Here is a 115,343-nt window from a genome sequence, read left to right on the forward strand (position 1 = left end):
GGCAAGCACCCGCGCCTGAGCCGACAGGGGTGTCTCCTCACCCTTCGCCAGTTCCGCCTCGATCCGCCCGAGCGCCTCCCAGTCCATGCGCGGGCGATGCACCCAGCGGTTGTCACCGGCATGCGCGGGATCGTCGGCCCACTCCGGATCATTCATCAGAGCGATCTCATCGCCCATATACAGCAACGGCACACCGCCGAAACCCATCATCACGGCATGAAGCATGAGGATGCGCCGCACCGCGAGCGCTTCAGCAGCCGAGTCACCATCCTCGAGAGCCCTCTCCAGGCCGGCGAGTGAGGCCAGGGAACCGGAGATACGGGCATCACCGGTAGCGGGATTGTGCTGGAACACGAGCCCGCGAGCGAAGGAACCCGGGAAGGAACCAGAGTAGAAGTCCGAAAGAAACGCCCGGTGAGCGAAGCCGTTCAGGCCCACTGCCGCGGCGTCGTCATCGGTGACGGCCCAGCCGATGTCGTCATGGCAGCGCACGTACGTGCACCAGGTGGTGCGTGAGGGCTTCGCCGGGAATGCAGCGAGCGCCGTGGCCAGCAGGCTCGTGTCGCGGGCGGCAAGGGCGCTCCACAGCTGCACCATGAGCGAGTTGTGATAGGCCGTCTCGCTGACCAGCCCCCAGTTCTCGCCGGTGCCCAGATACTCGATGAGGTCCTGCGGGCCGACGATCGCTTCAGCTTTGAAGGCCAGCGCAGGCGCGGCGATCCGGGCGGCTGCGCGCAGGGCACGGGTGAGGTAATGCACCTCCGGCTGGTTCTGGCAATCGGTGCCCAGGCGCTTCCATGTGAAGGCGATCGCGTCCAGCCGCAGCACGTCCACGCCCTGGTTCGCCAGGAACAGGATGATGTCCAGGTACTCGCAGAACACATCCGGGTTGGACCAGTCCACGTCCCACTGGAACGCATTGAACGTGGTCCACACCCACCCGTCGAGCTCGTCGTCCCAGGTGAAGTTGCCCGGTGCGAAATCGGGGAACACCTCTGGCAGCGACTCCTCCCACCGATCCGGCTCCGTGCGATCGGGGTACACGCGGAAATAGTCGCGGTAGCGCTGCTCGCCGGCGCGAGCACGTACAGCCCACTCATGCTCGCGGGCCACATGGTTCAGCACCAGATCGAGTTCCAGGCTGATACCGCGCGCATGCAGGTCCCGCGCCAGCGCCGCGACATCATCCATGGTGCCCAGGTCAGCACGCACCGTCCGGTAGTCACGCACCGCGTAGCCGCCGTCGCTGTCTCCGGGCCGCGGGTCGAGCAGCGGCATCAGGTGCAGGTGCGTCACGCCCAAGCTGTCGAGGTGATCCAGGTGGCTGCGCACTCCTGCCAGGTCACCGGCGAAGCGATCGGCGTAGGCCACGTAGGCGAGCATGCCGGGGTCCTGCAGCCAATCAGGGCGCAGCAGGCGAGCCTCGTCGCGTTCGCGCAGATCCTCCGGGCGCTGCTCCATTGCGGCGGCGACGCTCTGCAGCACCCGCTCGAACAGGTCATCGGCGCGCTCGCCGTAGACCACCTGCAGTCCGCGCCGAAGATCATCACCGTAGCGTGCGAGGCGCAGATCGAAAGACCGGCGCAGCGCCGGATCCACGTCACGCAGAGGGTCGGCACCCGCAGGAGTGGTGGCCGACGTGGCCGAATGGTCAGATGTGCGCATCAGCGGGGCTCCTCGACGGTGCGGAAAAACGGGCCGGACCGGCGCCCGTGTCCTCCTCATCCTAGGTATCAGCTGTCTCGACGGTCGGGGACCTACACTGCAGGCCATGGACAGTGCCTCGCATCGACAGGCTCGTCGTTCCCGGTCCGGTTCTCGCCCTCGTCTGCGCGGGCACCTGCGCAGCAGTGTGCTCGCGGGAATCACAGTGGGCGGTGCATTCGTCCTCACCGGGGGACTACTGACGCTCGGTGCCCGGATCATCGCTCGCATCGCCCTGGTGCCGCAGGGGGACCTGCGCCAGCGGCCCGACACCGAGGTGCGTGCCGCCTACCCGGATCGCCTGCATCTGGACGCGACAGCAGAAACCGCACGCAACGGGGTGATCGCGCTGCGCCAGTCCGGTGGGGCGGTGCATGTGCGGCTCGGCGCCGTCACGGGGCGCCCGACGGCGCGGACTGTCTCCCGCCCGATCCTCGCTCAGGACACCGCGGAGGGGCCGCGTGTGGGCCGAGCTCGCACGAATGGATTCTTCTGGGCCGGCACTCCGTGGACAGCGCACAGCCTGGACACCCGCGAGGTGCAGGTGCAGTCCCCGGTGGGGCAGATGCCCGCCTGGCTGGTGGCCGCCGATCCCGAGCGTGCCCGGAGGACCGGCGCCGACGGCACCTGGGCGGTGCTGATCCATGGCCATGGCGCTACGCGAGGTGAGGCGCTGCGGCTGATCCCGCTTCTGCACGAGCTCGGGATCACCACGCTCACCATCACGTATCGCAATGACGTCGGCGCGCCAGCGTCTGCCGATGCGCTGTACCACTTGGGGTCAGCAGAGTGGGAGGACGCCGATGCTGCCGTCCAGCATGCGCTCGACGCCGGCGCGCAACGGGTTGTCCTGGTCGGTTGGTCCATGGGTGGCGGCATCGCATTGCGTACGGCCGTGAAGTCCCCTCGTCGGGACGCGATCGCCAGTGTCGTTCTGGATTCACCCGCGGTGGATTGGACGGAAATCCTGGTCCACCACGCCAACGCGCTGCGGGCGCCGCGCGTGATGCAACGCATGGCGCTGTGGATGATGGCCTCTGGCGTGGGCCATCGCACCATCGCACTGCGCGAGCCGCTCGCTCTGCTCGAGATGCGCCCGGAGTTCTACGCCGACCACCTGCAGGTGCCGACGTTGCTGCTGCATGCTCTCGATGACACGACCGTGCCGGTGGGGCCGAGCCGTCGCCTGGCTGCGCTGGCTCATGACCGTGTGCGCTTCGAAGGCTTCGAGGGCGCCTCCCATACCCGCGAGTGGAACCGTGACCCGGAACGCTACGAGCGGGTGGTGGCCGACCATATGGCGCGCACGCTCGGTCTGCGCATCGACGTCAGCGCCCTTGACCTGCCGGTGCGGAATCCGGGCACCGCCCCCGGGCCGCACGCCACGGGGGAGCGGCGGTGACCAGGCGCGGCGGTAGTACTGCGCGGCCTCGGCTCTCAGAGGTCGAGCAACAACCCGAGCACCTCGCGCACCTCGGCGAGAGCTACGGGCCCGACGGCGCCTCGAGTCGTCGCCAGTCGTGCGACAGATACTGAGCGCACATGCTGGCACTGCGCCGCCGATGGGGCGCTGAGCCGGTTGTCGTGATCCGGCTCGATGTACACCTCTGCCCCGCTGGGGCGAATCGTCCGAGTCAGGGGAACGACCTGCACAACGTTCGGTTCGCCCCGCAGTACGCCGTTGGCGGTCACGACGATGGCTGGCCGCCGACGTCCGGCTTCGCTGCCGACGGGGGTGCCCAGATCAACCTCGACGATGTCACCCGAGTTCAGCATTGAGCCAGGTTTCTTCGTCGCTGGTGAGTTCAGTGTTCAACTCGTGCCCCATCGACAGTTGCCGCAAGGCGCGCAGTGCGCGATCAACTGTCTGGTCGACCGTCTCGTGGCGCTGCGCGGCTAATCGCGTGATCCGGCCGTGAGTCTGCCGACTGACTCGTATGGTGGTTGTTTCGCTCATGCTCTCAACCTAGGGGTTGTAGACAATTGTGTCTACAACTGGCGGGGGTGGGGTGACGGTCGGACATACCGGCTGAGCGTTGCCGTGGAGCCGACGATCAGGGAAGCCACCTGCCACTCGCTGTGATGCTCGGCTCCGTTCATGACACGTGGGGCTGCTCCGCCGACGGTGCAGTGAGAGACGGAGAAGCACAGCTCGTCGAGCAGACCCGCATCGGCCAGCTGCGCGAGCGCCTGCGGCCCACCCTCCGCTTGGATGGCGCGGAAGCCGAGGCCCGCCAGCACATCACGGGCGGCAACTGCATCAGGGACCTCATGCACATGCTCGATCGGGAAGCCTGTGCGGGTGCGCACAGACGCTGAGGTGCCGGGCGGCACCAGCAGATGCGTGGGCCAGTCCGCCTCGACCGACGGGGGCAGATCACCGCTGCGCGTCCAGATCGCAAGGGCAGGCCGGGCCGCCCCGCCCGGGCGGCGCGACGGGGACAGCAGATCCCGTCGGCCGAGCGGCCTGCGGTAATCCTCGACCCGCACCGTGGACGCACCCACCAGGACGACATCGCACAGGGCGCGCAGCACGCCGAAGAGGAAAGAATCATCAGCATTGCGCAGCGAGCCGCTGGTGCCGTCGGCCCCTGCCACAGCACCGTCGACGGTGGTGTTCATCATGGCGCGCACATGGACTCGATCCGCGGGCGGTGCATAGAGCTCGGCGAGCATCTGAGCCCCCGGAGCATCCGGTGCGATCCGCTGAGGGGTGACCGGCGCACCGTTGTTCCAGATGAGGTGCAGGTCATGTGCGTGCGTCATGCAGTCAGGGTAGGGGAGAGCAGGCCCCGTCGGCGCCCTAGACTGAGTCGGTGACCTCAGCGCTATCGGAGATCCGGCCCGAACCCACGCTCGAGCGACTGCTCGCGGACCTGGTGCCCCCGCCGCGCTTCGAGCAGGCGCGGCTATCCACCTACGTGCCTGACCCGGCGTACCCGTCGCAGGCCGCGGCGAAGGAGCGGATCGCTGACTTCGCCGCCTCCCTGGGCGGCCCCGAGAAGAAGGGCAAGGGCCTGCTGGGGCGTATCGGCCTGGGTGGGAAGAAGAAGGAACCCGCCCGCGGCATCTACCTCGACGGCGGCTTCGGCGTCGGCAAGACTCACCTGCTCGCCTCGCTGTTCCACGAGACAACCGGGCATCGCTCCTACGGCACCTTCGTGGAGTACACCAACCTCGTGGGCCTGCTGGGTTTTGCGAAGGCACTCGATGTGCTCTCGCAGTCAGGACTGGTGTGCATCGACGAGTTCGAGCTTGATGATCCCGGCGACACGCTGCTGATGACCCGCCTGATCCGCGAACTGTCCGATCAGGGCGTCGCGATCGTGGCAACATCCAACACGCTCCCGGAGGCACTGGGGGAGGGCCGGTTCGCCGCCCAGGACTTCCTGCGGGAGATCCAGGCGATGGCTGAACGCTTCGAGGTGCTGCGCATCGACGGCGTCGACTATCGCGGCCGCTCCGCTGTCGACGAGATCCCGGCCCTACCCGGTGCGCAGGTACGCGCTCTCGCCGACGCCGACGCCGACGGCGCCACCCTTGATGCTCTGCCGGACCTGCTCGCACACCTCGGCACCGTCCACCCCAGCCGCTACGGCGCGATGATCGACGACGTCCGACGCGTACACGTGACCGATGCGCGCACCATTGACGACCACAACGACGCTCTGCGTCTCGTGGTGCTCATCGACCGCCTGTACGACCGGCAGATTCCCGTTCTCGCAGCCAGCGCTGATGGAGCTGACCAGTTGCCTGCCGTGTACAGCGAGAAACTGCTCACCAGCGGCTACCGCAAGAAGTACTACCGTTCCCTGTCGCGCCTGTCCTCGCTCGTGCGCGACGGTCTGGCGCTCGCCGCGTGAGCGTGCGGCGCCGGCGCAGCCACACCTCTCAGCGGGGCAGCACCTCCAGGATCCCGCCGACGAACCAGCTGGCGACGCCGAGGCTTGAGGCGAATCCCACCAGGCCCAGCAGCATCCAGATCACCTGACGCCCGACGGCATGACGCTGAGCTACCCCCGGCGCGATGAACACGCGCGGGTTGTGAGGATCAGCGAGCACATCGACCTCCTGGCCGGTCCGGTCCTCCGAGTCCGCCCCTGGGACGACCGGCCTGCCATCGGTGACGCCAGCCGGATGTGCTACCCGGATGAGCTCGTCACGCCAGGTGAGATCCGTCTGCGTGAGGTCCTCATGCGTGTTTGTGATGCGGCGCGCACGTGACTGTAGGACGACGCCGCGCAGTCTTAGCCCTGAGCGGCGAAGGCGAATCACGCGCCAGAGGCGTCGGCCATGACGGATCGCCGCCAGCAGCCCGATCATGCCCGGCGCAAGCACGATCAGTGTCATCACGGCCAGAACGACCGCCGGCATCAGCTGCATGAGTCTCACCCCACGCGCAGGACTGCTGCACCGGGGCCGCTGAATACGATCGGCGCACCCGCCTCAGGGCGCGGGACGCCGAAGACCGCCAGGACGTCGGCTGGAACCAGATCGGTGGCTCGTCCGGAACCACGGTGAGCGAGGACAGCCAGGTCACCGCGTCGAAGCAGCACGGTCTCCTCATCGATGACCTCGACCGATGCGCGCCTGAGGTCCGGATCACGCAGATCAGCATGCTCCCGGCGCAAGCCGATGAGAGTGCGGTACCAGGCGAGGATGCGGGCGTGGTCGCCCTGGTCACGCTCGGACCAGTTCAGCTGGGAGGCGGTGAACGTGCTCGGCGCCTGGGGGTCGGGCACCTCATCACTCCAGCCCATCTTCGCGAACTCCTCGCGGCGCCCTGCACTCACCAGCGGTCCGAGCTCAGCATCATGATCGGTGAAGAACGCGAACGGGGCAGACGCCGCCCACTCCTCGCCCTGGAACAGCATCGGGGTCGCGGGCCCCAGCAGAATCAGCGAGATCGCGGCGGCGTGCTCACCGGGGGTGAGGCTGTGATGGATCCGGTCGCCGGTGGCGCGATTGCCCACCTGGTCGTGGTCCTGCAGGAACGCCACGAAAGAATGCGCGTCGTAATCCGTTGAGGCCGGATCGACCGGGGCGCCCCAGTCCTGGTCACGGAACGTCGAGAACGTGCCGGCATGCTCGAACATGCCCGTGAGAGTCCGGGACAGCACCTCGGTGGAGCCGAAATCGACGTAGTAGCCGGCTCGCTCCCCAGTGACCCAGGCATGCACGGCGTGGTGCACGTCATCGGCCCACTGCATGTCCATGCCTAGGCCGCCGCGTGCGGTCGGGGTGACGGTCACCGGGTCATTGCGATCCGACTCCGCGATGAGCGTCAGCGTGCGGCCCGTCTCAGCCTCCCAGTCGCTGACAGCGTCGGCGAGTTCGGCCAGGAGATGCGTTGCGGAGTCATCACGCAGCTCGTGGACGGCGTCCAGGCGCAGACCGTCGATGCCGAAGTCCACCAGCCACTGGCGCGCCGAGCCCACCAGGAACGCACGTACCTGATCACTCCCGGGCTGGTCGAGATTCACGGCGCTGCCCCACGGAGTGTGGTGCGCATCGGTGAAATAGGGGCCGAACATGCCCAGATAGTTCCCCGCGGGCCCCAGATGATTGTGGACGACGTCCAGTACGACGGCGAGCCCGCGCGCATGCGCAGCTTCCACGAAACGCATCAGCCCAGCGGGGCCGCCATACGCCTCGTGCACGGCGTACAGGCCGACGCCGTCGTAGCCCCAGCCGCGCTCGCCGGGGAATGTTGCCACCGGCATCAGTTCGACGGCGTCCACGCCGAGCGCCACGAGATCATCAAGTCGTTCGATCGCCGTCTCGAAGGTGCCTGCGGAGCCGTCGGCCGCAGGGGCGAAGGTGCCCACATGCAGTTCATAGATCACCCCACCGCGGAACCCGGGCAGGGCCGGCGGTTCGGTGGTGCGCAGACGGCCCGGCTCCACGACCTCGCTCTCACCGTGGACTCCGTCTGGCTGGGACAGCGACCGTGGGTCCGGCAGCCACAGCTCACCTGCGTCCAGGCGAAACGCGTAGCGGGCGCCCGGCACGGCCGGAACACCCGGCAGCTCGAACCAGCCGTTCTCGCCGCGGCGCATCGCGTGCTCGGTGCCATCCACACGCACAGTGACGGACTGTGCGGCAGGGGCCCACAGGGCGTACTCGTCGTAGCTGCGGATCACGGGCTGATCAGCTCCTTGGGGCATCACGGCGGGTGCGTCGGACAGTGACGGCATGGACGGAAGATGAGTGTGGCCGGCGCGACAATGCGCGTCAGCTGATGCGTTGAAGCAGTGCGACTGGCAGGTCAGGCAGAAGCTGTGCGAGCGGTCGCATCCCACCCTCGTGTTCGACGCCGGTGAGAAGGTCCATCCACGGTCCCTCGGGCAGCACAACAGCGGTCTCGCCCCAGCCTCCGCGCTGCGCGAGCGTATGCGCCAGGCGGGTCGCGACGGTGACCAGCTGCGGCTGCTCGCCCTCGAGCCCGCGGGCGAAGGCGACGGCATGCGAGGTCGTGGTCGGGATCGGCCTGTAGTCGGCCGTGCGGCCCTGGAACCAGGCAGGATGCTCGCGACGAACCGTCAGAGCTCTATGGGTGACCCACAGTTTCTCGTCGGCGATCCCATCCGGGCGGGCACCCTGCTGCATGCGCTCAAGCCGCTCAGCCCGTAGCGCATGGTCCACCGCGCGCCGGTTATCGGGATCCACGAGCGAGAGATCCACCATCTCGTTGCCCTGGTACACATCGGGTACACCCGGCATCGTGAGCTGGATCAGCTTCTGCCCGAGGATCGCGGCGCGCTGCGCGGGCAGAGTGCGCTGCGTCCACGCGGTGAGCAGAGCATCGACCTCGGGGCTCTCGAGTGCCGCGTGGCCCAGGGCGCGCACCTGCTCTTCGTACTGCGCATCCTGCTGCGTCCACGTGGTGTGTGTCTTGGCCTCACGCATCGCCTTGGTGAGGTAGGCGTCCAGGCGTTCGGCGTCGATTCGCGCTGCGGGGGAGCCGGGCAGATCCCAGCAGCCCGCCAGCGTCTGCCACAGCAGCAATGCCATCGGTGCATCCACGCGGTCACCACGATGCTCGGCGGTCGTCTCCTGCAGCTCGTGCACGAGGCGAGCCCACTCCTCAGGCGCTTCTGTGAGCACGGCCAGGCGTGCACGCACGTCCTCGCTGCGCTTGGTGTCGTGCGTGGACAGAGTGGTCATCGCGTCGGGGCGAGTCAGCGCCATCGTGCGGGCGTGCTCGTGCAGGGCGTCGGGCTCCACACCGATCCGGTCCGGATCCGACCCCACTTCGTTGACCGGCAGGAAGCGGGTGAAGCGGTAGAAGGACGTGTCTTCGAGCGACTTCGCATGCACGGGGCCGCAGGTCTGGGCGAAACGCACCACCACCTCGGCACGGTCCTCTGCTGCCGTGCGGCCAGCACTGCCGATCTCATCACCGCACACCAGTGCGACAACGACCTCGAGGGTCCACACCACGTCTTCGTCATCGCCCAGAAGCACGCGGGCACGCTCGGCAGCGTCCTCGATCACGGCGCGTTCGGCGCCGGGAGCCCGCTCGCCGGGCACGATGTAGGCGCGATAGCGGTCCATCGAACGCAGCAGCGCCACCACGACAGACTGGATGTGGCGCCGCGTGATGTCCCGCAAACGGATGTCCGCTTGGCAGATCCGCTGGATCAACGTGGTCAGCCGCTCAATCTCTGCCCACAGGCTGGTGGTCACGACCAGCTGGGTCGATTCGGCCGCGACATCCGCGAACGGGCGCAGATCGCCCGTCTCGCGCTGCCAGAGGTGGGTGAGGCCGAGTGCGCCGCGCGGATCGTGGAACAGACCGCTTACGCGCCACAGCGCGTCGTACCCGGTGGTGCCGGCGCAGGGGAAGTCTCCGGGAAGCTGTTCATCTCCCTCCAGGATCTTCTCCACGACGGTCCAGGCGCCGCCGGTGGCCTCCGAGAGATTGCGCAGGTAGCCGCGCGGATCGGCGAGGCCATCCGGATGGTCGATCCGGTAGCCGTCGATCACCCCGTCGGCCTGCAGCCGCAGCAGAGTCGAGTGGGTGGCTTCGAAGACCTCCGGCAACTCCACCCGGACCGCAGCAAGTGTGTCCACATCGAAGAAGCGCCGATAGTTCAGTTCGTCGGCGGCGACCTTCCAGTACGCCAGGCGGTACCACTGCCGCTCGAGCAGGTCGGTGATGCCCAGGTGCTCCGTGCCCTCGGCTACGGGCAGGACGTGGTCGAAGTAGCGCACCACGCTCTCGCGGCGTGTCGTCCCGTCGGCCTGTGGCACGTCGATCTGATCGATGCTCAGCTCACCATCGGCCAGGACCTTCCCGATCGGACGCCCCAGCAGCGGCATCAGGATCGAACGTTCGGTGCTCGCGTCGATATCGAACCAGTCCGCGTACGGTGACGAGGGGCCATCGCGCAGCACAGACCACAAGGCATGGTTGTGCCAGATCGGGCTCGGGATCGCCATGTGGTTAGGCACCACATCGACGATGAGGCCCATGCCGTGCTCGTGCGCGGCAGCAGCCAGTCGACGCAGAGCCTCCTCGCCACCGATCTCCGCACTGATCCGCGTATGGTCCACCACGTCGTAGCCGTGCGTGGAACCGGGAGCGGCCTGCAGCACAGGCGAGCAGAACACGTGGCTGACGCCGAGCCGCGCAAGGTACGGCACGAGTGCTGCCGCATCATCGCAGGTGAAGCCCGCGTGCAGCTGCAGCCGGTACGTGGCGGTGGGGACGATCGGGGCCGCTGAATCCACGGTCTGCGCGCTCATGACTGCTCGCCGTGCTCAGCGTGGTCATCGGAACCGAGGCGGCTGGGCGGACGTGCCTCGGTGGAGCCGACGCCCTCCGTGGGCTCCGGTGCCGCGCCCAGCGAGGTGCGGGTCATCGATTCGGCGATCGACGCCGGCCGCTCCTGTCCGTGTTCGTCGCCCTCCTCGTGTGTGCGACCCAGGAACAGGAAGGAGAACGCTGGCCTGGTCAGCACTGTGCCGGCTTCCAGCTCATCGCCCAGATTGTGACGATCAGCGGTGCCGGAGACCACCGTCCAGGTCGGCCCGTATTCGGCTGGAGGCAGCGTGAAGTCGACGTCGTTGCCCGAGTTGTTGAACAGCAGCAGTGCCGAGTCATCGACGATGCGCTCACCGCGTTCATTCGGTTCGGGGATCGCGGAGCCGTTGAGGAACACCGTCAAGCATTTGCCCACCGGATCATCCCACTCGGCATCCTCCATCGGTTCACCGTCGGTGGCCAGCCATACGACGTCCGGCAGGGCCGACTCGGCGCCGTCGCGCACATCACCGACGAGGAACCGCCGACGCCGGAAGATGGGGTGCTTGCGGCGCAGCGCGATCAGCTGTCGGGTGACCGCGAGCATCTCCTGCTGCCACGCATCCAGGTCCCAGTGCACCCACGCCAGCTCATTGTCCTGACAGTAGGCGTTGTTGTTGCCCTGCTGCGTGCGGCCCATTTCATCGCCGTGAGAGATCATCGGCACGCCCTGGCTGAGCAGGAGGGTCGCCATCATGTTCTTTGCGCGGCGCAGGCGTAGCTCGAGTACGTGCTCGTCATCCGTGGGGCCTTCCGCACCGGAGTTCCAGGAACGGTTGTGGCTCTCGCCATCGTTGCCGTCTTCGCCGTTGGCTTCGTTGTGGCGTTCGTTGTACGAGACGAGATCGCGCAGCGTGAAGCCGTCGTGCGCGGTGATGAAGTTGATTGACGCGATCGGTGTGCGGCCGGTGTGCTCATACAGGTCCGAGGATCCGGCCAGGCTCGAGGCGAACATCGGCAGCATGCCCTCCTCTGAGCGGTGCACGTCCCGCATGGTGTCGCGGTACCGGCCGTTCCACTCGGACCACAGCGGCGGGAAACCGCCCACCTGATATCCGCCCTCGCCCAGATCCCACGGCTCGGCGATCAGCTTGGCCTGGGAGATGATCGGGTCCTGCTGGATGATGTCGAAGAAGCTCGAGAGGCGATCCACCTCGTGCAGCTCGCGGGCGAGCGTGGAGGCGAGGTCGAAGCGGAAGCCGTCCACGTGCATCTCGGTGATCCAGTACCGCAGCGAGTCCATGATCAGCTGCAGCACATGCGGCGTGCGCATGAGCAGCGAGTTCCCGGTGCCGGTGGTGTCGTAGTAGTGCGCCCTGTCCTCATCCACGAGGCGGTAGTACGCGGCGTTATCGATCCCGCGGAAGCAGAGGGTGGGGCCCATGTGGTTGCCTTCGGCGGTGTGGTTGTAGACCACATCGAGGATCACCTCGATGTCCGCCTCATGCAGGTTCTTCACCATCTGCTTGAACTCCTGAACCTGCTGGCCCAGGTCGCCGGCATAGGCGTACTCGTTGTGCGGAGCGAAGAAGCCGATGGTGTTGTAACCCCAGTAGTTGCGCAGGCCCTTCTCGATCAGGTGACCGTCCTGCACGAACTGATGCACCGGCATGAGCTCGACCGCGGTGACGCCCAGCGACTTCAGATGCTCGATGATCACCGGATGGCCCATCGCCACATAGGTGCCGCGGATCGACTCATCGATGTCGGGGTGCAGCATGGTCAGGCCCTTGACGTGGGCTTCGTAGATGACGGTGTCGTGGTAGTCGTGCGCGGGTGGATGGTCGTTGCCCCAGTCGAAGTAGGGGGAGACGACGACGGAATGCATGGTGTGCTGCGCCGAGTCTTCGGTGGACCGTTCCGCGTGATCATCGAAGTCGTAGCTGTACAGCGACTGGTGGTTGCTGGCCATGCCCGAGATCGCCTTGGCGTACGGGTCCAGCAGCAGCTTGGAAGGATCGCAGCGGTGTCCGTTCGCGGGGTCGTACGGGCCGTGAACACGGAAGCCGTAGCGCTGGCCCGGCTGGACGGAGGGCAGATACACGTGCCAGACGTGAGCGTCGACTTCGGTGATCTCCACGCGCCGCTCAGAGCCGTCCTCCTCCAGTAGGCACAGCTCCACGCCGTCCGCGACCTCGGAGAAGAGTGCGAAGTTCGTCCCGCTGCCGTCGAACGTAGCCCCGAGCGGGTAGGGGCGGCCAGGCCAGATCTGCATGCGGCCACAGTAACGGCATGGCCCGCGATCTCCGCGTGAGGCGCAGGTGTGAAGGGTGTTGCTCACGCGTCGGCCAAGTGTGTGTGCGTCGGTGTTCACGCTGTTGACATGCGCGGGGCCGCGGGCCGACGAGAACGGGCCCGACCATCCGGCCGGGCCCGTTGGGGGTGGGCGATACTGGGATCGAACCAGTGACCTCTTTCGTGTCAGGAAAGCGCGCTACCACTGCGCCAATCGCCCTTATGTCGATCCGAAGATCGTTATGACAGTCCATGGACTGCGGTGCCTCGCGACCATAGCGCGAGATGCGAGGTGGGTACGGGATTCGAACCCGTGTACACGGCTTTGCAGGCCGTTGCCTCGCCTCTCGGCCAACCCACCGTGTGAGCGGTGATCGCTGCGAGCGGACGACGGGACTCGAACCCGCGACCCTCACCTTGGCAAGGTGATGCTCTACCAACTGAGCCACGTCCGCGTAGGCAGGTGATCCGGATTCGGGTCTCGCTGCCGACGAAGGAATAGGTTAGGCCCACCAGTGCCCGGTGCGCAAACCGTGGCGGCCCGAGGTGGCCAGCGTCACCGTTGCTGCCGTGGGGGCGGCAGCTCTGGGGGTCTGTGGGGACGGCGCGTGTGCGCTTATTGGCAGAGCGTGGTCGTTGTACGGCCGGAAGGAGCGGCACCCTCGCACCCGATGCTTGTCGGAGGTCACATCCCAGAATGTGCGCCCGCGACGAGACCCCGTGTAATATCGATCAGGTTCCTCCGCTGAGAGGAACAGCCCCCGGGCGATTGGCGTAGTGGTAGCGCGCTTCCTTCACACGGAAGAGGTCACTGGTTCGATCCCAGTATCGCCCACGAAGGCTCCTCGGAGTCCTTCACGCGGACGTGGCTCAGTTGGTAGAGCATCACCTTGCCAAGGTGAGGGTCGCGGGTTCGAGTCCCGTCGTCCGCTCCCGCAGGCAGAGCCCCGGCAGATGGATGCCGGGGCTCTTGTCGTCTCTGAGCACCATGCGCCGTCATGTGCCGTGCCGCGTGCAGCACCCCTCATCGCCGCACCTCGCGCTCGTAAGGGCGGGTGTGCTCATGCGTGCCCGTTGCCCTGGCACTCTCTGCGCTCTCGAAACGTTCCTGTCGCAGGACTGCGACATGGCATCCTTGCCCTGCGACACCGATGCGACCAGCTCGCGATGAGCGGTCCGTAGCGTGGTGATCACGGACGGCAGGGGGTCGTCCGATGAGCTGAGGAGTAAAGCCATGACCCGAACCAGGATCCTTCCCCGCGTGACGACATCCGCTGTCAGCATCGCGGCCATTGCTGTGATCGCCAGCGGTTGCTCGCTGGGCATTGGCAGTGGCGATGGCGGGGACGCCCCTGCCGGTGGCGGAGCGGACCAGGAACAGCCCGAGAAGCCCCAGGGCGGCGACTCCGAGGATGCTGAGGCGAGCGACAGCGGTCAGAGCGATGAGGCCGACGATGCTGACGAGGCCGCAGAGTCCGGCGACGCCGCGGCATCGGACGGCGGTGGTGACACCGTCGTTGATGAGGACGCTGCGGCCGCGGGAGTGGACCCGAGCACGGTGGGTGATCCGATCGCTTCTGCTGAAGCGCCCGCGATCGTCGAGGGCGACCCCGAGGCCACCATGACTGTGAACCTGCACAGCCTTACTCGCAGTGGTGAGACTGTGGTCGCGGTTTACTCCTTCCAGGTGCACTCCACGCACACCGATCACCAGGATGACCTTTACGATTATTTTGGCGGCGACGGGTGGCATCCCTTCCTGATCGACACGAAGAACCTCAACCGTCACGACGTGATGACCGGTGACGGGAGTGCCCAAACCGACTACATGGGCGGTGAGTTCCGGCCCGGTCAGACCTTCTACGCCTACGCCGTCTTCGCGGCGCCGCCGGCGGACGTCACCACGATGGACGCCTCCCTTTCCGACGGCGCCCCGATGGCCACGGGGGTTCCGCTGCGATGAGCCGCATGACCCGACGCGCCGCTATCGGCGCCGCACTTGTGCTCGCGCTCCCGGCTGCCGCGCTGGCAGACGGGGACGAGAAGAAGAACGTCACCCCGCTGAACCGGAACATCTCGGAGCTGAATCGGAACATCACACCCATGCAGTCTGTCGAGAGCTCCGAGGACTCGACCACCATCACGCTGCAGACCGACATCCTCTTCGAGTTCGGCAAGGCCGAGCTGTCCGGAGCGGCATCCACCAAGATCGGGGAGATCATCACGGACATCCCCCAGGGAGCCACGGTCTCCGTCGACGGCCACACGGATGACATCCCGTTCTCCGGGGATGGTGGAAACCAGAAGCTCTCCGAGGATCGAGCCCAGGCCGTGGCCGACGCCATCACGAAGAGCCGTAAGGACCTCAACCTCAAGGTCGCCGGACACGCTGAAAGCCAGCCGGTGGAGAACCCGTCGGGGGAGGATGCGAGCGCTGCTCGCGCGAAGAATCGCCGCGTGGAGATCCGCTATGACGGCTGATCGCTGGGCGCTCGACCCCACCGCACAGCCCGGGGGCGGGGTCTCGCCCCGCCCCCGGATCCTGCTGGTGGATGACGACGAGACCATCCGTGAGCATCTCACCGGTGTCCTGCAGCGCTCCGGCCTCGAGGTTGAGGTCGCCGAACACGGTGCCGCCGCGCTGGACGCCATCTCCCGGCAGTTGCCGGACCTCGTCGTGCTGGACGTGATGATGCCGATCATGGATGGACGTGAGGCGCTGCGCCGCATCCGTGCCGAGCATGCTGCGCTGCCGGTCATCCTCCTCACGCAGGTGGGGGAGAGCTTCGAGCGGGCCGCCGCACTCGATGAGGGCGCTGACGACTACCTCAACAAACCCTTCGACCCGCAGGAGCTGATGGCCCGCATCCGCGCAGTCCTGCGGCGCAGCGGCAACGGCACCGGCACCCTGCGCGCCTCCCAACGGCTGATCGCCGGTGACCTTGTGCTGGACCGTACGGCCCGTCGGGTGCTGCTCGGCGGACGGGAGAAGCAGCTGACACCGCGGGCTCTGGCACTGCTGGAGTTCCTCATGATCCACCCCGACGAAGTCTTCGACCGCGACCGCCTTTTGCAGACCGTCTGGGGTTTCGACGCGGTGGTCACCACCCGCGCCGTCGACCACCGGGTCGCGGAGATCCGCAAGACTCTCGGGGACGACGCCGGCACACCCGTCTGGATCGAGACCGTGCCCTCCCTCGGATACCGCTTCGTGCACAAGGTCGATCGCGGATGAGCCGACGCTCGCTGCTCCTGGTCGTGGGCCTGCTAGTCGTCCCGCTCGCGCTCGGGACTCTGCTCACTCTCATCGGCTGGCTCGTCGAGCCGGACCTGATGCTCCTCGCCGAGGTGCCGCTGCATCGCCTACCGATCCTCGCGGCACTGATCTGGGTGGTGGTCGCCGCCCCCGCGCTCGCGGTCCATGGACTGTGGACTCGCCGCGCCCGCCGCGAGCACGAGCAGCTCACACGTGAACTCACCGCGAGCCGTCACCGCCTCGTTGCCCGCCTCGACCACGAGATCAAGAACCCGCTGCAGGGCATCCGGGCTGCACTGGCCGACGAACCCTCGGACCGGCAGCGCGCCAGCATCGACATCCAGTCCAAACGGCTGATGACGCTGCTGCGCGATCTGCGCAAGATCGGCGAGGTCGAGCACATGCCCCTCGAAACACAGCTGGTCGACCTGCCGTCGCTCACCCGTGAAGCTGTCGGCGCGACCATGGATCTGCCCGGCGCCCAGTCGCGACGCTGGGAGGTGGCATTCCCTACTGCCCCGCGACCGCTTCCGCCTGTTCACGGAGATGAGGACCTGCTGTTCCTCGCCCTGCTGAACGTGCTCGGCAACGCCGTGAAGTACTCCGCCGATGGTGACGCGATCGAGGTGCGCGGACAGACCGCGGACGGCATGGTGACCGTGGAGATCGCCGACACCGGACGTGGCATCCCGCCCGCTGAGCAGGAGCTGGTGTGGGAAGAACTGGGCCGCGCGCAGGAGGCCCGCGGTATCGAAGGCTCCGGGCTGGGTCTGCCGATGGTCCGCGCGATCCTCGAAAGGCACGGCGGGAGTGCGACCCTCGAATCCTGGCACGGCGAGGGGACGCTGATCAGGCTGCGCCTGCCGGCAGCTGCTCCCGCGGCGTGAGGTGATTGCCCGCGATCATGCAGCGCACTGAGCCGCCGGCCGTCTCGATCGTAGGGACCGGCACGACCAGCAGTCGAGTGCGCTGCTCGATCTTGCGGCGCTGCTGAGCCGTGAGCGCGAAAGCCGCGGTCTCGCTCATCACGAGCACCGTGCCGTCGCGCCCCCGCAGCTCGATGCAGTTCCCCGCAAAGGAGCGCACCTGCTCCTCGGAGATCTCTACAACGTGATGCCCGGTCGCCTGCAGGGTGTCGATCACCTCGGCGCGACGGGCAGGATCGCGGATCAGCTCCGCGCCGACCAGAGCGAGCTGCTCGCCCACACTCATCAGCACGTTCGTGTGGTACACCGGCACGCCGTCCGCATCGGTCGCGTCGAAGACGATCGGCGAGTAGCCGCGGTCGATGCAGAACTCCCGCAGCAGGCCCTCGTCCATCCGCCGGGAACGGCAGGCGTAGGCGACGCGATGCACGTGATCCAACACCATCGCGCCGGTTCCTTCGAGGAACAGGCCGTCATCCTCACGTGGTGAGTAGTCGACCACACGCCGCACCACGAACTGCTCGCGCAGGCGACGCAGCACATCCTGCCGACGCTCATGCCTGCGATTCGGCGCATACAGCGGGAACAGACACACCGTGCCGTCCGCGTGCGTGGTGATCCAGTTGTTCGGGAAGACGCTGTCCGGACGGGTCATCGAGGCGTCATCGAAGACGCGAACTTGGACACCGCACCGACGCAGGGCTGTGGCCAGACCGGTGACCTCACGCCGGGCGCGCGCCGCGATCTCGACGGCGCTTCCGCTCGCATCCGACTGGAAGGCGTTGTCAGCGAGCGTGGCCGGGTTCGGTGTGAAGTGGCGGGGCCGAATGAGGAAGACCGCAGCAGGGGACTGGGGAGCCCGCAGCGCCTCTGCCGACGGCAAAACTCCGCACGCCGAGCGGGCAGCGGCGATGGGGTGCGCCGCCAGCTGATCCGTCACCGTCAGCCCACCGGGGAGAAGACGCTGATGAGCGAGAACAGATCCTTGGGATCGTTCGGGTTCGCCACAAGGTCGACATCGCCCATCAGCTCCGTGCCGCGGTTCGCGTCGCGCGCGTAACGCAGGCCCGAGAAGTCCGAAATGGCGAAGCCCACCGAATCAAAGATGGTGACCTGCTCAGCGCTGGTGCGGCCCTTGGCACGTCCTGCAATGACCTCCCACAGCTCAGTCACCGGGAAGTCAGCTGGCTTCTGCTGAATCTCACCCTCGATGCGGGTCTGCGGGGTGAACTCGACGAAGACAGGGCCGAGGTCAAGGACCCCGGGGGCGAGCTCGGTCTTGCCCGGACAATCACCGCCGATCGCGTTGAGGTGCATGCCTGGCGTGACCATGTCCTCGGTGAGGATGGTCGCGAGTTGTTTGTCGGCCGTGCAGGTGGTGACGATGTCCGCCCCCTCGACGGCTTCGCCTGCGCTGGCCGCGTGGTGAATGCGGAAACCGAGCGGCTCCAGGTTGCGGCGCATCTTCTCCATCGCTGCCGGATCCACGTCGAAAATCCGCAGATCCTCGATGCCCAGGACAGCTCGGAAGGCGAGAGCCTGAAACTCGGACTGCGAGCCGGAGCCGATCATCGCGCTGACCCGCGCATCGGGACGGGCCAGGTGCTTCGCGGCCATCGCTGAGGTCGCGGCCGTGCGCAGGGCGGTCAGCAGCGTCATCTCCGCCAGGAAGATCGGGTACCCGTTGTCGACATCGGCCAGTGCACCGAAGGCGGTGACGGTCTGAAAGCCGCGTGCCGGATTCATCGGGTGACCGTTGACGAACTTGAAGGAGTACAGCTCACCGTCAGAGGTCGGCATGAGCTCGATCACGCCGAAGGGCGTGTGGGATGCGACCCGGGGAGTCTTGTCAAAGCGCTCCCAGCGCCGATAGTCGTCCTCCACGTACCCGGCCATACCGCGCAGGATGTTCTCGGCACCATCGCGTTGGATCCAGCGCGCCATCGCCTGTACATCGAGCAGATCCGTCATCGTCATCTCCTTCGGGTGTCATCGCCCAGAGCGCGTTGGCAGCGCGCGTGTCGTGCACGACCCTAGGAGGCGCATAGTGCGCGCTCCATTGCTGGATTGCGCGAATTGCGGCGCGGCGATGTGCAGACTGCGCCCCCTGCTCTAGCATTCTGCGCATGCCGGCTCTCAGCGATCTCGACCAGCGGTTACTGTCCGCGCTGCGCCGCGACGGCAGAGCGCCCGTCACTCAGCTGGCCGTCCAGCTCGGCGTCTCCCGCGCCACCGTCAGTACGCGGATGGAAGCGCTTGCCGCGCAGGGGGTCATCACCGGGTACACAGTCCGGGTGCGCGAGGCCACCGCCGTCGGCCAGGTACGTGCGATGGCACTGATCGAAGTCGAAGGGCGCACCACCGACCGGGTGATCGCCAAGCTGCGGGGCTTCGAGGAGATCCAAGCTCTCCACACCACCAACGGCGGCTGGGACCTCGTCGCGGAGATCATCTGCCAGGACCTCGCCGCCTTCGATGGCGTGCTGCGACGGATCCGCGGGATCGCCGGGGTTGTGAACTCGGAGACCTCCCTGCTGCTGAGCTCCGTGCTGCGCTGAACCCTCGACGGCCCCGGACTACCATGGCGGACGGAACCGGCATCGTGGGCCGGTTCGAACCGCACCCAAGGAGAACGCCATGGCGCAGCACGCCATCACCCTCGACGGATCCGCCCATTCCATCGAGCCGGGCACGACCGGAGCCGACCTGTTCCAGGGACGCACCGAAATCATTGCCCTGCGCATCGACGGAGAGCTGAAGGATCTGCACACCACTCTGACCGAAGGGCAGAGCGTCGAGGGCGTCGAGATCACCAGCGAGGATGGCCTGGCCATCCTGCGCCACTCGACCGCGCATGTGCTCGCCCAGGCCGTCCAGAAGATCAACCCCGATGCGAAGCTCGGCATCGGCCCGCCGATCACCGACGGCTTCTACTACGACTTCGACGTCGCTGAACCCTTCACCCCCGAGCAGCTCAAAGCGCTCGAGAAGGAAATGGCACGCATCGTGAAGTCCGGGCAGCGATTCATGCGTCGCGAGATCAGTGACGACGACGCACGTGCCGAGGAAGCCTCCGAGCCGTACAAGCTGGAGCTGATCGGCCTGAAGTCCACCGCTGACGAGGCTGCCGAGGGCGCCAGCGTTGAGGTCGGTGACGGCGGCCTGACCATGTACGACAACGTGGACCGACGCGGTGAGACCGTGTGGACGGACCTCTGCCGCGGCCCCCACCTGCCCAACACCAAGCTGATCGGCAACGGCTTCGCTCTGACCCGCTCGGCGGCCGCCTACTGGCGCGGCAGCGAGAAGAATCCGATGCTGCAGCGCATCTATGGCACCGCCTGGGCCTCGAAGGAGGACCTGAAGGCCTACCAGGAGAGGATCGCCGAGGCCGAGCGCCGCGACCATCGCCGTCTGGGCAGCGAGCTGGACCTGTTCTCCTTCCCTGACGAGATCGGCTCCGGCCTGGCAGTTTTCCACCCCAAGGGCGCGATGATCCGCATGGAGATGGAGAACTATTCGCGGCAGCGCCACGTCGAATCGGGCTACTCCTTCGTGAACACGCCCCACATCACGAAGGGGCAGCTGTTCGAGACCTCCGGCCACCTGGACTGGTACCGCGAGGGCATGTACCCACCCATGCACATGGACGAAGAACGCGACGCCGAGGGCACCGTCACCAAGCAGGGCCAGGACTACTACCTCAAGCCCATGAACTGCCCGATGCACAACCTGATCTTCCGCTCGCGCGGCCGCTCCTACCGTGAGCTGCCGCTGCGGCTGTTCGAGTTCGGCACCGTGTACCGCAATGAGAAGTCCGGTGTGGTCCACGGGCTGACCCGCGCGCGCGGTTTCACCCAGGACGACGCGCACATCTATTGCACCCGCGAGCAGATGCGCGACGAGCTCACCACGCTGCTCACCTTCGTGCTGGACCTGCTGAAGGACTACGGCCTGGATGACTTCTACCTGGAGCTGTCCACCAAGAACCCCGAGAAGTTCGTGGGCGATGACGGCACCTGGGAGGAAGCGACTCGCACCCTGGAGGAGGTCGCCACCGCCTCCGGTCTCGAACTCGTCCCGGACCCGGGCGGCGCCGCCTTCTACGGCCCGAAGATCTCGGTCCAGGCCAAGGACGCCATCGGCCGCACCTGGCAGATGTCCACCATCCAGCTGGACTTCAACCTGCCTGAGCGCTTCGACCTGGAGTACACCGCGTCCGACGGCTCCCGCCAGCGCCCAGTGATGATCCATCGCGCGCTGTTCGGGTCCATCGAGCGTTTCTTCGGCGTGCTCGTGGAGCATTACGCCGGTGCCTTCCCGGTGTGGCTCGCCCCGGTGCAGGTCGTCGGCATCCCGGTGGCAGCCGACTTCGTGCCCTACCTCGAGGAGGTTGCCGCGAAGCTGCGTGCCCGCGGCGTGCGTGTGGAGGTGGACGCCTCCGACGACCGGATGCAGAAGAAGATCCGTACCCACACGAAGGAGAAGGTGCCGTTCCTGCTGATCGCCGGTGGTGAAGACCGGGACAAGGGCGCTGTGTCCTTCCGTATGCGCGATGGCTCTCAGGACAATGGCATTCCTGTGGACGAGGCCGTTGAGCGGATCGTTGCCGCCATCCGCGACAAGGCACAGGTATGAGCACCGACGGGCAGCAGGAGCCGGCGACCGAGGACGCGGGGCGGTTCGTCGGCGTCCCCGACGACACACAGCGTCTGTGGACACCGCATCGTGTGGCGTATATCGGCGGGCAGGACAAGCCAGCTGACCCGTCGGACCCGCGGCAGTGCCCGTTCTGCGCCGCACCGGATCGTAGCGACGAGGACGCTCTGATCGTGCATCGCGGTGAGGTCGCCTACGTGATCCTCAACCTGTATCCGTACAACGCCGGACACCTGCTGGTGTGCCCGTACCGTCACGTGGCGGATTACACCGACCTCACCGAGGACGAGGTGCACGAGGTCGCCGAGCTCACCCGCACCGCAATGACGGTGATCCGCGAGGTCTCCCACCCCGCTGGTTTCAACCTGGGCATGAACCAGGGTGACGTGGCCGGGGCCGGGATCGGCGCACATCTGCACCAGCATGTGGTCCCGCGCTGGCTCGGTGACGCAAACTTCTTGCCTATCATCGCGCGCACCAAGGCGGTACCTTTCCTGCTCGCCGACACCCGGCAGACGTACGCCGACGCGTGGCCGTGAACAGGCCGGCGGTGCACGTGACCGGGCGCGGGCGCGCGACAGCGTCAGCGGCGTCGGCTCCGTCCACGATGGGCCGGGGCAGTACCCGGTGCGCACCGCTGAGGGACACTGCCTGGGCTACGATGATCGCGGCCGCCCACACAGTGCGCGAGCGTAGGGGAGAAGGGGGAAGCACGGCCGCATGAGCACCACCAGCGCCCCATCGCGCCCGCAGCGCCCGGCGCCTCACGCCGCAGACGCCGGGTACGGCTACGACGTTGAACGCGTGGATCCGCAGCGCCCGAATCAGCTCGGGCCGAGCCGTTCCACGGGTACGGGTAAACGGTCGCTTGTGCGCCTGATCCTGCGGTGGGGCGGTCTGCTCGCCTCCGCTCTCCTTGCCCTCGTGGGCATCGCCATGCTGATCTGGTTCGTATTTCGGCCGATGGGCCTGGGTACATCGTTGGTGGCGTTCACCGCGGCGCTCGTGCCGGTAGCGATCGTGTTCATCGCGGTGTGGTGGGTCGATCGCTACACCCCGCAACCAGTGGGCTCCCTGGTGTATGCCTTCGTGTGGGGAGCGGTCGGTTCGGTGCTGCTGACCCTGGTGGTGGGGCCGTGGTTCACCGCATGGATCTCGCCGGAGAAGCCAGCGGAAGCCACCGCGCAGTTCCTCGGTGCCGCGATCCAAGCGCCTGTGGTGGAGGAGTCCTTCAAATCCCTCGGCCTGCTTCTTCTCGTGCTCGTGGCACTGATCCCCGGGCGCAGCCGACTCATCGCCGGTCCGATTGACGGTGTGGTGTACGCGGCGCTCATGGCAGGTGGCTTCGCCTTCACAGAGAACATCCTGTATTTCGGCAACTCCTTCCAGGCAGCGCAGACCGCCGGAGAAGTCGGCGTGTTCTGGCAGACCTTCCTTCTGCGTGGTCTGCTCTCGCCCTTCGCCCATGTCTCCTTCACCGCACTGTGCGGTCTCGGGCTGGGCATAGCGGCGGAGCGGCGCTCCTTCATGCTCCACTGGGGCCTTGGTCTGGGTGGCCTTGCCGCGGGCATGCTCCTGCATGCCCTGTGGAACGGCTCCACATTCTTCATCGAGGTCGATCCCGCGAACCCGCTCCAGGGGTTCCTCACCTACTACGTGACCGTGCAGGTGCCGATCTTCCTGCTGCTCGCGGCGATCGTGGCGTTCCTCCGACTGCGCGAACGCTCCATTCTGCGCCGTCAGCTATCCGACTATGGGCGCGCCGGATGGTTCTCTCCTCACGAGGTGACCGTGCTGCTGTCACTGCGTACACGCCACCGTGCCGAGCGCTGGGCTGGCCGTCACGGCGCGATCGCCCGCATGGCGATGCGCGATTTCATCTCCCAGTCGATCAAGCTGGCGATGGAGCGCCACAGCGCCATCCATGCGCGACGCACCGAGGCGAGCCGACGCCGCGAGCGGGAGCTGCTTGAGAAGATCACCGCTGATCGCCGTCTGATTGGTGCGCTCACTCGTCCGGTGGTGCGCACGGGCACCTGAGCGGGCACCCGTACAATGGACCGGCGCTGCCGATCACCTCGGCGCTGCCATCTGCATTGCCATCTGAGTCGACATCGCCAGCTGACATGGCGCTGTCGACTGCGAGCGGGAGGAAGAACCATGGCCGGGCATTCCAAGTGGGCGACCACGAAGCACAAGAAGGCTGCCATCGATGCCAAGCGCGGCAAGCTGTTCGCCAAGCTGATCAAGAACATCGAGGTCGCTGCACGCACCGGTGGCCCCGACCCGGCGGGGAACCCGACGCTCTTCGACGCGATCCAGAAGGCCAAGAAGTCCTCGGTCCCCAATGACAACATCGACCGCGCCGTCAAGCGCGGCGGTGGCCTCGACGGCGGCGGGGTCAACTACGAGACCCTCATGTACGAGGGGTATGCCCCCGGCGGTGTGGCCGTGCTTGTCGAGTGCCTCACGGACAACAAGAACCGTGCCGTCTCCGATGTACGCCTGGCCTTCAACCGCAATGGCGGCAACATGGCGGATTCCGGTTCCGTCTCCTACATGTTCGAGCGCAAGGGCGTGGTGACCCTCCCCAAGGGCGAGCACACAGAGGACGAACTCCTCGAGGTCGTGCTCGATGCCGGTGCCGACGAGATCCTCGACGAGGGAGAGACCTTCGACATCCTCTGCGCTGCCACAGATGTGGTGGCGGTGCGCACCGCTCTGCAGGAGGCGGGCATCGACTACGACAGCGCCGAGGCACAGTTCGTGCCGAACATCCGCACCCAGGTCGACCTCGACGGCGCCCAGAAGGTGCTGCGCCTGATCGATGCGCTCGAGGACAGTGACGACGTCCAGAATGTGTTCTCGAACCTCGACATCCCGGACGACGTCGCCGCCCAGCTGAACGACGCTGAGTGATTGCGGTGGCTCCTGACTCGTCGATGAGTCCAGGTGGCTGCCGCATCCACGCGCGCCTGGACACCAGGTGATGCACCGATGAGTCTGCGGGTGATGGGTGTTGACCCCGGCCTGACGCGCTGCGGCTACGGCGTGATCGACGCCGCCGGAGCGCGCAGTGCACGACTCGTCGACGTTGGCGTGATCCGCTCCGATTCTGAGGAGACGATCGACCGTCGGCTGCTGGCGATCGCGGACGGTCTGCGCGAGAAGATCGACGCGCATGCGCCGGATATCGTCGCCGTGGAGCGCGTGTTCAGCCAATCCAACACCCCGACGGTGATCGCCACCGCCCAGGTGTCCGGTATCGCGATCCTGCTCGCTGCAGAGCGCGGCATCGACGTCCAGATGCACACGCCCTCGGAAGTGAAGTCCGCCGTGACGGGCAGCGGACGCGCGGACAAGAAGCAGATCCAGCGGGTGCTCGTGCGCCTGCTGGATCTGCCCGCGCCGCCGCAGCCCGCCGATGCCGCCGACGCCGTCGCGATCGCACTCACCCAGCTGTGGCGCGGCCGCGGACCGGTACGCCTGGACTCGACCGGTGGAGCTCGCACGAGCGCCCAGGCTGTCTGGGCGGAAGCGGAACGACGTACACGACGCGCCCGGGAGCGCTCCACCTCCCGCTTCTGATCGAACATCCGTTCTACAGTGTTGCCGTGATCTCCACTCTGACCGGCCGCGTGACCCATATCGGCCTCGACCAGCTTGTGCTCGACGTGCATGGTGTCGGTTTCTGTGTGCGCACGACGCCCGAGGCGCTGGCCTCCACCCGGCACGGCGGTGAGCTCACGCTGCACACCGAGCTCGTGGTGCGCGAGGACGCCATGACCTTGTACGGCTTCCCGGAACGGGAGGAAGCTGACATTTTCCGCCTTGTGCAGTCGGTCTCCGGCATCGGGCCACGCATCGCTCTTGCTGTTCTGACCGTGTTGGAGCCGGAGGAGCTGCGCCGTGCGGTCGCCGAGCAGGATGCGAAAGCCATCGCCCGCACTCCCGGGATCGGCCCGAAGGTCGCCTCCCGCATGATCCTCGAGCTCGGCGGGAAACTGGCCCCGCCCACCGCCTCGGCAGCACCTGCTGCCCCCGCCCCGGCGGCGACGTCTGGGGTGAACGACGACGTTGTCGAGGCGCTCATCTCGCTGGGCTGGCCGGACAAGGCTGCCCGCAACGCTGTGGATGCTGTGCATGAGGAGATCCCGGAGGCAGAGGATGCCGGTGTGCTGCTGAGGGCGAGTCTGCGCCGGCTGGGGAGCAGCCGATGAGCGCTGTGACCGGCTCCGACGGGGAGCGCCAGGAGACCGACCACGATCGGGAACCGATGGGGGATACAGGACTGGTGCGCCCGGACTCCGGTGCTGCCGAACGGGCCGCGGAGGCAGCGCTGCGTCCACGCCATCTCGAGGAGTTCGTCGGCCAGCACGTTGTGCGTGACCAGCTCTCCCTGGTGCTCCAGGCGGCCCTCGCGCGGGGTCGTGCCCCGGAGCATGTGCTGCTGTCGGGCCCGCCGGGGCTCGGAAAGACCACACTGGCCATGATCATTGCGGCCGAACTCGGAGCGCCGCTGCGCATCACCTCGGGCCCGGCGATCCAGCACGCCGGTGACCTCGCCGCGATCTTGTCCTCGCTCGATGAGGGCGAGGTGCTGTTCCTCGACGAGATCCATCGTCTGGCCCGACCGGCTGAGGAAATGCTCTACATCGCGATGGAGGACTTCCGCGTCGATGTCGTGGTGGGCAAGGGCGTGGGCGCCACCTCGATCCCGCTCGAGCTTCCGCCGTTCACCGTGGTCGGCGCGACGACGCGGGCTGGTCTTCTGCCGGCGCCGCTGCGTGACCGCTTCGGGTTCGTCGCCCACCTGGACTACTACCGTCCTGAGGAACTCGAGCAGGTGGTCACCCGCTCCGCGGAACGCCTTGGGATCGACATCGACACCGACGCAGCCGCTGAGATCGCCTCGCGTTCCCGGGGGACCCCGCGCATCGCCAATCGGTTGCTGCGCCGCGTGCGCGACTGGGCGCAGGTGCGCGGCAGCGGCACACTCGACCTCGAGGCGGCGCAGGCCGCACTGACCGTGTATGAAGTCGACCAGAGCGGCCTGGACAGGCTTGACCGCTCGGTGCTCTCTGCGCTGTGCACCCGCTTCAACGGGGGACCGGTGGGGCTGTCCACCCTCGCGGTCGCCGTCGGTGAGGAGACCGAGACCGTGGAGACCATGGTCGAGCCGTATCTTGTGCGCGAAGGTTTCCTCGTCCGCACGCCGCGGGGTCGTCTCGCCGCCCGCGCCGCATGGGAGCATCTTGGCCTGCCTGTTCCTGATGCGCCCGACGGACCGTCCCTGCCACTGGGACGGTTCTGATCCGCCGCTCGCGGGATGCTCTCGAACCCCGGACCGTTTCATGGCGAATGAAAGGCTCGGACCGTCACTGTCGGCAGGCTCCCGGGCACGCACGATAGGGCGGGTACAGTAGGACGGTCACAGGCGCGCTTCCGGGCGCGCCCTCCTCACGTCGAAAGGGCTTTCGTGGATCCCCTCCTCATGCTCCTCGTGATCTTTGCGGTGATGATGCTGCCGATGCTGCTGATGGGCAATCGCCAGCGCAAGATGATGCGTGAGCAGCAGGAGCGGCTCAGCCAGCTCGAGATCGGGGACGAAGTGCGCACCCACTCGGGGTTCTACGGGCTGATCGTCGATCAGTACGACGATGTGGTGATCCTCGAGACAGAGGACGGCTCGCAGATGAAGTGGGCTCGCAACGCTATTTCTCAGAAGGTCGAGGAGCCTGCCGCAGCCGATGCGTCCGATGATCTCGACGCCGACGACACGGGCGGTGACGCTGGCGCGTCCCACGAGCCCAGTGGAACCGACAGAGACGTGCCCGGCGTGACCGGCTCCGCCGATCGCGATCGCTGATCACCGCTTCGTCCTCACCCGTCAAGGAAGCTCGCCTTATGCCCGTACGTCGTGTCTTGCTCGGTGCACTGGCGGCCATGATCATCCTGCTCGGCAGTGTGATCGGGCTCGGTGTTGCGCGCGGGGGTTGGCAGCCGGCCCCGAAGCTCGCCCTCGATCTCGAGGGCGGAACCCAGGTGATCCTCACAGCCTCTTCACGCGACGGCAGGCCCGTCGATACGCAGACGATGGAGCAGGCGCGCCAGATCATGGCGCAGCGCATCAACGCCATGGGTGTTGCGGAGACCGAGATCACCGTGCAGGGTGGCACGAACATCGTGGTCGAGGTGCCGGGTGCGATGGACCAGGCCACCTCCAATGCCCTGCGGCAGACGGCCGCCATGTCCTTCCGTCCCGTGATCGGGGTCATGCCGCCGGAGGCGACGGCCTCGGATGCCGGCGGTGCCTCCGATGCAGGGGGCGCGTCTGACGCAGGCGGCGCCAACGGGAAGGATGAGACCTCCGCACCTCCGGCAGACCCGTCGAAAGAGCAGTTCCGCGGGCCACTGACGTCGAAAGGCGATGAGGGCGAGCAGTCTCAGGCCGACGACTCTGAGCCGTGGTCCCAGTCCTGGGCCACACCTGATGTGCTCAGCGAGCTGTTCTCTGCTGACTGCACGAATCCCGCTGCCCAGCGTGAGGCCGCTCAGAGCGCCCCCGCGGACAAACCGCTTGTGGTGTGCGACCCCTCCGGCACCATGAAGTACCTTCTCGGGCCCGAGGTTGTGCCGGGATCGGCGATCAAGGAATCCACCGTCGGCTCCGACACCACCCCGACCGGTCAGCCCACCGGCTTCTACGTGGTCAACATGGGTTTCAAGCCGGAGGCCGCGCAGGACTTCTCCGGCATGACCAAGGCGTTGTTCGACCAGCAGGGGGCCACCGACCAGTTCGCGATCGTGCTCGATGGCGTCGTGATCTCCGCCCCGCGCGTGGAAGCGCCCTCCCCGGACGGCGAAGCCTCCATCTCCGGAAACTTCACGCATGAGCAGGCGAAACTGCTCTCCGACCAGTTGCGCTTCGGCGCTCTGCCACTGGAGTTCACTGTCTCCAGTGAGCAGCAGATCTCCGCCACACTCGGCTCGGATCAGCTGGAGAAGGGCCTCATCGCCGGCCTCATCGGGCTGGTGCTCGTGGTCGCATACGCGTTCTTCCAGTACCGAGTGCTGTCCATCGTGACGACCTCAAGCCTGGTGGTGATGGGCCTGCTCGCGTACGGCACCATGACGGTGCTCTCGAACATCCCGGAGATCGGGTACCGCCTCTCGCTCGCTGGCGTCGTGGGCCTCATCGTGTCGATCGCCTTCACCGCAGACTCGTTCATTGTGTACTTCGAACGCGTGCGTGATGAGATCCGCGATGGCCGCGGCATCGTCGCCGCAGTGGACCACGGATGGCGCCGTGCCAAACAGACCATCCTTGCCTCCGATGCGGTGAACATCATCGCGGCCGTGGTGCTGTACCTGCTGTCCACCGGCGGCGTGCGCGGCTTCGCGTTCACGCTGGGCCTGGCCACGGTGCTGGACCTTTTGGTCGTGTTCCTGTTCACCCATCCGATGCTGCAGTCCCTGGTGCGTACACGGTTCTTCGGCAAGGGGCACCCGTGGAGCGGCCTTGACCCAGCGGCACTCGGACGGAACGTCCCCGCCTATGCGGGGCGTGGCCGCGTGCGGTCGGTCGCTGAGCGCGGTCGACGCCGCGGCAGGGATGAGGAGCCGACGCGGGAGACGCTCGCTGAGCGTAAAGCGCGCCTGGCGCGTGAGGAAGCGCACGAGGCAGAGTCGAGCACGCCGAGTGGCGAGGGGGAGGAAACCCGATGAGTGCGACCTTCGCCCAGTTCGGCAATGACCTGCATGCTGGTCGGCGCACCCTGCCGATCGTGCGGCGTCGAAAGCTCTGGTACATCATCAGCGTGGTGCTGCTTGTGCTGCTCGGCTCCGTGGCAGCGCTCCGCGGTGTGAACCTCGGAATCGAGTTCACCGGCGGCTCCGAGTTCCAGGTCTCGGGAGTGGCCAGCACGGACCAAGCACCTGCGCGTGACGCCGTGCGCGAGGTCGTCCCGGACAACGAGCCGAAGATCACCGTGTTGGGCTCTGACACTGTGCGTGTGCAGACCGCGCAGTTGGACTCCGAGCGCACCTCCCAGCTCGCCCAGGACCTGGCGCGCACCTACGACGTGCCCGCCGACAACGTGTCTAGTTCGTACATCGGCCCGATCTGGGGCCAGGACGTCACCGGGAAGATGATTCGCGGTGTCGTGGTGTTCCTCGTGCTCGTCGGTGTCGTGATGGCGCTGTACTTCCGGAACATCAAGGCCTCCACCGCCGCGATGATCGCGCTGGTGCACGACATGCTGGTGACCGCCGTGGTGTACGGCGTCGTTGGTTTCGAGGTCACTCCGGCCACGATCATCGGCTTCCTGACGATCCTGGGATACTCGCTATACGACACGATCGTCGTGTTCGACAAAGTGCGTGAGAACACAGCAGACTTCGGCTCTCGCACCGATCGGACATTCGCTGAGCTCGTGGAACTCGCGGCGAACCAGACGGTCATGCGGTCGATCAACACCTCGGTGGTCGCGCTTCTGCCCGTCGGCTCGATCCTTGCGATTGGTGCGTTCCTGCTGGGTGCCGGCACGCTGAAGGACATTTCCCTTGCCCTCTTCATCGGTATCGTCGCCGGCACCTACTCGTCGATCTTCCTCGCTCCGGGCCTGCTGGTGGATCTGCGCCTGCGCGAGCGTTCGATTCGTGAGCACACTGCTCGCGTGGAGGCAGCGCGGCGGGACGTGACACCGGGTCATGCGGCTGCAGCGGATGGCGCGAACCCTGCCGACGTCCTTGGTGACGCCGTCGACGATGGAGCTGACAATACGGCCGACGATACGACTGACCACCCAGCTGATTCTCGCGATGACGCTGCTGATGCCAGTATCGAAGCCGGGCAGACGCCCGAATCGGACACCGACAACCCCGTCCGCGTCGGCACCACGCGGATCCAGCCTCGGCGCACGCCCCGTCGCCGACGCACAGGCCCCACCCAGAAGAGGAACCCATGAGCGTGACCGGCCCCATCGACACCCCGGAGCAGATGGATGAGCTGCGTCGCAGCCACATCGCCGAGTTCCCTGACTTCCCGGAACCCGGCATCCTGTTCCGCGACATCACCCCGCTGCTCGGCGACGGTGACGCCCTGCGCCGCGTGATCCGCTACTGGTGCTCACTCCTCCCGGAGAACATCGAGTACGTGGTGGGCACCGAAGCTCGTGGCTTCACCCTGGGAGCGCCGCTCGCCTATGAACTGGGTGCCGGTTTTGTCCCCGCCCGCAAAGCAGGCAAGCTGCCTGGTTCCCCGCGCACCGTGCGTTATGACCTCGAGTACGGGTCTGCAGCTGTTGAGATCCCGGCGAAGGCTTTGCCGCGCGGTGCCCGCACGCTCGTGGTCGACGACCTGCTGGCTACGGGTGGCACGGCAGCTGCGACCATCGATCTCACCCGCGAGTTCGAGGTCGAGCTGCTCGGTGCCTCCTTCCTCATCGAGCTGCAGGGTCTGAACGGCCGCGATCGTCTGCCCGGCGTCGACATCACCACCGTGTGGTCGATCCCGAACTGATTCGCTGACCGCTGACGTGGTCTGCCTCGCACTGCAGCACTGAGCGGTGCGGCGTAGACTGGCACGTCATCGAGGAGGTGAGCTGTGGATCGACCAGTATCGGAGCAATCGACACGCGATTCGACGCCGTCCGCGCCCTCCGCCTCCGCACCGCCGTCTCCTGCCCCACGACCTGACGTGCCCCGTTGGCGCGGCTCCCTGCTGCCGTTCTTCGGCGCGCGCCAGACGACTCCGGCTGATCGTCTGCTCGCACCGCTCCTGCAGACCATGACAAAGGTCAGCCCGAAGGAGGACACCACCCTCGTCCAACGGGCCTACGCCGTTGCTGAGCGCGCGCACCGTGGCCAGTTCCGCAAGAGCGGTGACCCGTACATCACTCATCCTGTCGCGGTCGCGACGATCCTGGCCGAACTCGGTTCTCCCGCCGAGGTCGTCGCGGGCGCCTTGCTGCACGACACGGTGGAGGACACCGACTACTCGCTCGAGGCCCTCGCCGCTGAGTTCGGCGAGGTGATCGCTGTGATGGTCGACGGCGTCACGAAGCTTGACAAGGTCACCTACGGCGAGGCCGCACAGGCGGAGACCGTGCGCAAGATGATCGTGGCGATGAGCCGCGATGTGCGTGTTCTGCTGATCAAATTGGCCGACCGTCTGCACAACGCCCGCACCTGGAAGTACGTGGCCTCCTCCAGCGCAGAACGCAAGGCGAAGGAGACCCTGGAGATTTATGCGCCGCTCGCGCACCGGCTTGGCCTGAACACGATCAAATGGGAGCTGGAGGACCTGTCCTTCCAGGTGCTGTACCCCAAGGTGTACCGGCAGATCGCCACACTGGTTGCCCAGCATGCGCCGGCACGCGAGCAGTACCTCACCACCGTGTCCGAGCAGATCCAGGAGGATCTGCGTAAGGCGCGCATTAAGGCAGAGGTCACGGGGCGCCCCAAACACTTCTACTCGATCTACCAGAAGATGATCGTGCGAGGCCGCGACTTCTCGGACATCTACGACCTGGTGGGCATCCGTGTGCTGGTCGAATCCGTGCGCGACTGTTACGCAGTGCTCGGCACGATGCACGCGCGCTGGTCGCCGGTGCCGGGACGCTTCAAGGACTACATCGCACTGCCGAAATTCAACCTGTACCAGTCGCTGCACACGACGGTGATTGGCCCCACCGGCAGGCCGGTGGAGATACAGATCCGCACCTACGAAATGCACCGACGCGCCGAATACGGCGTGGCCGCCCACTGGAAGTACAAGGCGATGGCGAACGGCGGCCGGGCCGCGGGTGGCGGTGAGGACGCCGCGTGGCTGCGCCAGCTGATGGACTGGCAGAAAGACACTGCCGACTCCGGTGAGTTCCTGGACTCGCTGCGCTTCGAGATCACCACGCAGGACGTGTACGTGTTCACGCCGAAGGGCGACGTGCTCGCCCTCCCGCAGGGTGCCACACCGGTGGACTTCGCCTATACGGTGCACACCGAGGTGGGGCACCGCACGATCGGCGCCCGAGTGAACGGCCGACTGGTCTCGCTGGAATCGGCGCTGAAGACCGGCGACGTCGTTGAGGTGTTCACCTCGAAGGTGGAGGATGCCGGGCCGAGCCGCGACTGGATAAGCTTCGTCAAAACACAGCGGGCTCGTACCAAGATCCGCCAGTGGTTCTCGAAGGAACGCCGTGAAGAGGCGCTCGAGAAGGGGAAGGACGAGCTCTCGCGGGCTCTGCGGCGCCAGGATCTGCCGATGCGACGCCTGCTCACGCATGAGGCACTGCAGTCCGTCGCGGGTGACTTGAACCTCGCAGACGTCGACGCCCTGTACACGGCGATTGGCGAGAACCACGTCTCCGCCCAGCGCGTGGTGGAGAAACTGGGCGCATGCTTTGGCGGCAGTGAGGGCGCTGAGGAGGACGTCACCGAGGTGACGATGCCCTCCAAGGTCCGCGGAGCAACCACCCGGAAGGAGCACCACACCGCTGAGACCGATCAGGGGGTTGTGGTCGATGGCCAGAGCGACCTGTGGGTGAAGCTCGCGAAGTGTTGCGCCCCCGTGCCAGGTGATCCGATCATCGGTTTTGTCACCCGCGGTGCAGGAATCTCGGTGCATCATGCGCAGTGCACGAACGCCGCGCAGCTCACGGAGCAACAGCCGGACCGCATCGTGGATGTGCATTGGTCGGGCAGACACGGCGCCACGTATCTCGTGCATATCAAAGTGGAAGCGTTGGATCGTGCCCGTCTGCTGACGGACCTGGCACTGGTGATCTCCGAACAGCAGGTGAATCTAAAGTCTGCCTCCGCGCAATCGGATGCGGACAGGCTTGCCACGGGATTCTTTTCCTTCGAGCTGGCTGATCCGGCGCATCTGGCGTCTGTCCTCGCGCAGGTTCGCCGTGTGGAAGGCGTTTATGACGTCTACCGGGTGACCGCCGATGGTCGAGCGGTGGACTCGCGTGCGCCGATTCCGCACAGTGAGGGCGCTCCTGCCCAGGCCTGACTCGCAGCCAGGATGCGTTGCCGCTCTCGGGCCAGCCGCATCCCCGGTTTCCCCCGGGATGCTTCCAGCTGCATCGTCAGCTCATCGGCGTCCAGGTGTCCACTGCGCAGCAGAGGTGGCAACCAGGTGTGCGCCGCGGCGGGGTCGTCGTCCCGCAGCAGGTCGATTGCTGTGCGCACAGGAACGGTGAGAGGCGCCCCGGCACGCAGCTCGATCTGGGAGGGTTCCGGCATCGTGGTGCGCACTCGCACGGCGCTGATCACGGTGCGATGCGCGGAACTGAGCAGCACCGGGATCCGGGGCGGTGTGCCACCGACCATGACCCATGCTGCGGACGCACCAGCCACTACATGGTCTGGCCGTAGCGCACTGCCTAGCGCACAGCCGAGCATGAGGATCCGTGAGACAGGGTCGGCCATCAGATCCGGTGGTGCATAGCACCCTGCCATGACCCGGTGCAGCAGCCCGTCACGGACCATCCCGTCGGTCGAGGGGGAGTCCGGCCAGCGCAGAATCCATGCGGCGCGCGGCTCGGCCAACTCTGCCGCGTGTCGCGACCAGGCCAGGCAGGGAACGTGTTCAACCATCCATCCAGCGTGTCCGCATCTGCGGGCTGCAGCAATCAGGAAGCCTGCACTGTGGATGGCTGCCGCTGTGGAGAACGGTCACAGCGACGTGGGGTGTCAGCCGAGCTCGTGCGCAGAACGCTCGATGACGGCGAGCCACTCCTTGCGAGCCGCCAGCGCCGCCTCTGCCTCTGCGATCCGCTTTGCATCCCCGCTGGCCTTCGCCTTTTCGAGGGCTTCCTCGTATCCGGCGATTGCCGCGTGCAGCTGGCTCGAGGCACCCTCGACGCGGGCTCGGGTGCGCGGATCCGTGCGGCGCCACTCATCGGCCTCCGCCTTCTTCACCGAGCGCTCGACCGAGCGCAGGCGATCCTCGACGCGACGCATGTCCGACCGCGGCACCTTGCCAGCGTCCTCCCAGCGATCCTGGATGGAACGCAGCTTGTCCTTGGCAGCCTCGAGGTCCTTGCCGGCATCGATGGACTCGGCCTCGCGCAGAAGCGACTCCTTCACCTCGAGGTTGCGGCGCTGCTCCTCGTCGGAGGCCCTCAGATCAGCGTTGCGTGCGGCGAAGAAGGTGTCCTGTGCCTTCTTGAAGCGCGCCCACTGGGCGTCGTCCTTCTTCCGGCTGCCTCGCGGCGCCTCACGCCAGCGCGACATGAGGTCCCTGTAGGCCCGCACCGTCGGGCCCCAGTCCGTGGAGTCCTGCATCGACTCGGCTTGGGCGATCAGCTTCTCTTTGATGCGCTCTGCCTGCGCGTGCTGCTCGTCGAGTTCGGAGAAGAACTTCTTGCGCTTGCGGTCGAACAAAGCGCGGGCGGCGGAGAGCCGCTTCCACAAGGCATCTTCTACACTGCGCTCGATCGATGCGCCCTCAGCCTGCATGGACTTCCATGTGGGCACCATGTTGCGCATGGTCTCGCCCGCGTTCTTCCACGACAGCTGTGCCGGATCGGTGGCAGCTAGAGCCTCGATCGACTCGACGAACTCCGTGCGACGCGCCGTGGCCTCCTCGCGGGCTGCGGCGCGCTGCTCCTCCAGGGCGTGGATGCGCTTCTTGGCCTGTTCACGCACGTCAGAGGCACGGCTGCGCAGGGCGGGGATATCGCCCACGACCGCGGGTTCCTTCATCTGCTTGCGCAGATTCTCGAGCAGCCGGTTGAGGTCGTTCTGACTCAGCTCGGGCGCCTGCAACGTCTTCTCACAGTGGTCGAGGAAGGCGACCAGATCGAGGTAGGCCTTCGCAAAGGGGGTCAGCGCCTCCTCGGGCTCAGCGCCATCGGCCGTGCCGATCGTGCGGACCTGGGTGCCGTCCTGCACCGTGATCGATCCGTCCTCCGTGACGGCTCCGAATGTCTTCGCCTCGCGAAGGGCATCCGCGTCATACTCCTGCTGCGGCGGTGCCGCGGGGATGAGCGTCGTGGTCGGCTTACGGCCGGCAAGCGCAGCCGGCGACGGCGTCCGACCGGGCATGGGGCGCGGACGCGGCGGTGTCGCCGAGGGCGCCGGTTTCGATGCCGAAGCCTCCGTCTGCTGGGTGGCCGAATCGTTCGCCGCTGCATCCTCGCCGACCGGCGTGGGGGTCTCGGACTCGCTCACGAGATCTCCTTCGCTCATCCCGCTCAGGGGCGGGTCACTGCCGCGCACAGGCGGCCTCCTCCGCTGCTCCCTGCGGTTGCAGGGCACGACAGGGAACAATACCGCGCAAGCCTCACACTCGTCGCACCCGATAATGGATGGGACCTGACCGATCGCCCGCGCACGCCAGCGCGGCCACTAACTCGAAGGACCTGCCTCCATGGCGAAGATCTCCGCACTGTCCGGCTTCCCCGAGTGGCTGCCCGCTCAGCAGCTCGTCGAGCAGCACGTCATCGACGTGTTCCGTGAGGTTGCCGAGCTGCACGGATTCAGCGGGATCCAGACGCGGTCGGTCGAGCCCATGAGCCAGCTGCTGCGCAAGGGCGAGATTGATAAGGAGGTGTACGTCCTGCGGAGGCTGCATGCCGACGAGGACGACGCCGAGCAGACGGATCCCGACCGGACCCTGGGTCTGCACTTCGACCTCACAGTGCCGCTGGCTCGCTACGTGCTCGAGCACCAAAACGACCTGCAATTCCCCTTCCGCCGCTACCAGATCCAGAAGGTGTGGCGCGGGGAACGCCCGCAGGATGGCCGCTTCCGCGAGTTCTATCAGGCAGATCTCGACGTGATCGGCCAGGACGACCTGCCCGGGCACATTGAGGCAGAGGTCGCGGTGGTGATGGCCCAGATCCTCGCGCGACTGCCGCTGGGATCCTTCCGGATCCACGCCAATACTCGTCGGCTCTCCGAAGGCTTCTTCACCGGGCTCGGGCTCTCAGATCATGCAGCAGTGCTGCGGTGCCTGGACAAGTTGCCGAAGATCGGGCCCGACGCGGTGCGCACGCTGCTGCTGGACCAGACCGGTGCAAGCACAGAACAGGCCGATGCCTGCCTGGCATTCGCAGCGATTCGCACGGCCGATGCCTCGTTCGCCGACCAGGTACGTGCGCTCGGCGCACAGGGAGAGCTGCTCGAAGAAGGCATCGCACAGCTCAGCGCTGTGCTCGAGCGGGTCGAGGCCGCAGTGCCGGGCGTGATCTGCGCCGATCTGTCCATCGCACGAGGTCTGGACTACTACACCGGCACCGTCTTCGAAACCTTCGTCGAGGGGCATGAGTCACTCGGTTCCATCTGCTCAGGCGGCAGGTACGACGCGCTTGCCTCCGACAACCGTCACACCTACCCGGGAGTGGGGCTATCGATCGGCCTGTCCCGCCTGGTCTCACGGATCCTGTCCGCGCAGCTGGCCGAGCCCACACGGCCTGTGCCCACCTGCGTGCTGGTGGCTGTGACCGACGAAGACCAGCGGCCAGCCTCCGATCAGATCGCCCGCCGTCTGCGGGAGCGTGGCATCGCCTGTGAAGTGGCCCCCACGGCAGCCCGCTTCGGCAAGCAGATCCGCTACGCGGACCGACGAGGCATCCCCTTCGTCTGGTTCCCGGGCACGGACGGCACTGGCGGTGAGGTCAAGGACATCCGCAGCGGCGACCAGCAGACCGCGGATGCGAACAGCTGGCAGCCGCCCGCGGGTGACGCACAGGTGCGCATTGTGGCGGGGCCCGGGGCAGTCACTGACTGACGGAGGACCGACGGAGCGCTGACGCGGCACGGGACGTCCGCGGTGCCGCGACACGCGCGCGGCGCTTCCCGCCCGCTGCTCATGTGAGCTCCGTCATGCCATGATCGGACACGGAACACCCCGAGACAGAAGGACGTTGGCTCCCACATGGCCACTACCACGCTGACCGCAGAGAACCACGACGAGACCGTCGAGAACGGCATCGTCCTGATCGACTTCTGGGCGGGCTGGTGCGTCCCGTGCCAGCGCTTCGCCCCGATCTTCGAGCAGGCCTCTGAGGACCACCAGGACATCACCTTCGCGAAGGTGGATACCGAGGACCAGCAGCAGCTGGCGATGCGCTACGGCGTCACCTCGATCCCGACCCTGGTCGCCTACCGGGACGGCATCCCGGTCTTCTCCCAGCCTGGCGCGCTGCCCCAATCCGCCCTCGAGGACCTGATCGGTCAAATCAAGGGCTTGGACATGGACGAGGTCCGCAAGGCCTACGCCGACGCTCAGGCTCAGGAGCAGGGCTGAGCGGACGGTCCGTCGTCGATGACGCTCCGCTGAAGCGGGCGCCTCATGGGCGACGGCCCGGTCTGCCATCCCGGCGGGCGGCATCACGCCGTTTCGCCTCGAAACGCTCCCCACGTGCGCCCGAGCTGAAGCGTTCACCTTTCCGTTCATACCCGCCACGCGGGGGACGACCCTCACCGCGGCGGCGTCCATCCCCGTCGCCGTAGCGACGATCCTGGCCACCCTGCCGGTGAGCCCCGCGCCGCAGCGGCTTCGCACCGTCGTCCTGTGACCCGCGTCGCGGTCCCGTGTCCTCCCGGATCCGCAGCTCGCGTCCGCTCACCACAGCCGTGGCGAGCGTGCTCAGCTGCTCCGCGCAGAGTCCGCCACGGATCTGGACCAGGGAGAACGACGGGAAGATCGAGATCTTGCCGATGGCCTTGCCGTCTACGCCGGCTTCGCCGGTGATCGCCCCGACGATGGCCGGCGGCCGCACACCGTGCTTATGGCCCACCCCAATGCGGTACTGCGTATGACCGGACTCGACGTGGGCACCGCGCTTTTCGCGCGGCGAACGGGGCTCATCGCCGCGGGTGGACGCGGGCGTCTGGGGAGCCTCGAATTCTTCATCACCTGCGGTGCCGGGGCCGCCATCACCCACGAGCAGTGCACCGAGCACAGCCGCGAGATCCACAGCCTCCAGATCATGTGCCTCGAGATAGGCGGTGATCTGGTCGCGGTACAGGTCCAGACGCCCGCGGGCATGACGCTGCTCAGCCTGCTCAAGAGCCTGTGCCATACGGTGCGCCGACACGTCCCGCGGCGTTGGGATGCGAGCCTCCTCGAGTTTTTGGCCCGTGGCCCGCTCAATACTGCGCAACGCACGGCGTTCATGACCGCCAATGAACGTGATCGCCTCGCCGCTGCGACCGGCACGGCCGGTGCGACCCACCCGGTGCACGTACGCCTCCGCTTCACGCGGCACATCGAAGTTCACCACCAGACCGATGCGCTCCACATCCAGGCCACGGGCGGCCACATCGGTGGCGACCAGCACGTGCAGACTGCCATCGCGCAGTCGCGCCACGATCCGTTCGCGCTCCTTCTGCGGCACATCCCCGCTGATCGTGGCTGCGACCACGCCGCGAGCAACGAGCGCGGCACCGACCTCCTCCGCCGCGACGCGGGTGCGGACGAACACGATGGCAGCCTCAGCATCGGTGGTGGCGAGCACCCGGGCGAGCGCACCGGTGCGATGCCGGAAAGGCACCACGGCATAGGTCTGGTGAACGCTGTCGACCGTGGTCGACTGCGGCGTCACGGATACCTGCACAGGGTCGTTCATATGCGCCTCAGCTACCGCGCGAATGGCGTCCGGCATCGTGGCAGAGAACAGCGCCACCTGACGGGTGGCGGGGGAGTGGGACAGAATCTCCTCGACGTCCTCGGCAAAGCCCATGCGCAGCATTTCGTCGGCCTCATCGAGCACTGCGTATCGCACTCTGCCCAGATGCAGGCTTCCGCGGCGCATATGGTCCATCACCCGGCCAGGCGTCCCGACGACCACCTGAGCACCGCCCTGCAGCGCTCGTTCCTGAGGGTGGTAAGGCGCACCGCCGTAGACGGCGACCACATCGATGCCTGGCAGATGCGCCGTGAAGGAACGGATCGCGTCAGCCACCTGCATGGCGAGCTCGCGCGTGGGGGCGAGCACGATCGCCTGCACGGTTCGGTCACCGGCGTCGAGTGCGGCGAGAAGCGGCAGTCCGAAGGCGGCCGTCTTGCCGGTGCCGGTCTGCGCCACGCCAATCACGTCCCGCCCGCTCAGGAGCGCCGGGATCGTCTGCTGCTGCACAGCAGTGGGAGAGGTGAACCCGAGGTCAGCGACCGCCTGCAGCAGCGCAGGCGGCAGACCGAGATCGGAGAAACCAGTCGGTGATGCTGCGGATGCGGACTCTGCAGTGTGAGGTTTGTCGTCCAGCTGCGTGCTCGGACGGGACTCATGGGAGCGGTGCGTGGGCATAGGGGTCCTCTCGCGAAGGGGGCGGTTCCCCCCGCGGGCCGCGGGGCGTGCAGGGCACGCAATGGCGGGCCGAACAGGATCCGCACCGAAGCGGACCGGGACAGTGCTCGAGTCTAGGACGCCTGCGTTCGAGCGCACAGAGCGCAGGCAGGCGAGATGCCTCACCTCAGTTGTAGGCTGGGATCTTGCCCGACCCCTGTAGACGTGAGGACACACCTGTGCTGCGTACCCATCGCGCCGGTGAGCTCCGTGAAGAGCACATCGGCACCACTGTCACCCTGACCGGCTGGATCGGTCGTCGCCGCGACCACGGCGGCGTGACCTTCCTGGACCTGCGCGACGCGAGCGGCGTCGCCCAGGTCGTCGTCCGCGAGGACGAGGCGATGCACCTGCGCAACGAGTACGTGCTGCGCGTCACCGGCACCGTGGACCGCCGCCCCGAGGGCAATGAGAACCCGCAGCTCGCCACCGGCACCATCGAGGTGACCGCGAGCGAGGTCGAGGTGCTCAACACGGCGGCGGCGCTACCGTTCCAGCTGGACGAGCACACCGAGGTAGGCGAAGAGGCGCGGCTGCGCTACCGCTACCTTGACCTGCGTCGCAGCGGCCCGGCCGCCGCGATCCGCCTGCGCTCCGACCTCAACCGCGCCGCGCGCGAACAGCTCCTCGACGAGGGCTTCACCGAGGTGGAGACGCCCACGCTCACCCGCTCAACGCCTGAGGGAGCCCGCGACTTCCTGGTGCCAGCGCGGCTGGCCCCGGGCTGCTGGTACGCGCTGCCACAGTCCCCGCAGCTGTTCAAGCAGCTGCTCATGGTGGGCGGTATCGAGAAGTACTTCCAGCTTGCCCGCTGCTACCGCGACGAGGACTTCCGTGCGGACCGTCAGCCCGAATTCACGCAGCTCGACATCGAGATGGCCTTCGTGGACCAGGAGGACGTGATCGCGCTCGCCGAGCGTGTTCTGCAGCGCGTGTGGGCGGTGGCCGGCCACGAGATCACCACGCCGATTCCGCGAATCACCTACGCCGAGTCGATGCGCCGCTACGGCTCCGATAAGCCGGACCTGCGCTTCGACCTCGAACTCACCGAGATGACCGAGTACTTCGCCAACACGCCGTTCCGCGTGTTCCAGGCGCCCTACGTCGGTGCTGTGGTGATGGAGGGCGGCGCCTCCCAGCCGCGTCGAACCCTCGACGCCTGGCAGGAATGGGCGAAACAGCGCGGCGCCAAGGGCCTCGCGTACGTGCTCATCCAGGAGGACGGCACGCTCGGCGGCCCCGTGGCGAAGAACCTCTCCGATGAGGAGAAGGCGGGCCTTGCCCAGAAGGTCGGCGCCAAGCCCGGTGACTGCGTGTTCTTCGCCGCTGGTGAGCAGAAAGCATCTCGGGCACTGCTCGGTGCTGCCCGCAGCGAGATCGCCGAGCGCCTGGGCCTGATCGACCACGACGCCTTCGCGTTCGTGTGGGTGGTCGATGCCCCGCTGTTCGAGCCCGCCGGTGACGCGGTCGCAGCCGGTGATGTGGCGGTCGGCTCGGGCGCCTGGACGGCGGTACATCACGCCTTCACCTCCCCGCGTCCGGAGCACCTGGACACCTTCGACCAGAACCCGGGTGAAGCACTCGCCTATGCCTATGACATCGTCTGTAACGGTAATGAGATCGGTGGCGGTTCCATCCGTATCCATCGCCGGGACGTTCAGGAGCGGGTCTTCTCGGTGATGGGCATCACCGAGGAGCAGGCGCGCGAGAAGTTCGGCTTCCTGCTCGATGCTTTCGCTTTCGGTGCCCCGCCGCATGGCGGTATCGCCTTCGGGTGGGATCGCATCGCAGCGCTGCTCGCCGGCCTGGAATCGATCCGCGACGTCATCGCCTTCCCGAAGAGCGGTGGCGGATTCGATCCGCTGACCCAGGCGCCAGCGCCGATCACGGCGCAGCAGCGCAAGGAAGCAGGCGTCGACGCAAAGCCCGAGCGCAAGGAGGGCCCGTCGGCGCAGAAGAAAGAGACTGGCGAAGCAGCCGCATCGGCGCACACGGACCCACCCGTCGGGCAGGAGTCTGGGGCTGCGGTATCTGAGCGCTGAGTACCGAGGCTCAGGCACTCAGGGGCACTCAGGCCAGGGCCGTCGGAACAGGGAACGGAGCCCCGCGTCGGTCAGCGGCGCGGGGCTTCGCCGTGCTTAATGCCAGGGCGGGGGAGCCGCCAGCGGCGGATCTGGATCTGCCGCATGATGCCGTAGCCCACCAGGCCCCGTTCCACCTCGCCGAATCGTTCCGTGAGTGCAGTGCGCAGACGGCGACGCAGCAGGAATCCGTCGATGACACACAGCGCGATTCCGCCCCACAGCACCACCAGCATCGCCGAGCTCATCGCCAGGTACAGCTGCGGCCGGATCAGCGGCAGCAGCAGTGCGATGACCATGAACACCAGCGCGATCGGGAAGAAGAGCTCGGCCACATTCCGTCGGGAGTCCACGACGTCGCGCACGAATCGACGCTGCGGGCCGCGATGCTGCAGCGGCATGTGCTGCTCATCGCCCGTCATCATCGCTTTCTGAGCGAGCATCCGCTGCTGCTGGGCTTTTGCACGGTCGCGGCGACGCGCCTCCTTGCGATCCGTGACCACCAGGGGACGCCGACGGGCCGCTTCCGCTTCCTTGCGGGTGCGGGTCGGGCGCCCCTTACCGGACTGGGCCGGGCGGGTGGTCGTCGGATCAGAATCAGGAGAGGGGGTTCGCGCAGACATCACCGGGGCATTCTAGTGGAGTTCGGCCCGCTCAGGAGCGTATGCCGCTGCAGCAGCAACGGGATAGCGTAGAGGCCATGAGTGACACCACCTCGACGACCCGATCACTGGATGATCTCCGCACCCGCCTAGAGGAGATCTTGCCTGCTGCCCAAGCGGACCTCGAGTCCCTGGTCCGTATCCCGTCGATTGCTTTCGAGGGGTATGACCCGGAGCCGGTGCGCCGCAGCGCTGAGGCCGTTGCGGCTCTGCTCGAGGACGCCGGCATGCCCGAGGTGCGCATCACCTCCGTCGACGGCGGTTCTCCCGCTGTGATCGCCCGCATGCCTGCCGCGCACGGCCAGCCCACCGTGCTGCTGTACGCCCACCATGATGTGCAGCCCACCGGTGATGAGAACGCGTGGACCAGCCCGCCCTTCGAGCCTGAGGTCCGTGAGAGCCGGCTGTACGGCCGCGGATCCGCCGACGACAAAGCGGGCGTGATGGCGCACGTGACGGCGTTGCGTCTGGTGCGCGAGCAGCTTCAGGCCGACGGCATCGGGGTGACGGTCTTCGTCGAAGGTGAGGAGGAATGCGGGTCCCCGACGTTCCGACCCTTCATCGAGGCTCACCGCGACGAGCTCGCAGCCGACCTCATCATCGTGGCCGACTCCGCGAACTGGCAGGTGGGCGTGCCCGCGCTGACATCGAGCCTGCGCGGCGTCGTATCCGTCACGGTTGACGTGCGCGTGCTCGAGCAGGGTGTCCACTCCGGCATCTTCGGTGGCCCTGTCCTGGATGCGCCCACCCAGCTCGCGCGACTCATCGCCACCCTGCACGACGACAACGGTGAGGTCGCTATCGACGGCCTGCATCGCGCCGAGGACCCGGAGGTCGACCTACCGGAAGCGGAGTACCGTGCTGACGCGACCGTTCTCGAAGGTCTTGAGCTCTCCGGCACCGGGCCGATCACCGCGCGGCAGTGGACTCGCCCAGCATTGTCGGTCATCGGCATCGACGCGCCGTCGATCCGCGATGCCTCCAACACCATCGTTCCGACTGCGTCGGCGAAGATCTCCCTGCGCATCGCCCCGGGTGAGGATCCGGCGCGTGCCATGGACCTGCTTGTGGCACATCTTCAGGCGCATGCGCCGCGCACGGCACAGGTCGACATCCGGCGCGGCGAAGAGGGCAAGCCGTACCAGGCGCGCACCGGCACGCCGGGCATCGAGCTCGCCCTCGCATCGCTCGAGGCCGCGTGGGGCGTGCCCGCTGTGCAGACCGGCTTGGGGGGATCCATTCCCTTTATCGCTGATCTGCTCGAGGTCTTCCCCGAAGCCGAGGTACTGGTCACCGGCGTTGAAGACCCGGCCTCACGCGCCCACGGCGTGGATGAGTCCCTCCACCTGGGCGACTTCGCACGCGTGTGCCTGGCCGAAGCGCTCGTGCTCACCGGCGCAGGCGCCCTGCATTCCGACCGCTCTGCCGCTCGGGCACAGCCCATGGGTGGGGCCGCAGAGACCGATGCGACGAGCAGCGACGACAGGACAGTCGCCTGATGAGCGGTACAGACCGTGATCAGCACGAGACTGTTCAGGTCAGCGCCCTCACCGTTCCGCTGCTGCTGGGAGGCGTGGTGCTCGGCTTCCTGGCCGGATATTTCTTCGTCTGGTGGGGAACAGTGGTCGTGCTGTTCGTGCTGATGGGCGCGTTCTCGGCAGCGATCGCAGGTCGTTCGCGCGACGCAGCCGCTGCTGCAGCGCTCGGGACGGTTGTCGGTTACGTGCTCGTGCTACTGCTGGGCGTCTTCAAAGGTGTGATCTGATGCCCGGCTTACTGGGGTGGTGCTTGCCGCACGGAGCGCTACCCTGGGGGGACTCGACTTCCAGGAGGACACCATGACGATCAGCACCGAGCGTCCCGACGCCCCCGCCGCACACGGCGTGACTCTCACGTCCGTGGCCGCCGCCAAGGTGCGGTCTCTCCTCGAGCAGGAGGGCCGAGATGATCTGCGCCTGCGCATTGCGGTGCAGCCGGGCGGCTGCTCCGGCCTGATCTACCAGCTCTACTTCGACGAGCGTCTGATGGACGGCGATCTCACCGTCGAGTTCGACGGTGTTGAGGTCGTCGTGGACAAGATGAGCAACCCGTACCTCACGGGCGCGGAGATCGACTTCGCCGACACCATCGAGAAGCAGGGCTTCACGATCGACAACCCCAACGCCCAGAGCTCCTGCGCCTGCGGCGACTCCTTCGCCTGATCTGTCGCCCGAACCGGGCAACCTCCATGGGCCTCGCTGTGCACGACGTACAGCGAGGCCCGTGTCATGTCCCTGCTCTCGAGTGGGCCACGCGCTCGTGAGTCGGCGATCCGGCAGATCACAGACCGGTGACGGCATGCACTGTGGGGTGTCGCGTGGGTCGCGGTCGCTCCACGAGCACGTATGATGACGGAGTGCCGTCAACGGACGGTCCCGTGCGCATGCGCGGGAACTGGACGCCGCGCCCCTCGGGGCTGACGGCCTCGGGCCCGACCCAGGCCCGAACCCTGTATCAGCTCCCCGGCGGAGTGCGGATGGTTTCGTACTGTGCCGCGGAGACCACGAGCGGAAGGTCATCCCCAGTGATCCCCCAGGCCCCGAAGCGCCACGGACGCCCCGGCGTCCTCGCGACCGGCATCGCTCTGGCCGTCCTCGTCCTCGCAGGCTGCACCGAAGAGCAGAAGCGTGGATTCCTCCCCGGCTACACGGACGGCCAGGTCACCAACCACACCGAGCGGATCACGCAGCTGTGGACCGGATCCTGGGCCACGCTGTTGATCGTCGGCCTCATCGTGTGGGGCCTGACGATCTGGTGTGCCATTGCCTACCGGCGCCGCAAGGGCGACACGGGCTTCCCGGTGCAGCTGCGCTACCACGTGCCGCTGGAGATGATGTTCACTCTCCTGCCCGTGGTCATGATCATGACGCTCTTCTACTTCACCCAGCGCGACATCCAGGAGATCGAAGCGCACGTGGAGAATCCCGACGTGACTGTCCACGTCGTGGCCAAGCAGTGGAGCTGGGACTTCAACTATGTGGACGAGGACGTCCATGAGCCCGCCGGTGTGCAGTCCTTCGAGACCGGCAACCCCGGCGCCGCGGAATCACTGCCCACCGTCTACGTGCCCGTCGGGAAGACCGTCGAGTTCACGCTCGACTCCCGCGACGTGATCCACTCCTTCTGGGTGGTCGACTTCCTGTACAAGAAGGACATGTTCCCCGGCCACAGCACGAGCTTCCAGGTGACCCCCACTCGCGAGGGAACCTACGCCGGCAAGTGTGCTGAGCTGTGCGGCGAGTTCCACTCCGACATGCTCTTCAACCTCAAGGTCGTCTCCCAGGAGGAGTACGACGAACACATTGAACAGCTGCGCAGCGAGGGCAACACAGGCCAGCTCGGCGTGGATCTCAACCGCAACCAGGAGGACTGGAGCATGCGGGACAAGCACGACGAGGCGTTCGACGCCACGCGGAAGGAGGGAGGCGAGTGAGCCCCCGCACCGTTCAGGCTCCGGCACCCGCTCCCGCACGGTTCATCGAGGAACGGCCGACGAGCGCTGGAAAGAAGATCGTCAGTCTGCTGACCACGACCGATCACAAGCTGATCGGCATGATGTACATGGGGATGGCCTTCGCCTTCTTCTGCTTCGGCGGCATCCTCGCTTTGATGATCCGCGCCGAGCTGTGGGAGCCCGGCCTGCAGGTGGTCGTCTCCAAAGAGCAGTACAACCAGCTGTTCACGATGCACGGCACGATCATGCTTCTGATGTTCGGCACACCGCTGTTCAACGGTTTCGCGAACTACCTCGTGCCGCTGCAGATCGGCGCCGTGGACATGGCATTCCCGCGACTGAACATGTTCGCGTTCTGGCTGACACTGTTCGGTTCGCTCATCGCCGTGGGCGGTTTCCTTACCCCGCAAGGTGCGGCGTCGTTCGGATGGTTCGCCTACGCGCCTCTCGCGGATACGACATTCAGCCCCGGCATTGGCGGTGATCTGTGGGTCTTCGGATTGGGCTTGCAGGGATTCGGCACGATCCTGGGTTCGGTCAACTTCATCACCACGATCATCTGCATGCGCATGCCCGGCATGACCATGTTCCGGATGCCGATCTTCACCTGGAACATCCTCATCACCGGTGTGCTCGTGCTGATGGCGTTCCCTCCGCTGGCTTCTGCTCTGCTCGCGCTCGGCGCTGATCGCCGATTCGGCGCGGAGATCTTCAACCCGGAGAACGGCGGCCCGGTGCTGTGGCAGCACCTGTTCTGGTTCTTCGGCCACCCCGAGGTGTACGTGCTCGCACTGCCGTTCTTCGGCATCGCCTCCGAGATCATCCCGGCTTTCAGCCGCAAGCCGATCTTCGGGTACAAGACTCTCGTGGGCGCAACGATCGCGATTGCCGCTCTGTCTGTGACCGTGTGGGCGCACCACATGTACACCACTGGCGCGGTCATGCTGGACTTCTTCGCCTTCATGACGATGCTGATCGCCGTGCCCACAGGCGTGAAGTTCTTCAACTGGGTCGGCACGATGTGGCGGGGATCGATCACCTTCGAGACCCCCATGCTGTTCACACTCGGGTTCATGACCTCCTTCCTTTTCGGCGGTCTGACCGGCGTGATCCTTTCCACCCCGGTGCTCGACTTCCACCTGTCCGACACCTACTTCGTGGTCGCGCACTTCCACTACGTCATCTTCGGCACGGTCGCCTTCGAGATGTTCGCGGGCTTCTACTTCTGGTGGCCGAAGATGTTCGGCTACAAGCTGGATGAGCGCCTGGGCAAGATCCACTTCTGGTCGCTCATGATCGGTTTCCACCTGACCTTCCTGATCCAGCACTGGCTGGGCGTTGACGGTGCTCCGCGCCGTTACGTGAATTACCTGGCGGAGGACGGCTTCACCTGGATGAACCAGATCTCGACCGTGGGTGCGTTCATCCTGGGTGCCTCGACGCTGCCGTTCATGCTCAACGTGGTGCTCACGCACGTTCGGAAGCAGAAGATCGACGTCGACGACCCGTGGGGCTATGGTGCGTCGCTCGAGTGGGCGACTTCGTGCCCGCCCCCGCGCCACAACTTCCATAGCCTGCCTCGCGTGCGCTCCGAGCGTCCCGCCTTCGACCTGCATCACCCCGAGGTCGCGGCTCAGGACCACATGCTCGAGCCGGTTTCGACCCAGGACAGGAGCAACTGACGTGAATACCGCTGCACGGATCTTCTGGATCCTCTCGCTCTTCTTCCTGATTGTTGCTATCGCGTACGGCATCATCACCGGGATGCACTCACCGATGGGCGTTGAGCCGGTCGGCTTCCCTGCGATCCTCATGCTCGCGGGTTTGGGCGCCATGATCGGCGGCGTGCTGACGCTGAACAGTCGCCGGTACAAGGATCGGCCCGAAGATCGCCTCGATGCCGAGGTTCATGACGAGGCGGGCGTCCAGGGCAGTTTCTCGCCGTACAGCTGGGCTCCGCTGTGGGCCTCGCTCGGGGCCGCGATGATCTTCCTCGGGGTCGCCGCGGGATGGTGGATCCTAGCGCTCGGCGTCATCCCCACCGTTGTCGGCGTCGTCGGCTGGGTGATGGAGTTCTCCGTCGGTAAGTACCGTCACTGAGAAACTCCGTTGCTGCACCACATGCCGTAGCGGACACACAGGACACAGTTCAGGCCCGTCCCCGATGGGGGCGGGCCCGAACTGTGTCCGGCGAGCATTGACGATGTGGGCGGACTGAGCGTTGCGCAGCCGACGACCCAGCTGCGGTTGGGCCCTGAGCGTTAGCCGACGGCTCAGACAGCGACTGGAAGGAATACGCGCCCAGCGACTCTCGTTATCCTGCAGGTAAGCGCCGCCGGGCTGCGATCCCGCCGGTGAACCCAGAGGGGGAGACATGCTCAGCCGACAGAACGACACTCGACAGCGTGCCGAGGCTCAGATCCGGCGTCTTTTCGCCGACGACACGACAGTCGACAACGCCGCCGCATGGGCTCACGCCGAGCTCGCAGACGCGGGCATCAGCGCTTCCCGCAGTCCGCTGCGGGCAGCTAAGCGCCTGCGCCGCAACCGCAGCGGTTTAACCCGCCTTGGCGCCCGTTATCTGGTCGATAGGGTGGCGGACCGCCGGTGGCGAGACCCGCGCGATGAGACCTGGCGTGACCGCATCCTGATGTGAGGGCACGCCCCGCCTGTCGTGCGTGGGACGGTGCGCCGCATGGAAGGCGGCGGTGAGCCGCCGCGTGGAGGACCGACTGGTGACAGCGCAGGTCCAGGCCGACGACTGGGCGTTTACCGGCCGAACGGGGGACTAGCATTCCCGGGCGACGAGCGGACCGTGTGCAGGGCTAGCCGGTGGCGTTATGCAATCGGCTCCCAGCGGTCTCACGTGTCGTGCCGACGAGTGACTTCGCTCTCCGCTGACGGCGGGGGAGACGGCCCTCCGGAATGAGAGGACACCCCGCTGCACCGTGACGGGTTGCGCAGGGCCTGGAAGCACAGACGAGCGGCGGGCGAAGCCGTGTAGCCTCGCCCGCCGCTTTGTCACATGAGCAGGGTGCTCTCAGTTCATCTGCACGATCAGTGGTGCTGCTTTTCCGCGGGGGTGCGGTAGTCGCCGCCGGTCAGACGATCGATCTTGTGCTTCTCGTGGCCCGCGTGCTCCAGTGCGGCCCGCAGCTCCGCCGGCGTGACCGGCTCGATGCGGTCCTTGAAGAAGAACGAGGTGGCCTTTGCACGCAGCGAGGACACGCCGTTCCCGGCCTGCAACGGGCGGTAATCGTCGTGCTGCACCAGCACCCAGCGATCGAACTCGTTCAGCGGCTCATGGATTTCAAGCATCTCACCGGTCTCCGTACGGACCACCCGGGAAGTCTCCACGCCGTGCAGGGCCAGATCACGTTTGTGGCGCTGAATTGACAGGCACAGGCGCTTGGTGACCCAGAACGACAGCGGGGGAACGACGAAGAACGCGATGCGATACAGCCAGGTCAGATCGTTGATCGAGAGGTGCACTGCGATCGCCAGCAGGTCGTTCGCTGCAGCGAGCACCAGGATGATGTACGTCATGATCCAGGCAACGCCCAGTCCTGTACGCACCGGGGTGTTGTACGGCAGGTCGAGCACGTGGTGCTCGCGGTCATCGCCGGTGACCCAGGCCTCGAGGAAGGGGTAGAGGGCAAGGAAGCTCAGCATCGCCCCGTAGAACATCATCGGGATGAGCATGTTCCACGAGAACACGTACCCGAAGATCGTCGACTCCCAGCCAGGGATAAGACGCAGACCGCCGTCGGTGAAGAGCATGTACCAGTCAGGCTGAGAACCGGCGGACACGGGGGAGGGGTCATACGGGCCGTATACCCACACCGCGTTGATACTCGTCGTCGCGGCGATCAGGGTAATGACGCCGAAGACCAGGAAGAAGAAACCACCAGCCTTCGCGGTGTAGACGGGGAAAAGCGGGTAGCCCACGACATTGCGGTCCGTGCGGCCGGGGCCGGGGTACTGGGTGTGCTTGTGCAGCACCAAGAGCACCAGATGGATCGCGATCAGGCCCAGGATCGCTGCCGGCACCAGCAGGATGTGGATGGTGAACAGGCGCGGGATGATCTGGGTGCCCGGGAACTCGCCGCCGAACAGGAAGAACGAGATGTACGTGCCCACCAGCGGCATCGACTTGGATAGGCCATCGGCGATCCTCAGCCCGTTTCCGGAGAGCACATCGTCAGGCAATGAGTAGCCGGAGAAGCCGGCCACCATGCCGAGCACCATGAGCGTGAAGCCCACGAGCCAGTTCAGTTCACGAGGCTTGCGGAATGCACCGGTGAAGAACACGCGGAACATGTGCACAAAGATCGCGACCATGAAGACGAGCGCTGCCCAGTGGTGCATCTGGCGGAACAGAAGGCCGCCCTTGACCTCGAAAGAGATCTCCAGCGTCGACTCGAAGGCACGCGACATGTGCATGCCCTGCATCGGTTCGTATGGGCCGTTGTAGATGACTTCTTCCATGGTGGGGTCGAAGAACATCGTCAGGAACGTTCCCGAGATCAGCAGGATGACGAAGCTGTACAGCGCAACCTCGCCGAACATGAACGACCAGTGGTCGGGAAAGATCTTGCGGGCGAAGAACTTCACGAAGCCAGCGCCAGCGACGCGCTGGTCGAGCCAATCACCGCCCACTGAGCCGAGCTTCATGACACGGCTGGGGGAGTCGGACTGCGAGTCGGACGCCGCCGTGGAGGAGGGGGAGGGAGTCGTGGTCGTCACGGGATCACTTGTCCTTGTGGATGTCCCAGAAGCTGGGACCGATCGGCTCGGGGAAGTCGCCCTTGGCCACCAGGTAGCCCTCGGCGTCGACCTCGATCGGGAGCTGGGGGAGCGGACGATGTGCGGGCCCGAAGATCACCTTCGCGCCATCGGTCACATCGAAGGTTGACTGGTGGCAGGGGCACAGCATGTGGTGTGTCTGCTGCTCATACAGCGCGACCGGGCACCCCACGTGCGTGCAGATCTTCGAGAACGCCAGGATGCCGTTGTAACCGTTGGCCAGGCTCTCGTCGTTCTGCCCCACACGCGGATCGATGCGGACGATCACTGCTGCCGCCTTGGCCCGCTCCTCGAGGTAGTGCTCGGTATCCGGGGTGAGATCCTCCGGCATGACGTGGAAAATCGAGTTCATCGCCACGTCGCTCGCCTTGATGGGCGTGCCATCGTGGTCGCGGGCAAGACGCATGCCCTTGCGCCAGAAGGTGTGGTGCAGGACGTTGCCCGGCAGCGGGCCAAGTGTCGACAGCGGTGCGAGCACTGCAAGAGGAAGCGCCGCGAGAGCCGCCACCATCGACGTGACGATCAGCGGGCGGCGGGCGATACCGGACTCGTTCAGACCGTCGGTGATGATGGACGCTGCGGCCGCTCGGGTCTCATCGGAACCGCGCAGCGCATGTCGTTCCTCAACGACCTCGTGATCGGGCATGAGGGTCTTGGCCCAGTGGATCGCGCCGGCTCCGATGAAGAACACAGCCACCGCGAAACCCAGACCCGTGACGAGGTTCGACCACCACAGAGCCTGCGGAGAACCGCTCTCAGCGAAAATGTTCGTTCCGCGCGGCGTGACCACAAAGTAGGCCGCGATGAACACTGCCGTGCCCACCACGGACAGCAGAAACATCAGTGCCACAATGCGCTCCGCACGCTTCTCCGCGCGCGGATCCATGTCCGCTTGACGATACTCATGCGGTGGAAGGCCCGGGTTGGGGAAGCCGCCGCCTTCCTTCGGGGCGATAGCGCTGACGCCCTTTTCGGGGCGGGTTCCGTCAAGATTCTCGTGCATGCGGGTGCTCACTTGGCCTTCGCCCCCAGCCACAGGGCGCAGCCCATCAGAAGGGACAGGATGATGGTCCAGGCGTACAGGCCCTCTGTGACCGGACCGAGTGAGCCCAGGGAGATGCCGCCGGGGGACCCGTTCTGCTCGAGCTTGTCGAGGTAGGCGATCACGTCGCGCTTGTCCTCCGCGCTGAGGTTCGAGTCGTTGAACACGGGCATGTTCTGCGGGCCGGTTTCCATGGCCTCGTACACGTGCTTGGCTTCGACGCCCACGACCGGCGGGGCGTGCTTGCCGCGAGTCAGCGCACCGCCTGCGCCTGCGGCGTTGTGGCACATAGCGCAGTTGATGCGGAAGATCTCGCCGCCCTTGACCGGGTCGCCCTGGGCTGCGTCAAGGTACTCATCGGCCGGCACAGCCGGGCCAGGGCCGAGGGAGGCCACGTACGCGGCAAGCTGGCGCGTCTGCTCCTCGGTGATCTGCGGAGCCTTACGCGCGGCTTGCGGGCCTGACATCTGCATCGGCATGCGGCCCGTGCCCACCTGGAAGTCGACAGCGGCAGCGCCGACGCCGATCAGAGACGGCCCGATGGTGTTGCCGTCGGAATCAACCAGGCCCTCGGCGTTCCGGCCGTGACAGGTGGCGCAGTTCGCCCGGAAGACCTCTTTCCCGGCGTCGATGTCATCCTGCGAGTAGGCCTCGGCTTGCGCTTCGCTCGGCTGGAACGCTGCGTACAACCCGCCGGTCGCGACGAGCGCGAGCAGCAGGATGACGAGCAATGCCATCGGGTGATGGCGACGTGCGGCGAGTGCCTTCACGGTTCGGACCTCGATTCGTGGAGGAGGCGGGCGGGACGGGGAGGAGAACCAGGACGGCTCAGAAGAGCTTCCAAACGAAATCGACCGGGATCACGTGGCCGGAATCAGCGGCCGACATGATCGGGTCCAGCAGGTACACGATGCTGAACAGACCGATCCAGACGACGTCGACGAAGTGCCAGTAGTAGGAGACGCAGATTGCGGAGACCTGCTCATGCTGGGTGAACGTCTCTGCAGCGAAGGCGCGTGCCAGCACGAACAGGAAGGCGATTAGACCGCCGGCCACGTGGAGACCATGGAAACCGGTGGAGAGATAGAAGATCGAGCCGAAGGGCGAGGACGACAGCGTCACGCCCTTGTGCACCAGCTCGGTGTATTCGTATGCCTGGCCGGACAGGAAGATCGCGCCCAGGAAGAAGGTGAGCGTGTACCACTCGATCATGCCCCAGCCCGCGATGTTGAGAATCGACCCCGTGCGATGGCGACGGGGAGCAAAGGGCTTCCCCCAGGGGAGCTGCCCCTCGGCGAGCCACACTCCCATCTGGCAGGTCAGCGAGGAGAGGACCAGGATCGTCGTGTTCACGATCGCGAAGAGGTGCGTGAAGTTCGCCTGCCCCTTGCTGAAGTCGTCAGGCACCATCGAGCGCAAGGTGAAGTACATGGCGAAGAGCCCGGCGAAGAACATGAGCTCACTCGCGAGCCAGACGATCGTGCCGACCTGCGTGGCATTAGGCCGCCCGACGGCGGGCACGGTCGACGAGGAGCGCTGGGGCAGGGTCGCTGTTGTCACGTCACCACTCGTTCATATCGGTCTGCGTCGACGCCCCGGCGCACCGGGCGCAGGCGTCACAGGGCAACGCCCTGCTACGGAACTACGCCAGCATAGCCTCTCTGACGACACGTCATGAACCCGAACACGCAGGGGAGGAGGCGTGCGCCAGGGCCGTGACCGAAGCGTGATCCCGTTCGTGACGAATTCGCGAGCAGTGGGATGATCGGCTCATGAGCGACGTGACGATCACTTGGCCCCGACTGACCTCCCAGCTGCTGCGCGGGCAGGAGCTGTCTGTCAATGAGGCGCGCTGGGCTATGGGTGAGGTGATGTCCGGCGAGGCAGCAGCGATCCCCTTGGCCGGTTTCCTGGTCGCGCTGCAAGCGAAGGGCGTCACCCCCGCCGAGCTGGGTGCACTGGCCGACGAAATGATCGCTCATGCCCGGACGGTCGATGTCACGCGGGAGGCGATCGACATCGTCGGCACCGGCGGTGATCTCGCACAGACAGTGAACATATCCACCATGGCCTCCATGGTCATTGCCTCGACCGGCCGCACGGTGGTCAAGCACGGCAATCGTGCCTCAAGCTCCAAGTCCGGTTCAGCTGATGTGCTCGAGGCGCTCGGGGTGCGGCTCGATCTTCCGGTCTCCCAGGTCGAGCAGCTGGTGGGGGAGATCGGCATGACATTCCTGTTCGCGCAGGTGTTCCACCCGTCCATGCGCTATGCCGTGGAAGCCCGCAAGGGGCTCGGTGTGCCCACTGTGATGAACATCTTGGGCCCGATCACGAATCCGGCTCGCCCGCGAGCGAGTGCCGTGGGCGTTGCGCATCCCGAGATTGCACCGATCGTGGCGCGCGTCTTCGCTGATCGTGGCACCAGCGCTCTGGTCTTCCGTGGCCACGACGGACTGGACGAGCTGACCGTGACCGCCCCGTCGGACATCTGGGAGGTGCGCGGCGGCGAGGTGCGTCAGCATGTGTTGGATCCGACGCAGCTGCTCGGTATCGAACTCAGTGATCACGATGCCCTGCGCGGCGGTACGGCGCAGGAGAATGCTCAGGTTGCCCGCGACCTGTTCGCGGGGCGGCGCGACGGGCGACTTGGGCCGGTGCGCGACGCGGTGCTCCTTAACGCTGCCAGTGGCATTCTCGCTTTTGACGGCATTGCCCAGAGCGCCGCCGACGGGTTCGAGGAGCGGTTCACGGCGGCATATCAGACAGCACAGGATGCACTGGATTCCGGTCGCCCTGCCGCTCTTGTGGAGCAGTGGGCCGATGCATCGCAGCGCGCTCAGCGGGCCTGATAGCCGCGGGGTCAGCTGACCGCGCCGAGATCGAATCCTGCATCAAGGTCGCTGCTGGAGTAGGTCTTGAAGGCGATCGTGGTGGACGTCGCGACGACACCCTCGACCTTGCTGATGCGGTCGGCGACGACGTCGGCCAGATCGTCGTTCTCGCGCACGCGCACGATAGCGATGAGGTCGACGTCGCCAGTGACCGAGTAGACGTGGTCAACGCCGTCGAGGTCGACGATCTGCTGCGCCACCTCGGGGATCCGGGCGCTCTGCACAGTGATGGAGACGAGGGCTGTGATCATGGCTGCTCCTGGCGTTGGATGTGCGGGCTTCTACTCTAGGCCGGTTCCGCCCCGGGCCCAGTGACGTCGAAGCTGGTTGTGGCATGCGCTGTAGCGGTAAACGCTTCATGCAGGGTTGACTCATCGAAGCGTGAGAACAGGGGCTGTGACCAGGTCCCCTCGACCTGCACCACGCGCACATCCTCACTGTCGAGCCAGCGCAGGAGGATCTCGGTTTCCTGGTGATGCCCTTGGCACAGTGGTCGTGGTTCGTCGTCACCCTCCGTACGTTGCGCGGCCAGGGTGCGCGCGGCAGCAAGGTGATCCGCATGCCAGGGCAGCAGCGTGGTGGCGGTGAAGCGACCGTGGCGAACCGCCAGCAATTCCCATCCACGCCCGTCGGCAACCGGGTCCTTACTCGGCCGCGCGGCGATCAGCAGCGGGACAGATCCAAGGGCCCGCAGGCGAGCAGCGCGCCGCGCCGCCGTCAGGTAGACAACAGCAAGCTGACGGATGCGCTCGGCATCCTCGTAACGACCCGCGCCCGCGTGCGCTCGCATGCGCCGGGCGGCGTGCTGCAGCACAGGTGTGGGATCCGACGTCATCACAGCGTGCAGCGCATCACGATGCGACGACGGGAACGAACGTCCGTGAACGGCGGCCTGCTCCCATGCGGCACCGCGCCCCAGCAGCGCGTCTGTGAGCAGCCCGCGCAGCGGCTCAACGTCATGACGCGAGGCGAGCGGCCCGATATGGGCCGATCCGTCGGTTTCGTCTCGGGCGAGACGGGCTGCACGCAGCCCCTCCGAACCTGTGCCCAGACGCAGCCACAGCGCTTTCTCGGGTGACAGACCCGCACGGTTCGACGGCGGCTTCTCGCGCGCGATAATTCGCAACTCACGCACGGCCGCCTCCGTGGGCGTTGCGCATTCGATGCACTGCACGCTCTGTGCGCGCGGCAGCATGTCCAGCACGCGGCGGCGCGTCTCTGCAGCAGTGAAGTAGGTGCGCACACGACTGCGCAGATTCCGGGAGGTTCCCACATACAACACCTCGCCGTCGTCAGCGAGGAACTGATAGACACCTGGAGCCGACGGCACGCCGTCAGCGAGGTATCGCTTGCGCATCTGCACCGCGGTGGCGCGCCGATGCGCCGAGGCGAGATCCTCCAGAGTCGCGGCGGCGGGACCGAGCCGTTCGATGATCGCGTGCAGCACATCCACGGTGGCGCGCGCATCAGACAGCGCTCGGTGGTCAGGGGTGACGTGCGCGCCCACGTACGAGGCGAGTGTGGAGAGGCGATGATCGCGTACTTCGTCGCGGCGGAATACGCGTCTCGCCAGAGCGAGGGTGTCCAGCACCGTCGGCCGAGGCCACTCGACGTCGCACTTCGCCGCGGCCGCGGTGAGGAAGCCGATGTCGAACCGTGCGTTGTGCGCCACGAGCGCGGCGGACCCGACGAACTCCAGAAACCCCGGCAGCACCACAGAGATCGCCGGTGCGCCCTGCACGGTGGCGTCGCTGATACCCGTCAGTGACGCGATGTACGCCGGGATAGGGCGCTGCGGATCCACGAACGTGCGGAACTCACCGAGCATCTCGCCGCCGCGCACCTTGACCGCGCCGATCTCGGTGATCGCATCGTGCTGCGGGTCGGTGCCTGTGGTCTCGAGGTCGACCACCACAAGCTCCGCCTCCTGCAGCGGAGGGGAGATGTCCTCCAGGGACAGCTGACGGCGAGCGCGCATGCCCGCAGACTACGGTGAGCCTGTGACGAACGATCGCTCCGGACGCACGCAGCGACGGAGGATGCGGTTCAGCTCTTCGGCTTCGGATGTGAGTAGATCTTGTCGATCACGTCGGCGAAGTTCTTGGTCACCACGTTGCGCTTCAGCTTCATCGACGGGGTCAGGTACCCGTTCTCCTCAGTGAAGTCCGTGTCGATGATCTCAAACACGCGGATGGACTCCGCCCTGGAGACAGAGGTGTTCGCCGCTTCCACGAGGGTCTGCAGCTCGGCTCGCACCGCCGGATCCTCGGCAGCTTCTGCCACCGTCATGTCTTCGCGCATGCCGTTGTTCTTCAGCCAGGTGGGCAGCATCTCTTCATCCAGGGTGAGGATCGCGGCCACAAATGGTTTCTGGTCGCCCACCACCATGCACTGCGAGACGAGCGGATGGGTGCGCAGCCTGTCCTCAAGCTGGGCTGGCGCGACGTTCTTTCCGCCTGCGGTGACAATGACCTCCTTCGAGCGGCCCGTGATCGACAGGCGGCCCTTCTCATCCAGCGAGCCGATGTCACCGGTGGCGAACCAGCCGTCGCGCAGCGCCTCCGCAGTGGCTTCGGGGTTGTTGTGGTACCCCTTGAACACCATCACGCCCTTGACCAGGATCTGGCCGTCGTCATCGATGGCCACCCATGAACCCGGCAGTGGAGGGCCGACTGTGCCCGGGGCACGATCCCAGGGCAGATTCACGCACACCGGTGCGGTTGTCTCCGTCAGGCCGTAGCCCTCGAGCACCGTCACACCGATGCCGTGGAAGAAATGCGCCAGCCGCTCACCGAGCGGTGCGCCACCCGAGATCGAATAGGTGATGCGTCCGCCCATGGCCTCGCGCAGCTTGCTGTACACCAACTTGTCGAAGAGCGCCCGCTTCGCCTTGAGCGCGATCGGTACCTTCCCCGCGGTCTCCGCGATGGAGAAGTCGATTGCAGTTTTCGCGGCGGCGGAGAAGATCTTCCCCTTGCCGCCGGCGATCGCCTTCGCCTCCGAAGCGTTGTACACCTTCTCGAACACGCGGGGCACGGCGAGCAGGAAGGTTGGGCGGAACGCGGCGAGATCCGCCATGAGGTTTTTCGTATCCGGCGTGAATGCAACGGTGGTGCCCGCCGGTCCGGCAGCTGTCATCACCAGCAGACGTGCGAAAACGTGGGCCATGGGCAGGAACATGAGCATGCGCGAGCCCGGGGGCAACACGGCCTCACCCAGCAGCGTCACGGCGCTGAGGGCTGTCTCCACGAAGTTCGAGTGCGTCAGTTCAGCGCCTTTGGGGCGGCCCGTCGTGCCAGAGGTGTAGATGATCGTCGCGACATCGGCCCCGCAGGCACGGGAGCGGCGGGCTTCGAGCTCCTCGTCAGAGACATCAGCTCCGCGTTTCTTGAGCTCCTCGAGGATGCCGTCCTCGATCACTCCGATATGCCTCAGGTTCGGCAGCTCACCACGGACCGATTCCAGGTCCTCGCGGTGACGCGTCGTTTCCACGAGCGCGTAGCGGGCCTCAGAGTCGGAAGCGATCCACTGCATCTGCGACGGAGAGGACGTCTCATAAATCGGCACCGAGATGCCGCCGGCCCACCAGATCGCATAGTCCGCCAGCGCCCACTCGAACCGGGTGCGCGACATGATCGCCACGACCTGACCGGGCTCGACGCCGCTGGCGATCAGCCCCTTGGCCACCGCCGTGACCTCGCTGAGGAACGCGTCGATCGACATCGGCACGAAACGCCCCGAGCTATCGGCAACCTCGAAGATCGGGATGTGCGGGCGGCGTCGCTGCCGCTCAAGCAGAGTGTCGGTGATGTTCTCGTCCGGGCGGGAGACGTGCTGGGCCTCGGTGCCGTACTGCTTCACAGAGTCTCCTTCGATCCGGGCCGATCGTCCGCGTATGGCGCCGACAGGCCCGGGAGCAGGTGTGGGGGTCCCGCGCAGTCTACGCGACAGTGGACCTACCATGGGCGCTGTGCACGAGAAGGCGCGCCGAGCGCCGCGATAAGCGCGGAAGGGGACCCATGCTGGCCATCGGAGTGGACATCGGCGGCACCAAGATCGCCGCAGGCGTGGTCGATGACGATGGCCGCATCATCGCCTCGACCACCCGCACCACCCCTGCGACCGATCCTGAGCTGATCGAAGCTGCAGTAGCGGCGGCTGTATCGGAGCTGCGGCAAAACCACGACGTGGTTGGCGTAGGAGTCGGCGCGGCTGGTTTCATCGACGCGGACCGTCGCACCGTCGTGTTTGCCGCGAATCTCGCGTGGCGGGACCGCCCGTTGGCTGACGAGCTCGAACGTATGGTCTCGCTGCCCGTGGTGGTCGAGAATGACGCCAACGCGGCAGGCTGGGGCGAATTCCGTTTCGGCGCAGCCAAGGACGCCGACCACATGCTGATGCTCACTGTCGGTACCGGGCTCGGAGGAGCGATGGTGCACGACGGGCGTCTGCTGCGCGGTGCCAGCGGCATGGCCGGAGAGGTCGCGCACGTCACCGCTGTGCCCGACGGGCAGTGGTGCGGTTGCGGCCGACGCGGCTGCCTCGAGCAGTACACGGCCGGCACCGCGCTCGTGCGCACGGCCCGCAAACGCGCCAGCTCCTCAGATCCTGCCCTTGGGCCGCTCGTGCAAGCCGCGGGCGGAACAGCGAAAGGGATTGACGGGCCGCTCATCACCCGGCTCGCCCAGCACGGCGATCCTGCGAGCATCGAACTCATCGCCGAGATCGGTCGGCACCTCGGAACGGGAGTCGCTTCACTCGCCGCAGTGTTGGACCCGGGCGTGATCGTAGTGGGAGGCGGTGTGAGTGCAGCGGGCGACCTGCTGCTGGATCCCGCACGCGAGGCATATGCCGCGAACCTCACGGCACGGGCTTTCCGCCCGATCGCGCCGTGGACACTTGCCAGCATGGGCAACGAGGCCGGGATCGTGGGCGCCGCTGATCTCGCTCGATGACCGCCTGACGCCTGATCGTTGCTGGGCACAGCCGAGCAGGACGCGGCGTGTCACCCCACCAACCGATCCATGACCTGCGCCCCGCCCCGGGCGGGGCGCCGTCCGCGGGATGGTTAGACCTGGGCTCCGTCGTCCCCGTCCTCACGCTCATGCCGCGGCACCCGCAGCAGCAAAGCGATCAGGCCACAGATGCTGACCGCCGCAGCCACAAGACCCAGCCACACAGGCAGCGTCGGCGAGACGATGACGACCATCATCAGCACGAAGCCGCCGATCAGCGCGGTCCACGACCACAGCGCACCGGCGGATGCAGCCTCCCACGTCGGGTCCGGGGCTTCGAAATCCCCGTAGATCACCTCGTCATCATCGAGGTCAGGATCGCGGTCCGAGGCACGCCAGACGTGTGGTGTGCCAGGTAACCCCGAGGACGGATGCGCGGCGCGGGCACGCGCTCGTTCCTCATCGCTTTGTTCGACCGGAGAGTCCGCGCTTCCGAGGTCGGAGCCGGGCAGGTCAAGGGAGCTCCCGCGCAACTCATCGGGCAGCTCCTGGGGTGCTTTCCCCGGGGTGAGGTTCAGGCCGGAGCTCTTCAGCAGTCGTGCGAACTCGGCATCAACATCGCGCTCGTTGTGGGGATCGCCGTGGGAGTCGCCGGGCAGGGTCGTCATCGCTGCGCCCCCACCGAAGAGCCGGGTCCACGATCGGAGTCATCTGTCGTTCGCGCATACTCACGGAAGAATGCGGCTGAACGTTCGAGAACGGCAGGCGCATCGTGATCGAGCGTGGCCACATGCCGGCTGCGCGGTAGTCGCATCCGTTCGACGTGTCCGGCCACGGCGGCGGCGATCGACGCGCTGTCACGGGGATCGACCACGCCGTCCTGGGGAGAGGTCGCGATGAGCAGGGGAGTGCGGATCTGCCCCAGCTCACGCCGCACACGCCGTTGCAGTGCCGCGAGCTGACCCACCGAGGCAAGCGGCGTACGTTCGTAGGCCTCCTCGATGACGCCCGGCGCGGCGATATCGGAAGCGACCCCCGGCACGCTGCCCACGATCGGTGCGAGCAGCGCTGCAGCCGGGGCGTACCAGGGGAGCTTCAGTGCAGGGTTCACCAGCGCTGCGGCGCTGATCCGCCCGTCGAGCGTGGGATCGGCCAGGAGGTGCAGAGCCAGCGTCCCGCCCATCGACAGGGCGCCGACGCTGATCGTGGTGTGACGCTCGAGGAGTTCTTCGGCGGCCTGTCGTGCCGCGCCGTACCACTGGTTCCACGGTGTGCGGGCCATCTCCTGCCAGGTTGTGCCATGCCCTGGCAGCAACGGGAGCGATACCTCGAAGCCATGCGAGTGCAGGTCCTCGCCCCAGGCGCGCAGTGACTGCGGTGACCCGGTGAACCCGTGGATGAGAAGCACGGCTCCGCTGGCGCTAGGGTGGGCACCCGAGTGCCAGGCGCGGGCACGGTCGCTGAACTCCATGGCTCCATGGTCGCACCTCAGAGCGCTCGGGACCACGCGGTCTGGCCTCCCCATTCATGCCCTTTCCCTGCCCTGTTGGAGACGAAACGTGCTGTACCAGGTGCTGAAGCCGCCGATCGCGTTCGTGGTGCGCGCTATCTGGCGACCCGCTGTCAGCGGTACCTCGCATATCCCACGACGCGGGGCGGCCATCATCGCGAGCAATCACCAATCCTTGTTCGAGACCGTGATCCTGCCCTGCTCGCTTCCGCGAATGGTCCACTTCTTGGCGAAGTCTGACATCTTTCGCGGCGGATCACTGGCAAATACAGTGCTTGCCCTGTTCCTGCGCTCGGTGGGCGTGATGCCGATCGACCGCTCAGGCGGGCGCGCCGCGAACTCCGCGATCGAGGGTGGTGTGGCGGTGCTTCGTCGGGGCGGTGTACTCGGGATCTACCCCGAGGGGACACGGTCCCCGGACGGCCGGATGTACAGGGGCAAGACCGGTGTGATCCGCATGGCACTCGCCACCGGGGCGCCGGTGATCCCGGTGGGCATGCGCGGCACGTTCGAGGCCCAGCAGGGACGGCGGATCTTCCCGCGTCGGCACCCGCGTATGGAAGTCGTCGTCGGCGAACCCTTCGATGCCGTCGCGCGGGCGCGCGCACTGCACAGGCAGGGTCTGGGGGACGGAGCCGTGCTGCGCCGCCTCACCGATGAACTGATGGCGAAGATCAGGGCGCTGTCCGGTCAGGAGTACGTGGACAGGTACGCGGCCGACGTCAAACGCGCGCTGCGCGAGCACGGCACGGACCGTTCTGATTCGTGAGCACCGGCGTGTCCATGCGCCGGGACGAAGAGCATGCCGCGACGTGATCGCCTACCCTTGCTCCGTGACCCAGTTCAGCTCAGATAATCCTGCTCGCGCTCACCGCTTCTCGCTCGCTAATGACGGCTCGGGGCTCGAAGAGCTCTCGGGCTGGCGCGCGTATCCGCGGGTGCAGCAGCCGACGTGGCCGGACGAGCAGGAGCTGGCCACAGTCTTCGACGCACTGCGTGCCGCCCCTCCACTGGTGTTCGCTGGCGAGGTGGATGTATTGCGATCCCGGATCGCCGCGGCAGCCTCGGGTGAGGCATTCCTCCTCGCCGGAGGTGACTGCGCCGAAACCTTCGCCGATGCCACCGCCGATCGGATCAGCGCGAAGATCCGCACCATCCTGCAGATGGCCGCGGTGCTCACCTACGGTGCCTCAGTGCCTGTGGTGAAGATGGGGCGCATGGCGGGCCAGTACGCCAAGCCACGCTCGAGCGATGAGGAAACGCGCGACGGCATCACGCTGCCCACGTACCGCGGTGATGCCGTGAACTCCTTCGAGTTCACGCAGGAGTCCCGCCGCCCTGATCCGCAACGGCTGTGGCGCATGTACACCACAAGCGCTCACACGCTGAATCTGTTGCGCGCGTTCACAGGCGGCGGGTTCGCAGACCTGCGCGAGGTGCATTCGTGGAACCGGGGATTCGCTGCCACTCCCGCGTACAAGCGTTTCGAACGCCTGGCGGAGGAGATCGACAAGGCGATCCGATTCATGGACGCGATCGGTGCCGACTTCGACGCGCTCAAGGTGGTGGAGTTCTATTCCTCACATGAGGCGCTGCTGCTGGACTACGAAGAGGCGCTCGCGCGCATCGACTCTCGTACCGGTGAGGTGTACGGCTGCTCCGGGCACTTCCTGTGGATCGGCGAGCGCACGCGGCAGCTCGATGGTGCCCATGTGGACTTCATGTCTCGCCTGCGCAACCCCATCGGTGTGAAACTCGGCCCGACAGCCACCGTCGATGACGCACTCGCACTGATCGATCGCCTCGATCCTGACCGGGAGCCGGGCCGTCTCACCTTCGTCACCCGTATGGGGGCCGACCGGATCCGTGATCGCCTGCCCGCCCTTGTGGAAGGTGTGCGCGATGCCGGCGCCCGCGTGGCATGGATGACCGATCCGATGCACGGCAACACGATCACGTCCTCGAACGGGTACAAGACGCGCCGCTTCGATGCGATTCTCGACGAGGTGGTGGGTTTCTTCGAGGTCCACCGTGAGCTCGGCACCGTGCCGGCCGGCCTGCATATGGAGCTGACCGGGGATGATGTTACGGAGGTACTCGGCGGGACGGATCATATTGATGAGGCCGCGCTCGAAAAGCGGTACGAGACCCTCGTTGACCCCCGTCTGAACCATCAGCAGTCTCTCGAGCTCGCCTTCCTCGTGGCAGAGATGATCGCGGCCACGTCACCATCGCGGCCGAGCTGACGCTCACGCGATCGCATGCGTGGACTGCAGATCCGCCCGACGGGCCCGTCGTCCGACTGGCCGACGCCGACGTAGCAGGCGGCGTCGGTGCAGCACCGGTTCCCCGCAGCTTGTGGCGCCCACGAAGCACGCGCGAGTTCTCCCGGAGGAGGCTCGTGCTAGAAGACGTCGATTGTGATCGTGGAGCCCTTCGCGGCTTTCGTTCCGGCTGCGGTGGACTGCTGGTACACGAGGCCGAACACCGGCTCGCCACGGTCATAGCGGACCTGCACGGTGAAACCTGCCCCTTCGAGGGCACTGCGCGCCTCCGCCTCCGGTTTGCGGAACACATCCGGCACCGCGATCATCTCGGGACCGGCCGAGATCACCAGCTCGACGGTGTCGCCACGATGACCGGTGCCACCGGACGGCGTCTGTGAGATGACAGAGCCCTTGGGAACCGAACCGGAGTGCGCAGTGGCCGTACGCACCGCGAAGCCGGCATTCTCGAGCGCGCTGCGGGCCGCGTCGGACCCCTTCCCGGTCTGATCCGGAATCTGGATCGGCACACGCCCCTGTGAGACGACGACATGCACCTCGCCGCCTGCCGGCAGCGCGTCAGCCTGCTGGGACTGCGAGATGATCTCGCCCTTCGGGACGGTCTCGGAGTACTCCGGATCGTCCTCGACCAGCACGAGCCCTACCGCTTCGACGCGACTGCGGGCCTCTTCACGGCTGAGCCCGGCAACATCGGGAACAGCGAAGGTCTCGCGCCCCTTGGAGACGACGACGCGAACATCTCCGCCACGCTTGACCACGCTGCCGCTCTCGGGGCTCGCACTGATGATGTGCCCGACAGGCACCGTCTCGCTGAACTCCTCAACGGTGCGGGTCTCGAGGTCGGCGGCTGTCAGAGCCGTTTCCGCATCCGCCAGGGTGGTGCCCACGAGCACCGGAACGGTTCGGTCCGCGCCGGGGCCGTTCATGAGATACCAGTCGGTGCCAGCCCAGGCGCTTGTGCCCAGCGACGCTACGAGCGCGAGCCCGGCCAGCGCCGCAATGGGGCGGGAACGACGACGAGTGCCGTGCGGAAGGTGACGCCCTCGGCGTGCACGGGGAGCATGCATGGTGACCGTGCGCGGTGAGCGCAGGGGATCGCTAGCCGAGGAGTCGTCGGCCGATACGTCGGGGTTGTCCGGTGATGTGGATTCACGCGCACGGTTGCTATCCCATGCCGAGCCGTCGGACTCCTCTACGGCGTCAAGGCGTGCGAGCGGGAAGGAACGCACGGCGGCTGCGGCGCTGAGCTCCTGGGCGTCCAGGGACGCGGTCAGCGCAGGCAGCTCGCCTGTAGCAGCGTCGATCGCTTCACAGGGAGCGGGGCGACGCGCGAGCACAGACGGGGCAAGGCTGGTGCGCAGCTCTCGCACGGCATGCAGCAGCTGACGGGCGCTGCGCGGCCGCGACTCGGGGCGCCGTGCGGCGATCCACAGCACGAGTGAGTCAAGCGAGCGCGGGATTCCGTCAGCACGACTGGAAGGCGCGGGAATGTCGTCGTGCACATGCTGGAATGCGATGTGCACGGGCTGTTCCCCGGTGAAGGGCTGGGCGCCGGTGAGCATCTCGAACACCATCACGCCCAGCGAGTACAGGTCACTGCGCTCGTCGCACTGCCCGCGGGTGACGACCTCGGGGCTGATGTAGGCAACAGTGCCCAGCAGCGTGGCGCTCGTGGAGGAGTGTGCCGCTCCGATCGCGCGGGCAAGACCGAAATCCGCCACCTTGACCGTGCCCTCGGAGTCGATCAGCACGTTCTCCGGCTTGATGTCACGGTGGACGATGCCGGCTTCGTGCGCTGCCGCGAGTGCTTCGAGAATCTGCGCGGTGATCTCGAGGGCTTCGTCGATCGTGAGTGCGCCGCAGCGTGCCATGCGTTCACGCAGCGTCTCACCCTCGATCAGTTCCATCGCGAGATAGATGCGGTCGGCGTCCTCGCCCTGGTCGAACACCCCCACGACATTGCGGTGAGCGAGCCGGGCTGCGGCACGGGCTTCGCGGGCGAAACGCCGACGGAACTGCTCGTCCTGCGCCAGGTGCGGGTGCATGATCTTGAGCGCGACGACTCTGTCCAGCCGCTCATCGCGTCCGCGATGAACAGTGGCCATGCCGCCGCGCGCGATCCGCTCCTCGATGCGGTAGCGGCCGTTGAGGAGCTGGTCGGTGTCGGGGGAAGTCGACGTCGCCGAGGTCACGGCCTCAGGCTAGGATGCGCCGGTCCCGGTTCTGGGCAGCGACACACGGGCGCTCTGCGCCATCAGCTGGTGCGACGTGGCACCCTGGGCTGTGTGGACGAACTGGACGACATCATCACGCAATGGTTGACCCTGCCCGACGCAGCTGAGCAGCTCGATTGTGAGGTTTCGGTCGTGCGGCGCCTACTCGATGACGGGCAGCTGCTGGCGGTGCGCCGGGGCGCCCCCGTGGTACGGAGCATTCCAGCAGAGCTTCTCCTGGACGGGCGTGTCGTGCAGCACCTGCCCGGCACCATCACCGTGCTGCGCGACGGCGGCTTTGACGACGCTGAGGCGCTGCAATGGCTCTTCACCGAGGATGACTCGCTGCCGGGCAGGCCGATCGATCATCTGCGGCGCGGACAGCGCGGTGAAGTGCGCCGACGCGCTCAGGCCCTCGCGCTGTAGAGGCCAGGCTGCGTTGACGGCCAGTCGCGTGTCCTCACAGACGCAGAGGTGTGAGGTCGGTCGCGACCGCGGCGAGCTGCCCGAGCCCGGCAACACCGAGCGGACTGAGCAGCTGAGATTCCTCCAGAAGCGCCTGGGCGCGTTCGGCTCGAGTGCGCACATCGGCCGCCACGGAGTCAACGGAGCCGGTGGCGCGCATCAGGTCGCAGACGGACAGCACCTGCTCCTGCGATGCATCGGCGCGTCCCACCGTCTCGCGTAGCACAGCCATGTCGGACGCGTCGGCTGCTGCCTCGGTGCGGGCGAGCAGCACTGTGCGTTTCCCCTCGCGGATATCGCCACCGACGGGCTTGCCCGTCAATGCTTCATCGCCGACGATGCTCAGCAGGTCATCGCGCAACTGGAAGGCGGTGCCGACATCGATAGCCCATCGCGTGAGCTCATCGAGCAGGTCTGTGCTGGCGCCCATGAGTGCTGCGCCGATGCGGACCGGGCGATCCACGGTGTACGGCACGGTCTTCCAACGGATCACACGCAGCGCAGCCTCTTCCGGATCTGCGGCAGAAGTGAGTCCACCAGCCTGGTGGAGGATGTCAAGGTACTGGCCGCTCATCACCTCGGTGCGCAGCAGATCGAACTCGGCGCGGGCACGAGAAGCGCTGCCGATGTCCAGGCTCGCAGTCCGCTCAAGCTGTGCGGCCATCTGCTCTGACCAGGACAGTGCCAGGTCACCCAACACGATCGCGGTGGCCACACCGTACTCGGCGGAGTCTCCGATCAGGTTCGCATGGCGGTGCGCTTTCTCAGCCGCCACATGCACAGCGGGTCTGCCGCGTCGCATGGGGGAGTGGTCGATCACGTCGTCGTGGATGAGGGCAGCCGCCTGCACCATTTCGATAGCGGCGCCGATGTGCGCCAGCATCGCAAGCTGCTCAGCAGATGGCGCAGTGGGAAGCGCGGCGAGGCCGCCCAGGAGGCAGAACCGCGGCCGCAGCAGTTTCCCGCCACGCAGAAAGGTCTGCAGGTGGCTCACCAGGGCATGGACCTCGGTGCCCAGGGCCTGCAGCTCGATGTGGCGTGCGGCAAGCTCCTGCTCAAGGATCCTCTGCAGTGCAGAGACCAGATCGGTATCGAGCTGAGTGAGCAGGGCGGCATGAGGATCAGTCGGCATGAAGGAACTCCCGGACAGGCGCTGCAGCTGGTGGGTGTCCTGATCCTGTCACGTGAGTCTGAAGGGGTGCACTGCTCCGTCGCGTCGCACCGTGAATCCTCCCCACGCCAACCCGTGCACAGTCCGCCGCCGTGGATCCGGCGGCCAGGGCAGGCTCGAGCCATGGATGCACATCGTCACGATCCCCCACGCAGCAGTGAAGCTGACGTTCCCGACATTGCGAGGCTCGTCGCGAGCCCCACCGGGCCCGCCGAGATGATCGCCAGAGCACAGCTGGCCATGGCCAGCGTTCCCCGAGATGTACTGCTGCTCGATGGCTGCGGACCGGATCACACCGCCGTGATCACCGCGACGCCGCTGCAGCACGTGCTCACGCCCGGCGGCCTCGAAGGAGTGGAGCGACACCTTCATGACATGCAGGAGCGCGGCGTGCATTGCGCCGATGCTCTGATCCTGCTGGATGACGGTCGTGAGGAGGTGCCAGATCACCTGCTCGACGGTCTCGCGATCACCCTCGCCAGTCGGGTCCTCGTGGCGGCCGACCGCCTCTTGCCTGAACGCTTCGGCCTGCCCGATATCTGGATCGTCGGTGGCGGGACCGCCCGGCTCGTCGTGCTCGGGGAGCAGGATGCGCAGGGAGTGGACCTCTTGGTCTCTCCCACGGTTCCACTGCCCGCGATCGAGGAGACGATCACGGCCGCGGGCGCCGTGCTCGACGGCACGCCGTTGCCCGCCGATACGGACAGAAACCGTGAACGCTTGGCGGAGCTCGGTCGGCATCATGCGGCCTGCGGACTGCTCAAGGGTCCTTCTCGCTGCCACGAGGCGGTGGGTGGTGATCGGCCGGATGCGAGACGGGTCATGGACGGTCTGAACGCGGTGCGCGAGGTCCTTCGACGCTGGTCGCAGCAGGAGTCAGCTGACGCGAGCATGACGGAGTGTGAACGGGTGCAGACGTGGATCACCCTGCTCGCTCATCTGCCTCATCCGGGCGCACTCATCGACGTGCTTCCCAGCCGTGCGGAGGGCGGCGGCGACGTCAGCGAGCATCTTCTCTCCCGCATCGTGAACGACGCATCATTCGTCCCGCATCCCGACGTCATGCCTGGTGGGAGCTGCTTTGAGGTGCTCGAGCACACAGAGGGTCTGCTGGACGGGATGCTCCAAGCCGGAGAGGACGACACGGCTCTGAGCGCCTGGTGCACGACGGTCGAGACCCTCGCCATCCTCGCCTGGTGGAGCCATCGGTACGCGCAAGCGGGGCGGTTTGCGGATCATCGCCTGGCTCACGATCGGGAGGATCCTCTGGCACTCTTGCTCGCAGCCGTGGTCTGCGGGCCGGACGTCCCCGCCTGGTGGCCCGGTGGATCATCTCCGAAGCCCTGATGCTCGTTCTCAGGTTCGCATCGTGGGTCGCGGGGTGATCAGAGCAGCAACCGGTGCGGGAAGGAGCTGACTGCTATGGCGGTGGTGGCGGGCACGTCAACTGCGCCCTCGAGCGCGACCCCGACGGCGTGGACCGCGGGAGCGAAGCCTTCGAACGAACCCACCCGGGGACGGGCCGAGCGCGCCGATGTTCATGCCGAGTGGGCCATCGATGCGGACGGCTCTCGCGAACCGGGCAGCAATAGCGCGAGCAGCTCCTCATCTGTCACGGGCGCATGGCGTCCTGGGGGCCTGCCGGGCAACAGACAATTCGCGCAGCTGGGTGCGCTGCACCTCGAATCGGGCGCAGTGCTTCCCCAGGTGCGCCTTGCCTACGAGACATGGGGGCAGCTGAACGCTGACCGCTCCAACGCCGTGCTCGTCCTGCACGCCCTCACCGGCGACTCGCACGTCTGCGGCCCAGCGGGGCCCGGCCATCCGAGCGAGGGCTGGTGGCCCTCTGTGGTCGGTCCCGGACGCCCAATCGACACCGAGCGCTGGTTCGTGATCGCTGCGAACGTGCTCGGCGGCTGTCAAGGCAGCACAGGACCGAGCTCACCCGGCCTCGACGGCCGCCCCTGGGGCAGCCGCTTCCCGTCCCTGACCATCCGCGATCAGGTAGCGGCGGAGATCGCCCTGGCGGACCACCTGGGCATTGACAGTTTCGCGCTCGTCATCGGCGGATCCATGGGCGGGATGCGCGCGGTGGAGTGGGCGGTCACCGTGCCACATCGTGTGCAGCGACTTGTTCTCACCGCGACCGGTGCACGTGCCAGCGCCGACCAGATTGCCTGGAACAGTGCCCAGGTCGCCGCGATCCACGCCGACCCCGGTTTCGCAGGTGGTGACTACTACGACCACGCTCTCGGTGGCGGACCTCATACCGGACTGGGCATCGCTCGCCGAATCGCCCACACCACCTACCGTGCAGCTGATCAGCTCGAGGAACGCTTCGGAAACCAAGCACAGCACGGAGAGGACCCGCTGCACGGCACGGGGCGACACCAGGTCACCAGCTATCTCGACCATCACGCCGACAAGCTGATCCGCCGTTTCGACGCGAACTCCTACCTCGTGCTCGTCCGAGCCATGAACACCCACGATGTAGGACGCGACAGGGGAGGTCTGGAGGAAGCACTGGGGAGAATCCGTGCCCGCACTCTGGTGATCTCCTTCGACTCGGATCGACTGTTCCCGCCCGCCATGGCGACCCGCATGGCTCAGGCGATCCCCGGTGCGCACGAGCACCTGGCCTCCTCCCCGGTCGGACATGATGCTTTCCTGCTGCCGCATCCAGATGTCGAGCAGTGGGTGAGGGACTTTCTTGGGTCATGACTCAGGTAACCTGATCCGGTCGGGTCTCACCGCAGTGCCGCGGGGATACCGGCACACACCGCAGGGCGGGCCTGCGGTGACCACCGGCGGGAGAGGACGGTCAGGTCGGCCATGAGCATCGTTGTCGCGTTCGCGCCGTCCGCCCAGGGGCGTGCAGCGCTGAACGCTGGACTCGCGCAGGCCCGACGCACGAGCGACCACCTGATCATCGCCGCTCACCAGTACCACGACCCCGATAACGGCCGCATGGCCGCGGATGAGGCAGAGATCCGTCGCGCCCTCGATGAGCTTGAAGGGCATGATGTCGACGTCACCGTGATCCAGGACAGCGAGCAGGAGGCGGGTGACTTCCTGCTCACGACAGCTGAGGAGCAGCAGGCGTCCTGCATCGTGATCGGACTGCGCCGCAAGTCTCCGATCGGCAAACTCTCCCTCGGCGCCGCCGCTCGTCGCGTCGTCCTGGGATCCCCGTGCCCCGTCCTGACGGTCAAGGACGGTCTGCCGAACGCGTCATGACGCACCGGCGCTGATAAGCAGGACGGCTCGTGGCGGCACACCACGCCGTCGGTATGGGCGCCTCGGGATGGACTTGCCGCGCGCTGCACATCGTGCCATCGACGGTGTGTCGTCGGCGTTGTCCGCCGCGGGAATAACCTGCCAGTGCGAGCGTTATACTCGTGGGGCTTGACGGCGACGCACCTTCGTGCGCCGTGAAACGGCTGAATAGTGCTGGATCCTCGGGATCCAACACACGCGGACGTCGGTCCGCAGGCCCCGTTGAGATGACCATGCCCGAGCTGGGCGGAGCTGCTGCGGCACCGCCGGAAGAAGGAATCCGTGACCTCCTCCACGTCTGCTGAGACCACCACCGACGACACCGAGAAGACCTCCGCTTCTCGCTCGACGTCGACGACCTCGCGCACGTCCGCCCGCTCGACCGCGAAGCGAAGCAGCGGATCAAAGAGCAGCTCGACGTCGAAGAGCGGATCGACGACCGCGAAGAGCGGATCGACGACCGCGAAGAGCGGATCGACGAGCACGAAGAGTGGGTCGACCGCGAAGAGCGGATCGACGAGCGCGAAGAAGAGCTCGACGTCGAAGACCTCGACCTCGTCTGCGAGCACCACCGCCACCAAGGCCGCGGGCTCGAAGGCGGCAGGTTCCTCGTCCAGCACGCGCAAGCGCTCGAGCAAGGCGTCGGCTGCGACGACGAAGGAGCAGGAGCTCTCCACTGCCACCGCAGATGGTGCTGACGAGACTGCCACTGGCGCCGACGATGCCGAGACCAGCGCAGACGAGACGACCACGAAGAAAAGCGCGAAGAAGACGTCGACCCGTCGCAGCTCCTCGGCCCGGTCCGGTGCAAAGACGACGACCCGCCGGTCCGCTGCGAAGGAGACCGACGACGATCCCGTCGACGATGAGGACGTCGAGGAGACCGAAGAGCAGAGCGAGGACGAGCACGAGGCAGAAGCCTCGGGCGGCTTCGTCGTCAACGCCAGCACCGAGGATGATTCCCCGGCGCAGCAGGTGGTCACCGCTGGCGCCACCGCAGACCCGGTCAAGGACTACCTCAAGCAGATCGGCAAGGTGGCGCTGCTCAACGCCGCCCAGGAGGTTGAACTGGCTGAGCGCATCGAGGCCGGCCTGTTCGCTGAGAAGAAGCTCGAACGCGACGAATCGCTGCGCAAGACTAAAGCTGGCCGCGAACTCGCCATCATCGCTGAGGACGGCCGGGCCGCGAAGGATCACCTGCTGGAGGCGAACCTGCGCCTGGTGGTCTCCCTGGCCAAGCGCTACACGGGCCGCGGCATGCTGTTCCTGGACCTGATCCAGGAGGGCAACCTGGGTCTGATCCGCGCCGTCGAGAAGTTCGATTACGCCAAGGGGTACAAGTTCTCCACCTACGCCACGTGGTGGATCCGCCAGGCGATCACCCGCGCCATGGCGGACCAGGCCCGCACCATTCGCATCCCCGTGCATATGGTCGAGGTCATCAATAAGCTCGCCCGCGTGCAGCGTCAGATGCTGCAGGACCTGGGTCGTGAGCCCACCCCGGAGGAGCTCGCCAAGGAGCTGGACATGACTCCCGAGAAGGTGGTCGAGGTCCAGAAGTACGGTCGCGAGCCGATCTCGCTGCACACCCCGCTGGGCGAGGACGGCGACAGCGAATTCGGCGATCTCATCGAGGACTCCGAGGCTGTGGTGCCGGCCGATGCAGTGAGTTTCACGCTGCTGCAGGAGCAGCTCCACTCCGTGCTGGATACCCTCTCGGAGCGGGAAGCCGGTGTGGTGTCCATGCGCTTCGGCCTCGAGGATGGCCAGCCCAAGACACTGGACGAGATCGGCAAGGTCTACGGTGTCACCCGCGAGCGGATCCGCCAGATAGAGTCCAAGACCATGTCGAAGCTGCGCCACCCCTCCCGCTCGCAAGTCCTGCGGGACTACCTGGACTGATCCATTGCCGCCGCCTCGCCCGCGAAAGGCGCGGCGGCACGGTGCCCAGGAGCAACAGGACAACATGCCCGACCCTGCTGGTTATGTCGTGCGCGAGATGGGCCCCGAGGACTGGAGCTCGCATCGCGATCTGCGTCTGGAGATGCTGCAGGACTCACCGACGGCATTCTGGGCAACGCTCGACGAGGCCCAACAGCTCACCGAAGCCGAATGGCGCGAGGAGCTGCGGGGCCCGCGCATCCATGTCCAGGCCCGTGCCGTCGACGCGGAGGGTCAGGAGATCGCCGGTATCCCACCGGCCGGCGGGATCGCGCTGCTGCCTGAGGGGTATACCGACGAGCACGTGATCGATCCTGATCAGTCGATCGTCGTGTCCCTGTGGGTGCGTCCCTCACTGCGTGGCCGTGGAGTCTCCTCGATGCTGTGGCGGGCGATCGCCGAGCGCGCGGTGGCCCTGGGGCGGCCGCGTCTTCTGCTCGAGGTCGATGACTCGAACGTCGCAGCTGCTGGCTCCTATGAGCGGCTCGGCTTCACTGCGACCGGAGTGCGCTACCCGAGGCCAGAGACTGGCACCCAGTGGGTGGAGTATGCGGGTGACGCCCGTGTGCTCCTGCGCGGCGGCCCGGAAGAGCTGGCACGGCAGTCGCGGTGATCCTGCGTGGCCGCGGCGAGAACGCCTGGGGCACACTGCGTCGTTCGGCACGAGAACGGCCCTGTCCATGCGGGACAGGGCCGTGACATAGAAGAGCTCGGAAGGCTCAGCGAATCAGTCCTCAACCAGCTCGGGCTTCGCGTGCAGACGATCGGTCTCGTCGATGACCTGATCGGCGATCGGCTCCAGAGCCGAGGCATGCGCGCGAGCATGATGCGCGCAGAACATGAGCTCACCGCCCGCCGTGAGGACCACCTTCACGTACGCCTGGGCGCCGCAGCGGTCGCAGCGGTCGTGCGCGGTGAGTCGGGGAGCTTCAAGAGTCGTGTTCATGCCCCTTTTCTAGCACCCGCGCGTCCTGGATGCGGTGGTGTGGGCCACGGGTTCGCTGGTGGCGGAACATATCCCGCAGCGCTACGTGATCCGGTGCTCTACTCGTGAGGCTGCGACGGCACGCCCATGTGAGCGCCGCCGCAATACCGCAGATCACCGCCGCCTCCCCGTACCATCGATGGGGTGTCGACATCCACCAGCAGCTCCCGCGGCGCCGCAGCGTCCGCGTCGTCCTCGCGCAGCTCCACCGCCTACGATGCCCGCAACCTGCAGGTGCTTGAAGGCCTCGAAGCTGTACGCAAGCGCCCCGGCATGTACATCGGCTCCACCGATTCACGCGGCCTCATGCACTGCCTGTGGGAGATCCTCGACAACGCCGTCGATGAGGCACTCGCAGGCAACGGCGACCAGATCGCCGTGATCCTCCATGACGACGGCTCCGTCGAGGTACGTGACACCGGCCGTGGCGTCCCCGTGGACACGGAACCCCGTACTGGCCTCACCGGTGTCGAGGTGGTCTACACGAAGCTGCATGCCGGCGGGAAGTTCGGCGGCGGCTCCTACGCGGCGGCCGGCGGGTTGCATGGTGTGGGCGCGAGTGTGGTCAACGCTCTGTCTGCCCGGGTCGACGTGGAGGTCGACCGTGCCGGGAAGACCTATGCCATGAGCTTCAGTCGAGGAAAGGCAGGGGTGTTCGCCGACGAGGGCGAACCGCGCCCCGACAGTCCTTTCACCCCGGCGGACGGGCCCGCTGAACTGCGGGTGGTCGGCAAGGTCAAGCGCGGTGTCACCGGCACGCGGGTGCGCTACTGGGCTGATCCACAGATCTTTGTGAAGGGATCGCACTTCTCCCTTGAGGAGCTCGTGCGGCGTTGCCGGCAGACGGCATTTCTCGTGCCGGGCCTGGAGCTCGCGGTCACCGATCACCGACCCGAGGCGAACCCGGATATGCCGACAACGCGCACCTTCCGGTACGACGGCGGTATCTCCGAGTTCGTCGAGTACCTTGCGCAGGACCAGAAGATCACCGACGTGATCCGTCTGCAGGGCAGCGGCGACTACACCGAAACCGTGCCGGTGCTCGACAAGAACGGCCACATGGTCTCCACCGACGTGGAACGCACCTGCGAGGTCGACATCGCCCTGCGCTGGGGCAGTGACTATGACTCGATCACCCGCTCCTTCGTGAACATTGTTGCTACCCCGAAGGGCGGCACCCATGTCGCAGGCTTCGAGCAGGCCCTGGTGAAGGTGCTGCGCAAGCAGGTCGAGAATCAGGCGCGCCGGGTCAAGTTCAACGCCAAGAATGAGAAGATCGAGAAGGACGACACCCTGGCCGGTCTCACCGCCGTGGTCAGTGTGCGGATCGACGAGCCGCAGTTCGAGGGCCAGACCAAGGAGGTGCTGGGCACCCCCGCGGCCCGGCAGATCGTCGCGAAGGTGGTCGAGGAGCGCCTGACCGAGTTCCTGACCTCCACCAAGAAGGGCGAGAAGGAACAGGCGGCGCTCGTCATCGACAAGGTGGTCTCCGAGATGCGCGCCCGCATCGCCGCGCGGATGCACAAGGAGGTCTCGCGCCGCAAGAACGCGCTGGAGTCCTCCACTATGCCGACGAAGCTCGCGGACTGCCGTGCCACCGACGTGGAGCGCTCCGAGCTGTTCATCGTCGAGGGCGATAGCGCGCTCGGCACCGCGAAGAACGCCCGGTCTTCCGAGTTCCAGGCACTGTTGCCGATCCGCGGGAAGATCCTGAACGTCCAGAAGGCGTCGATCACTGACATGCTGAAGAACGCCGAGTGCGCCGCGATCATCCAGGTGATCGGTGCTGGCTCGGGACGCACCTTCGACCTGGACGCCGCCCGCTACGGCAAGATCATCATGATGACCGATGCCGACGTTGACGGCGCCCACATTCGTACCCTGCTGCTGACTCTGTTCCACCGGTACATGCGGCCGCTGGTCGAGGCAGGTCGTGTCTATGCCGCGGTCCCACCGCTGCACCGGGTGGAGATCATCCATGGCGGCAAGAAGAAGAACGAATACGTCTACACCTACTCGGAGGCTGAGCTGCAACGCCTGCTGAAGAGCCTCGAGCGGCGTGGCAAGCGGTACAAGGAGCCGATCCAGCGCTACAAGGGCCTGGGTGAGATGGATGCCGACCAGCTGGCCGACACCACCATGGACCCGCGCCACCGCACCTTGCGGCGCGTCCGCATCGAAGATGCGGAGGCCGCCACTGCCATGTTTGAGCTGCTGATGGGATCCGAGGTCGCGCCACGCAAGCAGTTCATCATCGAGGGCGCCGAGGAGCTGGACCTCGACCGCATCGACGCCTGACGCACCGTCGTCCATCACCCACCCGTTCGCAGGGATCGCAGCCCCGCCGAGCGAGCGCTGCGGACCGCCTGAGCACTGACCCGACCGAGTGTGCGAGGAGAGCACCATGACCCTGGCTGTTCGTGTGATCCCCTGTCTGGACGTCGATGACGGGCGGGTCGTCAAGGGCGTCAATTTCCGCAACCTGCGTGACGCTGGTGATCCCGTTGAGCTCGCTGCCCGCTACGGCGCCGAAGGGGCCGACGAACTCACCTTCCTCGACGTCACCGCCTCGTCCTCCGGGCGCTCGACCATGGTCGATGTGGTGCGCCGCACCGCCGGGCAGGTCTTCATCCCGCTGACCGTCGGTGGGGGAGTGCGCAGCGTCGCGGACGTCGACGAGCTGCTGCGCGCTGGCGCCGACAAGTGCGGTGTGAACACCGCGGCGATCGCCGATCCCGAGCTGATCGATCGGATCGCCGACCGCTTCGGAAACCAGGTGCTCGTGCTCTCGATCGACGCCCGACGCGTCTGCGAGGAGACACCCGAGGGACCAGCCCGCTCCGGAAGCGGCTTCGAAGTGACCACGCACGGCGGACGTCGCGGCACCGGTATCGACGCGATCGAGTGGATCTTAGAGGTCACCCGCCGCGGCGCCGGCGAGATCCTGCTGAACTCGATGGACGCCGACGGCACGGAACGAGGATTCGACCTCGAGCTGATCCGTGCCGCCCGCGCGGCCACCACCGTGCCGCTGATCGCCTCCGGCGGTGCCGGGGCAGCGGCACACTTCCCGCCGGCCGTCGAAGCCGGTGCGGACGCGGTGCTCGCCGCCAGCATCTTCCACTTCGGGACCGTCAGGATCGACGAGGTCAAGACAGAGCTCGCCCAGGCCGGCCACTCGGTGCGATGAGCATGGGGACGTCCATGCTGCCACCTGCCACGACCTCAGCATGATCCTGCCCGAGCCCTCACGCGGGATGAGACGGTACAGCGGGCTGTCCGTGGGCGAGCCGGAGCATGACCCCCTGCGCGCCCGAGGACACGTCAGGATCATCCTCACTGGCGTGCTGATCCTCGCCCTGCTGGTGAGCTCCACGCTCTGGCTGCTGTGGGACAACCACCGTCTGCAGGTCAGCCGTGTGGAGGTGTCCGTTCCGGGGCTGGCGCAGGACCTGGACGGCACACGGATCGTGCAGATCTCCGACCTGCACGCCGCTGATCATCGCGGCTTCCATGAACGGATCCTCGCCGAGACCGCCGCGGCGAGCCCGGACGTCATCGCGCTGACCGGCGATCTCATCGACGTGCGGACCCAGGACACCACGGCGACGCGAGATCTCCTCACCTCCCTGGGCGAACTGGCCCCGACGTACGCTGTTCTCGGCAACCATGAAGCGGACTCGTCCCTTCGCGACCAGTTCCTGGATGACCTCGACACGGCGGGTGTGGAGGTCCTGCGTGGCCGGACCACGACGGCGACGCTCGACGGGGGAGCACTGCATCTGGGCGGGCTCGACGATCCGCGTGTCTACAGGGCCGACGGCCGCGATCTGCCCGACACCGCCCAGGAGACCGCACGGCTGGTCGCCGGGCAGCAGGGCCCGCTCATCCTGCTCGCGCACCGACCCGAGCTACTGGAGGACTACGCCGCCGGGGGAGCGTCCGTGGTGCTCAGCGGTCACGCCCACGGCGGGCAGGTGCGGATCCCGTTCGTGGGCGGTCTCTTCGCCCCGCACCAGGGTGTGCTCCCGGAGCTCACCGAGGGCGTGCACACCGAAGCCGGCACGCAGATGGTGATCTCGCGGGGACTGGGGAACTCCATCCTCGGCGTGCGGGTCAACAACCCTCGGGAACTGGTCGTCGTCACACTGCGGGCCGTCTGATCGCTCAGGGACGAGACCCGCCTGCTGCCACGTGGCAGCATGGACGCATGCAGCCACGCGCCGAGGACCGGGACTTCTCCGCCTACAACGCCGCGCAGCACGGCCGGACGGTGCGGCCTCTTGCCGTCCGTGCCGTCACCGCGCACCGCGCCTCAGGAGCCACCTCAGGCACGGCCGTGGACCTGGGTGCCGGTGCCGGGATCGAGGCCCTATACCTGGCGGAGGTTGGCTACCACGTGCACGCCTACGACGTCGATGCGAGCCAGCGGGACGCCCTCGACGCACTGAGGGACCACGGCGCCGGTGTGACAGCCCGTCTGGGACGGCTGGAGGAGGCAGGAGCCCTCCCCGATGCCGACATCGTGCTGTCCTGCGCGACGCTCTCCTTCCTCACTCCGCCGGCTTTCACTGCCGTCTGGTCACAGCTCCGCGCATGCCTGCAGCCCGGCGGCGTGGTGGCGGTGGACCTGTTCGGGGAGCGCGACGACTGGGCGGCCGGCACCGACGGAAGCTTCTTCAGCCAGGACGAGATTGACGGGCTGGTGGACGGTCTCGAGGTTCTCGAGCGCGAGGAGCGGGAGCACGACGGCCGCTCCTTCGGCGGCCCGAAGCACTGGCATGTCACCGAGGTGATCGCACGCCGGCCGGTTCAGGACGCCCGCTCTGCGGCCGACGGATCGGCCGGCTGATACGTGTCAGGGCATCCCCTCAGGACATGACCGGGGCGCCTCATAGGAGGCGGCCGGGAGGTGCTTCAGGAGACCCGGCCGGGAAGCAGGGCCGTCGCCCTGGATCAGTTCTCGACGCTGTAGGTGACAGCGATCCTGTGGGCCTCGCCCGGGGCGAGGTCGATTGCACCGTCTTTGCAGACCGCCGGCTCGACGCACAGGAACTGCGTCCATGCCTCCGTGGGCATGTCCTCGAGCTTCGCGGCCCCGTCAGCGCCCGGGTTCCACACCACGGTGCGGTTGGTGCCCTCTGCGGCTGACCGGATCCGGCGACCCCGAGCGGTTCGGATGGCGAGATCATGGCCTGGGGTCTCGTAGACCCGGTCCAGCGGCTGGACAGGGAGGAGATCGCCCTCCTCCTGCTCGTCGGGCGCGAGGCCCCTGGTGTTGTCGAGGAAGCCGATGCCGCCGAGCCCCTCGACGGAGCTCTCCCGGACATCGTCGACAGCGAAGTACGTGTGCAGCGCGGACTCGACCAGTACGGCCTGGGAGCCGGCGATCAGGGTCAGGTCGATCTGCAGCGTGGTGCTGATGCCAAGATGCACTGTGGCCAGCAGACCCGACTGCTCTGGATCCGCCAGCTCCAGCTGCAGCTCAGCCGTCGACGGGGTGGACCGCGCGCCGGTGAGTGTCCACCGGTGGGAGCGCAGCCAGCCGTGCTTGTACGGCTTAATGCCGTCGCGACCCGGACCGAACCAGGGGCCCACCAGCGGGATGCCGCCGCGGACGCTCATGCCCGGGCCATAGGACGCCTCAGGGGAGACCCACAGCACATCAGGCCCTCCCGCGGGGATCCAGCTGATCAGCTGTGCCCCGTCCAGGAGCAGTGTCGCCTCACTGGCGGAGGTGCTCACATGGAGAGCATCCGCGCCGCTGACAGTCGTGGCGGCGATGCCGACGGGCAGATCGTCGGGAGAGGTGAGCGGGATGGGGGTCGTCATGGCATAACCGTCCCACACCCGGCGTGCTTCACGTGGGATCACCTGAGCTCGCCGGCAGAGACCTGACGCCGTCAGCGGCGGCGTTCACAGTACGGACGAACAGCAGCAGCCAGGCGTAGGTGGTGATGCTTGCCCCCATCTCGAAGGCTGTCATGTTCAGGTAGTCCAGGCCCTCGTAGAGCACGACCAGCGTGATCAACAGCCCGAGGGCGACCGTTGTAAACGCCCGTAGACCACCGGGGAGACAGTGCAGCAGCACAGGGAACGTGAGCAGGATCAGTCCGAAGACGACCACGAGTGACTTCGCGGCAATGTCGTGCGCAGTGCGGTTGACGTTCATCGGGATCAGCGCGACCGCGGCCACGAGCAGCCCGATAGAGGCCAATGCGGCGTGGACAACCTGCACTCGCCAGCGGGATTCTCCCATGTGCTCCACCCACACGCGCAGATCGTGGGCGACGCCCTCGGAGACCGTGACCAGAGCGATCCCTGTCAACAGCAGGGTGATGTTGAACCGAAGACCAGATTGGTCCGATTGGGCGCCGAGCACCGAGAAATAGCGTTCCCACCAGAACGGGTCCGGCGAGACCAGGGCTGCAGACAGCACACCGACGACCACGAACACAGCGAGTAGCGTCGCCAGAGAACGCGTGGTCACAGCCTGGGCGCTGGAGGCGACCACGTAGGCGGTGGTGGCACTGGCGATCGCCACCCAGAAGGTGCCCGCCACGCGATCCAGGGCAACCCCGACAAATGCGGATTGGAACACCAAGAAGGCGCCACTCACCAAGAAGAATGCGAGCAGGCCGTGGACGAGCGCGAGGACTGCGACGTCCGCGATCAAGCGCCAACCCGGTGCGTTCTGCAGCCAGGGCTCACGACGTCGGGTCAGGAGCAGGAGGACCGCGGCAGCGATCGGCACAGCCACGACGAAGGAGGCGATCGCGGCTGCCTGTCCGATCGACGGGTCGCCGGAAAGCGGCCTTGTGCCGGTTAGCAACGAAGCGCCGATGCCGATACCAGCGAGCGCGCCGGCAACACCAAGCAACAGCGCCAGGACCTCGGAACGGATCGCCGGCGAGGCCCGGAGCCGGGCACGTGACGCCGCCTCTCGCCCGCGCGGGCGGTCAGGCTCTGTGGGTCTCGATCTCATCAGCGCACGCGGGGTCAGCCGACCGCGGCGATCGGCACCGCCACCGGTGAGCCGGAACCATCGCGCCTGCCCACGGGAGCGGGAAGGTCGATCGGTTGGCCGGCCTCGGAGCATGCACGCGCTGGATGAGGCACCACCCAGGCGCTGATCAGGGCGTCCTCACCACGCAGGAAACGGTGGCAGCGCACACCGCCGGTCGCCCGGCCCTTCGCCGGATACTCCGCGAGAGCTGTGACCTTCAGCGAGCCTGTCTGCAGCGAGGGCAGTGTTCCCGAGGTCCCCGCGACCGTGACCACATCGGCGGCTGCTGTCACATCAATCGCGCCAAAGCTGACCACCTGTGCATCGGCGCTGAGCTTCACCCCTGCCACACCGCCTGCACCGCGACCCTGCGGCCGGACACCGGAGGCGGGGAAGTGCAGCAGTTGCGCGTCGGAGGTGATGAACACGAGGTCCAGGTCAGCGTCCTGCTCAAGGTCGACCACGCTCACGACGTGGTCACCGTCCTTCAACGCGATGATCTCGAAGCCGTCGGTGCGCGGATAGTCGAGTTGCACCCGCTTGACCACGCCCTGCGCAGTGCCGAGCGCGAGCGAGCCACCCCGGGCGATGTCGTCCTCGCCCAGGCGGATCAGGCCCACCACACGCTCGTCGCGCTCGAGCGCCACGAGGTCCGCGATGCGGGTGCCGCCAGCGAGCGAGGGCGCGCTGGCTGTTGCGACCAGTTCCGGCAGGTCCACCACGCTCAGACGCAGCACACGCCCGGCACTGGTCACCGCCCCCACGTCGGAGCGTGCCGAGGTGCGGACATCACAGACCACCACGTCGTGCGCGCCACGCTGGCCTTCGCGCACCAGTGGCTCCTCACCCGCGATCCGGGCGATCAGCCCGGTACCGGTCAGCAGCACCCGGCAGGGGTTATCGGCGACCTCGAGGTCGGCTCCCGCCTGTGCAGGGGCCGGCTGGTCTGCGGCTTCGAGCAGGACAGTACGGCGTGGCGTGCCATGGCTAGCAGCGACCTGAGCGAGCTCATCGGACACGAGGCGACGCAGCACCTCCTCGGAGCTCAGGATCTCCTCGAGCCGCTCGATCTCGCGGCGCAGGTCATCCCGCTCGCCCTCGAGCTCGATCTGCGAGAACTTCGTCAGGCGGCGCAGACGCAGCTCAAGGATGTATTCGGCCTGTACCTGCGTGAGGTCGAAGACGGTCATCAGGCGGGTGCGGGCGCTCTCAGCGTCATCGCTCGTGCGGACGATCTGGATGACCTCGTCGATATCCACGATGGCCAGCAGCAGGCCTTCCACCAGATGCAGGCGGTCACGGTGCTTGCCCAGCCGGTGTTCGGTGCGGCGCCGTACCACGGCGATGCGGTGGTCGACGAAGACCTCGAGCAGGTGCTTGAGGCCCATGGTGCGGGGCTGCCCGTCCACCAGCGCCACATTGTTGATCCCGAAGGATTCCTCCATCGGGGTGTGCTTGTACAGCTGCTGTAGCACCGCTTCCGGGTTGAACCCGGATTTGATGGTCAGGACCAGGCGCATGCCGTGGTGGCGGTCGGTGAGGTCCTGGTAGTCGCTGACGCCCTGCACCTTCTTGGACTGCACGGCATCGCGCAGCCTCTCCGCGAGCTTCTCCGGCCCCACCTGGTACGGCAGCTCCGTGACGACGATGCCCTTGCGGCGGCTCGTCACGTTCTCGATGCGGGTTGTGGCACGCATCTTGAAGGAACCACGCCCCGTGCGATACGCGTCCCGGATCCCGTCCAACCCCACGATCCGGCCGCCCGTGGGCAGATCCGGCCCGGGCACGAAGCGCATCAGTGCCTCGAGATCGGCTTCCGGATCGTCGATCAGGTGACGCGCCGCCGCGATCACTTCGACGAGGTTGTGGGGCGCCATGTTTGTGGCCATCCCCACCGCGATGCCTGATGCGCCATTGACCAGCAGGTTCGGGTACTGTGCGGGAAGAACTTCGGGCTGGGTGAGCTGATTGTCGTAGTTCGGCACCAGGTCCACGACGTCCTCGTCCAGCGAGTCCGTCATGAGCAGAGCAGCTGCTGCCAGCCGAGCCTCCGTGTAACGCGCCGCAGCTGGCCCGTTGTCCAAAGAACCGAAGTTGCCGTGACCATCCACGAGCGGCAGACGCATCGAGAAGTCCTGCGCCATGCGCACCAGGGCGTCGTAGATCGCGCTGTCGCCGTGCGGATGGAGCTTGCCCATCACCTCACCCACAACGCGCTGACTCTTGACATGCCCGCGATCGGGGCGCAGACCCATTTCCGCCATCATGTAGAGGATCCGACGCTGCACGGGCTTGAGGCCGTCGCGCGCATCAGGCAGAGCGCGCGAGTAGATCACCGAGTAGGCGTACTCGAGGAAGGACGCCTCCATCTCGCTGGTGACGTCAATGTCGAGGATCGACTCCTCGAAGGGCTCGTCCTCCGCCGTGGTCTGCGATGCTCTGCTTCGGGCCATGTTCGCCATCATCGCCCATATGCGGCGGGTGACAGCGCAGGCCGCACCGAGAAATCCTGTGATCCGCATCGGATGGCCGGTACCCTGCAGACATGGCGACACGGCGCGATGGGGCAGCTCTTTTCTCCCGCCGACGGGGGGAGAGCCCCTCGGCGCGCCCTGCGTACCCGGCGCACTGGGAGGCCGATATCGCGTTGCGCGACGGCTCCGCCGCGCATCTGCGCCCCATTCGTCCACAGGACGCTCACGCGCTCCAGGCCTTTCATGAGGCTCAGTCTGAGCAGTCCCGATACTTGCGGTTCTTCGCGGCCATGCCCACGCTCTCACAGAAGGACCTCGAGCGTTTCACCGTCGTCGATCACCGGGATCGGGTCGCGTTCGTCGTGCTGGTGGGGGAGCGGATCATCGCCGTCGGCCGGTACGACCGCACCGAGGACGACACGGCAGAAGTTGCCTTCAACGTGTCTGATTCACGTCAGGGCACCGGGTTGGGCTCTGTTCTACTCGAGCACCTGGCTGCCGCAGCACGTGAACGAGGTATCCGCACCTTCACAGCGGAAGTGCTGCCCCAGAACACGAAGATGCTGAACGTCTTCACCGATGCTGGTTTCGATGTTGAACGCACCTACGACGACGGCGTCGTGCTGGTGTCTTTCTCCATTGATCCCACGGAGCGTTCGCTTGCGGTGATGGCCGAACGTGAGCATGCCGCCGAAGCAACTGCCATGGAGCGTCTACTTCACCCCGAATCGATCCTCCTGGTGGGTGTCTCCACTCGCGGTGACTCACCGGGCGGACGGATCCTCGCGGCGCTCGAGCGATCCGAGTTCCCCGGCGCCGTGCATCTGGTCGCACGCGACGCATTCGAGATCCGCGGCCACCGCACCCACCACCGCATCGCGGACGTCCCCGGACCCGTGGACCTCGCCGTGCTCGCCGTGCGGCCCGAGGCCTGCCTCGAGGCGGTGGAGGACTGCGCCGCGATCGGCGTACGCAGCGTCATGATTCCCACAGAAACCTTCGCGTCCGCACCGGATGGCGCGCAGCTGCAGCGCACGCTGCTCAGCGCGGTCCGCGGCCACGGCATGCGTTTGCTGGGCCCCGGTTCCTTCGGGTTCCTGCGCACCGGTGATAACGGCCTGAATGTCTCTTTGGCCCCCGGCACACCGAGGACGGGTCGCACCGCGCTGGCCGGCCAGTCCAGTGCTCTGTCTGCCATGCTGCTGGCCGGTGTCGACGCCCGCGGCACAGGTGTGAGCGAGTTTGTCTCCGTGGGCAACCGGGCGGACGTCTCCCTGAATGACTGCCTGCAGCATTGGGAGGGCGACCCTGACGTCGACGTGATCGGCCTTGCGCTGGAGTCAATGGGGAACCCCCGCAAGTTCACCCGCATTGCACGCCGCTTGACCCGAAGCACCCCGCTGATCGTCATGCGGCCACCGGCCACCGGTTCCTCCGTACCGCCCGGGCATCTCGTGCGCACCAGCACCCTGCCGCGACGCGCACTTGACCAGGTGCTCGCCTCCGCTGGCGTGGTGCAGGCCACCCAGGGCGTGGACCATCTGCTCGACATCACCGATGCGATCGCTCGACAGGGCCTGCCGCAAGGACCGCGCGTTGGCCTGCTGACCAATACCCCCGCCCTGGGGGAGGCGCTGCGCGGCGCCGCAGACACCGCCCATCTGGACGTGCGCATCGATAACCGGTCCGTGCCGCTGACCGGTTCGCACCGCTTGGTTGAGCGTGCCTTCACATCCATGGTTGCCCTGGACCACGTGGATCTCGTCGTCGCCGGTGTGCTCGACACGATGGTGGGCGATCCCGCCCAGGTGATTCGGCAGATGGCCACGGTCGCGCGCCACTGTGAGGTCGCGCTCTTGGTGTGCCTGGTGACCACGCGAGAGCGCATGGAGCAGGTGCGGCAGGCTGTGCGCGATGACTCGGTGCTGCCGCCCGTCTTCACCACGCCGTATGCCGCCGTGCGCGCCGGAGCTGGAATGCTCGCCGCCGCGCTGCGGCCGCACGTGGATGAGGCGGCGCCGCCGATCCTGGACGGTATCGACCCCGCTCGTGCCCGTCGACTCGTCGAGGAGGCGATCCCCGCGCCTCATGGCGAGGCCCGCATGGACACGACCGACGTGACGGAACTGCTGGAGGCATACGGTATTCCTGTGCTCCCGTCCCTGCCGGCGTCCGACGAGGAGCTGGCTGTGCGCAATGCCGAGCAGCTCGGCTATCCGGTGGCGCTCAAGAGCAGTGACCCGATATTGCGCCACCGTGCTGACCTGGGTGGGGTGCGGCTTGATCTGGCGGATGCCGCGCACGTGCGGCACGCTCATCGCGAGATGCGTAAGCGCCTCGCGTTCTCCTCGGCGCCGCTACGCGTGCAGAGCATGGCTGAGCCCGGCGTGCCCATGGTGGTGCGCACTGTGGAGGACCCTGCCCTGGGGCCCGTGATCTCCCTGTCCGTTGCCGGGGACGCGACCGATCTTCTCGACGACATCGCCTACGCGATCCCGCCGCTCAGCATGCCCGCCGCACATCGTCTGATTGACGCGCCCGCCGGCAGCGTGCGGTTGGACGGCCGCCGTGGTCTGCCTCCAGCGGATCGTGATGCCCTGGCTGATCTGCTCGTGCGCATGGGACGTCTCGCAGAGGATCTGCCTGAAGTCGCACGCCTCGATCTGTACCCCGTGATCGTCGCCCAACAGGGCTGTGTGGTGGTCGGCGCCGACGCCACTGTCGCGACCGCACCGAACCGCACGGACTCTGCGCGCCGCACCCTCGCCGGCCCGGTGGACACGCCCCCGGATCCGGACAGGGCGCAGAAGTGACACACTGATGCGATGACCCCTGCTCTGCCCACGGCTCTGCTGAGTGACCTCATGGCGGCCGGCTACTTTCCGCAGACGGCCGCTTCCAGTATCGAACGGTCGCTGCGCCGCGCCCGGGTGACCGCCCATCTCGTGCGTCCGGAAACTACGTTTGACGGTGCCGAAGTGCGCCGCCACCTCACCGTCCTTGTGCTCACATCGACGCACCTGCTCATCACGCATCTTGACGACGACCCGGCTGATGAGCTGAATCCCAGCCAGGTGGTGGCCACCACTGAGCGGGTGCGGTTGACCCGCATCAGCGGCACCGGGCTATCGCAGGTGTTCGACACCGACGGGCAGCGGGTGCGTGGCACGGAGGCGGAGATCACCCTGGGTATTGCGTGGAGCGGAACCCACCGGGTGGACGTGGACCGCGCCGTGTGCGATGACCCCGAGTGCCGCGCGGACCATGGCTACAGCGGCACCGTCGCCCCCGCAGATGTCGCCCTGCGCGTGAGTGCCCTCGCTGATGGTCCGTCGGCCGTGCAGGCTGCCATCGACTTCCACGGCGCGCTACTGGACGCCATTGACGCCGCGGACGCCTGAGGTGGAGCCCCGCCCAAGTGTGACCACGACACCCGTCGACTGGTCGGACGATCTGCTGCCCCCGCCCTTCGCGAACACAGACCGTCCGGGTCTGCTGGACGCCTACACATCGCTCCTTGCTGAACCTGACACCGGTCGCGAGCTGCTGGTGCTCCTGGACGGGTGCGGCACGGAGCTACTGGCGCAGCATCGAGCGCTCACGCCGACCCTGCGTGGGCTCGAGTCCGAGAGTCGATCTGTGCGCACCGTCGCGCCGAGCACGACGGCTACGGCCATGGTCTCTCTGCATACGGGGTGTGCTCCGGCACAGCATGGTGTGTTCGGGTACCGGACGTTCGATCCCTCGACGGGGGATGCGGTACATCAGCTCTCCGGGGATGGTGTACTGCGCGGCGAGGACTGGATGCCGCGTCCGGGGCTGGCTGAGCGCAGCGGGCGGCGCTTCATTCAGGTCGCTCCTGCCCGGCATGGGCGCAGCCTGCTGAGCGCGATGGCCTATCGCGGGTGGGAGCTCGTGCCCCACGGAAAGCACGACCGGGCCGACGTCGCTGTACGGGCGCTGCGCCGCGGCGGTGACAGTGCCGTGGTGCATGTGCATCTGGACGATGTGGACCATGCTGGCCACGTCCACGGCATCGATTCGGATACGTGGCGTGAAGCGCTTGCAGCGGTGGATGCTGAGCTCGGCGTGCTGCTGCGCCGCGCACCGGCGGGAACGCGCGTGAGGATCATTGCCGATCACGGGATGGTCGACACGGACCCGGAGCACGCTGTCGAGCTGGATCAGCATCCGCGCGTGCGTGAGGCTGTGCAGGCGATCGCCGGAGAACCGCGCGCCGTGCTGCTGCGTGCCCCCGGCCATGACCCCGTGCACGTCGCGGCGGATGCGCAGGAACTGCTGGGGGAGCGCGGCCTCGCCCTCACCACTGATCAGGCAGTAGCAGCCGGGCTGTGGGGTGAGGCCGGCACGGCTCTGGACGAGCGGATGCGGGGCCGCGCGGGAGACGTCGTGATCCTTGCGCGCGGCCGCTGGACGATTCAGTGTGAACGGCTGCGTTCGCCGAAGGATTCCGCGCTGATCGGGGTGCACGGCTCGCTGACATCAGCGGAGTCTGTGGTGCCCCTAATCCAGCTCGTGATCTGAGCGGCATGACAATCCGAGGGCGTGATGATCCTCAGCGGGCCACGCGGTCAGTCGTGCTTAGGGCCGAAGACGATCTCGTCCCAGCTGGGCATGCTCGCCCGCTTCGACTTCCGTTTCGCCGTCGCCTTCGCCTCGTTGTCGGGCTCCTCGGTGCCGTTGTCCGCTGAGTCGAAGCCGGGAAGCGGCGTGAGGTCAACAGTCTCCTGAGTGTGCACCTCGTCGTTCCCGGAGGCGTCATCGGCGTGATCCGCAGCGTCCACGTCGGAATCACGATCAGCGTCCGAGTCCGGCTGCTGCAGTGATGCCGATGACGCCGATGTCTCGGGCTCAGCGTCGTCAGTCTCAAGAGCGGGGTCCTGGTCAGGATCGATGATCTCGCTGGAGCGGTCATCATCCTGCGCACGGCGATGCTCCTCGTGGGCCTCAACGTCGGCACCAGGGGAGCTGTCGTCCTCGAGCGAGGACCACACTCCCTCTGCACCGTCGGAGCTGTCCGACGGCACGGGACGCAGCCCACGTCGTGCGTTGAGCGCATCAAGATCTGCCTCGTCGATCGCCGAGGGATGCCGTCCTGTGCTCGGATGCAGGGGACGCGGGGTGTGACCATCACCGCGCGGCGGGGTGTGCTCGAAGGAGCCGTCGGCCTCCACGTCATAGACGCGGGAGCGGATCGCGGTCAGCCGGGCGCGCGGCCGCGGTTCATCGATGGGTGCATCGTCGTCACTCATCCAGCGCGCCTCGTCATCGAGCGCCGTCACCGAACGCGCGTCGAGCTGCACCTGCCAGTGCGCTTGCCGCGTGCGGCCACCAGCGGAGAACGTCAGCTCCAGCGTCCACGAGCCGTCCTGTCGGCGCCAGGCATCCCACGCCGTATCGGAACTGGCCTGACGTGCGGCGAGCCTGTCCGCGACGACGTCCTCCAGAGCTGGGCCGCCGCGGCCAACGCTGAAGCCGCGGGCACGCTGCGCTGTCCACTCGCGCTCGGCGATCACCGGACCTTCGTACCGGCGTACGTGCTCCACGGGGACCTGGGCGAGCTCGGCGATGTCCTCGGCGCTGCGACCAGAGCGCAGCAGTGCCTGGATCTCGCGGGGGCGCACCGGTGCGCTGTCGGCTGCTTGCAGGGCGCCCAGGGCGGGGCGGTCTCGACGCACGGCCGCGCGCAGCGCCTCCGTGATGCGCAGGGTGTACCGGTCGCCGTCGGAATCGATCAGGACGACATGCTCGCCGTCGTCGTGGATCCCGTCGAGCTCGAGCTCTCGCATCGTGGTCCTCTCCGCCGTGTGGTCCGGCAACAGCAGTGGGGCCTGGCTGACGGACAGACCCCAGGGCACGACCCTAACCCTCGCGATGTCCTCTCAGTGCTGTGGCCCACGGGTGTGTTTGCACTATGCCCGGTGGACCCACTGCGGGATGTGCAGGCCGTGTAGCGATCTGAACGCGGGGTGATCGTGGCGTCGACGCGGTATGTACGTGGGCGTGCGACGTGCGCGCGGAGTGATCCCGACGGGATGTTGTCATCGGGGCATCGCTCTGCAATAATCGCGCCGCATCCGACGATGCAGAGGCGCTTTCCCTGAAATCAAGGTGCCGCCTGCGCGCACCGGATCACGCTTCCACCAGGCCGGATATTCATCCGGCGTCCGCACGATCACATACAGGATGTCCGCCAGATGGCCACAGATTACGACGCTCCTCGCAAGAACGATGATGACTCCGGTGAGGACTCGATCGAGGAGCTGAAGGGACGCCGTAACGAGGCGTCCACGCCTTCCGTTGACGAGGACGAGGCGGAAGCGGCAGATTCCTATGAGCTGCCCGGCGCGGATCTGTCCGACGAGCAGCTCTCCGTGCGTGTGCTGCCGCGTCAGTCCGACGAGTTCACCTGTGCAAGCTGCTTCCTGGTGAAGCATCGCAGCCAGATCGACCACGTCGAGGGCAAGCTGGTCTACTGCAAGGAGTGCTCCGCCTGAGCATCCTCGTGACCGGGCGTGCCTGAAGCCGCCAGCGCCAGCGCGAGATCCTCCGGTCGGCGTGTGGACAGCAGCCAGGCCGGGGTCGGATCAGTAGGATCCGTGATCTGCACTCGCACGCCAGTCGCCACCCAGCCGCGGGTGAGATGGAAGTCGCGCGGGTCAAATCCCGTGCTCATGGCCTGCTGCCAGGCGTCGCGGTCCAGCGCCGTGACGGTGCCCACGTACTCACGGCTGATCTGTGCGCGCCCGGCACGCAGCTGCCGATCGGTGACCTCGATAACGGGCGAGGTCACCACGAGCACCACCGCCATGATGATCATCGCGGCGACCGCGACGGCGGCGGCGACCACCAGGTCCAGCGGCACCAGCACCACCCCGAACACCGAGGCGAACACGAAGGCCACGACCCAAGCCCCCGGCGATGGGGTGAGGCGTTCGGTGTGCAGGACGTCGCCGGAGTCGGCAGTGCGTGGCGCGGACATGAGCCGATGATCTCACGGCCGCGTGGATCGACCAGCGCAGGCGCTAGGCGCGCGGCACCACCTACGCTTGTGGCCATGAGCACTGAGCACGGCTGCCATGAGGATTTCCCGGACGCCCCCGTCATGCCGGTGGCGTTGAGCGAGCACGCGGTGCTGCCTTCACGCGCGCATCCGGGCGATGCCGGCGCGGACCTGTGCAGCAGCCAGAACCTGCAGATTCCACCCGGGGGACGGGCACTGGTTCCGACCGGCGTGAGCGTGGCCCTGCCTGAGGGCACCACCGGGCTGGTCTGCCCGCGCAGCGGGCTGGCGGCGCGCCACGGCATCACGGTGCTGAACGGTCCCGGTATCGTGGACAGCGGTTATCGCGGTGAGATCAAGGTTCCGCTGCATAACACCGACCTCGATGAGGCCTTCGAGATCCGTGCTGGCGACCGCATTGCACAGCTGGTCATCGTGCCCTTCGTCGCACCGACACTGCAGGTGGTGGACACGCTCGATACGAGCGTCCGGGCGGATAGAGGATTTGGCTCCAGCGGCGGTTTTGCCGCCACGGAGGAGAGGAAGCACTGAGCATGGGACTGTTCTCCCGCCGCAAGAAGAGCACCGCGTCGGCGGAGGCCGACGCACCCGTCGACGACGAACCGGCTGAGGGCGCAGCGGAGCCGACGGACACCGAGTCCGTCACCGACGAGTCGAACGAACGGACAGACGACGACGCCGCACCGGACATTGATCGCAGCCATCTGCTCGGTGGCCCCTTTGATGAGGCCGATGCCCCGGATGAGGATCGCATCGACCTGGGCGGCATCGAGGTGCCGATGGTTGACGGCATGGAGCTGCGTATGGAGATGGACCAGCGCCGCAAGGTCGTCACCGGCGCGAACCTCGTGATTGAAGGATCCTCGCTGCAGCTGCAGGCCTTCGCTGCCCCGAAATCCGGGGGACTGTGGGATGAGGTGCGCCGATCGCTGCGTGACAGCGTCGTGAAGCAGGGCGGCACCGCAGAGACCCGTCCTGGCCCCTTCGGCACCGAGCTGATCACCCGCCTGCCCGTCAAACGGGCCGACGGCCGCACGGGATACCGTCCTGCGCGCTTTATCGGAATTGACGGGCCCCGCTGGTTCCTGCGGGCGATCCTCACGGGCACAGCGCTGAACCGGCCCGAGCAAGCCCGCCGCTTCGAAGCCCTGCTCTCGCAGGTTGTCGTGGTGCGCGGTAGCGAAGCGATGGCCCCCCAGGAGCTGATCCCCCTGACCCTGCCTGGACAGCGCCCGGGCCTGATCCCGCAGCAGGAAAGCCCGCTGGATCCGCTCGCCCGGGGCCCCGAGATCACCGAAATCGGATGAGCGCCGAGGCGCCCGCACAGGCCACCCCTGCACGGGAGTCTGTGCGTGATGCGGTCGCGGACATCACCGTTCGGCGCCGCGTGACCCTGGCGGGCTACATCAGCTCGCTGGTGATCCAGCCGCCTGGCGCCGCCCCGGTGGTGGAGGCAGACCTCAGCGACGGCACCGGCATCATCACCCTGGTGTGGCTGGGCCGCGACGCCGTCCCCGGCATCGAACCCGGTACTCGACTCGAGGTGAGTGGTTTCGCTGCTCAGCGTTCCGGGCATCGCGTGATGTACAACCCGCGGTACCGGATCGAACGCATGCCAGATGAGGACGAAGCATGAGCGGTACGCAACCCACGCCACCGGAGCGCATCCAGGGCCTACCGCCTGGCCGCGATGCCGAGAACAGTCACAGGTCCGACGGTGTTGCTGACCTATTGCGGCATGACGAATTCTCCGTGCGACAGGCCATCGGCGGCCCGCGGGGCGTGGCCGAATCCGTGCTCCCCACGCTCGTGTTCGTCGTGCTGTTCGTGGCCCTGCGCGACGTGCTCGTCGCCTCGCTCGCTGCGGTGGCGGTGGTGGCTGTGGCGCTCGTGCTGCGCCTGGTGCAGCGCGAGAGCGTGGGCAGCGCTATCGGCGGGCTCGTGGGTGTGGCCATCGGAGCACTGCTGGCGATCCGCTCCGGGGAGGGGTCGACGTTCTACACCCCCGGCATCGTCACCAACGGCGTTGCAGCCGTGGTTCTCGCTCTCTCGCTGCTGCTGCGTCAGCCGCTGGTGGGCGTGTTCATCGGTCTGATCGAACCACGCGTCCAGGACTGGCGTTCCAGCCCGGATGCTCGACGCACATACACAACGGCGACCATCCTGTTCCTCGTGCTGTATGTCGCCAAGGTCGCCGTGCAGCTCCCTTTGCTGCTGACGGGCCAGGTTGCAGCGCTCGGCGTGGCGAAGATCGCGATGGGGCTGCCCGCTTTTGCCGTGATCGCCTACCTCGTGTGGCTGATGCATCGCGGACTCATGGCCCGCCGCAACGAGCGTGAGCGGGACTGAATCCGTCGACGGGCGAACTGCGCCTACTCAGGGTTGACGGTGTCGATAGCCCCGGTGAGCGGGCGCGGCTCATCCTCTGCGCTCTCGTGCCCGGGCGCCAGCAGGGCCTGCAGGGTGGTCAGGTCTTCTTCTGCTGCCAGGAACAGCAGCTCGTCGGCCACCTCCATGGTGTCGTGTGGCGTCGGTGCGAGCGGTCGACCGTCGCGGATGATGCCGACGGGAACGCAGCCGCTCGGCCAGCGCATCGATCCGATCGTGCGCCCGACGGATGGGCTCGCCTCTGGCAGTGTCAGCTCCACCATCCGCGTGGAGGAACCGGCGAAGCGGAACAGCGTGACCACACGCCCTTCGCTCACAGCCTCCTCGACCAGCGCCGTCATCATCCGCGGGGTGGAGACGGCGACGTCGACTCCCCACATGGGGCCGAACATCCACTCGTTCGCGGGATGCGAGACACGGGCCACCGTGCGGGCGACCAGGAACTCCGTTTTCGCCAGCAGCGAGACGACCAGGTTCACCTTGTCATCGCCAGTGGCGGCCACCACGACCTTCGCGTCGGCGATTCCAGCCTCCTCGAGCACCGCGAGTTCAGCGGCATCACCATCGACCCACGCTGCCCCCGCCACCTGGGCCTGCAGTTCCGCCGTCGCGGCCCGGTCCACGAGCGTGACCCGATGCCCTTTGTCCAGCAGCTCTCGGGCGAGCGACCGGCCCACGCTGCCCGCACCGACGATCAAGATCTTCATACCGTCCCCTCCTCGCGACGCGCGTGCAGCGCATCGTCGAATCGCGCCCGCACTGCGTCCTCATCGCGCTGATGCGCCAGCATCGTCTCCACGGCGGCAAGCGCATCGGTGGGGACCATGAGATGTATGCGGTCGCCTTCTTGCAGATGCATCGCGGGATCGGGTATTACCCCCTCGCCGAAACGTGTGACGAAGGCCACGCGCGCATCGACCATCTGCTCGAGCTGCACGAGTGGCGTGCCATACCAGGAGGCGTGCGGAGCTGCCGCGATCATCGTGAGCTTGCCGGAGACGTCCCGGTATTCGCGTGCGGGAGCCGATGGCAGCAAACGCGACATGACCTGCGCCGCTGCCCACCGCACGGTGGGAACGGTCGCGATGCCCAGTCGCTCGTAGATCTCGGCGCGGTGGGGGTCGTAGATCCGCGCTACCACGTTGCGCACACCGAACTCCTCGCGCACCACGCGCGCGGCGATGATGTTCGAGTTGTCTCCACTGGAGACCGCGGCGAAGCCCACGGCCTCGCGCACCCGCGCCTGCTCCAGTGTGTCCCGGTCGAAGCCGATGCCCACGACCCGCTCCACCTGGGGATCATGATCCAGCAGACGGAACGCTGCAGGATCCTTGTCGATCACAGCGACCTGGTGGCCATGGTCGATCAGCCGACGGGCGAGCATGGCGCCTACGCGGCCGCAGCCCATGACGACAAAGTGCATCCCGACTCCTTGTTTCAGCGATGACGGGCCCACGATAGTCCTGTGCGCCCTCGCCGGGGCGCGCTCGGCAGAAGGGATCGACGCCACGGACCAGCGGACCGTCGGCACCGTTCATGAGCACTACAGTGTTCCGCGTGTCGGGTCTCACCAGCTCGCTGAAAAGAGCGCTCATCGGCCGCGCGTATGCGACCGAGGATCTCTCCCGCGAGCGTCTTCCTAAGCGGATCGCGCTTCCCACCTTCGCCTCGGATGCGCTCAGCTCTGTGGCCTATGCCCCAGACGAGATCCTGCTGACCCTCGCGTTGGCAGGCCTCAGCGCCTACGCGGTCGGTCCCTGGGTGGCAGTGGCCGTGGTCGCATTGATGGTGATGGTGGTGCTGTGCAACCGCAACAACATCACCGAATTCCCCCAGGGTGGCGGCGATTACACCGTAGTGCACGAAACGCTCGGCCGCTCGGCTGGGCGTGTCGTCGGCTCCGCGTTGATGGTCGACTACACGCTGACGGTCGCGGTGTCCATCTCGCAGGCTGCCGCGTATATGACCGGTGCACTGCCCGTGCTGCACGGCTGGGAAATGCACATCGCGATCGCGTTGATCGTGGCTATCGCCCTGATCAATCTCCGCGGCGTGCGCGAATCCGGGCGCGTGTTGGCTATACCGGTCTATTTCTTCATGGGGTCGATCGGGCTGCTACTCCTGATCGGCGCCGTACAGGCCATACTCGGCGATATCGGCCAGGCGCCGAGCGCCGATTACACGATCGTGCCCGACGCGGCCTTTGACCAGGGGCTTACCGCCCTCGGTGGCGGCTTCCTGGTGCTGCGCGCTTTCTCCTCCGGCTGCGCCGCCCTCACCGGTGTGGAGGCCATCGGCAACGGCGTGCCATCCTTCCGCCCGCCGAAGTCCCGCAACGCGGGGCTCACGCTGATGATGCTGGGCGGCATCGCCTCGACGATGCTGCTCGGCATCGTGCTACTCGCCGGCGCCACCGGAGTGCGATTCGTCGAGGACCCCACGGTGCATCTACAGCTCGACGGGAAACCGGTCACGGAGTATCAGCAGATCCCGGTGATCGGGCAGATCGCGCAAGCGGTGTTCGGCACCGAATCCGTGCTGTTCTACGTGATCTCCGTGGCGACAGGCCTCGTCCTGTTCTTGGCAGCGAACACGGCCTTCAACGGTTTTCCGAACCTCGCCAGTGCGCTCGCGAACTCGGGTTATCTGCCGCGGCAGCTACGACTGCGTGGTGAGCGCTTAGCGTTCTCCAACGGCATCCTCGTCCTGGCTGCGGTGGCGATTGTGCTCGTGTGGGCCACCCGCGCTGAGGTCACACTGCTGATCCAGATGTACATCGTGGGTGTGTTCGTGTCCTTCAGCCTTGCGCAGGCTGGCATGGTGCGGCACTACACCCGTGCACTGCGGGTTCAGACGCGGCTGCGTCAGCGCCGACGGATCCAGCTGAGCCGTGGCGTGAACGCCGTGGGTTTCGCCGTCGTGACCGCCGTACTGGTTGTGGTGATCGCAACGAAGTTCCTGCAGGGCGCCTGGGTCGCGCTGCTAGCGATGGCCGTGCTCTGGCTGGTGATGACCATGATTCATCGGCACTACACCGTGGTGCGGCGCGAGCTTGAGCTGCCTCACGACCAGGATGGCGCCGTGATCCGGCCGGCACGTTCGCATGCGATTGTGCTGGTCTCCCGCATCGACAAGCCGACCCTGCGCGCCCTGGAAGTGGCGGCTGCGACACGCCCCACCACCCTGGAGGCCCTCACGGTGGCCGACGACGACGTTGATTGGCGCACCGTGGCGGCGCACTGGCGCGAACTCGACGTGCACGTTCCACTGCGCATCCTGTACTCGCCCTACCGGCAGTTCCGCGCTCCTGTGCTTACACACGTCATGTCGCTGCTGGCTCGCAACCCACGGGACGTCGTCGTTGTCTACATCCCCGAGTTCCTGGTGGGACACTGGTGGGAGGAATTCCTCCACAACCAGTCCGCCCGACGGCTCCGTGCGCACCTGGCCCACCTGCCGCGGGTGGTCATCGCGACTGTGCCCTGGCAGCTTGGCAGCGCCCACGAGGTCGCTGGCCGCATGCAGGATTCAGTGCGCACCACCGCCCGAACGACGAGATGAGAAGCAGATGACGCAGACCGGACCGCACACGGCCGACTCGGACGGCAGCTCGACGCTGCTCACTGTGACCGTCACGCGCCCGGCGGCCGGCGGCACGTTCGTCGGACGCCATGAGGGTCGCGTTGTGTTCGTGCGCGGGGCGGCACCCGGCGAGACCGTGACGGCTCGCGTGCTCGAGGACACGGAGCGTGCAGCGTCGGCACGTTTCTGGCGGGCAGAAGTGGTCGATGTGCTTGAAGCGGGCGTTGATCGGGTGCCGTCCGTGTGGCCGGAGGCTGGTCCGGATGGCGTCGGCGGCGCGGAGTGGGCGCATATTGCCCTTCCTGCCCAGCGGCGTATCGCCACCGAAGTGCTACGCGAGCTGCTGCAGCGCGCCGGGTCTGACTCATTCCCGCTGGAGGACGTGCAGGTCGAGCCCGCACCCCATGACCTGGACGGGCTCGGGTGGCGCACTCGCGTGCGCTACGCAGTGGACGCTGAGGGCCGGGTCGGTATGCGTGGCTGGCGCACCCACGACGTGCGCCCCGTGGGCGCTGACCCGCTGTCCGTTGAGCCGATCCGAGCGCTGCGCCTGGGGGAGTGGACCGCCCCGGCCGGCGTCGAGGCGATCGACGTGGCTGCCCCGAGTGCGGGCCCGGTCTCCGTGGTGCTCATGGGGCGGGACCTCGACCCGTCGGCCATTGAACTGCCTGACCGGCTCGCGGATGCAGATGTGGCTGTGCGCACCGCCCGCTCGCTGGTTCCCCTGCGCGGCGACGGTACGGTGACCGAGCGTGTCGGCGAGCGGCTGTTCCGTGTTTCAGCCACGGGGTTCTGGCAAGTCCACCGACGTGCTCCCGAACTGCTCACCGAGGTCGTCTCCGCGGCGTTGCATGCTCCACGAGGCGGCAGCGCCTGGGACCTGTACGGCGGGACCGGCCTGTTCGCCGCCGCAGCTGCTGAGCAGGTGGGCCCGGACGGCACCGTGGTGAGCGTGGAGGGTAACCGGCGTGCGTCCGAACTTGCCGCCGAGAATCTCACTGATCTGCCGCAGGTGAGGACATCCTCCGCGGACGTCACCGACTGGGTGCGCGCCCGCCGCGGCGGGGTCGACTGCGTGGTGCTGGATCCGCCCAGGGCGGGCGCGGGGATCGAGCTGATGGAGCTGCTGTGCCGCGTCGTGCGTCAACGCATCGTGTACGTCTCCTGCGAGAGCGCCACGCTGGCGCGGGACCTTGCGGCGGCGCAGAAGGCAGGCTGGCGCACGGTGGACCTGCGCGCTTTCGACCTGTTCCCGCACACGCATCACATCGAGACTGTCGCCGTGCTCGAGCGAGACCGGTGACATCACCATGCTACGGTTATCTTGACGTCAAGATAGCTGCGGTCCTGCGTGCTGCGGGACCTCTACGATGACAACAGCCCCGACGCGATAGGAGCGCCCCGTGAGCACCACTGATTCCTTCGCTGCCCGGACCACCCTTGAGGTGGGCGGCAGCGAATACGAGATCTTCGCCCTCGACGCCGTCGACGGTCACGAGAAGCTGCCCTACAGCCTGAAGATCCTGCTGGAGAACCTGCTGCGCACCGAGGACGGCGCCAACATCACCGCCGACCATGTGCGTGCTCTCGCCGACTGGGACCCGACGGCCGCCCCGTCCACGGAGATCCAGTTCACCCCCGCCCGCGTGATCATGCAGGACTTCACCGGTGTGCCGTGCGTGGTGGATCTCGCGACCATGCGTGAAGCCGTGCAGGATCTGGGCGGCGATCCGGAGCGCATCAATCCGCTCGCCCCCGCGGAGATGGTGATCGATCACTCCGTCATGATCGACGTGGCCGGCCGCCTCGATGCCCTCGAGAAGAACATGGAGCTCGAATACGGGCGCAACCGCGAGCGCTACCAGTTCCTGCGCTGGGGCCAGACAGCCTTCGACGACTTCAAGGTCGTTCCCCCGGGCACCGGCATTGTGCACCAGGTCAACATCGAGTACCTGGCCCGCACCGTCATGACCCGCGAGGTCTCCGTGAACGGGGAGGCGCCGGTCCTGCGTGCCTACCCGGACTCCTGCGTCGGCACCGACTCGCACACCACCATGGTCAACGGCCTGGGTGTGCTCGGCTGGGGCGTCGGCGGTATCGAGGCAGAGGCCGCGATGCTCGGCCAGCCCGTCTCCATGCTGATCCCGCAGGTCGTCGGCTTCAAGCTCACCGGTGAGATCCCGGCCGCCGCCACCGCCACCGATGTCGTGCTGACCATCACCGAGATGCTCCGCGAGCGCGGCGTGGTGGGCAAGTTCGTTGAGTTCTACGGCGAAGGCGTGGCCCAGGTCCCGCTCGCGAACCGCGCGACTATCGGCAACATGAGCCCCGAGTTCGGCTCCACCTGCGCGATCTTCCCGGTTGATCAGGTCACCGTCGATTACCTGCGGTTGACCGGCCGCAGCGAAGAGCAGCTGGCCCTCGTGGAGGCCTACGCCAAGCGGCAGGGCCTGTGGCATGACCCCTCCCGCGAGGCCCAGTACTCCGAATACATCGAGCTGGACCTCTCGACCGTGGTCCCGTCGATCGCTGGCCCGAAGCGCCCCCAGGACCGCATCGTGCTGTCCGAGGCGAAGGAGGCCTTCCGCAAGGTCCTGCCCACCTACGCCGCCGGTGAGGATGACGCCACCGCCGAGGGTGAGGGCTCGTTCCCGGCTTCTGATCCTGCCGCCCCGGAGGCTGACACCGAGGCTGGCGGCGATGCCCCGGTCACGACCAGGGTCGCTGGGCGCGCCTCCAAGCCCACCGCTGTGGCAGGACACGACTTCACGATCGATCACGGCATCGTGTCGATCGCCTCGATCACCTCCTGCACGAACACCTCGAACCCGTCGGTGATGATGGCGGCCGGCCTGCTCGCCCGTAACGCCGTGGCCAAGGGCCTGACCGCCAAGCCCTGGGTGAAGACCTCCATGGCTCCCGGCTCCCAGGTTGTGACCGGCTACTACGAGAAGGCAGGGCTGTGGCCCGACCTTGAGGCGCTCGGCTTCCACCTGGTGGGCTACGGCTGCACCACCTGCATCGGCAACTCTGGTCCGCTTGCACCGGAGATCTCCGACGCAATCGCCGAGAGCGACCTCGCCGTCACTGCGGTGCTGTCTGGCAACCGCAACTTCGAAGGCCGCATCAACCCGGACGTGAAGATGAACTACCTCGCGTCCCCGCCGCTGGTGATCGCCTATGCGCTCGCGGGCACCATGGACTTCGACTTCGAGAACGACCCACTGGGCCAGGACGCCGACGGCGCAGACGTGTTCTTGCGGGACATCTGGCCCACGCCAGCGGAGGTCGAGCAGGTGATCGCGCAGAACATCACCCAGGAGATGTTCACCGAGGATTACCGCGACGTCTTCACCGGTGATGAGCGCTGGCAGGCGCTGGAGACCCCGGAGGGCGCAACCTTCGCCTGGGATGCGGAGTCGACCTATGTGCGTAAGCCTCCGTACTTCGAGGGCATGGGGATTCAGCCGGAGCCGGTCGAGGACATCACCGGTGCGCGCGTGTTGGTGAAGCTCGGCGATTCGACCACCACCGATCACATCTCCCCGGCGGGCGCCATCAAGGCTGACTCCCCGGCTGGTCGCTACCTGCGCGAGCACGGTGTGGAGCGCAAGGACTTCAACTCCTACGGCTCGCGCCGCGGCAACCACGAGGTGATGATCCGCGGTACGTTCGCGAACATCCGCATCAAGAACCAGCTGCTGGACGGTGTCGAGGGCGGATACACGAAGAACTTCCTGACCGGCGAGCAGGAGTTTATCTACGACGCCGCACAGGCCTACGCCCAGCAGGACATCCCGCTGGTGGTGCTGGCCGGTAAGGAGTACGGCACCGGCTCTTCGCGCGACTGGGCTGCCAAGGGCACCAAGCTTCTGGGCGTGAAGGCCGTGATCGCCGAGAGCTATGAGCGCATCCACCGCTCGAACCTCATCGGCATGGGTGTGCTGCCGCTGCAGTTCCCTGAGGGGCAGAGCGCCGACTCGCTCGGCATCGACGGCACCGAGATCTTCGAGGTCACCGGTGTCACGGCGCTGAACGAGGGCACCACACCGAAGACCGTGAAGGTGGTCGCCACCAAGGAGGACGGCTCCGCCGTCGAGTTCGACGCCGTCGTGCGCATCGACACCCCCGGTGAGGCCGAGTACTACCGCAACGGTGGAATCCTGCAGTACGTGCTGCGCTCGCTCGTGAAGGCCTGAGTCCAGATCGGCCCCGTCGGCGGGTCCTGTCCGGTGATTCTGGGCCGGTCAGGGCCCGCCGTTGCGTGTGTGCACTCGAGATTGGGCTCGCACAGCTGTTCTGCACTGGCGCACCGACGTGCAGACGGTGATTGGGCGTCGTGAACGCCCCGTGAAGATGTGCACAGATGTGATCATGCGTGCCGTTGCGCCAGGTCAGCCGGCGTACGCTGTCGGGGTTGCCCCGCAGTCCACCCGCAGGAGGTTCATCGATGGCGAGGACCCAGGAGCTCGAGGCCGTGTCCGACAGCACCGGTGTGCAGGACGTAATGCTCGAGGGGCATGGAGCCCTTCCCGTCGAGGACCCCAGCGGTGGCGTCAACGCCCCGCACGCGGCTACGGCGGATCGATGCGAGACCCCTATCCCGAGCTCTCCCGATGCGCTGCGGGCGCTGGACCCGTCGGTGCTTCCCGGTCTTGCACGCACCATCCGGCGGGCTCTCGTGGAGGTCACCTCCCGTACCGGTGGCCATCTTGGCCCCAATCTCGGCGTTGTCGAGCTCACCATCGTCCTCCACCGCGAGCTGCATTCGCCTCGCGAAGCGATTGTGTTCGATACCGGCCACCAGGCATACGTGCACAAGATGCTCACCGGCCGCGCGGACCTCACCGGCCTGCGCAGCGCAGGCGGAATCTCCGGCTACCCGGCGCGCGAGGAGTCCGAGCACGATGTGGTGGAGAACTCCCACGCTTCGGGCTCCATCGCCTGGGCCCACGGCATTGAGCGTGCCCGGCGCATGTGTGGTGAACCGAGCGTGACAGCCGCCGTGATCGGCGATGGCGCCCTGACCGGTGGTGTCGCCCTGGAAGCGCTCAATGAGGTGGCATCCGATATCGGCACCCGAACCCTCGTGGTGCTCAACGACAACACACGCTCCTACGCCCCGACGATCGGTGGCATGGCCGGTCATTTGGCGGCGCTGCGCCGCGGTGAGGTGCCCGAGGGCACCGACATGTTCACCGATATGGGCTTGACCTATCTGGGCCCCGTCGATGGGCATGATCTCGATGCTCTTGCGTCGGCGCTGCGGGAAGCTCGCGGTGTCGCCGAGGATCCGACGACGGCGGGCGTTGTGTTACATGTTCTGACCCGTAAGGGCGCCGGCTTCGAGCGCGCCGAGGCGGATGTGGTGGACCATTGGCACTCCACCGGCCCTTTCGAGGTGCAGCCTCCGACGGAAGCGGAGACCTTCCCACCGTCCGATGCTCCAGCCCCGGCGACCACGTGGACCGCTCGGCTCGGCGAGGCGGTGCTCGGGGCGGCCCGCGCGGACCAGCGGATCATCGCCGTGAGCGCCGCGATGGTGGACCCTGTCGGACTCACCCCGATGCAGCGTGAGATGCCGGACCGTGTGCTGGATGTGGGCATCGCCGAGCAGCTCGCCCTCGACACCGCTGCGGGTCTTGCCCACGGCGGCATGAAACCCGTGGTGGCTCTCTACTCGACGTTCCTCAACCGTGCCTTTGATCAGCTGCTGCTGGACGTTGCTCTGCACAACGAGGACGTCACCATCACCCTGGATCGCTCCGGCGTGACCGGAGATGACGGTCCCAGCCACCACGGCATCTGGGACCTCGCCGTGGCAGCGCAGGTTCCCGGCGTGCAGCTGTGGGCGCCGCGCGATGGCAGGCGCCTTGAGGAGGCACTGCAGCAGGCGATCGACACGAACGGCCCCACCGTTGTCCGTTTCCCGAAGGGGGCCTGCCCGGAGGACCTCAACGCTGTGGGGACCTGCCCCGCGGGCGACGTGCTCGCTGGTGATCTCTCACGCCCGATCGACACGCTTGTGGTGAGCATCGGCGCGCTGGCCGATCGAGCCGTGGCTGCGGCCCATGCGCTCTCTGGCGAAGCCAACGTGGTGGTCGTTGACCCGGTGCGGGCTCTGCCCGTGGGGGATGAGCTCGTGAACGTTGCCGGCACTGCTCGCAGCGTGGTCACGCTCGAGGATGGCGTGGCCGCCCGCGGGATTGGAGCGGCGCTTGCTCAGCGCCTCGCGCAGAGGTCGAGCGTCAGCTGCCCGATGCCGCCGGTGCGCACGCTCGGCGTCGAGCAGCGTTTCATCCCTCATGCCAAGCGCGCCGCGATCCTCGCGGACCAGGGCCTGGACGCAGACGGAATCGCCGCCGCTGTGCGCCAGGTGCTCAGCTGAGCCGGGGCTGCCCGCTCAGCCGCGGCGTGCGGTGAGGATGATGGGTTCGTCGTCGGTGATGAACAGGGTGTGCTCTGCGTGGGCGCCGCGGGAACCGTCCTGGGATCGCTGCGTCCAGCCATCCGCGGGATCGAGCACCAGTTCGTCGCAGGTGGGCATGAGGAACGGTTCGACGGTGATGGTCTGACCGGCCTCCAAGACGACACCGCCGCCGGGTGTGCCGCGATTGGGCACGAACGGGGCTTCGTGCATCGTGCGCCCCACGCCGTGCCCGCCGAAACGGTCATTGATCGTGTAGCCGCGCTCATGGGCAGCGGTCATCACTGCATGGCCGATATCGCCGACGGTTCTGCCCGCGCGGGCCTCACGGATGCCAGCCCACATCACGGCCTCGGTGTCGTCGATCAGACGTTGGTCCTCCTCGGTGCCGTCGCCGACGATGAAGGAGATGCACGCATCAGCCACCCAACCGTTCAGGGAAACTGCGAAATCCAGGGACAGCAGGTCGCCCTCGGCGAGGATCTGGTCGCGCGGCCTGCCGTGCAGCACACCGTCGTTGACCGACGTGCAGATCACGTGCCCGAAAGGCGATGCCCCAAAGGCCGGGTGGTAATCGATGTAGCAGGAGACCGCGCCGGCTTCGTGGATCATGCGGTGGGCTTCAGCATCGATCTCCAGCAGGTTCCAGCCAGGTTCGACCATGCGACTGAGCTGGTGGAGCACGGAGCCGACGAACTCCCCAGCAGGCTGAGCCTGCTCGAGAGTCGGCCGCTCGGGTGTGTGCTGACGACGTCGACGTCGGATCACTGGGCTACCTCCGTTCGCTGCGTCGGTGTGGTTGCTGCCGTGGGTTCAGTGAGCGGATCCGGGTCATCTTCCCAGGTGACAAGGGTGGATCCCACCCAGGCGATGCCGCCAGCGAACAGGGCGGCTCCCACCAGGTGCATGGCCACCAGCGCTTCCGGCAGCCCGGCGAAGAACTGGGCGTAGCCGACCAGCGCCTGCAGGACTGTGAGAGCCACCATGGCCCAGGCGGCGCGCAGAGCAGCGCGACGAGCCCGGATCGCGTGCAGTGCGATCACGAGTCCCACCAGCAGCCCGCAGAACAGCATGACTGCATCAGCATGCAGCCACGACGCCATGCGCGGATCCATGGGGATGCGGGTGATCTCGGAGGCGTCGCCAGAATGCGGTCCGGTGCCGGTCACGATCGTGCCGAGCACAAGCACCACGAAACCGGTCACGGCGAACATGCCGAACAGCCACAGCAGCGGCCTCGGCACGGCAGCCCGCGCACGGCCGTCGCCCTCATACAGACGCACCAGCAGAATCGTCGAGAAGGCGACGATCACGGGGGAGATGAGGAAGTGGGGACTGACCAGGCCGGGATGCAGATGCAGCTTCACGACGAGCATGCCGATGATCGCCTGCAGCGCGGTGCCGATCAACGGTGCCCACGCCAGCCGCAGGAACCCCGCACCCTTGTGCCGCAGCCACCGCCAGCTCACCAGCAGCACGCCAATGGCGAACACCGACAGCACGCCGGTGAGGCTGCGGTTGCCGAACTCGATCAGCGGATGGATGCCGGACTCGAGGGTGAGTTCAGGGGTGAAGCGCCCGGGCTCACAGTTCGGCCAGTCCGAGCAGCCCAGGCCGGAGGCAGTCAGGCGCACCAGCCCGCCGGTCAGGATGATGCCCATCTGGCAGATGAGATTTCCCCAGAACACGATCGCTGCAACCGTTGCACGTGCGCGGGCAGCCACCGTGAATCGTGGATCCGGGGTGGTGGCGGGGCGAGTGCTGCGATCGGGAACCGCCGAGGATGCAACATCACCCAGCGGCGCTGTTGGGGCTGAGGTCATGGCGTTGATTCTAGGAGGACAGGTCTCGGCTGGCGCTGCGCTTGGGGCACCGGCCACAGGTGGGATCCGCCTCATCTGTGCGCGGATAGACGGCGTGCTGCAGTGCTGAGAAGACGCTCAAAGCAGTCGTCACCGAGAGGTCCAGCGGAACCATCGGGTAGCCGCCAGACTCAGCAGCACTGCCCAGACCAGCAGGATCAGAGCCGACCCCCACGAGAACGGGCCGTCAGCCAGCGTGGCACGCAGCAGATCGCCTAGGGCGCCGGAGGGCAGCAGATCGGTGATGGACCGCAGCAGCCGGGGGAAGGAGACCGGCGGCAGCGCGATCCCTCCCACAGCGACGAACAGAACGAACAGCACGTTCGAGCCCGCGAGAACGGCCTCGGTCCGCAGTGTCCCGGCCAGGAGCAGGCCCAGACCACCGAAGGCGACCGATCCCAGGAGCCACACGGGGATCGCCGCAGCGATCCCGGCGGGGGACGGCACCTGGCCCAGCAACGCCGTGACGGCCAGGAGCAGGGCGATCTGCAGGACCTGCACTGTCAGCAGGGACACGATCTTTCCGGCGAGGTAGCCGCTGCGGCCCAGTGGCGTGGTGGCCACCCAGCGCAGCACGCCGTTGCGACGGTCGAAACCGGTCTGGATGGCCTGTGAGGTCAGCGACGAGGAGACGACCGCCGTTCCCCACGCGGCGGCAAACGCGGTGTGCAGCGGAACTGCGCCTTCCACTCGGCCGACGGGCAGCAGATGCAATGCGATGAGAACGCCGAGCGGCATGAGGATCGCCACCATGATCTGCTCGCCATTCGAGAGCATGATGCGGGTCTCGAAGGCCGCGTGTGTGAGAACACGACGCCTGGCCGGCGCGGGGCCCGCATCCGGTGGGCGGGAGTCGTGCGCCGAACCAAGGGGTACAGCCCGGTCGCTCGGCTGTGTGGAGGAGGCGGGGCGTGTTGTCATCGGTTCGTCTCCTTGTCGGCGCGCTGCGTGGCATGCGCTGGAGCACCGGTGAGGTCAAGGAGCACGCTTTCAAGCGAACCGGCGGTCTGTGAGATCTGCAGGTCGACCCCGTGGCACGCGGCGGTTTCGCGCAGCGCGGAACCGAGCTGAGCGGCCCGCTCGGGGGAGAGGGCTGCCGCATGGGCGCTCAGGTCCACGGTTCCGTCGGTACGGTGGTGCGCTTCGACGATCCCGTGGGGCGTTCCGCGAGCGAGCACGCGACCGTCGGCGATCACGACCACCTGATCCGCGAGCTCTTCGACATCATCCATGAGGTGCGTGGTGAGCACCACTGCACAGCCATCGGCGGCGAGTGAGCGGATCAGATCGCGCACGGTGCGGCGAATCGCCGGATCCATGCCCGCCGTCGGTTCATCGAGGAACAGCAGGCGCGGACGGCCCACCAGGGCGAGAGCGAGTGCAAGGCGCTGCCGTTGCCCACCGGAGAGCCGCCGCACCAGAGTCGAAGAGAAGCTGGTGATACCGAGCTGCTCAGCCAAGTCCGTGACCGGCAGTGGGTGAGCGTGCAGGGACGCTCCGTAACGCAGGAGCTGCATCGCGCGAGCCCCGGAGGCGAGGCCGCCATCCTGGATCATCACGCCGATCTGCGAGCGTAGATCCGCGTCGGCATGCCAGGGCTCGTGCCCCAGCACGCGCACGGAGCCGCTATCGGGTCGAAGCAGCCCGATGGCGCAGGAGATCGCCGTCGTCTTGCCGGCGCCGTTCGGGCCGAGCAACGCTGTGACCTCGCCGTGGCGCGCCTGCAGATCGATCCCGTCCAGGGCACGCACCGGGCCGTAGGTGTGGCGCAGATCAGTGATCTCGAGCGCCACCGGCGCGGCATACGCGGTGCTCTCTGTACTGCTTGCGTCAGGCATGGTCGTCGTCTGACAGGTGATGCGGGGCGGACATGTCATCTGTGAGCACGATCTCGTCATGCTCCTTTCGTGCAGGATGGCTGCTCAGCCGTGAATTGCGCAATGGTGCGATTGTGAAATAACGTGTGGTGGGCGGCGTTGCGCTGCAGGAGCGCGCACGCCACGATCGACCAGATCCGCGAGAGCGACCCGCGGAGCCGATGCACCAGACCCTACGCCGCCGCCATGAGTATCAGCTCAGCGCTAGCGGTCGCGGGTCCTCAGCCCGGAAGGAGCACTCCGTGACCCAGTCCCACGCGGCACGGTCCGCTGCTCCGACTGAGCACGAGGCTCCGCGCGACACTCGTGATCGGCTGGTCGAGGCAATTTCGGCCCACGGTCCGATCACAGCCCGTCGACTCGCGGACATGTTCGGTCTCACCAGTGCCGCGGTACGTCGGCACCTCGCGATGCTGCAGGACGAGGGCGTCATCGCCGAACATGACGTGCCGGTCAAGCGCCGTGGCCGCGGTCGCCCGAGCAAGGCGTTCGTGCTCTCCGCGCAGGCTCACGAGACGTTGCCCGGTGGCTACGACGATCTCGCCGTGCTCGCCCTCGATGAGCTCGCTGCGCGCGGCGGCACCGAGGCGGTCGACCACCTCGCCGAGCGACGAGTGGCCGATTGGCAGCGCGAGGTCGAGCGTCGCGCCGAGGCCCAGCGGGAAGCGGGCCGCGACATCACTCCCGCGCAAAAGCTGCAGATCCTTGCTGACCTGCTCACCGAGCGTGGTTTCGCCACCACTGTTCGGCCGCTGACCGTGCCGGTCCGTACCGCCGGGCCCCACGGGCAGGAACGGCCCCGTACGCTGATGGCGGCACAGCTGTGCCATGGCCACTGTCCCGTGCATGCGGTGGCAGCCCGGCACCCGGAGCTGTGCGAGGCCGAGACCCGCGCCATCGCCCGCATCATCGGCGCGCCCGTCCAGCGTCTGGCGACGCTGGCCCAGGGTGCGCACGCCTGCACCACCCATGTTCCGCTCACCGAGGGAAGGACACCATGACGAGCGCACCCGAACAGCTCAGTCAGGACGAGATCATCTCGTCCATCGGCGCCTACGAGTACGGCTGGCACGATAAGGACGACGCGGGCGCCTCGGCGCGTCGCGGCCTGTCCGAAGAGGTCGTGCGTGACATCTCCGCCAAGAAGAACGAACCCGAGTGGATGCTGCAGCGCCGCCTGAAGGCGCTCGCACTGTTCGACAAGAAGCCCTTGCCCACGTGGGGCGCGGACCTGTCCGACATCGACTTCGATGCCATCAAGTACTTCGTGCGCTCCACCGAGAAGCAGGCCGCCAGCTGGGAGGACCTGCCGGAGGACATCAAGAACACCTACGACCGCCTGGGGATCCCCGAGGCGGAGAAGCAGCGCCTGGTTGCTGGCGTGGCCGCCCAGTACGAGTCCGAGGTGGTGTACCACCAGATCCGTGAGGATCTCGAGGAGCAGGGCGTCATCTTCCTGGACACCGACACCGGCCTGCGCGAGCACCCCGAGATCTTCGAGGAGTACTTCGGCAGCGTCATCCCCGCCGGGGACAATAAGTTCTCTGCGCTGAACACCGCCGTGTGGTCCGGAGGCTCCTTCGTGTACGTGCCCAAGGGCGTGCACGTGGAGATCCCGCTGCAGGCCTACTTCCGGATCAACACCGAGAACATGGGCCAGTTCGAGCGCACGCTGATCATCGCCGACGAAGGCTCCTACGTGCATTACGTCGAGGGCTGCACCGCGCCGATCTACAAGTCGGATTCGCTGCACTCGGCCGTCGTCGAGATCGTGGTGAAGAAGGATGCCCGAGTCCGCTACACGACCGTGCAGAACTGGTCGAACAACGTGTACAACCTGGTCACTAAGCGCACCACGGTGGAGCAGGGCGGCACCATGGAGTGGATCGACGGCAACATCGGCTCCAAGGTCACCATGAAGTACCCGGCTGTGTGGCTGATGGGCGAGCACGCCCGCGGCGAGACGCTGTCGATCGCCTTCGCTGGCGAGAACCAGCATCAGGACACCGGCTCGAAGATGGTGCACATGGCGCCGCACACATCGAGCTCGATCGTCTCCAAGTCCGTCTCCCGCGGCGGCGGTCGCTCCTCCTACCGCGGCCTCGTGCAGGTCATGCCCGGTGCAGAGCATTCCGCCTCGACCGTGCTGTGCGACGCCCTGCTGGTGGACACCATCTCCCGCACCGACACCTACCCGTATGTGGACGTGCGCGTGGACGATGTGCAGATGGGCCATGAGGCGACGGTCTCGAAGGTCTCTGAGGAGCAGCTGTTCTACCTCATGAGCCGCGGCCTCGAGGAGACCGAGGCGATGGCGATGATCGTGCGCGGCTTCATCGAGCCGATCGCGCGCGAGCTGCCGATGGAGTACGCCCTCGAACTGAACCGGCTGATTGAGCTGCAGATGGAAGGAAGTGTGGGTTGATGACCTCGACCGATGTGACCGGCGCGCAGAGTGCCGGGGACCCGGCCGCGAACGAGGCAGTGGGAGGCGCCGCCGGTGCCGCCCCGGTCCCGGCACAGGAGGCGCTGAAGGACGCCCCGGCCCCCGCCGACGGACCGCAGCTCGAGGACGAGGGCATCGCCCTGCCCGGCCAGGCACGACCGGCAGCGAAGGGCGAGCACGTGACCCGCTCGGACCGCCCACGCTCCTTCGAGATCAGCGATCATCCGGTGCCCGTGACCTCGATGGAGGAATGGCGCTTCACCCCGCTGCGCCGCTTCGCTCCGCTGTTCGAGGACGTCGCCAGTGACGACCGCGAGGGTGATCCCGCGGTCGAGCACCGAGTGGAGCTGCCCGGCAGCATCGCAGAGCATGGAACGCTCGCGATCGGTCAGGCGCCGCGCGGCACGGTTCTCGTGCCCGAAGACCTTCCCTCGGCGATCGCGTCGGCCCGCAGCGAGCAGGCCGTTCACCTGGTGGCCCCGAAGAATACGGAGGTGGCTGACCCGTTCCGCATCGAGATCACCGGTCGTGGTGCTGATCGACGCGGCAATGCGCACATCGTGCTGGAGACCGAGGAGTCCGCGAGCGCGACGTTCGTGCTGAACCACACCGGATCCGCCCAGTACAACGAGAACGTCGAGCTGATCGTCGGCAACAACTCGCAGATGACGGTGATCTCCCTGCAGGACTGGGACGATGACGCACTGCATATCGCCACCCATCATTCTCGTGTGGGCCGCGACGCGAAGCTCAAGCACATCGTCGTCTCCCTGGGCGGCTCAGCCGTACGCGTCGACGTGATCGGCGAGCTCATCGAGCCCGGCGGGGACATCGACAACCTGGGTCTGTACTTCTCCGACGCCGACCAGTACCTCGAGCATCGTCTCTTCACCGACCATGCCGCCCCCAAGTGCGTTTCCAACGCGACGTACAAGGGCGCCCTGCAGGGCAAGGGCGCGCGCAGCGTGTGGGTGGGCGACGTGCTGATCCGCAAGCAGGCTGAGGGCACGGACACCTACGAGCTGAACCGCAACCTGGTGCTCACCGAGGGAGCTCGCGCAGACTCTGTGCCGAACCTCGAGATCGAGACCGGGGAGATCGAAGGCGCCGGCCATGCCGCCGCCACCGGGCGTTTCGACGACGAGCAGCTCTTCTACCTGCAGGCACGCGGCATCCCGGAGATCGAAGCGCGTCGGCTCGTGGTACGCGGCTTCTTCGCCGAGCTGATCCAGCAGATCGATGTGCCCGAGATCCGTGACCACCTGTTCGCCTCTATCGAGACCGAACTTGCTCGGAGCATGAACTGATGAGCCCGCGTCCCGTCGCGTCCTTGCGTGACCTCGCACCCGGCGAGGTGATGGCCGTTGAGATCGACGGCCACGACATCGCGCTCGTACGCGACGAGGACGGCGCCGTGCACGCTCTCGAGGACCGGTGCAGCCACGACGACATCGCCCTGTCGGACGGTGATGTCGACGGCTGCACCCTCGAATGCTGGAAGCACGGCAGCCAGTTCGATCTGACCACCGGCAGGCCGCTGCAACTGCCTGCCGTCCAGCCCGTCACCGTCTATCCGGTGAGCGTCGACGACACCACCGGTGAGATCACCGTGGACGTCGAGCGCACCGCCCCCTGACTCACCTCTGACAGACCAAGGAGAACCACCCATGTCGATCCTGGAGATCACGGACCTCCATGCCACCGTTGAAACCCCTGAGGGAACCAAGGAGATCCTCAAGGGCGTCGACCTGACCATCAAGGCGGGGGAGACCCATGCCATCATGGGCCCCAACGGCTCCGGCAAGTCCACGCTCGCCTACGCCATTGCCGGCCACCCCAAGTACGAGATCACCTCGGGCAGCGTCACACTGGACGGCGAGGACGTGCTGGAAATGTCGGTGGATGAGCGTGCCCGCGCTGGCCTGTTTCTGGCGATGCAGTACCCCGTTGAGGTGCCGGGTGTGACCGTGTCGAACTTCCTGCGCACCGCGAAGACCGCCGTCGATGGCGAAGCCCCGAAGCTGCGCACCTGGGTGAGCGACGTCAAGGGCGCCATGGAGAACCTGCGCATGGACCCCGCTTTCGCCGAGCGCAACGTGAACGAAGGATTCTCCGGTGGTGAGAAGAAGCGCCACGAGATCCTGCAGATGGAGCTGCTCAAGCCCGCCATCGCGATCCTCGATGAGACCGACTCCGGCCTCGACGTCGACGCGCTGCGGATCGTCTCCGAGGGCGTGAATCGCGCCAAGGAGAACACGAACGTGGGCATCATGCTGATCACCCACTACACGCGCATCCTGAACTACATCACACCGGACTTCGTGCACGTGTTCGTGGACGGTCGCGTGGCCGAGCAGGGCGGACCCGAGCTTGCCGAGCGTCTTGAGAACGAGGGTTACGACCGCTACCTCACCGCCGCGAACTGACCGCGATCCGGACGCGACGAGGGATGAGGAAGGAGAGGCCATGACGGAGGAGACACTGCCTGCCGAGCATGCCACGCCCGAACAGGTGTGGGAAGCGATGAAGGACGTCATTGATCCCGAGCTGGGCATCAACGTGGTCGACCTGGGCCTGGTCTACGGGGTCACCGTGGAGAACGGAGAGGCCGTGGTCGACATGACTCTCACCTCTGCGGCCTGCCCGCTGACGGATGTGCTCGAGGAGCAGACGTTCGCGGTGCTGGACCCCATCACGGAGGCGCACCGCATCAACTGGGTGTGGATGCCGCCGTGGGGGATGGACAAGATCACCGACGACGGCCGCGAACAGCTGCGCGCGATCGGCTTCAATCTCTGAGTCGATCGGCCCTCTGACGCCGCACAACGCGAAGGGCCGCCTGAGCTGACGTGCAGCTCAGGCGGCCCTTCCTGTGTGCGGTCAGCTTCCCAGAGCATCCTCCAGGGGTGCCGACTCAATGTCGTGTGCCTCGGCGACGCCGGACTGATACAGGACGCCGTCCACCGTGTGTAGGCCCTTGGCGAGGGCGCTGTCCTGTCGGCAGGCCTCACGCCATCCCAGATTGGCAAGCTTCAGCACATAGGGGAGCGTCGCGTTGGTCAGGCCACTGGTGGCGGTCACCGGCACCGAGCCGGGCATATTCGCGACGCAGTAGTAGATCGCCTCGTGCACCCGGAAGGTCGGATCGTCATGTGTCGTGGGGTGTGAGTTCTCGAAGCAACCGCCCTGGTCGATCGCAACGTCGACCAGCACGGAGCCCGGCTTCATCGTGGCCACCATGTCATCTGTGACGAGCTTGGGGGCCTTCTTGCCGGGGATCAGCACGGAGCCGATCACCACGTCGGCGTTGCGAACCTGCTCCTCCAGATCCAGGCGCGTGTTGTACCGGGTCAGGATCGTGCCCTCGTGGGTGAGGCTGATCTGTGACAGGCGAGCGAGGTTAATATCCATGATGGTCACGTTGGCGTGAAGACCTCGGGCCATGCGCGCGGCCTGCTCACCCACGACGCCACCACCGATCACCAGCACATTGGCCTCGCGAGTGCCGGGGATGCCACCCATCAGCACACCGGAGCCGCCGCGAGGAGCCATCAGGTGGTAGCTGGCCACCTGCGTGGCGAGACGGCCCGCGATCGAGCTCATCGGGGCAAGCAGCGGCAGGCTGCGATCGGGTAGCTGCACCGTCTCGTAGGCGAGTGAGGTCACACGGGAGGACAGGGCAGCCTCGGTGAGCTCGCGGTCGGGTGCCATGTGCAGGTAGGTGAAGAGGATCTGGCCCGGACGCATCAGCTCGTGTTCAGGGCCGACGGGTTCTTTGACCTTGACGATCATCTCCGCACGGGACCACACCTCATCAGCGGAGGACGCGATCGTGGCGCCGACGGCGGCGTAGTCCTCGTCGGCGATGCCTGCACCCCGGCCAGCGTCGCGTTCGACAACGACCTCGTGCCCGGCGCGCACCAGTTCGTGGACGCCTGCGGCGGCCAGGCCAACGCGGTACTCGTGGTTCTTGATCTCCTTGGGCACGCCGATGAGCATGTTCAACTCCTTTGTCACGCGGTATGACGGGATGAAGCCATGGAACCACACCCGCGATGCTGTACGTCACAATCTGTGAAGAACAAGTCGTCCTGACTGCCCGGCAGGCCAGCCGTGATCGATACACTCGGCCGGTCCCACCCTGTCCTGGCTCATGCGCAGTGATCGTCGCGCGGGCCGGATCCGCATCACCCCATCGGGAGCGCCGCCGTGATCACCGTGCATGACCTCGAGATCCGAGTTGGTGCTCGTCTGCTCATGCAGAACGTGTCCTTCCAGGTCACTGATGGTGACCGGATCGGTCTGGTGGGCCGCAACGGTGCCGGGAAGACCACGCTGACACGCGTGCTGGCGGGCGATCGTCAACCCAGTGCCGGTAGCGTCGACGTCGCCGGCGAGCTGGGATATCTGCCCCAGGACACGCATGCGGGCGACGATGAGCAGAGCGTGCTGCACCGCATTCTGGGGGCCCGTGGCCTCGATGAGCTGATGCGGCGGCTGCGGCGTGCCGAAGAGGACATGGCGGATATGTCGATCTCCGACGCGCAGCGGGAGAAAGCCATGAACCGCTATGCCAGGCTCGACGCTGAGCTGATGACGCGCGGCGGTTATGCGGCGGAGGCGGAAGCCAAGCGGATGGCCGCGAACCTGGGCCTGCCTGATCGTCTGCTGGAGCAGGCGCTGGGCACGCTCTCGGGTGGGCAGCGGCGCCGCGTAGAGCTTGCCCGAATCCTCTTCTCCCAGGCCACCACCATGATTCTGGATGAGCCGACGAACCACCTTGATGCTGACTCGGTGGTGTGGCTGCGGGAGTACCTGCAGGCATACAAAGGCGGCCTGATCGTGATCTCTCACGACGTCGAACTCGTGGAGACCGTGGTCAACAAGGTGTTCTACCTGGATGCGAACCGTCAGGTGATCGACATCTACAACATGGGGTGGAAGCTCTACTTGCGCCAGCGGGAGGATGATGAGAAGCGTCGCAAGCGTGAGCGCCAGAACGCGGAGAAGAAAGCGAGTGCGCTGACCGCGCAGGCGGAGAAAATGCGGGCGAAAGCCACCAAGGCGGTGGCGGCGCAAAACATGCTGCGCCGCGCGGAGCGACTCCTGGAAGGTGCCGAAGGAGAACGGCAGCAGGACCGCGTGGCGGCGCTGCGCTTTCCGACCCCGGCCCCGTGCGGTAAAACACCGCTGCGCGCCGAAGGACTGTCGAAGTCCTACGGCAGTTTAGAGATTTTCACCGATGTGGATCTTGCGATCGACCGCGGATCCCGCGTGGTGGTGCTCGGCCTGAATGGCGCAGGCAAGACCACGCTGCTGAGAATTCTCGCGGGCGTCGATGCCGCGGACACCGGCCAGATCGTGCCGGGCCATGGGCTGCGGATCGGCTACTACGCGCAGGAGCATGAGACCCTGGATCGAGACCGCACGGTGCTGGAGAACATGATGAGCGCGGCGATCGACATGCCTGAGGTGGAGGCCCGCAAGGTGCTCGGCTCGTTCCTGTTCACCGGGGATGATGTGCACAAGCCTGCCGGGGTTCTCTCCGGTGGTGAGAAGACGCGCTTGGCTCTTGCCACGCTGGTGGTCTCCAGTGCAAACGTGCTGCTTCTCGATGAGCCAACGAACAACCTCGACCCCGCCAGCCGCGAGGAGATCCTTGGAGCACTCGCGAATTTCGAAGGCGCCGTGGTGCTGGTCTCGCATGATCCCGGGGCGGTGCGGGCACTGGCACCGGAACGCGTGTTGGTGATGCCCGACGCCGTCGAGGATCTGTGGAACGCCTCCTATGAGGAGCTCATCGAATTGGCCTGACGCCCGCCGTTCCGCGAGCACTCTGGCCGGGGGAGTCCGCGATGAGGGCCGTTGCCGTTCAGCCGGCGACGCGTTCGGCCGCGAACCCCCGAGCAGCGTGCGGATCCAACACAGCTGCTGGATGTGGCCCGGCGGCCTCCCAGGCGGCGCGCTGGGTGTCGGCTGCCGTGCCGTTCAGGGTGCCGCCTGCTGCAAGCACGAGGTTGCCGGGGTAACGGCCGGTCAGCATGGAGGCGTCGGCAAGCACCCACGGCCCGGCAAGTCCCGCCGCATCGCAGGCATCGTCCAGCGTCTGGATCTGTGTGCCCGCGAAGCGCAGCGGCGGATCGTCACCCACGTTGATGAGCAGTGCCCCGTCGGCGCGCAGCAACCGCAACAGGTCGGTGTAGAAGGCGGTGCAGGCCAGATGGTCGGGGGATTCCTCCCCGGTGAAGATATCCATCACTACCGCATCGAATGTCCCATCGGGGAGCGTCTGGCAGACCTCACGGGCGTCGCCGTGCAGGGCATGAAGGCGCGTGCCGGGCGGAAGAGGCAGTGTGGAGGTTACGAAGTCCACGAGCTCCCGTTCGATCTCGATGACGGTCTGCGCGCTGCGGGGCCGGGTGTGCTGGACGTAGCGGGGGAGAGTGAGCGCCCCAGCTCCCAGATGCAGCACGCTGATCGGCTCGCCGACGGGCCGCAGAGTGTCGAGAACGGTCGCCATGCGCCGCAGGTACTCGTGCCGGATCACCGACGGATCCTCGATGTCGACA

At 66.9% G+C, this 115,343-nt stretch carries 101 protein-coding genes, 5 tRNA genes and 1 pseudogene (2 of these 107 running past the window's edge); 64 read left to right on the forward strand and 43 right to left on the reverse strand.

What is annotated here, in order from left to right; genetic code table 11:
- A protein-coding gene (locus C8271_RS06555) for an alpha-amylase family protein (protein ID WP_106506629.1) crosses the window boundary here: on the reverse strand, positions 1-1,665 show its 5' portion. It extends 297 nt beyond the left edge of the window; only the first 1,665 of its 1,962 coding nucleotides appear in the window; its start codon is at positions 1,663-1,665; the stop codon falls past the left edge of the window.
- Positions 1,666-1,771: 106 nt separating this feature from the next.
- Here C8271_RS06555 and C8271_RS06560 point away from each other — a divergent pair, with 106 nt between their 5' ends.
- Complete coding sequence (locus C8271_RS06560) at positions 1,772-3,106, forward strand: alpha/beta hydrolase family protein (protein WP_106506630.1); 1,335 nt, start codon at positions 1,772-1,774, stop codon at positions 3,104-3,106.
- Positions 3,107-3,141: 35 nt separating this feature from the next.
- Here C8271_RS06560 and C8271_RS06565 read toward each other — a convergent pair whose 3' ends face one another.
- From C8271_RS06565 to C8271_RS06575, 3 genes are read right to left on the reverse strand one after another with little or no spacing between them, the layout of a single operon-like run.
- Entirely contained in the window at positions 3,142-3,480 is a 339-nt protein-coding gene (locus C8271_RS06565) for a type II toxin-antitoxin system PemK/MazF family toxin (protein ID WP_106506631.1), read from the reverse strand.
- Positions 3,464-3,661, reverse strand: coding sequence for a hypothetical protein (locus C8271_RS06570; protein WP_106506632.1), 198 nt, complete (start codon positions 3,659-3,661; stop codon positions 3,464-3,466). The genes C8271_RS06565 and C8271_RS06570 overlap by 17 nt, the downstream gene beginning before the upstream one ends.
- A gap of 32 nt (positions 3,662-3,693) precedes the next feature.
- Entirely contained in the window at positions 3,694-4,470 is a 777-nt protein-coding gene (locus C8271_RS06575; RefSeq protein WP_106506633.1) for a dihydrofolate reductase family protein, read from the reverse strand.
- 50 nt (positions 4,471-4,520) lie between these two features.
- Between C8271_RS06575 and zapE the strand changes: the two genes are divergently transcribed.
- The gene (gene zapE / locus C8271_RS06580) at positions 4,521-5,567 is read left to right on the forward strand and encodes a cell division protein ZapE (RefSeq protein ID WP_106506634.1); all 1,047 of its coding nucleotides are present in this window, start codon (positions 4,521-4,523) and stop codon (positions 5,565-5,567) included.
- A 28-nt stretch (positions 5,568-5,595) separates the two neighbouring features.
- Here zapE and C8271_RS06585 read toward each other — a convergent pair whose 3' ends face one another.
- The 7 genes from C8271_RS06585 to C8271_RS06615 form a co-directional block, all read right to left on the reverse strand.
- A complete protein-coding gene (locus C8271_RS06585) occupies positions 5,596-6,087 on the reverse strand; it encodes a DUF3592 domain-containing protein (protein WP_106506635.1) in 492 nt (163 codons plus the stop codon).
- 5 nt (positions 6,088-6,092) lie between these two features.
- Positions 6,093-7,901 carry a malto-oligosyltrehalose trehalohydrolase gene (treZ, locus tag C8271_RS06590; RefSeq protein ID WP_245920986.1) on the reverse strand — a complete coding sequence of 603 codons (1,809 nt, stop codon included), beginning with the start codon at positions 7,899-7,901 and terminating at the stop codon, positions 6,093-6,095.
- A 37-nt stretch (positions 7,902-7,938) separates the two neighbouring features.
- Positions 7,939-10,455 (reverse strand): malto-oligosyltrehalose synthase, encoded by a 2,517-nt coding sequence (gene treY / locus C8271_RS06595; RefSeq protein ID WP_106506636.1) that lies wholly within the window; start codon positions 10,453-10,455, stop codon positions 7,939-7,941.
- Positions 10,452-12,728, reverse strand: coding sequence for a glycogen debranching protein GlgX (gene glgX, locus C8271_RS06600; protein ID WP_106506637.1), 2,277 nt, complete (start codon positions 12,726-12,728; stop codon positions 10,452-10,454). The genes treY and glgX overlap by 4 nt, the downstream gene beginning before the upstream one ends.
- Before the next feature lie 168 nt (positions 12,729-12,896).
- Positions 12,897-12,968 (reverse strand) — tRNA-Val (locus tag C8271_RS06605).
- 70 nt (positions 12,969-13,038) lie between these two features.
- Positions 13,039-13,109: transfer RNA gene (locus C8271_RS06610), tRNA-Cys, on the reverse strand.
- A gap of 21 nt (positions 13,110-13,130) precedes the next feature.
- Positions 13,131-13,203 (reverse strand) — tRNA-Gly (locus tag C8271_RS06615).
- 308 nt (positions 13,204-13,511) lie between these two features.
- Here C8271_RS06615 and C8271_RS06620 point away from each other — a divergent pair.
- The 6 genes from C8271_RS06620 (at position 13,512) to C8271_RS06645 (ending at position 16,891) form a co-directional block, all read left to right on the forward strand.
- Positions 13,512-13,583, forward strand: a tRNA-Val gene (locus C8271_RS06620).
- A gap of 24 nt (positions 13,584-13,607) precedes the next feature.
- Positions 13,608-13,680 (forward strand) — tRNA-Gly (locus tag C8271_RS06625).
- 302 nt (positions 13,681-13,982) lie between these two features.
- Positions 13,983-14,711: a hypothetical protein gene (locus C8271_RS06630; RefSeq protein WP_245920987.1), complete on the forward strand. Its 729-nt coding sequence runs from the start codon at positions 13,983-13,985 to the stop codon at positions 14,709-14,711.
- A 5-nt stretch (positions 14,712-14,716) separates the two neighbouring features.
- Positions 14,717-15,229 carry an OmpA/MotB family protein gene (locus tag C8271_RS06635; RefSeq protein ID WP_170957817.1) on the forward strand — a complete coding sequence of 171 codons (513 nt, stop codon included), beginning with the start codon at positions 14,717-14,719 and terminating at the stop codon, positions 15,227-15,229.
- On the forward strand, positions 15,219-15,983 hold the full coding sequence (locus C8271_RS06640) for a response regulator transcription factor (protein ID WP_106506639.1): 765 nt from the start codon (positions 15,219-15,221) through the stop codon (positions 15,981-15,983). Before C8271_RS06635 ends, C8271_RS06640 begins: the two co-directional genes overlap by 11 nt.
- The gene (locus tag C8271_RS06645) at positions 15,980-16,891 is read left to right on the forward strand and encodes a sensor histidine kinase (protein ID WP_106506640.1); all 912 of its coding nucleotides are present in this window, start codon (positions 15,980-15,982) and stop codon (positions 16,889-16,891) included. The genes C8271_RS06640 and C8271_RS06645 overlap by 4 nt, the downstream gene beginning before the upstream one ends.
- Here the strand turns inward: C8271_RS06645 and ctlX are convergent.
- Positions 16,854-17,870: a citrulline utilization hydrolase CtlX gene (gene ctlX / locus C8271_RS06650; protein ID WP_245920989.1), complete on the reverse strand. Its 1,017-nt coding sequence runs from the start codon at positions 17,868-17,870 to the stop codon at positions 16,854-16,856. The two genes, C8271_RS06645 and ctlX, sit on opposite strands and share 38 nt — an antisense overlap.
- 2 nt (positions 17,871-17,872) lie before the next feature.
- A complete protein-coding gene (locus C8271_RS06655; RefSeq protein WP_106506642.1) occupies positions 17,873-18,901 on the reverse strand; it encodes an ornithine cyclodeaminase in 1,029 nt (342 codons plus the stop codon).
- A gap of 155 nt (positions 18,902-19,056) precedes the next feature.
- Between C8271_RS06655 and C8271_RS06660 the strand changes: the two genes are divergently transcribed.
- From C8271_RS06660 to C8271_RS06720, 13 genes are all read left to right on the forward strand, one after another.
- Complete coding sequence (locus C8271_RS06660) at positions 19,057-19,488, forward strand: Lrp/AsnC family transcriptional regulator (RefSeq protein WP_106506643.1); 432 nt, start codon at positions 19,057-19,059, stop codon at positions 19,486-19,488.
- A 79-nt stretch (positions 19,489-19,567) separates the two neighbouring features.
- Positions 19,568-21,568 (forward strand): threonine--tRNA ligase, encoded by a 2,001-nt coding sequence (thrS, locus tag C8271_RS06665; protein ID WP_106506644.1) that lies wholly within the window; start codon positions 19,568-19,570, stop codon positions 21,566-21,568.
- Complete coding sequence (locus C8271_RS06670) at positions 21,565-22,128, forward strand: HIT family protein (RefSeq protein WP_106506645.1); 564 nt, start codon at positions 21,565-21,567, stop codon at positions 22,126-22,128. Before thrS ends, C8271_RS06670 begins: the two co-directional genes overlap by 4 nt.
- A gap of 181 nt (positions 22,129-22,309) precedes the next feature.
- Positions 22,310-23,629 carry a PrsW family intramembrane metalloprotease gene (locus C8271_RS06675; protein WP_106506646.1) on the forward strand — a complete coding sequence of 440 codons (1,320 nt, stop codon included), beginning with the start codon at positions 22,310-22,312 and terminating at the stop codon, positions 23,627-23,629.
- Between the two features lie 120 nt (positions 23,630-23,749).
- Entirely contained in the window at positions 23,750-24,508 is a 759-nt protein-coding gene (locus C8271_RS06680; protein ID WP_106506647.1) for a YebC/PmpR family DNA-binding transcriptional regulator, read from the forward strand.
- 78 nt (positions 24,509-24,586) lie between these two features.
- Positions 24,587-25,177 carry a crossover junction endodeoxyribonuclease RuvC gene (ruvC, locus tag C8271_RS06685; protein ID WP_106507928.1) on the forward strand — a complete coding sequence of 197 codons (591 nt, stop codon included), beginning with the start codon at positions 24,587-24,589 and terminating at the stop codon, positions 25,175-25,177.
- 26 nt (positions 25,178-25,203) lie between these two features.
- The gene (gene ruvA / locus C8271_RS06690; RefSeq protein WP_106506648.1) at positions 25,204-25,809 is read left to right on the forward strand and encodes a Holliday junction branch migration protein RuvA; all 606 of its coding nucleotides are present in this window, start codon (positions 25,204-25,206) and stop codon (positions 25,807-25,809) included.
- A 56-nt stretch (positions 25,810-25,865) separates the two neighbouring features.
- The gene (gene ruvB, locus C8271_RS06695; RefSeq protein ID WP_106507929.1) at positions 25,866-26,903 is read left to right on the forward strand and encodes a Holliday junction branch migration DNA helicase RuvB; all 1,038 of its coding nucleotides are present in this window, start codon (positions 25,866-25,868) and stop codon (positions 26,901-26,903) included.
- Positions 26,904-27,068: 165 nt separating this feature from the next.
- Positions 27,069-27,458 (forward strand): preprotein translocase subunit YajC, encoded by a 390-nt coding sequence (gene yajC / locus C8271_RS06700; protein WP_281260362.1) that lies wholly within the window; start codon positions 27,069-27,071, stop codon positions 27,456-27,458.
- Between the two features lie 38 nt (positions 27,459-27,496).
- On the forward strand, positions 27,497-29,317 hold the full coding sequence (gene secD / locus C8271_RS06705; RefSeq protein ID WP_106506650.1) for a protein translocase subunit SecD: 1,821 nt from the start codon (positions 27,497-27,499) through the stop codon (positions 29,315-29,317).
- Entirely contained in the window at positions 29,314-30,558 is a 1,245-nt protein-coding gene (secF, locus tag C8271_RS06710; RefSeq protein ID WP_106506651.1) for a protein translocase subunit SecF, read from the forward strand. Before secD ends, secF begins: the two co-directional genes overlap by 4 nt.
- Positions 30,555-31,112 carry an adenine phosphoribosyltransferase gene (locus tag C8271_RS06715; RefSeq protein WP_106506652.1) on the forward strand — a complete coding sequence of 186 codons (558 nt, stop codon included), beginning with the start codon at positions 30,555-30,557 and terminating at the stop codon, positions 31,110-31,112. Before secF ends, C8271_RS06715 begins: the two co-directional genes overlap by 4 nt.
- Before the next feature lie 84 nt (positions 31,113-31,196).
- A complete protein-coding gene (locus C8271_RS06720; RefSeq protein ID WP_106506653.1) occupies positions 31,197-33,605 on the forward strand; it encodes a RelA/SpoT family protein in 2,409 nt (802 codons plus the stop codon).
- On the opposite strand, the gene C8271_RS06725 is transcribed toward C8271_RS06720, so the two are convergent.
- Entirely contained in the window at positions 33,524-34,192 is a 669-nt protein-coding gene (locus C8271_RS06725; protein WP_106506654.1) for a hypothetical protein, read from the reverse strand. The two genes, C8271_RS06720 and C8271_RS06725, sit on opposite strands and share 82 nt — an antisense overlap.
- Positions 34,193-34,288: 96 nt before the next feature.
- Positions 34,289-35,770: a DUF349 domain-containing protein gene (locus tag C8271_RS06730; RefSeq protein ID WP_245920993.1), complete on the reverse strand. Its 1,482-nt coding sequence runs from the start codon at positions 35,768-35,770 to the stop codon at positions 34,289-34,291.
- A gap of 199 nt (positions 35,771-35,969) precedes the next feature.
- Between C8271_RS06730 and hisS the strand changes: the two genes are divergently transcribed.
- Positions 35,970-37,331: a histidine--tRNA ligase gene (hisS, locus tag C8271_RS06735; RefSeq protein WP_106506655.1), complete on the forward strand. Its 1,362-nt coding sequence runs from the start codon at positions 35,970-35,972 to the stop codon at positions 37,329-37,331.
- Between the two features lie 135 nt (positions 37,332-37,466).
- Positions 37,467-37,850 (forward strand): annotated as a pseudogene (gene trxA, locus C8271_RS06740) (thioredoxin); the annotation flags it as partial.
- A gap of 43 nt (positions 37,851-37,893) precedes the next feature.
- On the opposite strand, the gene C8271_RS06745 reads toward trxA, so the two are convergent.
- The gene (locus C8271_RS06745) at positions 37,894-39,852 is read right to left on the reverse strand and encodes a DEAD/DEAH box helicase (RefSeq protein ID WP_106506657.1); all 1,959 of its coding nucleotides are present in this window, start codon (positions 39,850-39,852) and stop codon (positions 37,894-37,896) included.
- A gap of 218 nt (positions 39,853-40,070) precedes the next feature.
- On the opposite strand from C8271_RS06745, the gene aspS reads away from it, so the two are divergent.
- Complete coding sequence (gene aspS / locus C8271_RS06750) at positions 40,071-41,933, forward strand: aspartate--tRNA ligase (protein WP_106506658.1); 1,863 nt, start codon at positions 40,071-40,073, stop codon at positions 41,931-41,933.
- Between the two features lie 71 nt (positions 41,934-42,004).
- Here aspS and C8271_RS06755 read toward each other — a convergent pair whose 3' ends face one another.
- Positions 42,005-42,595 (reverse strand): DUF3043 domain-containing protein, encoded by a 591-nt coding sequence (locus C8271_RS06755; RefSeq protein WP_106506659.1) that lies wholly within the window; start codon positions 42,593-42,595, stop codon positions 42,005-42,007.
- 77 nt (positions 42,596-42,672) lie between these two features.
- On the opposite strand from C8271_RS06755, the gene C8271_RS06760 reads away from it, so the two are divergent.
- The 7 genes from C8271_RS06760 (at position 42,673) to C8271_RS06790 (ending at position 48,783) form a co-directional block, all read left to right on the forward strand.
- Complete coding sequence (locus tag C8271_RS06760) at positions 42,673-44,133, forward strand: dipeptidase (protein ID WP_106507931.1); 1,461 nt, start codon at positions 42,673-42,675, stop codon at positions 44,131-44,133.
- A complete protein-coding gene (locus C8271_RS06765) occupies positions 44,133-44,399 on the forward strand; it encodes a hypothetical protein (protein ID WP_106506660.1) in 267 nt (88 codons plus the stop codon). The genes C8271_RS06760 and C8271_RS06765 overlap by 1 nt, the downstream gene beginning before the upstream one ends.
- A gap of 73 nt (positions 44,400-44,472) precedes the next feature.
- Positions 44,473-44,835: an iron-sulfur cluster insertion protein ErpA gene (erpA, locus tag C8271_RS06770; RefSeq protein WP_106506661.1), complete on the forward strand. Its 363-nt coding sequence runs from the start codon at positions 44,473-44,475 to the stop codon at positions 44,833-44,835.
- Positions 44,836-45,197: 362 nt separating this feature from the next.
- On the forward strand, positions 45,198-46,106 hold the full coding sequence (gene ctaC / locus C8271_RS06775; protein WP_106506662.1) for an aa3-type cytochrome oxidase subunit II: 909 nt from the start codon (positions 45,198-45,200) through the stop codon (positions 46,104-46,106).
- A 44-nt stretch (positions 46,107-46,150) separates the two neighbouring features.
- Positions 46,151-47,809 (forward strand): aa3-type cytochrome oxidase subunit I, encoded by a 1,659-nt coding sequence (gene ctaD / locus C8271_RS06780; protein ID WP_425428206.1) that lies wholly within the window; start codon positions 46,151-46,153, stop codon positions 47,807-47,809.
- A gap of 1 nt (position 47,810) precedes the next feature.
- On the forward strand, positions 47,811-48,227 hold the full coding sequence (locus tag C8271_RS06785) for a cytochrome c oxidase subunit 4 (protein WP_106506664.1): 417 nt from the start codon (positions 47,811-47,813) through the stop codon (positions 48,225-48,227).
- Positions 48,228-48,501: 274 nt separating this feature from the next.
- A complete protein-coding gene (locus C8271_RS06790; RefSeq protein WP_106506665.1) occupies positions 48,502-48,783 on the forward strand; it encodes a hypothetical protein in 282 nt (93 codons plus the stop codon).
- A gap of 401 nt (positions 48,784-49,184) precedes the next feature.
- Here the strand turns inward: C8271_RS06790 and qcrB are convergent, their stop codons facing one another.
- The 4 genes from qcrB to ctaE are packed head-to-tail and all read right to left on the reverse strand — an operon-like array spanning position 49,185 to position 53,535.
- The gene (gene qcrB, locus C8271_RS06795; protein ID WP_106506666.1) at positions 49,185-50,873 is read right to left on the reverse strand and encodes a cytochrome bc1 complex cytochrome b subunit; all 1,689 of its coding nucleotides are present in this window, start codon (positions 50,871-50,873) and stop codon (positions 49,185-49,187) included.
- A gap of 4 nt (positions 50,874-50,877) precedes the next feature.
- A complete protein-coding gene (gene qcrA, locus C8271_RS06800) occupies positions 50,878-51,936 on the reverse strand; it encodes a cytochrome bc1 complex Rieske iron-sulfur subunit (RefSeq protein ID WP_106507932.1) in 1,059 nt (352 codons plus the stop codon).
- Between the two features lie 8 nt (positions 51,937-51,944).
- The gene (gene qcrC / locus C8271_RS06805; protein WP_106506667.1) at positions 51,945-52,745 is read right to left on the reverse strand and encodes a cytochrome bc1 complex diheme cytochrome c subunit; all 801 of its coding nucleotides are present in this window, start codon (positions 52,743-52,745) and stop codon (positions 51,945-51,947) included.
- A 58-nt stretch (positions 52,746-52,803) separates the two neighbouring features.
- Positions 52,804-53,535: an aa3-type cytochrome oxidase subunit III gene (ctaE, locus tag C8271_RS06810; RefSeq protein WP_106506668.1), complete on the reverse strand. Its 732-nt coding sequence runs from the start codon at positions 53,533-53,535 to the stop codon at positions 52,804-52,806.
- Between the two features lie 212 nt (positions 53,536-53,747).
- Between ctaE and trpD the strand changes: the two genes are divergently transcribed.
- Positions 53,748-54,824, forward strand: a complete 1,077-nt coding sequence (trpD, locus tag C8271_RS06815) for an anthranilate phosphoribosyltransferase (protein ID WP_106506669.1) — start codon at positions 53,748-53,750, stop codon at positions 54,822-54,824.
- A gap of 11 nt (positions 54,825-54,835) precedes the next feature.
- Here trpD and C8271_RS06820 read toward each other — a convergent pair whose 3' ends face one another.
- The 3 genes from C8271_RS06820 to C8271_RS06830 all read right to left on the reverse strand — a co-directional run bounded on the left by C8271_RS06820 (position 54,836) and on the right by C8271_RS06830 (position 58,727).
- Positions 54,836-55,117: an Lrp/AsnC family transcriptional regulator gene (locus tag C8271_RS06820; protein ID WP_106506670.1), complete on the reverse strand. Its 282-nt coding sequence runs from the start codon at positions 55,115-55,117 to the stop codon at positions 54,836-54,838.
- A 35-nt stretch (positions 55,118-55,152) separates the two neighbouring features.
- On the reverse strand, positions 55,153-56,844 hold the full coding sequence (locus tag C8271_RS06825) for a DEDD exonuclease domain-containing protein (RefSeq protein ID WP_106506671.1): 1,692 nt from the start codon (positions 56,842-56,844) through the stop codon (positions 55,153-55,155).
- Positions 56,845-56,912: 68 nt separating this feature from the next.
- Positions 56,913-58,727 (reverse strand): AMP-dependent synthetase/ligase, encoded by a 1,815-nt coding sequence (locus tag C8271_RS06830; protein WP_106506672.1) that lies wholly within the window; start codon positions 58,725-58,727, stop codon positions 56,913-56,915.
- A 158-nt stretch (positions 58,728-58,885) separates the two neighbouring features.
- On the opposite strand from C8271_RS06830, the gene C8271_RS06835 reads away from it, so the two are divergent.
- Positions 58,886-59,821 carry an ROK family glucokinase gene (locus C8271_RS06835; protein ID WP_106506673.1) on the forward strand — a complete coding sequence of 312 codons (936 nt, stop codon included), beginning with the start codon at positions 58,886-58,888 and terminating at the stop codon, positions 59,819-59,821.
- Positions 59,822-59,934: 113 nt separating this feature from the next.
- On the opposite strand, the gene C8271_RS06840 is transcribed toward C8271_RS06835, so the two are convergent.
- Positions 59,935-60,489 carry a hypothetical protein gene (locus tag C8271_RS06840; protein WP_106506674.1) on the reverse strand — a complete coding sequence of 185 codons (555 nt, stop codon included), beginning with the start codon at positions 60,487-60,489 and terminating at the stop codon, positions 59,935-59,937.
- Complete coding sequence (locus C8271_RS06845) at positions 60,486-61,292, reverse strand: alpha/beta hydrolase (RefSeq protein ID WP_106506675.1); 807 nt, start codon at positions 61,290-61,292, stop codon at positions 60,486-60,488. The genes C8271_RS06840 and C8271_RS06845 overlap by 4 nt, the downstream gene beginning before the upstream one ends.
- 88 nt (positions 61,293-61,380) lie before the next feature.
- On the opposite strand from C8271_RS06845, the gene C8271_RS06850 reads away from it, so the two are divergent.
- Positions 61,381-62,100 carry a lysophospholipid acyltransferase family protein gene (locus C8271_RS06850; RefSeq protein WP_106506676.1) on the forward strand — a complete coding sequence of 240 codons (720 nt, stop codon included), beginning with the start codon at positions 61,381-61,383 and terminating at the stop codon, positions 62,098-62,100.
- 64 nt (positions 62,101-62,164) lie between these two features.
- Positions 62,165-63,577, forward strand: a complete 1,413-nt coding sequence (locus C8271_RS06855; RefSeq protein ID WP_106507933.1) for a class II 3-deoxy-7-phosphoheptulonate synthase — start codon at positions 62,165-62,167, stop codon at positions 63,575-63,577.
- A gap of 158 nt (positions 63,578-63,735) precedes the next feature.
- Here the strand turns inward: C8271_RS06855 and pknB are convergent, their stop codons facing one another.
- Complete coding sequence (gene pknB, locus C8271_RS06860) at positions 63,736-65,808, reverse strand: Stk1 family PASTA domain-containing Ser/Thr kinase (protein ID WP_106506677.1); 2,073 nt, start codon at positions 65,806-65,808, stop codon at positions 63,736-63,738.
- A 93-nt stretch (positions 65,809-65,901) separates the two neighbouring features.
- Between pknB and C8271_RS14135 the strand changes: the two genes are divergently transcribed.
- Positions 65,902-66,255, forward strand: a complete 354-nt coding sequence (locus C8271_RS14135) for an Rv2175c family DNA-binding protein (RefSeq protein WP_106507934.1) — start codon at positions 65,902-65,904, stop codon at positions 66,253-66,255.
- Between the two features lie 34 nt (positions 66,256-66,289).
- Here C8271_RS14135 and C8271_RS06870 read toward each other — a convergent pair whose 3' ends face one another.
- Positions 66,290-67,426: a polyprenyl synthetase family protein gene (locus tag C8271_RS06870; protein ID WP_106506678.1), complete on the reverse strand. Its 1,137-nt coding sequence runs from the start codon at positions 67,424-67,426 to the stop codon at positions 66,290-66,292.
- A 162-nt stretch (positions 67,427-67,588) separates the two neighbouring features.
- Between C8271_RS06870 and C8271_RS14140 the strand changes: the two genes are divergently transcribed.
- A complete protein-coding gene (locus C8271_RS14140; protein WP_245920995.1) occupies positions 67,589-68,812 on the forward strand; it encodes a hypothetical protein in 1,224 nt (407 codons plus the stop codon).
- 38 nt (positions 68,813-68,850) lie between these two features.
- Here the strand turns inward: C8271_RS14140 and C8271_RS14300 are convergent, their stop codons facing one another.
- Positions 68,851-68,976, reverse strand: a complete 126-nt coding sequence (locus C8271_RS14300) for a hypothetical protein (protein WP_281260381.1) — start codon at positions 68,974-68,976, stop codon at positions 68,851-68,853.
- A gap of 184 nt (positions 68,977-69,160) precedes the next feature.
- Between C8271_RS14300 and metX the strand changes: the two genes are divergently transcribed.
- From metX to C8271_RS06900, 4 genes are all read left to right on the forward strand, one after another.
- Complete coding sequence (gene metX, locus C8271_RS06885; RefSeq protein ID WP_425428189.1) at positions 69,161-70,186, forward strand: homoserine O-acetyltransferase MetX; 1,026 nt, start codon at positions 69,161-69,163, stop codon at positions 70,184-70,186.
- Between the two features lie 111 nt (positions 70,187-70,297).
- Positions 70,298-70,702, forward strand: a complete 405-nt coding sequence (locus C8271_RS06890) for a universal stress protein (protein ID WP_106506682.1) — start codon at positions 70,298-70,300, stop codon at positions 70,700-70,702.
- A gap of 321 nt (positions 70,703-71,023) precedes the next feature.
- The gene (locus C8271_RS06895; protein ID WP_245920996.1) at positions 71,024-72,643 is read left to right on the forward strand and encodes an RNA polymerase sigma factor; all 1,620 of its coding nucleotides are present in this window, start codon (positions 71,024-71,026) and stop codon (positions 72,641-72,643) included.
- A gap of 64 nt (positions 72,644-72,707) precedes the next feature.
- Positions 72,708-73,295: a GNAT family N-acetyltransferase gene (locus C8271_RS06900; protein ID WP_106506684.1), complete on the forward strand. Its 588-nt coding sequence runs from the start codon at positions 72,708-72,710 to the stop codon at positions 73,293-73,295.
- A 114-nt stretch (positions 73,296-73,409) separates the two neighbouring features.
- Here C8271_RS06900 and C8271_RS06905 read toward each other — a convergent pair whose 3' ends face one another.
- Positions 73,410-73,628, reverse strand: a complete 219-nt coding sequence (locus tag C8271_RS06905) for a DUF7455 domain-containing protein (protein WP_106506685.1) — start codon at positions 73,626-73,628, stop codon at positions 73,410-73,412.
- 273 nt (positions 73,629-73,901) lie between these two features.
- On the opposite strand from C8271_RS06905, the gene C8271_RS06910 reads away from it, so the two are divergent.
- The 4 genes from C8271_RS06910 to C8271_RS06925 all read left to right on the forward strand — a co-directional run bounded on the left by C8271_RS06910 (position 73,902) and on the right by C8271_RS06925 (position 78,519).
- Positions 73,902-75,965, forward strand: a complete 2,064-nt coding sequence (locus C8271_RS06910) for a DNA gyrase/topoisomerase IV subunit B (RefSeq protein ID WP_245921180.1) — start codon at positions 73,902-73,904, stop codon at positions 75,963-75,965.
- A 106-nt stretch (positions 75,966-76,071) separates the two neighbouring features.
- Complete coding sequence (gene hisF / locus C8271_RS06915) at positions 76,072-76,857, forward strand: imidazole glycerol phosphate synthase subunit HisF (RefSeq protein ID WP_106506687.1); 786 nt, start codon at positions 76,072-76,074, stop codon at positions 76,855-76,857.
- Between the two features lie 40 nt (positions 76,858-76,897).
- Complete coding sequence (locus C8271_RS06920) at positions 76,898-77,830, forward strand: metallophosphoesterase (RefSeq protein ID WP_245920999.1); 933 nt, start codon at positions 76,898-76,900, stop codon at positions 77,828-77,830.
- Between the two features lie 47 nt (positions 77,831-77,877).
- The gene (locus tag C8271_RS06925) at positions 77,878-78,519 is read left to right on the forward strand and encodes a class I SAM-dependent methyltransferase (RefSeq protein ID WP_106506688.1); all 642 of its coding nucleotides are present in this window, start codon (positions 77,878-77,880) and stop codon (positions 78,517-78,519) included.
- 104 nt (positions 78,520-78,623) lie between these two features.
- Here C8271_RS06925 and C8271_RS06930 read toward each other — a convergent pair whose 3' ends face one another.
- Genes C8271_RS06930 through C8271_RS06940 form a run of 3 tightly spaced genes read right to left on the reverse strand, consistent with a single transcriptional unit; the run spans position 78,624 to position 83,126 of the window.
- Positions 78,624-79,499: a D-hexose-6-phosphate mutarotase gene (locus tag C8271_RS06930; RefSeq protein WP_245921001.1), complete on the reverse strand. Its 876-nt coding sequence runs from the start codon at positions 79,497-79,499 to the stop codon at positions 78,624-78,626.
- A 28-nt stretch (positions 79,500-79,527) separates the two neighbouring features.
- A complete protein-coding gene (locus C8271_RS06935; RefSeq protein ID WP_138774537.1) occupies positions 79,528-80,652 on the reverse strand; it encodes a hypothetical protein in 1,125 nt (374 codons plus the stop codon).
- A gap of 14 nt (positions 80,653-80,666) precedes the next feature.
- A complete protein-coding gene (locus C8271_RS06940) occupies positions 80,667-83,126 on the reverse strand; it encodes a DNA gyrase/topoisomerase IV subunit A (protein WP_170957820.1) in 2,460 nt (819 codons plus the stop codon).
- A 92-nt stretch (positions 83,127-83,218) separates the two neighbouring features.
- Between C8271_RS06940 and C8271_RS06945 the strand changes: the two genes are divergently transcribed.
- The 3 genes from C8271_RS06945 to C8271_RS06955 are packed head-to-tail and all read left to right on the forward strand — an operon-like array spanning position 83,219 to position 87,692.
- On the forward strand, positions 83,219-85,960 hold the full coding sequence (locus tag C8271_RS06945) for a bifunctional acetate--CoA ligase family protein/GNAT family N-acetyltransferase (RefSeq protein WP_106506691.1): 2,742 nt from the start codon (positions 83,219-83,221) through the stop codon (positions 85,958-85,960).
- Between the two features lie 12 nt (positions 85,961-85,972).
- Entirely contained in the window at positions 85,973-86,548 is a 576-nt protein-coding gene (locus C8271_RS06950) for a DUF5998 family protein (RefSeq protein ID WP_106506692.1), read from the forward strand.
- 19 nt (positions 86,549-86,567) lie between these two features.
- The gene (locus tag C8271_RS06955) at positions 86,568-87,692 is read left to right on the forward strand and encodes an alkaline phosphatase family protein (protein WP_245921005.1); all 1,125 of its coding nucleotides are present in this window, start codon (positions 86,568-86,570) and stop codon (positions 87,690-87,692) included.
- A 47-nt stretch (positions 87,693-87,739) separates the two neighbouring features.
- On the opposite strand, the gene sepH is transcribed toward C8271_RS06955, so the two are convergent.
- A complete protein-coding gene (gene sepH, locus C8271_RS06960) occupies positions 87,740-88,957 on the reverse strand; it encodes a septation protein SepH (protein WP_106506694.1) in 1,218 nt (405 codons plus the stop codon).
- Positions 88,958-89,365: 408 nt separating this feature from the next.
- Here sepH and C8271_RS06965 point away from each other — a divergent pair, with 408 nt between their 5' ends.
- The gene (locus tag C8271_RS06965; protein WP_106506695.1) at positions 89,366-89,665 is read left to right on the forward strand and encodes a DUF4193 domain-containing protein; all 300 of its coding nucleotides are present in this window, start codon (positions 89,366-89,368) and stop codon (positions 89,663-89,665) included.
- On the opposite strand, the gene C8271_RS06970 is transcribed toward C8271_RS06965, so the two are convergent.
- Positions 89,641-90,150, reverse strand: a complete 510-nt coding sequence (locus tag C8271_RS06970; protein ID WP_106506696.1) for a DUF3093 domain-containing protein — start codon at positions 90,148-90,150, stop codon at positions 89,641-89,643. The two genes, C8271_RS06965 and C8271_RS06970, sit on opposite strands and share 25 nt — an antisense overlap.
- A gap of 75 nt (positions 90,151-90,225) precedes the next feature.
- On the opposite strand from C8271_RS06970, the gene dut reads away from it, so the two are divergent.
- The 4 genes from dut to C8271_RS06990 are packed head-to-tail and all read left to right on the forward strand — an operon-like array spanning position 90,226 to position 92,541.
- A complete protein-coding gene (gene dut / locus C8271_RS06975) occupies positions 90,226-90,723 on the forward strand; it encodes a dUTP diphosphatase (RefSeq protein WP_106506697.1) in 498 nt (165 codons plus the stop codon).
- Positions 90,724-90,725: 2 nt separating this feature from the next.
- Positions 90,726-91,499 carry a DUF3710 domain-containing protein gene (locus C8271_RS06980; RefSeq protein WP_106506698.1) on the forward strand — a complete coding sequence of 258 codons (774 nt, stop codon included), beginning with the start codon at positions 90,726-90,728 and terminating at the stop codon, positions 91,497-91,499.
- On the forward strand, positions 91,496-91,828 hold the full coding sequence (locus C8271_RS06985; protein WP_106506699.1) for an OB-fold nucleic acid binding domain-containing protein: 333 nt from the start codon (positions 91,496-91,498) through the stop codon (positions 91,826-91,828). Before C8271_RS06980 ends, C8271_RS06985 begins: the two co-directional genes overlap by 4 nt.
- Positions 91,825-92,541, forward strand: a complete 717-nt coding sequence (locus C8271_RS06990; RefSeq protein ID WP_106506700.1) for a DUF3159 domain-containing protein — start codon at positions 91,825-91,827, stop codon at positions 92,539-92,541. Before C8271_RS06985 ends, C8271_RS06990 begins: the two co-directional genes overlap by 4 nt.
- 23 nt (positions 92,542-92,564) lie before the next feature.
- On the opposite strand, the gene C8271_RS06995 is transcribed toward C8271_RS06990, so the two are convergent.
- Together C8271_RS06995 and C8271_RS07000 are read right to left on the reverse strand one after the other, a co-directional pair.
- The gene (locus tag C8271_RS06995; RefSeq protein WP_106506701.1) at positions 92,565-93,287 is read right to left on the reverse strand and encodes a potassium channel family protein; all 723 of its coding nucleotides are present in this window, start codon (positions 93,285-93,287) and stop codon (positions 92,565-92,567) included.
- Positions 93,284-94,003 (reverse strand): potassium channel family protein, encoded by a 720-nt coding sequence (locus C8271_RS07000; RefSeq protein ID WP_106506702.1) that lies wholly within the window; start codon positions 94,001-94,003, stop codon positions 93,284-93,286. Before C8271_RS07000 ends, C8271_RS06995 begins: the two co-directional genes overlap by 4 nt.
- A gap of 134 nt (positions 94,004-94,137) precedes the next feature.
- Here C8271_RS07000 and C8271_RS07005 point away from each other — a divergent pair, with 134 nt between their 5' ends.
- The 4 genes from C8271_RS07005 (at position 94,138) to C8271_RS07020 (ending at position 102,550) form a co-directional block, all read left to right on the forward strand.
- Positions 94,138-96,141 carry an APC family permease gene (locus C8271_RS07005; protein WP_106507937.1) on the forward strand — a complete coding sequence of 668 codons (2,004 nt, stop codon included), beginning with the start codon at positions 94,138-94,140 and terminating at the stop codon, positions 96,139-96,141.
- A 7-nt stretch (positions 96,142-96,148) separates the two neighbouring features.
- The gene (locus C8271_RS07010) at positions 96,149-97,465 is read left to right on the forward strand and encodes a class I SAM-dependent RNA methyltransferase (RefSeq protein ID WP_106506703.1); all 1,317 of its coding nucleotides are present in this window, start codon (positions 96,149-96,151) and stop codon (positions 97,463-97,465) included.
- Positions 97,466-97,565: 100 nt separating this feature from the next.
- The gene (acnA, locus tag C8271_RS07015; RefSeq protein ID WP_106506704.1) at positions 97,566-100,361 is read left to right on the forward strand and encodes an aconitate hydratase AcnA; all 2,796 of its coding nucleotides are present in this window, start codon (positions 97,566-97,568) and stop codon (positions 100,359-100,361) included.
- Positions 100,362-100,612: 251 nt separating this feature from the next.
- Entirely contained in the window at positions 100,613-102,550 is a 1,938-nt protein-coding gene (locus C8271_RS07020) for a 1-deoxy-D-xylulose-5-phosphate synthase (protein WP_106506705.1), read from the forward strand.
- Between the two features lie 15 nt (positions 102,551-102,565).
- Here the strand turns inward: C8271_RS07020 and map are convergent, their stop codons facing one another.
- The 4 genes from map to C8271_RS07040 all read right to left on the reverse strand — a co-directional run bounded on the left by map (position 102,566) and on the right by C8271_RS07040 (position 106,289).
- Positions 102,566-103,357 (reverse strand): type I methionyl aminopeptidase, encoded by a 792-nt coding sequence (map, locus tag C8271_RS07025; RefSeq protein WP_106506706.1) that lies wholly within the window; start codon positions 103,355-103,357, stop codon positions 102,566-102,568.
- The gene (locus C8271_RS07030; protein WP_106506707.1) at positions 103,354-104,412 is read right to left on the reverse strand and encodes a COX15/CtaA family protein; all 1,059 of its coding nucleotides are present in this window, start codon (positions 104,410-104,412) and stop codon (positions 103,354-103,356) included. The genes map and C8271_RS07030 overlap by 4 nt, the downstream gene beginning before the upstream one ends.
- Before the next feature lie 129 nt (positions 104,413-104,541).
- A complete protein-coding gene (locus C8271_RS07035; protein WP_106506708.1) occupies positions 104,542-105,372 on the reverse strand; it encodes an ABC transporter permease in 831 nt (276 codons plus the stop codon).
- Positions 105,369-106,289: an ABC transporter ATP-binding protein gene (locus C8271_RS07040; RefSeq protein ID WP_106507938.1), complete on the reverse strand. Its 921-nt coding sequence runs from the start codon at positions 106,287-106,289 to the stop codon at positions 105,369-105,371. Before C8271_RS07040 ends, C8271_RS07035 begins: the two co-directional genes overlap by 4 nt.
- 200 nt (positions 106,290-106,489) lie before the next feature.
- Here C8271_RS07040 and C8271_RS07045 point away from each other — a divergent pair, with 200 nt between their 5' ends.
- The 6 genes from C8271_RS07045 to C8271_RS07070 are packed head-to-tail and all read left to right on the forward strand — an operon-like array spanning position 106,490 to position 111,573.
- On the forward strand, positions 106,490-107,329 hold the full coding sequence (locus C8271_RS07045) for a helix-turn-helix transcriptional regulator (protein ID WP_106507939.1): 840 nt from the start codon (positions 106,490-106,492) through the stop codon (positions 107,327-107,329).
- On the forward strand, positions 107,326-108,753 hold the full coding sequence (gene sufB, locus C8271_RS07050) for a Fe-S cluster assembly protein SufB (protein ID WP_106506709.1): 1,428 nt from the start codon (positions 107,326-107,328) through the stop codon (positions 108,751-108,753). Before C8271_RS07045 ends, sufB begins: the two co-directional genes overlap by 4 nt.
- Positions 108,753-110,081: a Fe-S cluster assembly protein SufD gene (gene sufD, locus C8271_RS07055; protein WP_106506710.1), complete on the forward strand. Its 1,329-nt coding sequence runs from the start codon at positions 108,753-108,755 to the stop codon at positions 110,079-110,081. Before sufB ends, sufD begins: the two co-directional genes overlap by 1 nt.
- On the forward strand, positions 110,081-110,410 hold the full coding sequence (locus C8271_RS07060) for a Rieske (2Fe-2S) protein (RefSeq protein ID WP_106506711.1): 330 nt from the start codon (positions 110,081-110,083) through the stop codon (positions 110,408-110,410). Before sufD ends, C8271_RS07060 begins: the two co-directional genes overlap by 1 nt.
- Positions 110,411-110,441: 31 nt before the next feature.
- Positions 110,442-111,200 (forward strand): Fe-S cluster assembly ATPase SufC, encoded by a 759-nt coding sequence (gene sufC / locus C8271_RS07065; protein ID WP_106506712.1) that lies wholly within the window; start codon positions 110,442-110,444, stop codon positions 111,198-111,200.
- A 40-nt stretch (positions 111,201-111,240) separates the two neighbouring features.
- Positions 111,241-111,573: a metal-sulfur cluster assembly factor gene (locus tag C8271_RS07070; RefSeq protein ID WP_106506713.1), complete on the forward strand. Its 333-nt coding sequence runs from the start codon at positions 111,241-111,243 to the stop codon at positions 111,571-111,573.
- An 81-nt stretch (positions 111,574-111,654) separates the two neighbouring features.
- Here the strand turns inward: C8271_RS07070 and ald are convergent, their stop codons facing one another.
- A complete protein-coding gene (ald, locus tag C8271_RS07075) occupies positions 111,655-112,773 on the reverse strand; it encodes an alanine dehydrogenase (protein WP_106506714.1) in 1,119 nt (372 codons plus the stop codon).
- Positions 112,774-112,983: 210 nt separating this feature from the next.
- On the opposite strand from ald, the gene C8271_RS07080 reads away from it, so the two are divergent.
- The gene (locus tag C8271_RS07080; protein ID WP_106506715.1) at positions 112,984-114,588 is read left to right on the forward strand and encodes an ABC-F family ATP-binding cassette domain-containing protein; all 1,605 of its coding nucleotides are present in this window, start codon (positions 112,984-112,986) and stop codon (positions 114,586-114,588) included.
- 58 nt (positions 114,589-114,646) lie between these two features.
- Here the strand turns inward: C8271_RS07080 and C8271_RS07085 are convergent, their stop codons facing one another.
- Positions 114,647-115,343 carry the 3' portion of a spermidine synthase gene (locus tag C8271_RS07085; RefSeq protein ID WP_106506716.1) on the reverse strand. 128 nt of this gene lie beyond the right edge of the window, so the window shows 697 of its 825 coding nt (coding positions 129-825); the start codon falls outside the window, past its right edge; the stop codon is at positions 114,647-114,649.

The sequence above is a fragment of the Brachybacterium timonense genome, from assembly GCF_900258505.1.
GTDB classification, from domain to species: Bacteria; Actinomycetota; Actinomycetes; order Actinomycetales; family Dermabacteraceae; genus Brachybacterium; species Brachybacterium timonense.

Excerpts from the sequence above, each read along its gene's own strand:
- C8271_RS06980 (WP_106506698.1), top strand. The coding sequence starts at position 90,726 with ATGGGACTGTTCTCCCGCCGCAAGAAGAGCACCGCGTCGGCGGAGGCC.
- treY (WP_106506636.1), bottom strand. The coding sequence starts at position 10,455 with ATGAGCGCGCAGACCGTGGATTCAGCGGCCCCGATCGTCCCCACCGCC.
- erpA (WP_106506661.1), top strand. The coding sequence starts at position 44,473 with ATGACGATCAGCACCGAGCGTCCCGACGCCCCCGCCGCACACGGCGTG.
- C8271_RS06825 (WP_106506671.1), bottom strand. The coding sequence starts at position 56,844 with ATGCGCGCTCGCCGTCAGCTGTCCCTGGAGGACATCTCCCCTCCGCTG.
- C8271_RS06935 (WP_138774537.1), bottom strand. The coding sequence starts at position 80,652 with ATGAGATCGAGACCCACAGAGCCTGACCGCCCGCGCGGGCGAGAGGCG.
- C8271_RS06630 (WP_245920987.1), top strand. The coding sequence starts at position 13,983 with ATGACCCGAACCAGGATCCTTCCCCGCGTGACGACATCCGCTGTCAGC.
- sufC (WP_106506712.1), top strand. The coding sequence starts at position 110,442 with ATGTCGATCCTGGAGATCACGGACCTCCATGCCACCGTTGAAACCCCT.
- C8271_RS06645 (WP_106506640.1), top strand. The coding sequence starts at position 15,980 with ATGAGCCGACGCTCGCTGCTCCTGGTCGTGGGCCTGCTAGTCGTCCCG.
- C8271_RS06930 (WP_245921001.1), bottom strand. The coding sequence starts at position 79,499 with ATGACGACCCCCATCCCGCTCACCTCTCCCGACGATCTGCCCGTCGGC.
- C8271_RS06995 (WP_106506701.1), bottom strand. The coding sequence starts at position 93,287 with ATGAAGATCTTGATCGTCGGTGCGGGCAGCGTGGGCCGGTCGCTCGCC.
- C8271_RS06905 (WP_106506685.1), bottom strand. The coding sequence starts at position 73,628 with ATGAACACGACTCTTGAAGCTCCCCGACTCACCGCGCACGACCGCTGC.
- C8271_RS06765 (WP_106506660.1), top strand. The coding sequence starts at position 44,133 with ATGAGCGGTACAGACCGTGATCAGCACGAGACTGTTCAGGTCAGCGCC.
- C8271_RS06845 (WP_106506675.1), bottom strand. The coding sequence starts at position 61,292 with ATGGAGTTCAGCGACCGTGCCCGCGCCTGGCACTCGGGTGCCCACCCT.
- C8271_RS06940 (WP_170957820.1), bottom strand. The coding sequence starts at position 83,126 with ATGGCCCGAAGCAGAGCATCGCAGACCACGGCGGAGGACGAGCCCTTC.
- sufD (WP_106506710.1), top strand. The coding sequence starts at position 108,753 with ATGACCTCGACCGATGTGACCGGCGCGCAGAGTGCCGGGGACCCGGCC.
- C8271_RS06585 (WP_106506635.1), bottom strand. The coding sequence starts at position 6,087 with ATGCAGCTGATGCCGGCGGTCGTTCTGGCCGTGATGACACTGATCGTG.
- C8271_RS06655 (WP_106506642.1), bottom strand. The coding sequence starts at position 18,901 with ATGACGGATCTGCTCGATGTACAGGCGATGGCGCGCTGGATCCAACGC.
- C8271_RS07070 (WP_106506713.1), top strand. The coding sequence starts at position 111,241 with ATGACGGAGGAGACACTGCCTGCCGAGCATGCCACGCCCGAACAGGTG.
- C8271_RS06925 (WP_106506688.1), top strand. The coding sequence starts at position 77,878 with ATGCAGCCACGCGCCGAGGACCGGGACTTCTCCGCCTACAACGCCGCG.
- sepH (WP_106506694.1), bottom strand. The coding sequence starts at position 88,957 with ATGCGAGAGCTCGAGCTCGACGGGATCCACGACGACGGCGAGCATGTC.
- dut (WP_106506697.1), top strand. The coding sequence starts at position 90,226 with ATGAGCACTGAGCACGGCTGCCATGAGGATTTCCCGGACGCCCCCGTC.
- C8271_RS14140 (WP_245920995.1), top strand. The coding sequence starts at position 67,589 with ATGGATGCACATCGTCACGATCCCCCACGCAGCAGTGAAGCTGACGTT.
- secF (WP_106506651.1), top strand. The coding sequence starts at position 29,314 with ATGAGTGCGACCTTCGCCCAGTTCGGCAATGACCTGCATGCTGGTCGG.
- C8271_RS06715 (WP_106506652.1), top strand. The coding sequence starts at position 30,555 with ATGAGCGTGACCGGCCCCATCGACACCCCGGAGCAGATGGATGAGCTG.
- glgX (WP_106506637.1), bottom strand. The coding sequence starts at position 12,728 with ATGCAGATCTGGCCTGGCCGCCCCTACCCGCTCGGGGCTACGTTCGAC.
- C8271_RS06560 (WP_106506630.1), top strand. The coding sequence starts at position 1,772 with ATGGACAGTGCCTCGCATCGACAGGCTCGTCGTTCCCGGTCCGGTTCT.
- C8271_RS06790 (WP_106506665.1), top strand. The coding sequence starts at position 48,502 with ATGCTCAGCCGACAGAACGACACTCGACAGCGTGCCGAGGCTCAGATC.
- C8271_RS06965 (WP_106506695.1), top strand. The coding sequence starts at position 89,366 with ATGGCCACAGATTACGACGCTCCTCGCAAGAACGATGATGACTCCGGT.
- C8271_RS06820 (WP_106506670.1), bottom strand. The coding sequence starts at position 55,117 with ATGATCACAGCCCTCGTCTCCATCACTGTGCAGAGCGCCCGGATCCCC.
- C8271_RS06990 (WP_106506700.1), top strand. The coding sequence starts at position 91,825 with ATGAGCGGTACGCAACCCACGCCACCGGAGCGCATCCAGGGCCTACCG.
- C8271_RS06640 (WP_106506639.1), top strand. The coding sequence starts at position 15,219 with ATGACGGCTGATCGCTGGGCGCTCGACCCCACCGCACAGCCCGGGGGC.
- hisS (WP_106506655.1), top strand. The coding sequence starts at position 35,970 with ATGGCGAAGATCTCCGCACTGTCCGGCTTCCCCGAGTGGCTGCCCGCT.
- C8271_RS06755 (WP_106506659.1), bottom strand. The coding sequence starts at position 42,595 with ATGTCTGCGCGAACCCCCTCTCCTGATTCTGATCCGACGACCACCCGC.
- ruvB (WP_106507929.1), top strand. The coding sequence starts at position 25,866 with ATGGGGGATACAGGACTGGTGCGCCCGGACTCCGGTGCTGCCGAACGG.
- C8271_RS06945 (WP_106506691.1), top strand. The coding sequence starts at position 83,219 with ATGGCGACACGGCGCGATGGGGCAGCTCTTTTCTCCCGCCGACGGGGG.
- secD (WP_106506650.1), top strand. The coding sequence starts at position 27,497 with ATGCCCGTACGTCGTGTCTTGCTCGGTGCACTGGCGGCCATGATCATC.
- C8271_RS07020 (WP_106506705.1), top strand. The coding sequence starts at position 100,613 with ATGGCGAGGACCCAGGAGCTCGAGGCCGTGTCCGACAGCACCGGTGTG.
- C8271_RS07010 (WP_106506703.1), top strand. The coding sequence starts at position 96,149 with ATGACGCAGACCGGACCGCACACGGCCGACTCGGACGGCAGCTCGACG.
- C8271_RS07035 (WP_106506708.1), bottom strand. The coding sequence starts at position 105,372 with ATGACAACACGCCCCGCCTCCTCCACACAGCCGAGCGACCGGGCTGTA.
- C8271_RS06890 (WP_106506682.1), top strand. The coding sequence starts at position 70,298 with ATGAGCATCGTTGTCGCGTTCGCGCCGTCCGCCCAGGGGCGTGCAGCG.
- C8271_RS07045 (WP_106507939.1), top strand. The coding sequence starts at position 106,490 with ATGCACCAGACCCTACGCCGCCGCCATGAGTATCAGCTCAGCGCTAGC.
- ald (WP_106506714.1), bottom strand. The coding sequence starts at position 112,773 with ATGCTCATCGGCGTGCCCAAGGAGATCAAGAACCACGAGTACCGCGTT.
- C8271_RS06680 (WP_106506647.1), top strand. The coding sequence starts at position 23,750 with ATGGCCGGGCATTCCAAGTGGGCGACCACGAAGCACAAGAAGGCTGCC.
- C8271_RS06950 (WP_106506692.1), top strand. The coding sequence starts at position 85,973 with ATGACCCCTGCTCTGCCCACGGCTCTGCTGAGTGACCTCATGGCGGCC.
- C8271_RS07000 (WP_106506702.1), bottom strand. The coding sequence starts at position 94,003 with ATGCACTTTGTCGTCATGGGCTGCGGCCGCGTAGGCGCCATGCTCGCC.
- C8271_RS06745 (WP_106506657.1), bottom strand. The coding sequence starts at position 39,852 with ATGCCCACGCACCGCTCCCATGAGTCCCGTCCGAGCACGCAGCTGGAC.
- C8271_RS07040 (WP_106507938.1), bottom strand. The coding sequence starts at position 106,289 with ATGCCTGACGCAAGCAGTACAGAGAGCACCGCGTATGCCGCGCCGGTG.
- C8271_RS06760 (WP_106507931.1), top strand. The coding sequence starts at position 42,673 with ATGAGTGACACCACCTCGACGACCCGATCACTGGATGATCTCCGCACC.
- treZ (WP_245920986.1), bottom strand. The coding sequence starts at position 7,901 with ATGCCGTCACTGTCCGACGCACCCGCCGTGATGCCCCAAGGAGCTGAT.
- thrS (WP_106506644.1), top strand. The coding sequence starts at position 19,568 with ATGGCGCAGCACGCCATCACCCTCGACGGATCCGCCCATTCCATCGAG.
- C8271_RS06900 (WP_106506684.1), top strand. The coding sequence starts at position 72,708 with ATGCCCGACCCTGCTGGTTATGTCGTGCGCGAGATGGGCCCCGAGGAC.
- C8271_RS06635 (WP_170957817.1), top strand. The coding sequence starts at position 14,717 with ATGACCCGACGCGCCGCTATCGGCGCCGCACTTGTGCTCGCGCTCCCG.
- C8271_RS06660 (WP_106506643.1), top strand. The coding sequence starts at position 19,057 with ATGCCGGCTCTCAGCGATCTCGACCAGCGGTTACTGTCCGCGCTGCGC.
- C8271_RS07060 (WP_106506711.1), top strand. The coding sequence starts at position 110,081 with ATGAGCCCGCGTCCCGTCGCGTCCTTGCGTGACCTCGCACCCGGCGAG.
- qcrA (WP_106507932.1), bottom strand. The coding sequence starts at position 51,936 with ATGCACGAGAATCTTGACGGAACCCGCCCCGAAAAGGGCGTCAGCGCT.
- C8271_RS06575 (WP_106506633.1), bottom strand. The coding sequence starts at position 4,470 with ATGACGCACGCACATGACCTGCACCTCATCTGGAACAACGGTGCGCCG.
- ruvC (WP_106507928.1), top strand. The coding sequence starts at position 24,587 with ATGAGTCTGCGGGTGATGGGTGTTGACCCCGGCCTGACGCGCTGCGGC.
- C8271_RS06870 (WP_106506678.1), bottom strand. The coding sequence starts at position 67,426 with ATGCCGACTGATCCTCATGCCGCCCTGCTCACTCAGCTCGATACCGAT.
- C8271_RS06985 (WP_106506699.1), top strand. The coding sequence starts at position 91,496 with ATGAGCGCCGAGGCGCCCGCACAGGCCACCCCTGCACGGGAGTCTGTG.
- C8271_RS06670 (WP_106506645.1), top strand. The coding sequence starts at position 21,565 with ATGAGCACCGACGGGCAGCAGGAGCCGGCGACCGAGGACGCGGGGCGG.
- C8271_RS07030 (WP_106506707.1), bottom strand. The coding sequence starts at position 104,412 with ATGACCTCAGCCCCAACAGCGCCGCTGGGTGATGTTGCATCCTCGGCG.
- C8271_RS06835 (WP_106506673.1), top strand. The coding sequence starts at position 58,886 with ATGCTGGCCATCGGAGTGGACATCGGCGGCACCAAGATCGCCGCAGGC.
- C8271_RS06970 (WP_106506696.1), bottom strand. The coding sequence starts at position 90,150 with ATGTCCGCGCCACGCACTGCCGACTCCGGCGACGTCCTGCACACCGAA.
- C8271_RS06570 (WP_106506632.1), bottom strand. The coding sequence starts at position 3,661 with ATGAGCGAAACAACCACCATACGAGTCAGTCGGCAGACTCACGGCCGG.
- C8271_RS06725 (WP_106506654.1), bottom strand. The coding sequence starts at position 34,192 with ATGGTTGAACACGTTCCCTGCCTGGCCTGGTCGCGACACGCGGCAGAG.
- C8271_RS06675 (WP_106506646.1), top strand. The coding sequence starts at position 22,310 with ATGAGCACCACCAGCGCCCCATCGCGCCCGCAGCGCCCGGCGCCTCAC.
- C8271_RS06920 (WP_245920999.1), top strand. The coding sequence starts at position 76,898 with ATGATCCTGCCCGAGCCCTCACGCGGGATGAGACGGTACAGCGGGCTG.
- trpD (WP_106506669.1), top strand. The coding sequence starts at position 53,748 with ATGAGCGACGTGACGATCACTTGGCCCCGACTGACCTCCCAGCTGCTG.
- C8271_RS06840 (WP_106506674.1), bottom strand. The coding sequence starts at position 60,489 with ATGACGACCCTGCCCGGCGACTCCCACGGCGATCCCCACAACGAGCGC.
- sufB (WP_106506709.1), top strand. The coding sequence starts at position 107,326 with ATGACGAGCGCACCCGAACAGCTCAGTCAGGACGAGATCATCTCGTCC.
- C8271_RS06565 (WP_106506631.1), bottom strand. The coding sequence starts at position 3,480 with ATGCTGAACTCGGGTGACATCGTCGAGGTTGATCTGGGCACCCCCGTC.
- hisF (WP_106506687.1), top strand. The coding sequence starts at position 76,072 with ATGACCCTGGCTGTTCGTGTGATCCCCTGTCTGGACGTCGATGACGGG.